The sequence below is a fragment of the Chryseobacterium sp. L12 genome (assembly GCF_056133985.1).
Genome location: NZ_JBVYOF010000008.1, coordinates 1 through 115,343 on the forward strand (window position 1 = coordinate 1; position 115,343 = coordinate 115,343).

Below are 115,343 nucleotides of genomic sequence, written 5' to 3' on the forward strand. Positions count from 1 at the left end.
TTAAATCGAACTCACGTTATATTATATAGAAAAACCTGCCTCACAGCAGGTTTTTTTATATCTGTCATTGTAAGCAAAGCGAAGCAATCCGTTTAAAATACTTGTGCAGATTTAAGAGATTGCTTCGTGGTTCGTTCTCGCAATGACATTTTAAAACAAACTCTCGTCCACAAAATTCGGGAGCGTCACTTTCAGATTCGGTTCTGCTTCCATGGCTCTTTTGATGGCGAAAACAGCACCTTCATTTCTTGCCCAGCTTCGTCGGGAAATTCCGTTGTTGACATCCCAGAAGAGCATTGATTTTAATCTTCTGTCGGCATCATCGCTTCCGTCCAATAACATCCCGAAACCACCATTGATCACTTCGCCCCAACCTACTCCGCCTCCGTTGTGAATAGAAACCCAGGTTGCTCCACGGAAACTGTCGCCAATCACATTGTGAATCGCCATATCTGCCGTAAATCTCGAACCGTCATAAATATTGGAAGTCTCTCTGTACGGAGAATCTGTCCCCGATACATCATGATGATCTCTTCCCAAAACCACCGCTCCGATTTCTCCGTTGGCAATGGCTTTGTTGAAGGCTTCAGCGATTTTCATTCGTCCTTCTGCATCTGCATATAAAATTCTTGCCTGCGAACCGACCACCAGATTATTTTCCTGCGCCCCTTTGATCCACTGAATATTGTCTTTCATCTGCTGCTGGATTTCTTCAGGAGAATTTTTAATCATTTCCTCTAAAACCTGACAGGCAATTTCATCCGTTTTCTGCAAATCTTCCGGTTTTCCGCTTGCACAAACCCAACGGAACGGTCCGAAACCGTAATCGAAACACATCGGTCCCATAATATCCTGAACATAAGAAGGGAATTTGAACTCTCTTCCCAACGTAGGATGATCTGACATTACATCGGCTCCCGCACGTGAAGCTTCCAGCAAAAAGGCGTTGCCGTAATCGAAGAAATACGTTCCTTTTTCTGTATGTTTATTGATGGCTGCAGCGTGTCTTTTCAGTGTTTCCTGAACTTTTTCTTTAAACAGTTCAGGGTTTTCTGCCATCATGATATTCGATTCTTCAAAGCTTTGTCCGGCAGGATAATACCCTCCTGCCCAAGGATTGTGAAGCGAAGTCTGATCGCTGCCAATATCAATTCTTATGTTTTCCTGATCAAATTTTTCCCAAACCTCAACGATGTTTCCAAGATAAGCCAGAGAAACCGATTCTTTATTTTCCTGAGCCTTTTTTACTCTTTCTACCAGTTCATCCAGATTTTCATGGATTTCGTTCACCCATTTCTGATCGTGACGAATTTTGGTAATTTTCGGGTTGACTTCTGCACAAACCGTCACACAACCTGCAATATTTCCCGCTTTTGGCTGCGCTCCGGACATTCCGCCCAAACCTGAAGTAACGAACAATCCGCCTTTTGGTTCTTTATTTATTTTTCTGAATGCATTCAAAACCGTAATCGTTGTTCCGTGAACAATTCCCTGCGGACCGATGTACATATAACTTCCCGCCGTCATTTGTCCGTACTGCGAAACCCCCAACGCATTGAATTTTTCCCAGTCATCGGGTTTAGAATAGTTAGGAATAACCATTCCGTTTGTCACGACAACTCTCGGCGCATTTTTATGCGAAGGAAACAATCCCATCGGATGACCGGAATACATCACCAGAGTCTGTTCGTCCGTCATTTCAGACAGATATTTCATGGTTAAAAGATACTGCGCCCAGTTGGAGAAAACCCCTCCGTTTCCACCGTAAGTAATCAATTCGTGAGGATGTTGCGCTACAGCATAATCCAGATTGTTCTGAATCATCAGCATAATCGCTTTTGCCTGCTCAGATTTCCCGGGATAATCAGAAATTGGTCTGGCCTTCATTTCGTAATCCGGACGAAAACGGTACATATAAATTCTTCCGTATTCATCAAGTTCTTTTCTGAACTCCTGAATTAACTCTGCATGAAATTGAGGTTCGAAATACCGTAAAGCATTCTTTAATGCTAATTTTTTTTCTTCTTCCGTTAAAATTTCTTTACGTTTCGGAGCGTGGTTGATGTTGGTTTCGTATGGTTTCGGTTGTGGCAGCTGGCTTGGAATACCTTGCTGTATTTGCTCTTTGAAAGTCATAGTTCAGTTTAAAATTCTTTGGTTGAATGCTGAAATTATAGTTCTAAAATCAAGGTTTTAAAGATATAAAGAAAAATTTATACCTGAAACAGGCTTCGACATGTGTTTAAAAAGCTTTTGAAGCAAAAAGTATTTCACAAAATCATCAGGTTTTTTATATTTGGAATCTGCGGAAGTGTTGGAATGAAATTTTACAGAATCCAGATAGAACGAAGAATTGTTTAATTAAAATATAACTGTTTTATAATCAATATTAAAATACAGATCAAATGAGAGAAGAAAACCTGAATAAACTGAAAAGTATTTTTTCTGACCTAAAAAGTGAAGAACAAAAACTGAAAGAAAGTCTGGAAAAGAAGAAAACCGAAGAAGATCTTTTTCTTGAAGAGTTCAAAAAACTCTGCAAAAATATTATTGATCCCAAAATGCAGGAATTCAGAAGAATGCTGAGAGAAAACGGTTTTGGATGTAAAATCTCAGTAAATGAGGAAAACCGGGAAGGAAAAGGAATCAATTCCAGAGCTCATATTAAACTTCAGATTTCCAGAAATCCTGATTCTAATTTTTATACCAACAGTAAATTTCCGCATATCATGTTTATCGGAAATATTGTTTCCAAAAGAATCGAAATTCACGAGGATACTATTTTTCAGAACGGAACAGGAACTGCCGCTCTTAAAGAGCAAACTTATTCTATAGAAAATCTTAATGAAGAAATTACAGAGCAGGAAATCTTGCATTCTATTGAGAATATTCTGATGAATAAATAGCCAGATTTTCAGGTTTAGAAAAAATAATCAGTAGAAACCACTTTAATAAAAAAGGAGAATCATCTCTGATTCTCCTGTTGGTAGCGGGGACACGACTCGAACGTGCGACCTCCGGGTTATGAGCCCGACGAGCTACCTACTGCTCTACCCCGCGGTATATTTTCTGAAACGTTTACCGAAAACGTTATATTTAGTAGCGGGAACCGGACTCGAACCGATGACCTTCGGGTTATGAGCCCGACGAGCTACCTACTGCTCCATCCCGCGATATATTTTTGCACTCTAAAAAATGGTAAGTGACCTTAGTAGCGGGGACACGACTCGAACGTGCGACCTCCGGGTTATGAGCCCGACGAGCTACCTACTGCTCTACCCCGCGATATTGGACTGCAAATATACGAATAATTCTTAAAAATGCAAGTTTTTCTTTTAAATAAGGCATATTCTTTGATTCAATCTAAATATTCGTACATTTGTTTATGGCAAAAATTTTAAAAATATATCCAGATAATCCTCAGGAAAATCTTATCAATGAGGTAATTAAGACATTGAATAATGGTGGACTTATCATCTACCCTTCTGATACGGTATATGCTTTGGGCTGTAATATTTTTGACATTAAAGCAATGGAAAAACTTGCCCAGCTAAAAAAGCAAAAGCTGGAAAAAGCAAAATTTTCTATCATATGTAATGATCTAAGCCATCTTTCGGATTTTACAAGACCTATTGATACTTCTATATTCAGATTTCTGAAAAGCCATCTTCCGGGTCCGTTTACTTTTATCCTTGATGCCAACAAAAACCTGCCTTTAGCCTACAAAAACCACAAAACTATCGGGATACGGGTTCCTGATCATCCTATCCCTCAACTAATTGTAGAAAAACTGGGACACCCTATCGCTTCTACATCGATTAAAGATGACGATGAAATTATTGAATATTCTACTGATCCCGAACTCATTGCTGAAAAGTACGATCATCTGGTTGATATTGTGATCGATTCCGGCTATGGAGATAATATAGCATCAACCATTGTAGATCTAACTTCCGGTGAACCGGAGATCATTCGTCAGGGAAAAGGAGAAATATAGATCTGCTTTAGAATGAGTTTAAACGGTAGATATTCTTTAGGTATAATCCTCACCTTTGTATTGCTTACTGCTTTTATGCTGTACTCAATGCCTGTTATCAATATTTTTTTTCAGTATAAAGCAGTATCACCAGATTTATTTTTTTATAACAGGCTTTCGCTATGGTTGGTTTTAGCATTGGTTTTATTGTATAATTTCTTCATAGAAGACAGATCTTTTTTCGTTTGGGAAGATAAAAAATATTCTTTTCTGTTTTATTTGAGTGCTGTTGCTGTTGTGTATCTTATATGTACAATTGGCGGTGCTCTTCTGAACGGTATTATCATTTTTCTGACAGAAGAAAAAATCAGCAAAAGACTCGCAGAGTTCAAAATTTTATTCCAAGACAATTATCTGCTTATAGCATTTACCTGTCTTACCGCAGGAGTGATTGAAGAACTGCTGATGAGGACTTACATTCAGCCAAGAATTGAGAAAATTTATAATAGTCCGATGCTGGGCGTGGTAGGTTCTGCACTTTTGTTTGGACTTCTTCACAGTACTTACGGAACAATCGGGCAGGTTGCGGTTCCATTTTTTATAGGACTTGTTTTTGCCATGTTTTATAAAGTATATTCCAATATTAAAATTCTGGTCATCTGTCATTTTCTTATTGATTTCATTTCTTTGATGATGATGAATATGATCGATATTAAACACTTATCTTTATTATAGTTATGAAAATTATAACTTCTCCCGCAAAACTGATGAATGTAGATTATTCAACTGATCTTCTTCGTTCCACAACACCCAAATTTATTGATGAAGCAGCATTAATCCAATCTTATTTGAAAGAAAAAACTCCCAAATATCTTTCAGAATTAATGGAAATTTCGTCTAAACTCGCTGACGAAAACTGGGAGAGAAACCAAAAATGGAAGGCCAAACCAACGGCAAAAGAATCATGTCCTGCCCTATTTGCTTTTACAGGAGAGGTTTACAGAGGTTTAGATGCCAAAAGCTTAGATAAAAAAGCCGTGGATTATCTTCAAAAAAATCACAGAATACTTTCCGGATTATATGGATTACTGAAACCTTCTGACAAAGTAATGCTTTACCGTCTGGAAATGGGAAGAAATTTTGAATTTGAAGAATATAAAAACCTCTACAGCTTCTGGACAGAAAAAGTAACTGATCTGCTTAATTCTGAGATGAAAAAAAATGAAATCCTTCTTAACCTTGCAAGCAACGAATACGTAAAAGTAATTGACCGAAAAAAACTGAATCATCAGATGATTGATTTTGATTTTTATGAGCTGAAAGAAGGAAAACTGAAAACCATCGTTGTTTATACCAAACATGCAAGAGGTCTTGTCGCAAGATTCTGCGCAGAAAATAATGCTGAAACGCTGAACGATGTAAAAGCATTCAACTATGAAGGCTACAGAATTGATGAAGAAAAATCAACGGATAACCATCTTGTTTTTGTACGATGAAATTTGAAGAAATAAAGAAAATTTTTGCTCAAAACATTTCTGATTTATATGAAGAATCGGAAAACCGTTTTATGTTTCAACTGTTTGCCGAATATATTCTGGGCTGGAATACAATTCAACAAAGACAGTTTTCAGATAAGGAAATCTCAGAAGAACATGAAAGAAAATTCAGACACATTATTTCAGAACTAAAAACAGGAAAACCTTATCAGCAGATTTTGGGTGAAACTGAATTTTACGGAATGAAAATTTTTGTGGATGAAAATGTGCTGATTCCACGTCCGGAAACAGAAGAGCTGCTGGAAATTGCACTACAAAAAATCCAAAGTTCTGAACTCAAAATTCAGGATATGAAAATTCTTGATATCGGAACCGGAAGCGGAATCATTCCTTTAGTTTTGAAAAAACATTTTCCTGAAGCTGTAGTTTACACCGTTGACTTCTCTGAAGAAGCCTTGAAAACTGCCAGAAAAAATGCAGAATTTCATCAGTCTGACATTCATTTCATTCATGCTGATTATCTTAATTACGATTTGAATCAGAATTTCGATATTATTATTTCAAATCCACCTTATATTGGAATAAATGAAGAAACTGAAATTGCTGATGCTGTTAAAAACTTTGAACCCACAATGGCGTTGTTTTCTCCTACTTCAGATGCGCTGATTTTTTATAGAAAAATTGCAGAAGATGCAAAGAAATATCTGCATAAAAACGGGTTTGTATTTCTTGAAATCAATCAGAAATTAGGGCATGAAACATTGGCTTTATATGAAAAAGGTTTCACTGAAGCGGAACTAATAAAAGATCTTAGCGGAAATGACAGATTTATAGTCGTTAAAAAATAAAGACTGAAACTCCTACCTGGTTGTCTTTTCTCTGCATTTTTTTACGGCTAAAGGAAATTTCGATCTTATATCTGAAAGACTTAAAATTATTTATGGGCTGCAATATTGTTTAAAATCCATTCCAGCTGCACATCTTTTTTATCAATTACATCCTGCAAACTTTCTATGACTTCAACATCAGGAACAACGCCCCGCTGTTTCTCTTCAAACTCAATGTTAGGCTGCACCAAAAGCAAACCAATCGGAAATTCTATTTTAGAATGGGGTAACTTTTGATAAGAATAAAATCCTGCTACCGTTCCGTCATTGGCGCCTCCTGTTTCTTCACCTACCAAAACAGCTCGTTTGTCATACTTTAATTTTGACGAAATTACCGATGAGGCAGAGAAACTGCTTCCGTTGATCAGTACATATACCTTCCCTGAAAAAGCATCTTCTTTAGGCTTTGTAGATTTATTCTCTTTCATCTTGTAATACGCAATTCCGTCTTTACCTTTGTAAACATTAAAAGCCTGATAAAAAAAGTAACCGGGATAAGCTAGACTTTTGAAAGTATACTGCAGCGGATTGGCTTTTCGAAAATAATTAGTTCTGAACGGACTCATTCTGGAGGTTAATTCTGAAGGTTTGATCAGGACAAAAGGTTCTTTCGCAAGATAAGAGTAGAGATTATTGATCTCAGAAAGCGAGCCTCCGTAATTGTTCCTGATGTCAATAATCAGATAGGAAGATTGGGCATTTTTAATTTTAGAAAATGTTTCTTTATAAAATTTCTGAGAGAAAGTTCCCGAAAAGCTCTTGATCTTCATATATGCAACCGTACTGTCTTTGTCCAGAAATTTAAAACTCCTGTTATAAGAATTGCTGAATGCTACATAATCGTTGATCTTTTTTTCAGGAGTTCTTTTGCGGTCTGTTTTTTCTTTTTCGAGCTCTTTTTCGTTCTTTGATTGTCGTTTTAAAATGATTTGCTTTCTTTTGTTTTCATAAAGCGTTTCAATTTTTGCGCTGTCCAGAATTCCTTTTTCAGCAACATAAAAATTAAAGAAAACATCGTTCAGATAATAAGGCTGGAACGTTGTATTTTCACCATCACTATTGATTAATTTACTATATTTTCTGATATATTTTGAAACAGGTTCATCATTAATACTCAGGAGTTCTGTTCCCGGTTTAATATTCTCAACAGAATCTTTATTCTCTGTAAAATAAAGATGCTCACCCTCAAGACGGTACTCAAATCTTCCGAAAAGTCCTTTTTTATTTTTCAGTGTCTTAATTTCTTTTTTCGAAAATCTTTTTGCAGGCATTCTCAGAGAAAGATGACCTTCTTTGATCTGCGCAATAACAGGCTGCAATTTGAAATAAAACTGTACAGAATTGAGTGGCTTATTTATCGTATTTTTAATGCTGTCAAATTTATAATCAAGTTCCTTTTTAGAGATGTACCAGTATAGTTTTGGATGAAGCTGCTGAAGTTTAGAATAAGCAAAGTCTACATCTTTTCTGAGATTTTCCGGAGAGATCATTTCCAGTCTCTGCTCGTTATAGTTTTTCACAGAAGTACAGGAAGAAAAAATGACTGCTAAAGCAATAAAAAAAAGATATTTCAAGGTTAAGCGGTTTAAAAAATAAAATTACTAAAACTTTATTGAAAATTAAAAAGTAAAACAGAAACTCATCCGTCAGTTAAAAAAGTTGATTAACTTTATCATTATGAAGAATCATTCATTATTGTTTTATATTTAAAAAAGCCAAATGATCTATTTTTTAGTTATTATCACTATACTATTTGTATTAGCTTATTTCATTCTTTCATCAGAAGTTTTCGGAGCAAATCCGAAAGGAAAACGCCGGGAAAGAATTTTACAGTCTAAAAACTTCAAAAACAAGCAGTTTCAGAATCAGAGTTTTACTCCTCAGTTTGCAGAAGGCTATTCTATGCCCAAAGTAATGTCAGAATTTTTTCTGGGTAAAAAAGACCCTTTATTGAAGCCTGCCCAGGCTATACCCGCAATACATTCAGACCTGAAGAATTTACCTCAGGATAAGGATGTTTTTGTCTGGCTGGGACATTCTTCTTACTTCTTAAAAATTGAAGGTGTTTCGTTTTTGATAGATCCTGTTTTAAGTAAATACGGCTCGCCTTTTCCGATATTTAACAAAGCTTTTGAAGGTTCAGATATCTTTAAACCTGAAGATATTCCTGCTATTGATTATCTTGTCATTACCCACGATCATTACGATCATCTTGATTTTCCTACGGTAAAAGCAATCCGCAACAGGGTTGAAAAAGTCATTCTTCCTTTGGGAGTCGGAGCGCATTTTGAAAGATGGGGATATTCTGAAGACCAGCTAATAGAAGAAGACTGGGACGCTGTTGTTGAGCTTAAAAAACAATTTAAGATTACCTTTACACCCGCAAGACACTTTTCCGGAAGAAAATTTAGCCGAAACAATACTTTATGGACATCCTACGTACTTCAGTCATCTTCAATGAAGATATTTTTGGGCGGCGACAGCGGCTATGATACCCATTTTAAAAATATAGGAAAAAATTTCGGACCTTTTGATCTTGCCATTCTGGAAAACGGACAGTATAATGAAGCATGGAAATATATTCACGCGCTACCGGAAGATGTGATACAGGCAAGTCTTGATATCAATGCAAAGAAAATAATCCCTGTTCATTCCGGAAAATTTGCACTGGCGCTTCATCCCTGGAACGAACCGCTTCAAAAAGTGACTTCTTTGGCAAAAGAACACAACATTAAAGTTTTAACACCGAAAATTGGCGAAGTTTTAGAACTCCACAATGATGAAACATCATTCGAACGGTGGTGGCAATAACTTAATCGTGCCAGATTCCTTTATATCTTTTCGGGTGATTTTCTAGCTGTTGCCTTACAAAATCGCATTCCGGATCTATCATCAGATCTTTTTCTTCGGCATAATTTACAAGCTTGTCTAAAAGCAGCTTTGCAAAGCCATGCCCTTCATGCTTTTCATCAATTTTTGTATAGTAGACATTCAGAAGCCGCCCGTCTAAAGAGATTGACATATACCCAACTTTTTCATCATCTATAATAAGTTGCAGCTCATCTTGATACGGAGATATTTGAAATTTAATATTATTCATGATAACTTATTTGTAATGGTTGATATTGAGGATCGTTTTTATTTTAAAAATACAAAAATTTAATGAATATTTCAAACTAAAATTTGTAATTTAGATAGCGTATTGAAATATTATAGATTTTAATAATTAATTTTAAAAATATAATTAATTTGATCTATCACGTAAATTATCTTTAAAAATTAAAAAACTATCCTTCACAATTATTCTTATTTTAATTTTGAAATATTAATTGAAAAATAAATTATTATGAATAACCAAGACTCAGGTAAATGCCCTTTTCCTCACGACGATTTTTCGAAAAAAAATGATCCTAATCAAGGAGAAACCATTCACAGCCAGAACGAAAAAAATCCTGTTACGCCAGATGCTTCCCACAGCAGTCCGGGAAAATGCCCCGTTATGCACGGTGCAAATACAGGCACAGACCAATCAGTGATGAGTTGGTGGCCCAAAGCTCTAAATCTTGACATACTTCATCAACACGATAAAAAAACCAACCCTCTCGGAGAAGATTTCAATTATGCAGAAGAGTTTAAAAAACTGGATCTTGAAGCTGTAAAATCTGATCTGAAAAACCTGATGACTGAAAGTAAGGAATGGTGGCCTGCAGATTGGGGACATTATGGAGGATTGATGATCAGAATGGCGTGGCACGCTGCAGGAACATACAGAGTTGCTGACGGAAGAGGTGGCGCAAATACGGGAAACCAAAGATTTGCCCCGTTGAATTCATGGCCAGATAATGCCAATTTGGATAAAGCAAGAAGACTGCTTTGGCCTATTAAGAAAAAATATGGAAATAAATTATCCTGGGCAGACCTTATGATTCTTGCAGGAAATATAGCTTATGAATCTATGGGCTTTAAAACTTTTGGATTTGCAGGCGGAAGAGAAGATATATGGCATCCTGAAAAAGATATCTACTGGGGAAGCGAGAAAGAATGGCTTGCTCCAACAGGAAGCGAAGGAAGCCGATATTCCGGAGAAAGAGATCTGGAAAATCCTCTTGCTGCTGTGATGATGGGATTAATATACGTAAATCCTGAAGGTGTTGACGGAAATCCTGATCCTTTGAAAACCGCTCAGGATATGAGAACCACTTTCAAAAGAATGGCGATGAATGATGAAGAAACAGTAGCTCTTACAGCCGGCGGACATACCGTAGGAAAAGCTCACGGAAATGGTGACGCTTCCACTTTGGATAGTGATCCTGAAGAAGCCGGTATTGAAAACCAAGGTTTTGGATGGATAAATCCTAAAGGCGGCGGAGGAAATACAGTAACCTCCGGAATTGAAGGAGCATGGACAACCCATCCGACAAGATTTGATAATGAATATTTTGATTTGCTGTTCAAATATGACTGGGAACTGAGAAAAAGTCCGGCGGGAGCATGGCAGTATGAGCCTGTAAATATTGCCGAAGAAGATAAACCTGTAGATGCCCACAATCCTGATGTACGCAGAAACCCTATGATGACCGATGCAGACATGGCTTTGAAAGTAGATCCTGAATACAGAAAAATTTCAGAAAAATTTCGTGAGAATCCTGAATATTTTCAAGATGTCTTTGCCAGAGCATGGTTTAAACTTACGCACAGAGATCTGGGTCCAAAATCAAGATATCTTGGAGCTGATGTTCCTGCGGAAGATCTTATATGGCAAGATCCTATTCCTACAGTAGACTACACACTTTCTGATGATGAAATAGAAGCTTTAAAAACAAAAATTTTAAGTTCGGGGTTGAGTAAGGCTGAGCTGATCAATACCGCTTGGGATTCCGCAAGAACATTCCGAGGCTCTGACTTCAGAGGCGGAGCAAACGGAGCAAGAATTCGTCTTGAACCCATGAAAAACTGGGAAGGAAACGAGCCTGAAAGACTTAAAAAAGTTTTAAATGTTCTCGAAATGATTCAAGCTGGCTCAGACAAAAAAATAAGCATTGCGGATTTAATTGTTTTAGGAGGAAGTGCAGCTGTAGAGCAGGCTGCCAAAGAAGCCGGATTCGATGTAAAAGTTCCTTTTGCACCAGGAAGAGGTGATGCTTCTCAGGAACAGACTGATGTGGAATCTTTTGCAGAGCTGGAGCCATTACATGATGCATATAGAAACTGGCAGAAGAAAAACTATGTTGTAACTCCGGAAGAAATGATGCTCGACAGAACTCAGCTCATGGGACTTACTGCACCGGAAATGACCGTTCTTATTGGCGGAATGAGAGTTCTGGGAACCAATTTTGGCGGGACCCGACATGGTGTTTTCACAGAAAATACTGGAGTTTTGAGTAATGATTTCTTTGTGAATCTTACGGATATGAACTACAAATGGCAGCCAGCAGGAGAAAATTTATATAATATTGTAGACAGAAAGTCTGGCGAAACAAAATTTACCGCAACCAGAGTAGATTTGGTATTTGGTTCCAATTCTATCCTGAGAGCGTATGCAGAAGTGTATGCACAGGACGATAATAAAGAAAAATTTGTAAAAGATTTTGTCAAAGCCTGGACTAAGGTAATGAATGCCGACCGCTTTGATCTGAAATAAGCATATTTCATCATCATATTAATAATCCTTCATTGTTTTTAAACTTTGAGGGATTTTTTATTCAAAAGATTAAACTTTTCTTATTTTTGTGAAAATATAAATACTCGGTCTTGAAGAATCACTTAATCATCTTTTCTACTGCTTTATTCGGTGTTTTTGCCGGGTGGATCGACGTTAAAGGTCAGGAATCTAAAGAAATTCTGGAACTGAAGAGTAAACTGACTTCTGCAAAAAGCCCTAAAGATAAACACATCCATTATTTGCAGCTTGCTGACGCTTACGGAATGCAAGGGAAAACAGATAGTGTTTTTGTTTTTTTAACCAGAAGCGAAGAAAATGCTAAGAAAATGAATAATAATGATGAGGCCGGTAGAATAAATATTTTTCTCTCACAATTTTTTTTGCAGAAAGGAGATTTGAAAAATTCTGAAAAATACATTAACGAAGCTCATCTTTTGTTAGCCAATTCCAAAAATTATGACCATGTAGGATTACTAAATTATGCCACAGCTGGTGTAAACATCTTTAAAAAACAATATACCAAAGCCACGGAAAATTACAAAAAAAATATCCGTTTGTATGATGAAGGCAAGGAAATAGACAAAAAATATGTCACCATGGCTTATCAGGGATTGTTCACCAATTTAATCATTCAGAGCAACTTTAGAGAGGGCTATTTAGAATCGAATAAGTATATTGACTACGTAAAGAAAAACGAACCAGAAAGGTTAGATATTGCCTATCTTTTGTTAGGTAGTTTTTACATGAGTGCTAAAGATTACGACAAATCGCTCAATTCATATCAAAAAACAGTTTCTTTGTCCAAGAATCAGGATTTAGTAAATCTTTGTTATGCTTTTTTAGGAATTATTTATGCCGAAAAAAAAGAGTTGGATTTAGCAAAAAAATATACCGATAAAGCCAATGCGTTTTTTAAAGGAGGCAATAACAATATTGCTTTAGGAAGTATTTACTACGGTTACGCAAGTATTTTTTTACAGCAAAACAAATTAGATCAAGCGGAAGAATATATTAAAAAAGCAATTGCAATTGCCCCAGAAAAAGATATTTCATCTACTAAATTTTCATACCTTTCTAAGCGGAATGAAATTTTGCTTAAAAAATTAACGCAATCGAGTTCTAATATGAGCGATGTAGAGAGAAAACAAAAATTAGAACTACTTCTAAATGATTTAAAAGAGAACTCCCAATTTTTAGAATCTACTGATACTTTCCTAAGTCCAGAACTTATTATTACTAATTTTGATAATCTATCGAAAGTAAACGAAGAATTGGGAAATTATGAACAAGCTCTTTTTTATCGAAAAAAATACATTGATAAAAAAGAAGAAACGTACGGTTTGGATAAAATGAAAGAATTTCTGAATACCCAATCTGATTACGAATTGCGTGAACAAAAAGCCAAAATAGAACTTCAGGAAGCTACTAAACGTATTCAGCTGCAAAAAGAGATTGAACTAAAAGCCTTAAAATTCGAGTACGAAAAAAAACAAGCCGAAGCCAAGACCGAAGCCGAAAAGAAAAGATTGCTTTTGGAAGAAGACCTGAAACGCAGAGAAATAGAGCTTACCTATGTTCAACAAAAAAAAGCAGCAGAACAAAGATATATTCAGGAGAAAAAATTAGCTCAAATTAATCAAGAGAAAAAAGACGCCATTGCCAAAGCAGAATTAGAAACCTCAAAATCCGAAAAAAATATGTGGGCAATTGGTGCTGGTTTGTCTTTGTTGCTGTTGGGTTTTGCAGGCTTTTCTTATAACCAAAAGCGTAAAGACAATAAGAAAATAGCCGAAGAAAAACAAAAATCTGAAAATCTTCTGCTGAATATTCTTCCGCATGAAGTGGCAGAAGAGCTGAAAGAAAAAGGTAAAACAAGTGCAAAACATTTTGATGAAGTTTCAGTTTTATTTACCGATTTTGTCAATTTCACTGCAAATTCAGAAAGAATAGGTGTACAAGAAGTTCTTAATGAACTCAACATCTGCTTTACAGAATTTGACAAAATTATGGACAGATATAATCTGGAAAAAATAAAAACCATTGGAGATGCTTATCTTGCGGTAAGCGGATTACCGGTTTCTAATGAAGAGCATGCAGAAAACGCAGTTAATGCGGGATTGGAAATTTTAGATTACATCAAAAAGAGAAAGGAAAATAATCCCAATGCTTTGGATATAAGGATTGGAATACATTCAGGACCAGTGATTGCCGGAATTGTCGGAGTGAAAAAGTTTGCATACGATATCTGGGGAGACACCGTAAACACAGCGGCAAGAATGGAGCAAAACAGCCAGAAAGGCAGGCTCAATATTTCTGGCTTTACATACGATTTGATAAAAAACAAATTCGTTTGCGAATACAGAGGTAAAATAGAGGTAAAAGGAAAAGGTGAACTGGATATGTATTTTGTAGAAAAATTATAATTGTGATTACAAAAAACTCACTATTTCAGCCAACATATTTTCTGATTATCTTTACAGATTGATAGCGTATCAATCAGCAAATTCTACCAACTTAAAATATAAAGGTTTGAAAAAAAGTCTACTTCTCCGACTGCTTTATATTGCAATAATATTAATGCAACATTTTTATTCTGCGCAAAACACTGCGGAGAATCTTCAGATTTTATATGAAAAAGAAGTAGAGGAAGGCTTTGCCATTGAAGGAAAATGTAAGTTTTCCACAAATGACAATCCAGCTTTTGCACAAACAAATTTTAATGATTCTCAATGGAAATTTATTGATTTCACTTCACGTGATCTTTTAAAGAAAAGTCAGGTTTTTTGGTTTCGATATCATTTTAAAATCGACAGTAACCTTATCGGAAAACCTCTTTTTTTAGAGGTTAACCAATCCGGAGCTTCCGAAATTTTTCTTAATGGAAAAAAAATAAAAACCCTTGGTAAAATTGGTGTAGGAGAAAAGCAGATTTCAAAAATAAAAGACGCTAAACCTTTAATTATCTCCTTTGACAGTACCGAAAAAAATGTATTGGCAATTAGATATAAGCCATCCATAGAAAAGGATGGGGTTTCATCGGTGAATTTTGGTTCAAAAGCAATAAATATCACTTTTTCTCCGGCAAACGCTTACGTGGAAAACAAGATGTCTATTTCCAGAAATATCAACTTTTATACAATGTTGATTTGCGGTATTTTTCTTGCGTTAGGATTTATACATCTTTTACTTTTTATTTTTTACAGAAAGGCGGTATACAATTTTTATTTTTCCACTTACAACCTTTCAATTTGTGCGATGAGCTATATGGTTCTCCTTATCTATGAGATTGAAGATCCTGCAAAATTCAGACTTTATCTCCTTATTGCTTTGTATGCACTTATCATATTCGGTGGCTCTTTAACAGGTTTTGTGAATACGTTATTCGGAAAAAGCAGATTGAGATTCAGAATTATGCTTGCAATTCCGGTCTTACTGATCATCATTCACTTTTTCTCACCAGAAATATCCTTTATTTTCTGTATTTTTTATTTGTTTTTTGCAGCCATGGAATCTTTTTATCTTATTATAAAAGCCATGATAAAAAGAGAAAAATCAGCTTTTATCGTTGGAGGCGGAATTCTAACTTTCTTTTTGTTTACTGTAATCACATTGGTCGTTTTCCTTTTGGATTCTTTTAATATTGTAGATGCAGACAATATTATGGATACGGACGGGATGGGATATTTTGCGCTCTTCGTTTTCATTAGCTTTCCTGTTTCCATTTCAGCGTATCTTGCATGGCAGTTTGCAGCAACCAATTTAAGTTTGAAAAAACAGCTTGATGAGGTAAACAGACTTTCTGAAATCAATCTTTTGCAGGAACAGGAAAAACAGCATATCTTACAAAACCAAAACGACATTCTCGAAAAACAGGTAGATGAGAGAACAAAAGAACTACAGGTTGAGAAACATAAAACAGAAACATTACTGCTCAATATTCTTCCGCAGGAAGTTGCCGAAGAGCTGAAGGAAAACGGAAGTTCAGAAGCTAAATATTATGACGAGGTGACTGTCTTATTTACAGACTTTGTAAATTTTACTCAAAATTCCGAAAAAATGGGAGCCGAAAGAATGCTTGTAGAACTCAACGATTGTTTTACCGCATTTGATCTGATCATGGAAAAACATGGTCTGGAAAAAATAAAAACCATTGGAGACGCTTATCTTTCGGTCTGCGGACTTCCAAATCAGAATCCGCAACATGCATATCAAACGGTTTTGGCAGCTTTAGACATTTTACAATTTATTGAAAACCGAAAGAAAACAAATCCTGAAACGCTTGAAATAAGAATTGGGATCAACTCAGGATCTCTGGTTGCAGGAATTGTTGGTCTCAAAAAATTTGCGTACGACATTTGGGGAGACACCGTAAATACCGCCGCAAGAATGGAACAAAACAGTGAAAAAGGTAAAATCAATATTTCTGATTCTACTTATCAGCTAATTAAAGACAAGATCATCTGCGAATACAGGGGTAAGATAGATACCAAAGGAAAAGGTGCGATGGATATGTATTTTGCTCTCCAAATAAAAAACAACTAAAAAATTTTTTATCTTTATTTTTGAATATGGAATACGAAAAAATAAAAAAAGTTATACTCCAGAAATTAAAGGAAAATCTTCCCAAACATCTTTCTTACCACAGTGTACTTCATGTGAAGGACGTTATTGATGCAGTTCAGAAAATAGCAGTTTCTGAGGGAATTTCCGGTGAAGAGATGGTTCTTCTCAAAACGGCAGCTTTATTCCATGATACCGGATTTTTGTACGGCGCAAAAGACCATGAGGAAAAGTCATGCGACATTGCTAAGGAATATCTTCCGGATTACGGATACAGCGACTCTCAGATTCAAAAAATAAACGGAATGATCATGGCAACCAAAATTCCGCAGTCACCTAATAATCATCTGGAACAAATCATGGCAGATGCAGATCTGGATTATTTGGGGAGAGAAGATTTTTTTACCATCGGAGACAAACTTTTCGAAGAGCTTACCATGTTTGGAATTGTAAATTCTGAGCGTGACTGGAATCTTCTGCAGGAAAAATTTCTGGAAAGTCACCACTTCTTCACCGAAACAGCCATTAAAACACGTAATCAGAAAAAACAGGAAAATTTAGACATTATTAAATCTAAATTAAATTCATAAGCATGAGTTCTCAAAAACCGCACGGATCATTATTCAGCATTTCAGATATAATCTATCTGCTTTTAGGAGTTATTTCAACAAGCATTGCCCTCAAAATTTTCTTGGTTCCCAACCATTTTCTGGATGGCGGAGTGACCGGCATTTCGCTGCTTTTCCATGAAGTAAAACATTGGAATCTAGGTATTTTACTTATTTTGCTCAACATTCCATTCGTTCTTTTGGCTTATTTCAAAATAAGCCGACACTTTGCTATACGCAGTACTGTTGCGATTGTTCTGATTGCATTGATACTTAATTTTGTCCACTTTCCGGAAATTACACACGACAAATTATTGGTTGCTATTTTCGGAGGTGTTTTTCTGGGAATCGGTATTGGATTATGTATGAGAGGTGGCGGAACCTTCGACGGCATGGAAGTTTTGGCATTAATGACTTTCAAAAAAAGCAGTTTCAGCATTACCGAAATTATTTTGGGAATGAATATCATCATTTTCGTGATTGCCGCATCATTTTTAAAGATTGAGACCGCATTATATGCTATTCTTACCTACGTCATTGCCAGTCAGATTACCAAATATGTGATCGAAGGAATTGAAGCCTACACCGGAGTCACCATTATTTCGGGGAATAGTGAAGAAATAAAAAAAGCTTTAGTTCTTACTTTGAACCGCGGAATTACTGTTTACAAAGGCGAAAGAGGATTTATGAAAGAAACTTTTGAGCAGAGTGCAGATGTAGATATTATTTTTACAATTGTGACCCGTCTTGAAGTGAGAAAACTTCAGAATATTGTAAAATCTATAGATCCAAAAGCTTTCATTTTCACCCAAACCGTACGTGAACCGCAGGGAGGAATCGTAAAAGAAATCGTAAAACATTAATCAAATCTGATGATTAATGTTAAGCTTTTTCAGGAGCTATTTCCGGCTATACACTATATCTTTTTTGTTTTTTCCCGGGCTGATATTCCATCCGAAAACAAAAAAGGATGCCGTTTCTATCCGGGCTATTAAAAGAACCATAGCTTTTGCGATCTTTGAAGTATGCTAAAAACCTATAAAAAATGGAATCAAAAGACTAAGTTTATATTTAAACTCCAAAATATTCTTTAAGAGCTTCTACATTCTTTTTATCATTTCCAATAAAAATCTGCTTATCCGTAAGAAAAACCGGACGTTTTAAAAAAGTATAATGATCCAGAATCAGTTCTTTAAAATCATTTTCCTTCAAAGCTTTTACATCCAGACCTCTGAGTTTTATCTGCGTAGATTTTTTGCTGAATAATGATTCGTAAGATTGACTTTTATCATACATCTCGTTCAGCTCTTCCTTAGTAACCGGCTCTTTTTTGATCTCTCTCAATTCCCAGTCTGACAGATCAAACTGTGCTAAAATCTTTCTGCACGTATCACAAGTATTCAGATAAAAAACTTTCTTCATGATTGATAATTTAGGTCAAAGAAACAAAATATTCAGCAAAATTAAAATCTGCAAAATAAGATTTTAGGTAAAATCTTAAAAATTATAAATATCTTTATTCAAATTAAAACAAAATGGAGAACAAACCGGTTACTTTTCAGTTTATTTCAGAGCCTTCGGATGTCAACTATGGCGGAAACGTTCACGGTGGAAGTGTAATGAAGTGGATTGATCAGGCTGGCTATGCCTGTGCAACTACCTGGAGCGGCAATTATTCTGTAACAGTATATGTTGGCGGAATACGTTTTTACGAACCCATCAAGATCGGAGAAATTGTAAAGGTTGAAGCGCAGGTGATCTACACAGGTTCTTCAAGCATGCATATTTCGATCAATGTATTTTCGAGAAATCTAAAGCAGCCGGATTTTGATAAGAAAACCCACTGCATCATCGTTTTTGTTGCAGTAGATGAAAATGGCAAAAAACTTCCGGTTCCTAAATGGATTCCCGTTACCGAAGAAGAAAAAAAACAGGAGGAATATGCTAAAAGGCTGATGGAGCTCAGAACTCAGATTGAGAACGAAATGAAACCTTTTCTTTGATGGAGAGAAAAGATTTCATAAAACTTTCAGCTTTGGGCATTCTTGGTTTATATTCCTGTCGGGTTTCGAACATGATCACAAAAAAACCTTTAGCAATACAGCTTTATACCATCAGAGATGCTGTTTCACAAAATCCGGAAAAAGCACTGGAAAAACTGGCACAATTAGGATTTAATCAAATTGAAATTTATGGTTACGATGGTTTATTTTTCGGGAAAAACCTCAATGAATTTAAAAAGATTCTGAAAAACACAGGTCTGAAAGTCATTAGCTCACACCACACAACAGGAGTTGTACAGTCAGGAAGAGGCAGTCTGATGAACAATTGGGAACAAACTGTAGAAGACTTGCAGTCTTTAGACATTAAATATATGGTTTGTTCATATATTTTTCCTGAAGAGAGAACCATGGAAAATTACAAAAAGCTTCCTGATTTGCTTGAAAAGTCTGGTGAAGCTACCCAAAAAGCAAACATTCAGTTTGCTTATCATAACCATGATTTCGAGTTTGATGCTTTTGATGAAAAAAACAGTGTTTATGATTTCATTTTAAAAAACACTTCATCAAATATGGTGAAAATGGAGCTTGATCTGTACTGGATTGCAAAAGCAGGACTCAACCCTATAGATTATTTTGAAAAATATCCCGGAAGATTTCCTTTGTGGCACGTGAAAGACATGAAAGCAGAAAATCAGGATTTCACTGAAATAGGAAACGGAACTATTGATTTTGAAACCATTTTCAGGCATAAAGAAAAAGCAGGATTAAAGCATTGGTTTCTGGAGCAGGATTCCAGCGATAAAAATATATTTGAAAGCATTGTCTTGAGTAAAAAATTTATCCAGCAAAACAATTATTTTGATATATAATGAAAAAAAGCCAGAACAATTCTAATTCTGGCTTCCTATATTTACTATAAAAATTCTAAATCAACTCACCATACAGGTCAAATTCTTCGGCTGAAGTAATCTTGACATTGGCAAATTCACCAATTGAGATATACTTGTTTTCGGCAGAAACCAATACGGTATTGTCCACATCCGGAGAATCATATTCAGTACGTCCTACAAAATAATTTCCTTCCTTACGGTCAAAAATGCACTTGTAAACCTCTCCTATTTTTGCCTGATTCTTTTCCCAGGAAATCTGAGACTGAAGTTCCATGATCTCTTCTACTCTTGCTTCTTTTACTTCCTGCGGAATGTCGTCTTCTAAAACATAAGCAGTAGTATTTTCTTCGTGAGAATAAGTAAAGCATCCCAATCTGTCGAACTTCTGCATTTTTACCCACTCTTTCAGTTCCTGAAATCTTTCTTCAGTTTCTCCCGGATAACCTACAATTAAAGTTGTTCTGATTGCCATATCCGGAACCTTCTCTCTGAATTTGGTTAAAAGAGCATCCGTCTTTTCGTGAGTCGTTCCTCTTTTCATGGATTTAAGCAAATCTGAATTGATGTGCTGAAGCGGAATATCTATATAATTACAAACTTTTGGTTCTTCACGGATAATATCCAGTACATCTTCCGGAAAACCACTTGGAAAAGCATAATGAAGACGAATCCATTCGATTCCTTCAACTTTTACCAGTTCTTTTAAAAGGTCGCCTAAAGCTCTTCTTTTATATATATCCAAACCGTAATACGTTAAATCCTGAGCGATAAGAATTAATTCTTTTACTCCGACCTTTGCGAGTTTTTCAGCTTCTTTCACTAATTTTTCAATCGGTGTAGAAACGTGACCGCCTCTCATCAAAGGAATTGCACAGAAAGAACAAGGTCTGTCACAACCTTCAGATATTTTAAGGTAAGCATAATGTTTTGGAGTCGTTGTTAATCGTTCTCCAACCAATTCATGCTTGTAATCTGCTCCTAAATGTTTCAACAAAATCGGAAGATCCCTCGTTCCGAAATATTGGTCTACATCAGGAATTTCTTTTACTAAATCCGGCTTATATCTTTCGGAAAGACATCCTGTAACGAAAACTTTTTCAACCTCACCTCTGTTTTTAGCTTCAACAAAATCAAGTATTGTGTTGATTGATTCTTCTTTAGCATTGTCTATAAAACCACAGGTATTGATCACCACAATGTCTCCTTTGTCTTCGTGCACAACTTCTTTTCCGTTGGCTTTCAGCTGGCTCATCAGCACTTCAGAATCGTAAACATTTTTGGAGCATCCTAATGTGACGATATTTATTTTCTTCTTCCCTACAGATTTTGTGCGCATTTTATATTGAATAATAAGTATTTAAGTATTTTTTGTGGCTGCAAATTTAAGAATAAAAAAAGAACCGAAAGATTCGATTCTGCATTTTGTGATTATTTTATTTTGAAATAAATCTTAGTAAGCTTGTTCATCGCCTTTAAAAATATTGTATAGAGTAAGAAAAATAATCTTCATATCTAGAAAAAAAGACCAATTCTGAATGTACCAGATATCTTTTTCGATCCTTTTTTCCATATCCTTGTGTGTGAAAATCTCACCTCTTGCCCCCATTACTTGTGCCCAGCCTGTTATACCAGGCTTTACAATATGCCTTGTCATATATTTTTTGGTGATTTTGGAGTACATATCGGTTTGAGAAATCATATGCGGTCTGGGTCCTACAATAGACATATCTCCTAAGAATACATTAATGAACTGTGGCAATTCGTCTATACTTGTTTTTCTCATTAATGATCCGAATTTTGTAACTCTGGAATCATTTCTTTTGGCAATTTGAACATCAGCCTGTTTATTGCTTGTCATACTTCTGAATTTAATACAATTAAAAGGCTGATTTTTATATCCCGATCTTTTTTGAATAAAAAAAACAGATTCATTGCTTTCTATCCGAATGATTAATGCTACCAGAGGAATAAGCCATGATAATAAAAATATAATAACTAGAGAAGAGAAAGCAATATCAAAAATTCTTTTTAAAAGTTGTTTTTTAGGATTTGAAAGTGGTTCTTTAATAAGTTTCAGAAATGGAATTTCATGTACTACTTCAAAATAATTAGGACCAAGATTGGCATATTTGAAGCCTGGAACCATATAAATTCTTATCATTTTATGTTCTGCAACTTCAACAATTTTCTTGTACAAATTTGCATTGATATTATCATCACAGAAAATAATGCTACTGATTTTCATATGGTCCAGATCCTTAAGCAATTGATTGATATCACCTAAATATTTATGAACAGTTTTTTCTTGTCCACAACCATATGTACCTCTTATACCAAGCAGTCTTCTTAAATTTTTGTCAGATAACAGATTGTTGGATAATTTATTTTCGCCAATTAAAACAGTATTATAGACATATAGATTTCTACCTAATTTAACTCTGTTTTTTTTTCGATACAGGAAGAGAATCAATCTCGTTATGGTCATCAAAAAACCAACAATCAGAAAGTATTTAATGAGGTTTTGGTAATTAATTTTAACGGAAAATATAAGACTGAGATAAATTGCAGTAAAAACAAATAATAACAGATATGATTTTAGAAGAGCATTAAAATGAAGTGTTGATTCTTTAACCTTAAGATTTACGTAAGGTTTCGTAATAACAGTAACAATAAACCAAGAAAGGTTCAGAAGAAAAAACTGAGCTTTGAAATTTTGTAAAAAATCATTCTCATTAAATTCAAAAAAGTATAGCCTGCCAATAAAAAATATAAGATTAATAGTAAAATAATCTACTACCATGAAAATTTTAGGCAAATGTCTAAAGAGATAAACTAGCATATTTAACAATCACATTTTCAAACATTTCCAAATATGCTGAATGAGCCAACATTGTTAAGCAGAAATCGCAATAATGATTTTATAAATATATTAAAAATTTTTAAATGAAAAAGGCGGCAAAGTTTTATCTTTTTCTGACAATATAATGTCTTTCGCAGGAAGCTGCCAATCTATATTAAGATCAATATCATTCCAAAGAACACCTCCCTCAGATTCTTTATGATAAAAATTGTCACATTTATATGAAAATACAGCGGATTTGCTGAGAACAGAAAAACCATGCCCAAAACCTCTTGGAATATATAGCTGTAGTCTATTTTCAGCAGTTAATTCAAGAGAAAGCCATTTTCCGAAGGTAGGGGAATCTTGTCTTAAATCTACAGCAACATCAAGAACCCTGCCTTCTAAACAAGATACTAATTTTGCCTGAGCATTATCCCCTTTTTGCAAATGTAAACCTCTCAAAACTCCGTAAGAAGATTTAGAAATATTATCCTGAACAAAATGTCCGTTCATTCCCGTTAACTCTTCAAATTTTTTTTCATTGAATTTTTCGAAAAAATACCCTCTTTCATCTTCGAAAACAGTAGGTTCTATAATATAGCAGTCTTTTAGGGATGTTTTTGTTATTTTCATTATTAATTTCAAATGTAAAAATTAAACATCAAAGATAAAAAGTTGACTAAAAAAAACATTATATTTTTCTGATTATTTGAAATTTTTTTTGGTTATCTGTAAATTCTTACATGTTTGGTATTTTTTGTAAATTAAATTGTTGTATCAGCCTTTCGACACTTGATTTTTAAAGGTTATTTTACAATTATATATAAAAGTTCTTGCGGTGCAAGATCCTTAATTTCCAGATTTAAAGTACCATTTTTTACAGTTTCAAATTTAGTATAGACAAAAATGGGGAATTTAAGTATATCTTTTTCTGTATTTGGAATTTTATATAAATAAATTTTTAGCTTTTTGTTATTTTTAAAAAGAGGGAGTCCTTTTAATTTAAAAATTACATTAATATTTTTTATTGTCTGTTTATAATTGTTAGCCAGCAGCAGATACCCATTATTTTTATCATAAGAAGCAAAACTTATCATGTCATCCAGAGTTGCTTTGCTTTCTACCCTATTTTCTGTACTCTGGGAGTACAACTTTGTAGCCCACCAAATTGATCTAGGGTTTCCGGACTGATCTAATAAGCCAGTTATAGAATTATTTTCACAATTTATAACTTCTTCACTTTCAAAAAAACAACCTCTACAAGCTCCGTCTATTTTATCTTTTTCTAAGGTGTCATACACTTTAAAAACTTGCGTTGGCGAAAATTGAATATTCGCGTGTATTATTTCTGTTAACACTATCTTTTTTATGCCTATTTTAGGGTATCTTTTCAAGAGGTAATTTTTAACCCAGTAAATATCCGATGACATATTTTTTAAATCGCCTTCATTTCTCCATTCATGCCAAGACAAGATATCAAATCTTATATTATTGTCGTTACAAAATTTAAAAAAATTTTCTATTTCATATCTATTTAATTCCTCAAACGAGGGACCAGTAATTAATGCATCATGCCCTCCCGGACGGGATCGTATGAGATCATGAATTTCTTTAAATAAAATAAAAAAATCTTCAGATGAGAAGCCGCCAAAACCACTCATATAAGGCTCATTCCATATATCATAAATTACTCTATTTCCTAGCTTGGAGTAAATATACTTTACTGTCTCTTTATATTCATCAGATTTTAATGGTGTTTTCCAATTTTTTCCGAGATTATCAGGATATCCGTATTTATCACTTAAAACAATTATTGGAATGATACCATTTTTAATCAACAAATTAACTGCTTCAGTAGAATCATCCATCCATCTAAATCTCCAATATTTTGGTTTTAATTGCTTCAGATGAGGTTCTAATTTTCGAATATTATTGAAATGTAAAAAACCTACCATCGAATGGACCTGTTTATTTTTCTGAAAATCTACAGTTATATTTCCTGATAAATTCTGACATGAAAATGGTGTAAGGAAGATAAATAATAAACTGGTAAAGACAAAATACTTACTTGTGAGTTTGCGGAAAAGAAAATTTTTACGGATCATTTGAAATATAAATTTAACTATATTATTTATCATAACTTAAATATATTTCAACCAATTCATGAAAATTTTTCACTTTATTATATTCATTAAATCCTTTATTAAAAGAATTATCTCCCATTTTTTTTCTATGATTACTATCTTTTAAAAAATTAATTTTATCAACAGCTTCATCTACAGACTCGAATGTAAATCCATTATAGCCATTTTCAACACAATCTTTATTCCCAACTATATTACTTACCAATAAGGGCTTTCTCATAGCCATAGCCTCAATTAAAGCTATGGGTAAACCTTCCCATAATGATACCTGAAGATAAACATCAACCTCATTAAGTTTTTTAAGTAATTCTTCTCTGGTTTTTACCCATCCTGTAACAATAATATTCTTTGATGTAATTTCATTTTCTAATTCACCATTTCCAATCCAGATAAAATTTACCTCTGGAAGTTTTTCTGCAATAGTATTAAATAATTTTGGATTTTTCTGTAGCGTCAGCCTTCCGATGGTACCTATTGTCAATTGCTTATTCTGTTGATGATTTTGTAATTTTTCTGGCAACATAAAATCAACTCCATTTTTAATAAGTAAAGATTTAGATATTTTTTTGGAAATTTTATATTCCGTATACCCTGAAGCAATGGTTATTCCACCAAATAGAAAAGGCGTTGCGTATTCTACAAACTTGTAAAAGAAAGTCATTTTATTGGAGATATTTTTTTGCAAAAATGAATAACCATGCGGAGAATAAAAGATTTTGTTTTTTTCAACAAGTCGAAAAGAAGCAAAACGTCCTATAACACCGGCTTTTGAAGAGTGCAAGTGAAGTATATCAGGCTGTATTTCTTTTAAAAGTTTACGTATTTGTTTTATGATTTTTATATCTTTTGACAAATTAATTTTCCGATCTATTTTTAACTCATGCAGTATCACATTTGGATGAATTTCTTTTTTGAAAATTTCTATGTCAAATTCTACTCTATTTGGGCTGTATATTAAATGAATTTTAATATTTGATGTACTTTCATTTAATACTAAAAAATTACATAGATCTTTTACGTAAGTGTAAACTCCGCCCCCAAAAGCTTCTACGAATTGAACAATTTGTATTTCTTTTCTCAAAACTTATTTTTTTTACAATTCAACAACAATTAGTTATATTACTTATACAATCTGTACTATATTTTAGCTGTTACGTTGAATTTTATATTTAATAGCAACTTTAAATAGATTATAAAGGCCCATCCATCTTTTATAAAGCTTAAGATGCAAAGGTCTGTTGCTTCTAGTAAAAATACTTCCAAGGTTTGTAGTTGCAGAATCAGAACGTCTCCATAACAGCAAAGGCTGATCAATAAATTGTACTTTTCCCATGACTTCTGCTACTAAACCTATCCACAGATCAATTCCTGTATCTTTGTATTGAGGAAAGGGCATTGCATAGTTTAAAATTTTTCTATTAAATGCCATACAGCATCCATAATAAGTACTGCAAAATATATTTTTCAAAATTCCCGGTCCAGAATTGTAAATACTAAAAAATGATTGATTCGTAACATTTAGGTTTTCGTCAGTTACCATAGAATTGGTTACCACTAAATCTGAATTTTTAAGACATGCTATTACGGTCTCATATTTACCAGGCAACCAAACATCATCCTGATCTGATAAAAAAATAACATCACCTGATGAATACTTTAGTGCATTTTCGAAATTTGGAGTATATCCTTTTTTTTGACTTTTATTGAAAACCAAGATTATTCTTTTATCATTAAAACTATTAATTATATCAATTGTATTATCAGTTGAACCATCGTCAGAAATAATAACTTCATCAATGCTATTTAATTGTATTAAAATAGATTGCAATTGTTCTTGTATAAAATTCTCGCCATTATATGTTGCCATACAAACACTCACTTTCATAATAAGAATTTAGTTTTATGGTAGTATGAAATAATAATTTATTTTTTAAATCTTAAAATGTTAAATTTAAATTTAAGTACATAAAAGTTAAGTAAGTTAATATTACAATATTTATTACAAAACTGAAAAATTTGTATTTGTTCTTTTATAGTTTTTTTTACTTTTAATAGTTTTGCAAATCTTTCTCGCCATTCAACTTTCCTTGCTCCTAATACATTGTTTTGATGTTGTCTATAAGCCATTAAAGGTTGACAAACACATTTTAAAACACCAACCTGAGCCGCTTTTATCATTACATACCAATCATGCATATATACTTTTTCTCCGTAATCCTGTAGATGTTCTTTCAATGCTCTATTAAACATCATAGTGCAGCCAGGTGTAGAATTATATACCGCAATGTATTCCGGTTTTTCTAGCAATAAATTTGGTGATACTTTATTATAATTCCAAAAAGAGTCATCTATTATATCTAAGTACTCATTTGTAACTTTTGCATCAGAAAAAATTAGCTCAGGCGTTATTGCATTTTTGTCCATTGTTTTATACAATGTACTTATTTTATTTTTAAACCAAAAGTCATCTTGATCACAAAACATATAGTAATCTGCCTCTACAATTGAAAGCAGATACATGAAACTGATTGCAGCACCCTTATTTTTTCCATCACTAATAAAATAAATATTTGTGTGAATTTTGCAAAACTCTTCAATTATATCAACCGTTCTATCGGTAGAGCCGTCATCTCTTATATACAGATACCATTCTTTGAAATCTTGTTCTAATAAAGATTGTATCTGCATCTTCAAATACTTTTCTCCATTGTAGGTAGAAAGAAGGATTGCTATTTTAGCATTCATCTCTTTATTCTATTAAAAGCTTTATATAGAAAATATTCATTAAAAAGAAAATCAGCGCAATCATAAATATTAGAACAACTCCTAAAAATCGAAATTTTTGAGGAAAGATAAATATTATACACGGAATCAATATAATTTCCACAACACCTAACAATTCTTGTATTCTAAAAGCAAAAACAGGAATTTTAGATAAAAAAAGATAACTAAAAAGTGAAAAAGAGTAGATTTTAACAAAAAGATAAACTCCAGAAAAATTATTATGTATTTTCTTGGCAAAATACAGTATAATGTTTAGAATTGAAATCCTAATTAAGAATAAAGCATTAAAAACGTTAGTTTTTTCATCTTTCATAAATCCAGACTCAGTTGCTGTTTCATACAAATCTATTTTTTCCTGAAGACTTGGAATTGGTATTTTAAAATTTAAATAGGTATTAAAAAAGTAAAATAAATACCCCAGTGGTACAACAAGATAATAAAATCTAAGATTCTTTTCAGTATTTTGAATTACAGGAAAAACTAAAACAAAAAAGCAACTCTGATGAAAAAAAACAGCGATAATAGCAAAAAAATAAAACAGAATATATTTTTTATCTGATAGAAAATAGAGAGACATCAGAAGAAATCCTGTAGCTACACCAATCCTTATTTGAGTAAATTCATGTAAGATGTAATAGTTTGAAAAATAAATAAGCAGAGATCCCCAAAACAAAGGGGAGAGTTTACGTATTGATATCAATTTTATACTTACCCCCAAAAAAGCATAAGTAAGTAATAAATATTGAAAATCCAGACCTAGATCTTCTTTAATAAAATTTCGAATAAAATAAAAAGAGTCTTCAACATTACCACGTAATTTTTTCGTCATCCAGAATCCTTTATATATGAAAAAGTCCCTATCAACGCCTCTAGCCCTTAATCCGGAAACAAGAATTAAAATAATGGCAGAAATTATTGCTATTAAGTTAATGGTAATTCTGTGCCTGATATTAATCAAAAACAGAGTTGCAAAGATAAAAAAAAGCGCAAAAAATAAATTGATCATTAGATTTTATACAAATTTATGATTTGAGTTTTTGATTTGTAACTCTCATCATATAATGACTTAATTAAATTTTCATTGTGAAGACTTTTTCTTGGTAATAAAGTCATATTTAAATTTTCTAACGATACATAATCGTATTTCATCCTCTCAAAGTCCCCTATTTTACTACTTAATACAATGGGTATAATTCCATAATTCATATATTCAACAAGTTTTGTTGGACAAGCTACATTATTTACAGATATATCATCTCGCAATACAAAACCATAATGCGCTTTCTCATAATACTCCGCCAATTCATTTGTTTTTACCCCCCTTATGTCAACATTATCTAATTTAATGTTTTTTTCCTTAAACTTTTTTTTCATTTTATCTACTTCGCCCGTAAGTATTTGAAAAAAATATCTATCATTTTCACCTATATTTTTTATGCAGTCTAACATCAAATCAATATTCTGCCATGCCTGTAAATTACCGCTATAAATAAATTGTACCTTATTATTTGTAGACTCTTTTGTATAATATTTTTCTTGAACAGTCGATTCAAGATTATTAGGCAGTATAGGATAAACTATATATTCGGGATTATAATTAGGATATTTTCTTTTATAATGATTAATCATATTATTGGTAACACCGATAACTACATCTAATTTTTTATATACAATTTTTTCGACTTTATTAAATATAAATTCTCTTTTAAAATCTTTTTCCAATGCGAACTCTTCCGGAACTAAACCATGAAGATCAAGGACAACTTTTTTACTAAAAAATAGTAAAAAAATAAACTGATAAAGCAAATTATGAATTGAATGTATGTAAATAATCTTAGACTTTTTATAAATTGATAGTATTAAAAAGAAATGAATAAATAAATTATATTTAATAATAATTCTGTTTTCAATTTTATCTATCGCATATGTCTTCTTAAAATATCTATAAGGAGATGCCACCAAATATACTTTTTTCTTATCTGAAAAAAGTGAATCTACATGCACGACTCTCTGAAAAAGACCATCTCTGAAGTCTTCTTCTTTTTCTGGATATTTAGATAAAAATAATATCATATTTTCAAAATATTCTTTATCAGTAAAAACTGAATAATGGTATGAATAGTATAACTTAGCAGATAAGCCAAACTTATACCTACTGCTCCCCACTGAAGTAATGTCACAAAAATATAACTTAACATAATTAGTGAAACACCCCAAATAAAATTAACCATAAAACCAAGCCACATTTTATTTTTGCTGGCAATGACCTGTCCTATAACATTGTTAATTGCAATTAAACCTGTTGTGACAAACATAATAATTAATGGATATAAAGCCTCATGATAATCATTATCGTAGGCAGAAATGATTATCGGAGAACCAACAACCAATACAATAACTAAAATTAATGCGATACAAAAGTTTAATTTTATATTTTTTATATATGTCGTTTTGTACAATTTAGAATCTTCTACTGCAGCAGAAAGCATAGGCAAAGCAATTTGAGATAATGCAGTTGGAATAAATAAAACAGCATTTCGCCACTGATTAGCAATATCGAAATAAGCCATCTCAACATATCCAGAAGCGGGCTGTACCAAAATATAATTACAAATCCACGTAACGGGGGCAACCATCAAAGCAGCTAAAATAGCTGGTAAACTAAATTTCCAGATTATTTTGAGTTCGTTGAAATTTTCTCTGTTAAATAATTTAATTTTATAAGCTTTATAAAAAAACTTACGCAGTAAGAAGTAATTAAGAATGTAAAGAATTAGATAATTGCTTCCAAAAAAGATAATCACTCCTAATAAACCAAAATATTTGGCTCCAAAAACCATTCCTACCGATGAAATAACTCCTGCAATAGAAGTATTGATAGATAGTTCTTTGAATTTTTCAAGACCGGCAAAGATACCGTTCTGAATACCATTTAATGAGGAAAAAAAGATGATCCCTGAAGTAATCTTAAGTCCGGAAGAGAGTTTGGGAGCTTTGATCATTTCGGCTATTTCATCAGAAAATATAAAAATCAAACATGCAATAATAAAACTAATTGTAATACTAAATAAATTAGATAGTCCTATTATATTTTCTACTTTTTTTTTGTTTGAATATTTATATTGAGAAATATATTTTGTTGCTGTTAGTCCCAATTCTAGCCCTGCAAAAGCCGAAAACATAATAATTGTTGATTTTAAGATACCAAATTGACCATATTCTTCTTTTAAAAGTATATTAGATAATAGAATTGTAGATAATAACAATGTTGTTTTTGAAACTATATTTCCTAGCAGAATCCAAACACTGTGATTAAATATGCGTCTGTTTATGTCATTCTGAATTAATTTATTGAATATATGAACCAACATTATTATACTATGATTTACAGTTGAGCAATAAAATCTACAATTCTTTGACTTGCTTTACCATCACCATAAGGATTGTTTTTTTCGCTAGTTTTTTTATAGAGATCTTCATCTTCAATTAATCTTTTGGTTTCATAAACAATTTTTTCTCTGGAACTTCCCACTAGTGTAACTGTTCCTGCTTCAACAGATTCATATCTTTCTGTGGTATTGCGCATGACAAGAACTGGTTTTCCTAAACTTGGAGCCTCCTCTTGAACACCACCTGAATCAGTAAGTAAAATGTAACATTTTTTCATAAGCCACACAAAGGCTGGATAAGACAACGGATCAATCAAGAATATATTATCAATTCCAGATAAAGTTTCATAAACTACATTCTTTACTTTGGGATTGAGATGCACAGGATAAACAATTTGCACTTCCGGATATATAAAAGCTATTTCTTTGAGAGAATTACATATATTGATAAATCCTTGACCATGATTTTCACGGCGGTGTCCAGTAACCAAAATTATTTTATGATCAAAATTGATCTTATGCTTCAGGTTTTCAATTTCTATACTAGAGTAATTCTCAACACGAATTGAACTTTCCAAAAGAGCATCTATGACAGTATTACCGGTTATTAAAATTGTTTCGGGTAATATGTTTTCTTTTAAAAGATTGCTTTTAGATTGTAGGGTTGGAGCAAAATGATAATCTGCAATTCTACCAGCAATTTGCCTATTCATTTCTTCAGGAAAAGGAGACAGCTTATTATTTGTACGAAGCCCAGCTTCCACATGACATACTTTGGCTCCAGAATAAAAGGCAGATATAGCTGCTGCCATCGTTGTAGTTGTATCTCCATGAATAAAAACATAATCGGGCTGGAAATCATGCAGTACATATTTCATTTTTTCAATAATGGTAGATGTAAGCAAATACAAGTCCTGATTAGGCTTCATCACGTCCAGATCGTAATCTGGTAAAATATCAAAAAAATCCAAAACCTGATCTAGCATTTCTCTGTGTTGTGCTGTGACGCAAACTTTTGTGGAGAATAGTTCTGGATATTCCTTGAATTTTTTCACCAAAGGAATCATTTTTATTGCTTCAGGTCTTGTCCCGAAAACTATCAAATTCTTTTTCATTGATCTGTAAAATTATTTGAAGATATGCCACCATTTCTTCTCATCAGCATTATATCCATAGCCATATTTGTTTCCATAGCCAAAATGTGTTTCTTTTACACTGTTTATAACTAAACCTACATTTTTAAGCTTTTGGTCTTCTACAGATTTATTGATAAACTCGAAATAACTCTTTTCTGTAACTTCAGAACGTGTAACATATACAGTGGCGTCTGCTTTCTCCGCAATCAGTAAAGAGTCTGTTACGAGTAAAAGCGGTGCTGTATCTAGTACAATATATTTATATTTGTTTTCCGCTTTAATGAGGGATAAAAGCTCATCTATCCTTCCATTTTGTAATAGATCTGTCGGATTTGGCGGTATTGCACCGGAATAAATGAAATCACAATTTTCGTTATAACCGCTTGGATGAATAATTTCTTCAATATTCAGATTTTCTCCTCCTAAAAATTCAGTTAGACCTTTAGCAGATTTCATAGCGGTATTGTAGCGTTGTAACTGAGGATTTCTGACATCAGCACCTATAATCAATACTCTGTCTCGTGACGAAGCCAAAATAATAGAAAGATTAGTAGATACAAATGTTTTGCCCTCTCCTTTTACAGAAGATGTTACCATAATCACTTTACCAGAATCTTTATTTGGAAGCAAAAACTTCAGGTTGGTAACAAAAATTCTGAATGCTTCTGCCATTGGAGAAACATCATTAAAGGATAAAAGAGCATTGTCTTTTCTTTTGAGTTTAGGAATTTCTGCTAAAATAGGTAAATCCGTCAATTTTGAAATATCTGCTCTACTCAAAATAGTGCTTTGTAATAAGCTTTTTATATAAATTACAGCGAAGGGAATTAAAAACCCAATAAAAAGACTTATTCCTAAAATAACCATTTTTCTAGGTGCCACAGGTTTTTTCAGAATAAAAGCTCTGTCTATGACTCTTGCTTTTTCAGCAGTAATTTCCATACTGATAGCAGCTTCTTCTCTCTTTTGCAACAACAAAAGATAAAGACTCTCTTTTATTTGTTGCTGCCTCTCGATATTTCTGAAAAGCTTTTCCTGCCCTGGTATTTTACTAATCATATTTTCAGAGCCTCCAAGCTGAGTTTCAACCTTTCTTCGTGCAAGATCAAGAGTTTTCATATTTCTTTGCAGAGATTCTGCAAGCGATGACTTCATTTGCTCAATCTGTTTATTTGCATCTCTTACCAGTGGATTATCCGGAGTTGCTTCCTGCAAATATTTATTTCTTCTTACAACCAAAGCATTGTATTCCTGAATGGCATTTAATGCAGCCTCGTTTTCCAATCCTACATTTAGTGGTAGTACATCGCCATTGCCTTTACTATTAAGAGAGCTTCTCAAAAATTTTGTAATCTCCATCTGCGTTCCTATCTCCAGAATTTGTGCCTTACTCTGTTCCTTCATCTGAAGATTTATTCTTGCTTCAGTAGGCAAATCCACAATATTATTACCCGATTTAAAACCTTCTTTCTGGGATTCTACATCTCCAAGCTCTTTTGAAATAATTACAATTCTCTGATCAATAAAATCTTTCGTTTTTTTAGATTCAATATTTTTATCGCTAATTGCGTAACTGTTATATTGTCTGACTATTTTATTGAGAAAATCTTTTGCTTTATCTCTATTTTCAAAATCTACCGAGAGATTGATGATCGTTCCATCTTTATCAAGAAGATCGACTTTTAGTGCTTCCTGATAATCATTTACAGCATCATCAAAATTAGAATAGTAGAAAAAAAGATCAGACATATCTACTTTCTGAGGAGCTTTATAGTCAATATTTTTGGTTATGATTATTAAAGCAAACGGCAAACTTGTAGTTCTGCCGAAGGATGTTACTATATCTTTATCAAACTCAGCGGAAGACAAAATTATTTCATTACCCTTAGTTTTAATAAAGATTGGTTTCTTGGGTAATTCAGCATTCTCCTTTTCCTGAATAATATTGATGATATACGGATTGGTTTTACCATATAACTCAATATTTTTAAGACTTTGTTTTGCGTAAAATCTAGTCTGAAAATTCAGACCTTTTAACGCATCTTCTACAATTGATTTGGATTCGAATACACCTACTTCATTTTCTATGCTATTGGTTCCCATACCACCAATTCCGCCTAGACTCTGAAGAACCCCAATATCTCCAGAAGCAGCAGACATCTTTTTTGCATCTTTAATAAGTACAGAGGTCTGGGCTTTATAGACAGGAGATTTTGATTTAATATAATAAATTGCCGCAAGTAATGCCAGAAAAACTGTGGCAACAAAATATTTCCAGTTTCTTAAATATGGTGTTAAAAGCTCTTTTATATTAATTTCTTTCTTATTACTATCCATTTTTTTGGATTAATGCTTAAATATTAATTTTTATAAACGATTGCAAATATATCCATTATTTACTATAAAAAGCAGTATTGACAAAGGATAATTTACCATAATCTTTACTTAACATAAAAAAAATTAATGGTGTATAATAATACAAAAAAAAACTTAACCAGAAATAAGGCTAACATATTAATCTACAATATATAAGTAATCATCACTCCGCCTCTTGTAGGAATTATTTCTCCGCTTTTATTCCAGTTCTTTGCACCATCATATCGTTCTCCGTTATCTTTCAAATATCCTTTATACAATGACTGAGTAAGTCCGACACCACCAAAAACGTCAATTCCCAGCTTATCATTTATAATAAAGTGATAACCGCCACTAATTCCCAATATAAAAGCCAGTCCTTTCTGGTAACGATCTGTTACACGGACAGTCCCATCCGGTAATAACTCCGGAACTCCATTTTCATCAACTACAGGCGCAGGATTGAAGTAGTTCCACTTTTGTAAATTAAAAGCACCAACAGATCCGTAAATTCCAAGATGCCATTTCTTCATGACTTCACCAAAATAATACCTGCCTTCCAAAGTACCCATGTAGATCTGGAGATTTTTCCCGCTAAATGATTTCCAGGGAGAAATAAAAACTTCAGCCTGCAAAGATATTTTTTTATTCAATGATCGCTCTGCTGAAGCATTAAAAATTCCGAAAGAAACAAAAGGCGCATTAATTTTAACCTGTGTTTGAGCTTTTACTGATAAGACAAAAAATAATATAAGTACTGTACAAATTTTTTGCACTAGTCTTAAAATGCAGATTTTTAAAAACATTAATTTATTTTAAAATGAGAAAAAAGGTCTTCAGCAAAATCTGTGCATCTTTTTTAAATGAAAGCTGATAATAGTAATCCAGATTCATTTTTACTTTCTCAGGAAAAAGAATAGTATCATTATATTCCAAAGGATTTTTCTGCTGTTTAAGGATTTCCTCTTCATTACTGAACCTTATTCCAGCTTCGCTGGTAAGACCTGGCTTTAAATTTAAAATCAATTGATTTTTGCCTTCTAATGCGTCATAATATCCGGGAATGTCTGGTCTTGGACCAACAAAAGACATATCACCTTTCAAAATATTAAACAACTGAGGCAGTTCATCAAGTTTTGTTTTCCGCATCCATTTTCCAACAGAAGACTTTTTAGAGGTTTTAGCATGATAAGTTCTTAATTTGTAAATAACAAAAGTTTTACCGTATCGTCCTACTCTTTTCTGTGTAAATATTCCCGGAAAGCCAGTATCGAAAGATGAAATTATAATCAATAATAAAAATAAAGGCAGCAGAATAATAATTGATATAAGACTTAGTCCGTAATCCATCATTGCTTTCCACCAAGGGTATTTTTTCACGTTGCATTTAATTGTCCGGTAAAGATATTTAAAATAATTAAATAGAGATAAAAAAAGGTTATCCTAAGATAACCCTATTCCATATTAATATAATAACTTTAAACCAGCTTCATCAAAACATTATCATCAATTTTTTCCACTTTTACCATACCATGTTTGGTAAGATTTTTTGAAGCTTTATCCCATTTTTTACCGGATAACTGGCTTCTTTCTTTCACTTCTGCTAAAGAAAATGCATTTTCCTGAGAATTTAAAATCTCCAGAATTACTTTTTCATCTTCTCCCAATTCAATCTGCGGAACCACTTTTTCAGGTCTCATCTGAGGGAAGAATAAGACTTCCTGAATAGATGGATTATTCGTCAGGAACATAATCAGTCTGTCCATTCCGATTCCCAGACCGGAAGTTGGCGGCATTCCGTATTCCAAAGCTCTAAGGAAATCTTCATCGATAAATCCGGTTGCTTCATCATCACCTTTCTCTGATAATTTCAGCTGCTCTTCGAAACGTTCTCTCTGATCAATCGGATCATTTAATTCTGAATAAGCATTTGCGATTTCCTTACCACAAACCATCAATTCAAAACGCTCTGTAAGACCATCTTTGCTTCTGTGTTTTTTGGTTAAAGGTGACATTTCGATCGGATAATCAGTAATAAATGTCGGCTGTATGAAATTCCCTTCACATTTTTCGCCAAAAATTTCATCAATTAATTTCCCTTTCCCCATCGTTTCGTTTACGTCGATTCCGATAGATTTTGCGAAGTCGAATAATTCCTGTTCCGTTTTACCTGTAATATCAAAACCTGTATATTTTAGGATTGCTTCTGTCATAGAAACTCTTGGATAAGGAGCTTTCCAGCTGATCGTGTGTTCACCGAATCTAGATTCTGCACTACCATTTACAGAAGTTGCACAGAATTCCAGCAATTTCTCTGTGAAATCCATCATCCAGTTGTAATCTTTATAAGCCACATAAATTTCCATTGCGGTAAATTCCGGATTATGGGTTCTATCCATTCCTTCATTTCTGAAATTTTTCGAGAATTCGTAAACGCCATCAAATCCACCAACGATCAATCTTTTAAGATATAATTCGTTTGCAATTCTTAAATATAATGGAATATCTAAAGCATTGTGATGTGTAATAAACGGTCTTGCTGCTGCTCCACCGGGAATTGACTGCAAAATTGGCGTTTCAACTTCAAAATATCCTGCATCGTTGAAGAAAGTTCTCATGGCATTGAACAATTTTGTTCTTTTCACGAAAATTTCTTTCACATGAGGATTTACCGTTAAATCTACATAACGCTGTCTGTATCTCATTTCCGCATCATTGAAAGCATCATGCACTACTCCATTCTCATCAGTTTTTGCAAGTGGAAGCGGTCTTAAAGATTTGGTAAGCAAAGTGAAATTTTTCACCAAAACTGTTTTTTCACCAACCTGAGTAGTGAACAGCTCACCTTCAACCCCAATGATGTCACCAATATCTAAAAGGTGTTTATATACATCGTTATATAAAGTTTTATCTTCTCCGGTACAGATTTCGTCACGGTTAAAGTAAACCTGAATTTTACCTGTAGAATCCTGCAACTCAGCAAAAGAAGCTTTCCCCTGAATTCTGCGTGACATCAATCTTCCCGCAATTTTCACCTGTTTACTCTCAGAGAAATTCTGTTTTATAGATTCGGTAGTATCTGTAATTACATATTCATCTGCCGGGAATGCATTGATTCCCATTTCAACAAGCTTATTCAGCTTTTCTCTTCTAATGATTTCCTGTTCTGATAGTTGCATTGTAAATTCAATTTTTTCGAATTGCAAAAATAGTGAATTTAAAGGTTTTATGGAAGTTAAATTTTATGATAAGATTTTACCCGAAATTTGGATAACTTCTATAACATCACCAAATTGCAGCCCGGCTTGAGTGGAGCTCTTTTTGTGAGGAGGTACGACGAGCAAAAAAGCGGGAACGGAAGACGGAAATTGCTGCCCAAAAAATAATTTAAAAAACTTTCCTTTCAGTTTTAGAAATAAAAGTCCAGGCTAAAATCCTGCTCACTTTCTGACCTTGAGACATTTCAATCGTTTTGATTTCTGCTGCTTTTAGTTTATTTAAAAGTGCATTCAATTTGAAAAGATTTTCTTTTTTTGAAACCAAACAGGTAAACCACAACACTTGGGACGAAAACATAGCACTTTCTTCAATCATTTTAGAAACGAAACCGATTTCTCCACCTTCGCACCAAAGTTCAGATTGTTGTCCGCTGAAATTCAGATTCGGATTTTTAATTTTAGATTTATTGAGATTTTTTGTTTTCCTCAAATTACCTTTCAAAGCAGATTCTCCCGAATTATGAAATGGGGGATTGCACATTGAAAAAGCAAACTTATCTTCAGAAGAAATGACATTTTTAAATATAAAATTTGAATTTTCCTGAAATTTTAATTCAATTTCAGACGATAAATCGGGATTTTGACTTAAAATACGCTGTGCGTTTTGGAAAGAATCTTTATTGATATCAGTTCCGAGCATACTCCAGCCATAAGATTGATGTGCAATTAAAGGATACACTAAGTTAGCTCCTGTTCCGACATCCAACCCTTTTACAGAACAACCTTTTGGAATTTCGAGATGATTTTCAGCCAGCAAATCGGCAATATAATGCACGTAATCTGCTCTTCCGGGAATAGGCGGACAAAGATTACCATCCGGAATATCCCAGTTTTTGATTCCGTAAAAATGCTGCAGCAAAGCTTTATTAAGCAATTTTACCGCTTTCGGAATACTGAAATTGATGGTAAAGTTTCCGTAAGGATTTTTATAAACATAATGCTTCAATTCCGGCACACAAGAAATCAGGGAATCAAAATCATAAGAATTTCGGTGCAGATTTCTTGGGTGCAGGTTTGATTTTTCAGAAGACATTTACTTCTTCTGTTTTAGGATATATTCTACCATTTTTTTGGCATCCTCCTTTGAAAATTGGGAATGAGGCGCCATCGGTACATCTCCCCAAGCTCCGCTTCCGCCTTCAATTATTTTGGAAGCAAGTTTTTCAATATCTTTTTCGGAATATCGGGCGGCGATTTCCTGATAGGAAGGTCCAATCATTTTTTCAGTCACATTATGGCATGACATACAATCGGAAGTCTCTATCAAAGCCTGTCCGGAAATATTTTTCACTACTGGAGAAGGTACGTCATCCGTATCTGTTTGCTGAGCTTCAAAGTTATCTTTTTTAGAACAGGAAAGCAGAAACAAGGTCGCTGTTACTGCCAAAAACAAATATTTCATTATTTTGCAGCTGTAGTATCTACCGCAGCAGGAGCTGGTGCCGCTACCGGTGCAGAATCTGTTTTTGTTGAAGTAGAATCAGTTACAGTTGGAGCAGCAGGTTCTTCAAGCATAATATTGCTGTCCTGTAGAGATTTTTCTTCTTTTTTTGAGCAGCTTACTGCCGCTAAACTTGCGATGAATACGATTGCTAAAACTTTTTTCATTGTTGATTATAATTTGATCACAAAAATATGAAAATATTATCTTTCACCACCACCTTAAGCTCCTAATTTGGTAAACAACATTTTTTGATTTTTTTATTTGTGGTTTCAAAAAAATATATACATTTGCAGTATGATTATCTCAAACAACAGAAATTGGTGGTGGCTTTCAAACTCTTCGTCGGGTCTGAAACTATTGTCGTGTTGTTGATCATATTACAGCAGGTATAATATTAAAAATATAAATAAGACTTTGACGTGATACGTTGAAGTCTTTTTTTGTTTATATCTCAAACAGCTATTAAAAATGAAACAAAATGTTCGATAAAAAAATATCAATAAAAACAATTTCAAAAAAAATATTGGGAGATCTTCATACTCCCATGAATATTTACCTGAGCCTTCGTGACAACTTCAGGGACACCATTCTTCTGGAAAGCGCAGATTCTAAAAATCCGCAAAACAATTTTTCTTTTATAGCGATCAATGCCATTGCAGGAATTGAAGTTAAAAATATATCCGAATTTGAGGTAAAATTTCCCGGTCAAAATCCTGAAAAAACATCTTTGGAAAACATAGACTTAACCAACCTTCTGCATCAGTTTTCAAAAACTTTTCAATATGAAAAAGTGAATGAAAAAATAGAAGAAACCGCACAAAGCCTTTTTGGGTATACCAGTTTTGAAGCTGTGCAGTTTTTTGAAGAAATCAGATTTAAAGATCAGACTCCGGAAATTGAGATTCCGATTCTCCGGTACAGGCTTTATCAATATGTGATTGCCATCAATCATTTTAATGATGAAATGCACCTCATCGAAAACCAGATTAGCGGAATAAAATCTGATTTCACAACTGTTGAAGATTTAATTAAAAATAAAAATGCAGTAATTTATCCTTTTGAAAAAATCTCTGAAGAAAGTTCAAATCTATCTGACGAAGAATATATTGAACTTGTAAAAACCGCACAAAAACACTGCATGAGAGGAGACGTGTTTCAACTGGTACTCAGCCGCAGATTTCAGCAAAGATTTAAAGGTGACGAGTTTAATGTTTACCGTGCGCTTAGAAACATCAATCCGTCTCCTTATTTGTTTTTCTTCGATTATGGCAATTACAAACTCTTCGGGTCAAGTCCTGAAAGCCAGCTTATTATAAAAGACAACAAAGCGATTATTCATCCTATTGCAGGAACATTTAAAAGAACAGGAGATCTGGAAACCGATCTGCAATCTATTGAACATTTAAAAAAAGATCCGAAAGAAAATGCAGAGCATACGATGCTGGTTGATTTGGCAAGAAATGATCTTGGAAAACTGGGAAGAAACATTACCGTTACCAAGCTAAAGGAAATTCAGCTTTTCTCACATGTTATTCACATGGTCAGCGAAGTTACGGCAGACCTTCAGGAAAATGCCAATCCTTTTGAAATGGTTGCCACAACTTTTCCTCAGGGAACTTTAAGCGGTGCTCCAAAACATAAAGCGTTACAGCTTATTGACACTTATGAAAAAGATTCAAGAGGATATTACGGCGGATGCATAGGAATGATCGGGTTAAACGGCAACTGCAATCAGGCAATTATGATACGTACTTTCCTGAGTAAAAATAACACTCTTTATTATCAGGCAGGCGCCGGATTGGTGGCAAAATCTGATCCTCAAAGTGAACTTCAGGAGGTAAACAATAAACTTAATGCACTGAAAAAAGCAGTGGAGAAAGCAGAAAAACTGGTTAAATAAAAAAGAAAAAAATGGATAATATAAAAGCAGCCAAAGTATTGGTATTCGACAATTACGACAGTTTCACCTACAATTTGGTGCAGATGATCGAAAAAATACTGAACCAAAAAGTTGACATCGTAAAAAATGATAAAATTACTTTGGAAGAAATCAACAGATATGATAAAATAATTATTTCTCCGGGACCGGGAATTCCTGAAGAAGCAGGAATATTATTAGATCTGATTAAAAAATACGCTGAAACAAAAAGCATCTTGGGAGTATGTCTTGGTCAGCAGGCTATCGCAGAAGCTTTTGGTGGCAGTTTAATCAATCTTTCAGAAATTTACCATGGTGTTGCTACTGAAGCAATTCGTGTAAAAGACCACAAAATCCTCAGAAATCTCCCCGAAACGCTGGAAGTAGGGCGTTATCATTCCTGGGCGGTGAATCCTGAAGATTTTCCTTCCGAACTGGAAGTTACCAGCGTAGATAAAAACGGAATGATCATGAGTCTTAAACATAAAATCTTTGATCTTCATGGAGTACAATATCATCCCGAGAGTATTTTAACGCCCAATGGCAAACAAATTTTAGAAAATTTTTTAAGCTAGAAGTCAGAAAATCATAAACAAAGAACTATAAAATAGATAATAAAACTTCTCGCTGTAACCACTAAAGCAATGAAACAAATATTACAATATCTTTTCAATCACCATACCTTGTCAAAGTCCGAAGCAAAAGCTGTACTTATTGATTTAGCTCAGAATAAATTCAATTCTACAGAAATAATTGCTTTTATGAGCATATTTCTCATGCGAAATATCACACTCGACGAACTTGAAGGTTTTCGCGAAGCACTTCTTCAGATGGCTGTTCCCATAAATATTGATTCTGATAATGCTGTTGATATTGTAGGAACAGGAGGTGATGGTAAAAATACCATCAATATCTCAACTTTGGCAAGCTTCATCGTTGCAGGAGCCGGACAAAAAGTTACCAAGCACGGAAATTACGGCGCTTCAACACTTACCGGTTCATCCAATGTGATGGAAGAGCTGGGATACAGATTTAAAAGCACTTCCGAAGAATTGCAGGAAGACCTGGAAAAAGCCAATATCTGCTTTCTCCATGCTCCTTATTTTCATCCAGCGCTAAAATCTGTGGTAGAATTGAGAAAATCTTTAGGTTTAAGAACTTTTTTCAATTTATTGGGTCCGCTTGTTAATCCTGCAAAACCTCAGTTTTCGGTAATAGGAGTTTACAACCTTGAAATTGCCCGCATTTATCAGTATTTACTTCAAAAAAAAGATCACAATTTTACTTTAGTACATGGTTTAGATGGGTACGATGAGATAAGTCTTACACAAGACACCAAAATCATCACAAAAAACGGCGAAAACATCTATTCAGCTAAAGATTTAGGTTTTAATTCGGTATCTCCTGAAAGCATTAAAGCAGGTGACAATTCTACACAAACAGCTTCTATTTTTAGAAACATACTCGAAGGAAATGGTACTGAACAGCAAAACGCCGTCGTGTTAGCAAATGCTGCAGTTGCCCTTTTCGGCACAGGAAATTTCGGAAGTTATGAAGACTCCCTTTTGGCAGCCAAAGAAAGTCTGGAAAGCAAAAAGGCTCTGCAAAGTCTTAAAAACCTTATTTAGAATTTTTATGGCGACAATTTCCGTCTTCCGCTCCCACTCTTTTGCCACAGCTTTTCCAGCAACAAAAGGAGTTCCGCTCAAGCCGGGTCGCAATTTTGTCAAAAAATAAAATTTGGTAAAACATACAACTTAACGGCTTGAAAGCAGTCTGTTAATAAAAATAAATTCACTGTTTTGTGCTAAAATCAGAAAAATGAACATCCTAGATAAAATCATAGAACGAAAAAAACAGGAAATTGCAGAAGCAAAATCCAGAATTCCACTTGAAAAACTAAAAGATTCAGCGTTTTTCGGAAGACCGACTTTTTCGTTAAAGGAAACCATCAAAACGAAATCGGGAATCATCGCAGAATTCAAACGAAAATCACCAAGCAAAGGGATTATCAATGATAAAGTTTTGCCTTTGGAAGTTGTTTGCCAATATGAAAAATTTGGTGCGAGCGCAGTTTCAATATTGACGGATGAAGATTTTTTCGGTGGAAGTTTTGATGATATTTTAAGCGTTAGAAATCATCTTCATATACCGATTTTGAGAAAAGATTTTATGATTGATGAATACCAGTTTTATGAAGCCAAATCTATAGGAGCCGATGTTATTTTGCTGATTGCAGCTTGTCTTTCACCAATTCAGGTTTCCGAATTTACAGAATTGGCACATTCTATCAACCTTGAAGTTTTGCTGGAAATCCATTCCGAAGATGAGCTGAAACATATCAACAACAATGTTGATTTTGTTGGAATCAATAACAGAAATTTGAAAGATTTTAAAGTCAATTTGCAGCATTCTGTCGATTTGAAAAATCAGCTTCCGAAAGACATTATATCTATTGCAGAAAGCGGAATTTACAACGAAGAAGATTTTAGATTTCTGAAAGAACAAGGATTTGACGGTTTTCTGATGGGCGAATATTTTATGAAGAGTGAAAATCCCGGAGAAAAATTTGAAACTTTTATAAAAAGTATGATGTAAAATGCATAAAGTATGAGTACAAATAACCAACAACTAACAACCATTAACCATCAACCAAGACTAAAAGTTTGCGGATTAACAAAACTCAATCAGATTAAAGAATTGATTGATCTAAAAATTGATTTTTTGGGGTTTATCTTTTATGAAAAATCGCCACGTTATGTTCTTAATCATTTGAGTTTAAAACAGATTTCTGAAATCAATCACCAAGGAAAAGTTGGCGTTTTTGTAAATGAAGAATTGGAGAAAATCATTAAAATTTCAGAACAGGCAAACTTGAATTTCATTCAGCTTCACGGTGATGAAACTGAAGATTTTATTTCAGAATTAAGAAAAAAGCTAAATTCAGAAATTAAAATTATAAAAGTTATTAGGGTTGGAAGCGAGAAAACAGAAGTCAAAAGTGAAATTAAAAAAGTTTTCGACTTCGCTCAGACTGACAACCATCAACCAAAAACCATCAACTATCTACTGTTCGATACCGATTCCAAATCTTTTGGCGGAACAGGAAAAACTTTTGACTGGAATGTTTTGAACAAAATTGAAATTCCGGTTCCTTATTTTTTAAGTGGCGGAATTTCGTTGGAAAATATTAATCAACTATCAACCATCAACCATCAACCAATTGCTCTTGATATTAATTCAAAATTTGAAATCGAAGCTGGTAATAAAGATTTAGAAAAAATAAAAGAATTTATAAATCTGTTAAAAAGTCCCAAAGGGATATTTTAGCAAAGAATAGAATGGAATCTTATTTAATTAAAATTTAAGATATGCCACAGTCATTAGTCAAAAATTACGTTCACATTATTTTCAGGACAAAATATCGTGAAGATTTTATTGATGAAAATATTGAAAAAGAATACAATATGGAATATGATGAAAAATATCTCTGGGATTAATTCGTAATTCCTTGACTTTTTATGGATCGGATTGTATCCTATTCTTTATTAAATTGTCCCTTTGGGACTTCCTAAAAATATTAATTAAAATTATGAACTTTCAAAACCCAGATAAAAACGGTTACTACGGAGAATTCGGCGGTGCTTTCGTTCCCGAAATGCTGTATCCGAATGTTGCCGAATTACAGGAAAAATACATCCAGATCATCGAATCCGAAGAATTCCGGCAGGAATTTCAGAATTTGCAGAAAGATTATGTAGGACGTGCTACTCCACTCTATTTCGCTAAAAACCTGAGCGACAAATACCAGACACAGATTTATCTGAAAAGAGAAGATCTGAATCACACCGGAGCGCATAAGATCAACAACGCTTTGGGGCAGGCGTTGCTCGCAAAAAAATTAGGAAAACACAGAATTATTGCAGAAACAGGAGCCGGACAACACGGCGTTGCAACGGCTACAGCTTGTGCATTGCTTGGTTTGGAATGCATCGTTTACATGGGTGAAATCGACATCCAGAGACAAGCACCCAATGTTGCCCGAATGAAAATGTTGGGCGCCAAAGTTGTTCCGGCAACATCGGGTTCAAAAACCTTAAAAGACGCTGTGAATGAAGCTTTGCGAGACTGGATCAATAATCCTTCTACAACACATTACATCATCGGAAGTGTGGTTGGTCCGCATCCTTTTCCGGATCTGGTGGCGAGATTTCAATCAGTAATTTCAAGAGAAATCAAAGAACAATTAAATGAAAAAATCGGCAGGGAAAATCCGGATTATGTGATTGCCTGCGTTGGCGGTGGAAGTAATGCAGCAGGAACTTTTTATCATTTTGTAAACGATGAAAATGTTAAAATAATAGCCGCTGAAGCTGGCGGATTTGGTGTGAGTTCCGGTAAATCGGCGGCAACGACTTTTCTTGGGACTATCGGTATCTTGCACGGAAGCCAAAGTCTGGTGATGCAGACCAAAGACGGACAGGTTATTGAACCACATTCGATTTCAGCCGGTTTGGATTATCCTGGAATCGGACCGATGCACGCCAATCTTTTCAGTTCAAATCGAGCAGAATTTTTCAGCATCAATGATGACGAAGCTTTGAAATCGGCTTTTGAGCTTACCAAAATCGAAGGCATTATTCCTGCTTTGGAAAGTGCTCACGCTTTGGCTGTTTTAGATAAGAAGAAATTTGCGAAAGATGATGTAGTTGTGATTTGTCTCAGCGGACGTGGCGATAAGGATATGGAAACTTATTTGAAACATCTTTAAATCTGTAAAATGTAAAACGTATTAATGTATTTATGATTCTCAATCGTTAATACATTTTACGTGAATACTTTAATACATTAAACAAAATGAAAAAACTAAACATATATTTCACAGCCGGCATTCCAAAGCTGGAAGATACAGGCAAGATCTCCAGATTAATCCAAGATTCGGGTGCGGATATGATGGAAATCGGAATTCCGTATTCTGATCCGGTTGCAGATGGACCTGTAATTCAGGATGCGCATTCTCTGGCTTTGAAAAACGGAATGTCTATCAAAAAACTTTTTGAACAATTAGCTGAGATCAAAGAATCTGTCACTATTCCGAAGATATTAATGGGTTATCTGAATCCTGTTCTTCAGTTTGGTTTTAAGAATTTTTGTCAGAAATGTTCGGAAGTAGGAATTTCGGGATTGATTATTCCTGATTTACCTCCGATTGAATTTGAAAATAAATATGGGGAAATTCTTAAAAAATATAATCTAAACTTCACTTTTCTCGTGACACCGGAAACGCCGGAAGAGCGCATAAAATATCTTGATTCCCTAAGTTCAGGCTTTTTATATGCAGTAAGTTCATCTTCTACTACAGGTAACGAGAATGCTGTTTTGAAAAATGAAAATTACCTTGACAGATTAGCTTCATTAGAATTAAAAAATCCTGTTTTCATTGGTTTTGGAATCAAGAATAAGCCGGATTTTGAAAACGTGACGGAAAAAGCGCAAGGTGGAATTATCGGAACCGCTTTTGTAAAGATTTTGCTGGAAAATAAAAATTGGGAAAATGAAGCTGCCAATTTCATTCATTCTGTAAAAGCATAAAAATCACTAAATTTGTTTCATTAAAATATATAATGAATACACATCAGAATAAAGTTGTAGAATTTGAAGATTTGGGAACCAAAGACTATCAGGAATCCTGGAATTATCAGGAGTCTCTGATGAAAAATATTATTGATCTGAAAATCAAAAACCGTGATCTTCCGGAAGAACAGCACATCACAACGCCCAACCATTTCCTTTTGGTAGAACATCCGCATGTCTATACTTTAGGCAAAAGCGGACATGAGGAGAATATGCTTGCAGGAATTGATAAATTAAAAGAGATTGAAGCCACTTTTGTAAAGGTAAACCGTGGCGGAGATATTACTTATCATGGTTTTGGGCAGATTGTCGGGTATCCTATTCTCGACCTGGAAAACTTCTTTACCGATATTCATAAGTATATGCGTAATCTGGAAGAAGTAATTATAAGAACCATTGCTGAATTCGGACTGAAAGGTGAGCGTTCTGAAGGGGAAACCGGTGTCTGGCTGGATGTTGGAAAGCCTTATGCCAGAAAAATCTGTGCAATGGGTGTAAAAGCGTCAAGATGGGTAACCTTACATGGTTTTGCACTCAATGTGAATACTGATATGCGCTATTTTGAATATATCATTCCGTGCGGAATAAAAGACAAACAGGTAACTTCTTTGAAAAGAGAACTTGAAAGAGAACTGACCTCTGAAGAAATGGAAGGCATAAAAGCTAAAATCAAAAAACATTTTGCTGATGTTTTTGAAGCAGAATTGATGATCAAAGCCATGTAATTCTTTATACTCCTTATTAATTTATTTCTTATAATCAAAAATCAGCATTAATTTTTTTTACCGACTTTTGCAACCCTTTCCATAATTTGAATATTCATGAAACTTTGTATTGCCGAAAAACCAAGTGTTGCCAGAGATATTGCTAAAGTTTTGGGCGCAACAATGCCTAAACAAGGTTATATGGAAGGAAACGGCTATTGTGTGACATGGACTTTCGGACATCTTTGTACGCTGAAAGAACCTCACGATTATGGTCCGCAGTACAAATCGTGGAATCTTTTTCTGCTTCCCATTATTCCTCATCAGTTTGGAATTAAACTAATACCAAATAAAGGAGTGGAAAATCAGTTTAAAGTCATTGAAAAACTGGTAGAAAACTGTGAAGAGGTCATTAATTGCGGGGATGCCGGACAAGAAGGAGAACTGATTCAGCGGTGGGTTTTGCAGAAAGCAAAATGCAATAAGCCGATCCGTCGTTTATGGATTTCTTCATTAACGGAAGAAGCTATTAAAGAGGGTTTCGCCAATCTTAAACCTGCTGAAGATTATAAAAATCTATATCTTGCAGGAAATGCAAGGGCCATTGGAGACTGGCTTCTGGGCATCAATGCAACCCGTCTTTTCACCAAAAAATTCGGCGGAAATAAAGCAGTTCTTTCAATCGGAAGGGTTCAGACTCCTACTTTGGCAATGCTGGTACAGCGCCAGAAAGAAATTGATGCTTTTACCATAGAAGAATACTGGGAACTGAAAACCAAATACAGGGATGTAATTTTCAATGCCGCTATAGACCGCCTCAAAACTTTAGACCGTGCCGAAAAAGGTCTGGATTATTTAAAACAAAATCTATTTGAAATTGTTTCTTTTGAAATTAAAGAAGGTAAAGAAAAAAATCCGAGACTTTTTGATCTGACCGGGCTCCAGGTGGAAGCCAATAAAAAGTATGGCTATTCTGCGGAAAATACCCTTAATTATATCCAAAGTCTCTACGAGAAAAAGCACGTAACCTATCCTCGTGTTGATACCACTTATCTTGCTGAAAGTTTATATCCGAAAATTGAAGGAATTCTGCGAAGCATGAAGTTTTATCAGGATCTGATTACTCCCCTACTTCAGGAACCAATTCCTAAGTCGAAAGCTGTTTTTGATGACACAAAAGTGACTGATCACCATGCAATTATTCCGACAGAAGTTCCGCCTTCGCAAAATTTAACCCGGGAAGAAAAACTGATTTATGATTTAATAGCCAAACGTTTTATCTCGGTCTTTTATCCTGAATGTAAAATCTCCAATACTCTGGTAGAAGCAAAAGTAGGAACAATACCTTTCAAAACCAGCGGAAAGCAGATTCTGGAACCCGGATGGAGAATTGTTTACTCCAAAGAACCCAAAGAAGAGCCTTCTGATAAAGAAAAAGACAAGGATGAGGAACAGACTATTCCTGAGTTTGTTGCCGGAGAAACCGGACCGCATGATCCTATGATACATCAGGGAAAAACTTCACCACCAAAACCTTATACAGAAGCAACCCTTCTTCGTGCTATGGAAACCGCAGGAAAACAGGTAGATGATGATGAACTTCGTGAAATGCTGAAAAATAACGGGATCGGAAGACCATCTACCCGAGCTAACATTATCGAAACACTTTTCAAAAGAAAATATATTGAAAAGAAAAGAAAAAACCTCATCGCAACACCAACAGGAATTCAGCTGATTGATACGATTGAAGACGAACTGCTGAAAAGTCCTGAACTAACAGGAGAATGGGAACTTAAGCTCCGAAAAATTGAAAGCGGTGAATATGAAGCCAACCAGTTTAAAGAAGAGCTGATCCAAATGGTCACCAATCTTACCAAAAAAGTAGTCGACGGAAAAGGAAAAATCATCACATTGGAAGAAGAAAAATCCGAAACCAAAGAAAAGAAAAAGAGAGAACCGGCTGTAAAAAAAGATTTGCCTGCATGGGAAGAAACAAAATGTCCGAAATGTAAAGATCATCATTTGATGAAAGGTAAAACCGCTATCGGATGTTCGGATTTTAAAAACTGTGGGTTTAAAATTCCGTTTGAAATATTTGGTAAAAAACTTTCCGAAAAACAATTGATGGATCTTATTTTAAAAGGAAAAACCTCCAAACTGAAAGGTTTTAGTTCACATCCTGAAAATATAACAGAAGGAATTATTTCTTTATCTTCCGAATTTTCAGCGGTTTTAGTTTAAGGTAACAGAATGCGGGATGCTTATTTAGTGATCTAATTAATATCCCACATTCTGTAAGACTTCAATTCCCGAAAAATTATTTCAAATAAAGTTTCATTCTTGCCTCATATTCCGGTTTGGTTTTCAATAATTTCCAAATCTTTTTATCATCAGGATAGCTGATTCTGTAGTACATGATTTTATCCGCAGAATATTTAAAATAAGGATGATTTTTCAGCCAGTCTTCAGGAGCATCAACCAAAGTATATCTCTCTACTTTAGAATTATCAAGCGGAGCAATATTTAAAAGTTTCTGAACCAATTCTTTATCTATATTATACGTTTCAAGAATCTGTTCTTTGGTCATGAATCCGCCAAGCTTTTTGCGAAAACCGATCATAGAACCTGCACTTTTCTCATCCAGTCCAAATTCCAAAAGCTGTTTAAAAGTTATCGAATTCAGTTCAGTTTTTGTGAAATCTGTTTTTTCCTGTTTTATTTCTGCTTTTTTCTGCTCAGAATTTTTTGCAGCTGTTGAAGGATCAAGCTTAATAAATGGTTTTAAGCTTTCAAATTTTTCCTGAGAAATTACGAAACAGTTTTTAAGATCGTCCAGAGTTTTAAAACTGCCTTTTAGATTTCTGTCACGATAATTTACAATCACATTAGCCTGTTTTTCAGAAAATCCAAGATTTTCCCAGCCTTTTTTATCTAACTCATTCGGATCAAAAGCTGTAAGTTTAATTGGTGACTTAGATGGTGTGGCAAACGATTTAAAATTTGCAGGAGTTTTAGCAGGCAGAATAATATAAGGTTCCAGCTTTTGGTAGTTTTCATCGCTGATAATAAAACATTCTCTGAATTTTTCTTTGCTTATAAAACTTCCACCCAGATAATCTCTGTACTTTAAAATAGCTGCAGATTGCTTTTCTGAAAAACCCATTGTCTGCCAATCGCTTTTAGTGAAATGATCAGGATTAAATTTACCATTAATGATCAAAGATTTTTTCTTAAAATTTTCAGAATGATAGTTAGATCTAGATTCAGAGCTGTTTTCAGGAAGCAGCAAAAACGGTTCAAGCTCATTGTATTTTTCCGCTGAAACGGCAAAACACTTTTTGAACTGCGCTTTGGAAATAAAATTACCGCCGACAATTTCTTTATACTTTAAAATAGTTTTAGTTTGTTTTTCGGAAAAGCCAAGCTTCTGCCACTGATTTTCATCTAAATCGTTTGGATTGAAGGCTGAAAAGATTTTAGAAGACGAATTTTCCGTAACAAAGGTAATTTCAGGAAATTTTTCTTTCTTTGTTGCTGAATATTTTTTGAAAGCAAGTAAAGTCAGGAGCACAACTCCAAGCACAGCCATTTTCTGATAATAATTTTTCCTCATCTTTTATGTTTTAATAAACTAAAGATAAGAATTATTTTTTATGCCGAAAATATTGAATATTATTTTTAACCTAACAGAAAAGCAGTTGTTAAATTCTTATTCCTCATTTTTTTCTGCCAAAGAATCTTTCAGTTTCAAAAGTTCAGCTTTTACAAACTCCAGTCTGTCAATAATAGTGACTGTTTCAGAAATTTTACTGTTGGTAGTCAATGCGATTTTGGCTCCATCCAATGTGTAACCTTTTTCTTTTACCAAATGATAAATGATTTTAAGATTTTTGATGTCTTCCGGAGTAAAATAGCGGTTTCCTTTTTTATTTTTCTTAGGCTTAATAATGGGAAATTCCTGCTCCCAATATCTTATCAATGAAGCATTTACATCGAATGCTTTAGCAACTTCTCCTATCGAATAATACAGTTTGTCGGGTAAATTTATCTTCATTACGTTGAATCCTGAAAATTCAAAGATAAATATTTTTGAAACTACACTACAAATCGTACATTGTAATCTTTAAAATTAAAACATGAAAAAGGAGAAAGTTTTGGGTATTGTTGGTTTAATTTTGGTATTATTCAGTTGCCAATCAACAAAATATAAAAATATGTTTGAAGAAAACACCGAGCCAAAATTAATTTCAGATCAGTTCAGTTTTACAGAAGGTCCTGCTGCCGATAAATCAGGAAATGTTTACTTTACCGATCAGCCTAATGACAAAATTTACTTTTGGGACTGGAAAACCAATAAGATTGAACTTTTTTCGGACAAGACTGGTCGTGCCAACGGAACTTTTTTTGACGAGAATGACCATCTGATTACCTGCTCAGACAATGAAGGTGAAATATGGAAAATCAGTAAAGACAAATCTGTAGAAGTTCTTTCTAAAGGTTTTGAAGGAAAAAGACTGAATGGACCAAACGATTTGTGGCTGGATGATTTTGGCGGAATTTATTTTACAGACCCGTTATACGAAAGAGATTACTGGAAAAATTTCAAAGTAGAAATTCCAGAGAAAAATCTTTATTACAGAAATAAAAACGGTAAAATATCAAAAATTGAGACTTTTGTTCAGCCTAACGGAATTATTGGAAGTAAGAAATTAAAAAAACTGTATGTTTCCGATATTGATGGCGGCAAAACGTACGTATATGATATTTTGGGAGAAGGACGGCTGTCTGAAAAAAAACTATTCTGCGAAATGGGCTCAGACGGAATGACACTTGATCAGGAAGAAAATCTTTATATTACGGGAGACGGCGTTACTGTTTTTAATAATAAGGGTGAAAAAATTCATCATATCAAAATTCCTGAAGACTGGACGGGAAACGTTACCTTCGGAGGAGAAAAAAATAATATTTTATTTATTACAGCTTCAAAATCTGTCTATACTTTACCTACAAAAACCAGTGGTTTACATTAAAATTACTGATGATCGTAAAAACTTACAGAGAAAATTCAGGGAATGATCAGTATTGATGATTCCCTTTTTTAATATTTATTGCTCCACTTCTTTTTAAGTTCGTCCCCAATCTTTTTTTCAGTAGCATTATTTCCGGGTTCATAAAATTTCACATCTTTTATTTCTTCGGGTAAAAAATCCTGATCTATAAAATTTCCTTCAAATGAATGAGCATATTTGTATTCTTTTCCATAATCCAGATCCTTCATCAGTTTGGTTGGAGCATTTCTCAAATGCAGCGGTACAGGCAGATTTCCCGTTTTTTTCACGAAAGCTAAGGCTTCGTTAATTGCTGCATAGGCAGAATTGCTCTTCGGGGAAACTGCCAGATAAATTGCCGTTTCGCTCAGTAAAATTCTTGCTTCAGGATTTCCTATCACATTGATTGCCTGAAAACAGTTGTTTGCAATAACCAATGCATTCGGATTGGCAAGACCAATATCTTCTGAAGCTAAAATCAGCATTCGCCGGGCAATAAATTTAATATCTTCACCACCTGCAATCATTCTGGCAAGCCAGTATACCGCTCCGTTTGGATCACTTCCGCGCATAGATTTTATGAATGCCGAAATAATATCATAATGCTGTTCACCATTTTTGTCATAAAGCGCCATTGTTTCCTGTAAAACCGACATCACATCGTCATTGTCAATCTCGTGCTTACCTGAATTTTTAAACTGGTTCAGAACCAATTCAACAGAATTAATCAGTTTTCTGCCGTCACCTCCGGAATATTGAATGAATGCTTCTTTTTGTTTGATGATAAAATCTGAATTTGCATCCTTATTGAATCTTTTAACAGCAATTTCAATAAGCTCTTCCAATTTCTCGTAGCTTAAAGCTTTCAGAATATACACCTGACTTCTGGAAAGCAGTGCGGAAACTACCTCAAAACTAGGATTTTCTGTTGTTGCACCTATTAAAACCACCCACCCTTTTTCTACCGCATGAAGCAGCGAATCCTGCTGAGATTTATTGAACCGGTGAATTTCGTCAATGAATAAAATTGGAGATTTTCCTGAGAAAAGGTTCTGCTTTTTGGCATCTTCTATTACATCGCGAACATCTTTCACTCCAGAGGAAACCGCAGAAAGTTTGAAAAATTTTCGTCCGGATTTTTCTGAAATAATTTCTGCTAGAGTTGTTTTACCTGTTCCCGGCGGTCCCCAAAGAATAAGGGAGTTTAAGGTGTCATTCTCCAGCATTTTTCTTATCGTGCCTTTTTCGCCGGTAAGATGTTCCTGTCCTAAAACTTCATCTAAAGTTTTAGGTCTTAACCGTTCTGCTAATGGAATATTTTGAGCCAATGTGATTGATTTAAAATAAATTTGAGAAAAATTCCGCTGATTTTGTATACAAAGTTTATAATCGACCAACATATTGTTTTACACGACCAAAGCCTTATTTCAGCACTGAAACTTACAACAAATTTAAACTAATTTTCAATTTTTTACGCTATTTTTGCAATGTTTTGAAATTAACATTGAATAAAATCATCACGTTTCCGCTGGTAATTCTCATCAGATTTTACCAATGGTTTATTTCGCCTTTACTTCCGAAAAACTGCCGCTACGAGCCTACATGCTCACATTATATGGTAGAATCTTTACAGATTCACGGCATTTTTAAAGGATTCTGGCTTGGTGTGAAAAGAATTTCAAAATGTCATCCGTGGGGAGGAAGCGGTTATGATCCTGTTCCGCCTAAAAAATAATAAGCTAAAAAATTTCATAATGAATAATTTATTCTTTCGAATTTATCTTTTGATTTTTGCATTTTTTGTGCAGAATATATTTGCTCAAAATTATCCTGATGGTGTTTCTGATGCCAATCTGGTAGTCAATAATCAGGCAGTTCCCGTTAAAGTTTTTTCTACCACAGATGCGCAGACTTTTGCTGAGTTTGCCGGAAAAAATACTTCCAACAACTTAATTATAGTCAATACTGCCAATCTTGAATCTAAAGGCGGATGGGGAGCTTTTTATGACAATTCTTTTGCAGTTCTGAAGCAGAATGGCTATCAGTTTTTAAATGAAGATTTTAAGCCGACAGAAAATAAAGCAGATTTCAAATATATCACTAAAATCAAGCAGCCACTGAAAGAAGAAGATCAGGTTTCGCTTGATACAGCGTATAAAATCTGGGATCCTTCCGTAGGTATTCATTTAGGTCCGGTTACGCTGCATTATTACAGTCTGATGTTTGTTTTTGCATTCGGATTCGGATATATACTGATGAAGAAAATATTTGACATTGACCATGTTAATCAAAAATATCTTGATCCTCTTTTTACATGGACTTTGCTCGGAACAATTTTGGGAGCGAGATTGGGACACGTGATCTTTTATCAGCCAGAACTCTTCAAAGATGATTTTTTAAGTGTGTTTTTGCCGATCAGAACAAAACCAGAACTGGAGTTTACAGGATTTTCAGGACTTGCAAGTCATGGAGCAACCATTGCCTTAATATTTACAACATTATATTATTCATTTAAAATAATTAAGAAAAATCCGTTTTGGGTTTATGACCGATTAGGAATTGTAGTTGCTCTGGGTGGTGCTTTTGTACGTTTAGGAAACTTTTTCAATTCAGAAATTGTGGGAAAACCGGCAGATTCCAATTCACCATTTGCAATTCTTTTTCCACAGATGAGCGACGAATACGGAATTACTGTTCCAAGATTTCCGGGTCAGCTTTTTGAAGCGACAGGATATGTATTATTGTTTGTTCTTTTGTGGTTTCTGTACAGAAAAACTGATAAAAAATATCAGCAGGGCTGGTTATTCGGATTGTTTTTTATCATACTTTGGGCCATCAGATTTTTTGTGGAATTTTTGAAAGAGCCACAGGGAAAAGAATTTATTTCTATTGCGGGACTCAATACAGGTCAGGTTTTATCTATTCCTTTTATGATTGCAGGTTTATTGATCATGATCTACTCAAAGAACAATAAAATTGCTCCTGAAGCCGATAAAACTTTTTAAGTTAAAATATCAATTATACAAACCGTCTTCTCACAAGACGGTTTTTTTGTAAAACTTAGTGATTATTATGCTGAACAAAAGTGAATCTACGGTACATTTCTAATCTCTGTTTTTGCGGAAATTACTTAAATGACATTTAAAATTTTATTAATTTTAAAACTCCTAAAACTTCATTATATGGCTTCACAAAAATCACTCTCAGAACAACAGACTTTTGAAATTTTGAATATTTTGAAAAAAAGATTTGATCTGCACAAAAATCGTCATCTTAATATGGACTGGACAAAAATTGAGGAAAAATTAAATGACAATCCTTCAAAACTTTGGTCTCTTTACCAAATGGAAATTTCCGGAGGTGAACCTGATGTGGTAAGTGTTGATGAAAATACCAATGAGTATACTTTTTTCGATTGCTCTGCTGAAAGTCCTAAAGGAAGGAGAAGTTTTTGCTATGACCGTGAAGCTCTGGACTCAAGAAAGGAAAATAAACCTCAAAATTCAGCAATTGAGTCTGCTTCAGACATGGAAATAGAGATTCTGAATGAAGAACAATATCGTTTTCTTCAAACTTTGGGAGAATTTGACCTTAAGACATCAAGCTGGATAAAAACACCGGTCAAGATCAGAAATCTGGGCGGTGCCTTATTTTGTGACCGTCGCTATGATGCCGTTTTTACTTATCATAACGGAGCTTCTTCCTACTATGCTGCAAGAGCCTTTAGAGGGTGTTTAATTGTTTAATTTCAACAATACCGTAACTTACAGACACAAAAAAACCGCTGATCAACAGCGGTTTCATTTATAATCAAAAATCTACCAGATTTTAATTCTTTCTTCAGGTTTTTTATACAATTTATCACCCGGTTTTACATCAAAAGCTTTGTAAAAAGCATCTACATTGATAAGAGGTCCGAAACTTCTGAAATATCCAGGAGAATGCGGATCTGTTTTTACCTGATTCACCATATACTTTTCGCTTGATAAAGTTCTCCATACTGTTGCCCAGCTAAGGAAAAATCTTTGATCCTGAGTATATCCGCTGATGTTCCCCGGATTCCCTTTATCTTTAAGATACATTTGTAATGCATCATAAGCAATGCTTACTCCACCCAAATCAGCAATATTTTCACCATTGGTAAAAGTACCATTCACAAAAGTTCCTTTTACAGGTTCATATTTATCATACTGAGCTGCCAAAGCTTTGGTTGCTTTCTCAAAATTAGCTTTGTCTTCAGGAGTCCACCAATCCACAAGATTACCGTCTGCATCAAACTGCGCACCAGAATCATCAAATCCGTGGCTCATTTCATGACCTATTACTGCTCCGATAGCACCGAAATTCACCGCAGCATCAGCTTTAGGATTAAAAAACGGAGGCTGAAGAATTGCAGCAGGGAAAACGATCTCGTTATATACAGGATTATAATAAGCGTTCACCGTCTGCGGAGTCATTCCCCACTCTGTTTTATCTACCGGTTTTCCTACTTTCTCAAGTTCTTTGTTATACTGCCATTCAGCAATATTCTGAAGGTTAGCATAAAGGTTTCCACCTTTAGATTCAGGAACGATTTTTAATTTAGAATAATCTTTCCATGTATCAGGATATGCTACTTTAACGGTAAATTTATTCAGTTTTGCCATTGCTTTTTCCTTAGTTACAGGAGACATCCAAGCCAAATTATTGATATGAACAGCAAAACTTTTCTTTAGATAATCTATCAGCTCAACCATTTGGGCTTTTGCCTCTGCCGGAAAATATTTTTCTACGTAGAGTTTCCCGAAAGCTTCACCCAAAGATCCGTTGATCAACTCATACCCTCTTTTGTTCAAAGCTCTCTGTTCCTGCTGTCCTCTTAAATATTTACCATAAAAGTTAAATTTTTTGTTTCCTAAGTCTTCGCTCAGATACGAAGCACTTCCGTTGATCATGTGAAACTTAAGATAATCTTTGATTACAGGAAGATTTTTTACATTCACCAACTGGTCAAAGTTTTTATAATAATCCAATTCACCAATGATTACTCTGTTGGTATTTACCCCTACTTTCTTCAAATATGAAGTAAGGTCTATATTTTTTACCAAACCTGAAAGCTCAGCCATTGTCTTCGGATTGTACTGTAATGTATTATCCCGGCTCTGCTCATTGGTAAGCAGGTGCTTTGCAATATTTTTTTCGTAGTTGATGATTCCTTTTGCTGCTTCAGCAGAGTTTTTGTAACCTAGCTCTGCAAGCATGGAAGCTACATATTTCTCGTATTCTGCAAGAGCTTCTGTATTTTTGGCATCTTGTTTCTGGTAATAGTCTCTTCCCATTCCCAAAGTAGCATCGCCCAGATAAACCGCATTCATATTAGAATCCTTAAGATCTGCATAGACTCCCCATGCGTAGAAATTATTTTCACCGTCTTTCGTTACTGAAGTTAAATAATTTTGTAAATCTGTAAGATTTTTAATTGCATCAATTTTTTTGATGTTTTCCTGGATTGGCTTAATTCCGTCAGCATTTCTCTTATCCATATTCATGTACGTTGCGTACAGATCCTGAATTTTTTTTCCTTCGCTGCCTTCAGCAAATTTATCCTTCAGAAGAGAATTTAAAATTGTCATGGAATTATTGTCGGTGTCCTCCGCCAATTTGTTGAAACTTCCCCAAGTTGGTTTATCTGAAGGAATTTGAGCTGTTTTCATCCAGCTTCCGCTTACGTAATTATAGAAATCATCCTGCGGACGTACTGATTTATCCATCAGGCTAATATCTAAACCATAATCTTTCTGTACTGTCTGACTTGATTTTGTCTGAGCAGTAAGTGTTGTCTGTGAACAAACCCCGGCTAATAAAAACAAGGAAAATGTTAGCTTTTTCATATGTAGATTTTATTGTTTTTTTTAAATTAAATACATGCTTAAGGTGTTTCTGCCTGAGCCGCATTATTTTTCATCGGAGTTTGTGTTTAAAACAACAGATTGTTTTTAGTAACGATATGTTCTGTTATTTTGAGATAAGTATCTTTTTTTAATTATTTGTTACTCAAAATTAAATTAATTTGAATAGATAAACCACAAATTATTTTTCAATTAAAATCCCGACTAAATCCTGAATAATTTTCTGAGAAACAAAATAAGCAAAATCCTGTCTTTCCAAATATGGAAGAAAAAGTTTGAAGGTTTGAGAATCATTTTTGACTCTTATAGAATAATAAACCGTTCCTACCTCTTTACCGTCTTCACCTTTACCAGGACCGGCAACCCCCGTAGTAGAAAGAGCAATATCTGTCTGAAAAAGTTTTTGGCAGCCTTCTGACATTTCTCTTGCTACCTCTTCGCTTACCACTGTAAATCTTTCTATTGTACTTTCAGACACATTAAGAGTCTTGATTTTCATTTCTGTAGCATAAGTAACAATTCCCCCTGTAAAAAATTGGGAACTTCCGGGATTTGAAGTAAGCATTTTTGCCAGTTCTCCACCCGTACAGCTTTCTGCGGTAGAAATAGCCATTTTCTTTTCGTTTAAAATTTCAGCCAGAATTTTCTCTATTTTATCTTCCTTTGTTGCAATAATATGGTCACCGATGATCGGAAATAACTTTTGAATTTGATTTTCCAGCTGAATTTGTAGAAACTGTTCGTTCTCACCGCTTGCAGTAAGCTTTAGTTTTACCCGGGTTCCGATTGGAAGATAAGATAATGCCATATTATCCGGAAGCTGCAATTCCCAGTTTTCAATCCTATCTGCCAGAATACTTTCAGGAATCCCAACTACAGACACTATTCTTGCAACAATATATTCTAAACTGAATTTTTGCTTTAAATAAGGAATAATCTGATCCTTAATTAAAGGTTTTACTTCATAAGGAACTCCCGGCAAACTGAAAGACAGCTTATTTCCGTTGGGCATCATCATACACGGAGCTGTACCATAATGATTCTGAAAAACCGTACATTTTGTAGGCACAAAAGCCTGTTCGCGGTTTCTTTCTAAAATTTCTGTTCTTCCACGCTTTTCCATGTAAGCCTTAAGGTGTTCAAAAGTAACCTCATCCAGCGCAATTTCATCATCAAAAAAATCTGCCAGTGCTTTTTTTGTTTTATCATCTCTTGTCGGACCCAAACCGCCTGTTGTGATCACCAGATCAGCAAGTTCAAATGCCGATTTAAGGGTATTTTTTATTATTTGTATTTCATCGGAAATAGTAAAAATCTGTACCACTTTTATTCCTATATTTTTGAGCTCTGTAGCGATAAAATTGGAATTGGTATCAATGGTGTTTCCTGAAAGAATTTCGTCTCCGATGGTAATAAGTACGGCACTTTTCATACATTAATTTTATATGCAAATGACGTAAATTTCTTCTTTGCAGACAAAAGAAAATGATTTTTTATATCTTTGGATGCAACAGACAATTATTATAATTATTTATGCTAAAATATGATGATGCTTCATGGCATTCCGGAGAAAATTTCCCTGAAGATGTGCCTCGTAAAAACTGCGCCACACACATAGGAATGTTTCTGAGCTGGTGCATGGAAAACAATCTGATCTCGGATAGCCTAAAAGAAAGAACTGCCAATGAAATTGAAAAATTAATCCAGAGAAAGATCACCGGAGCAGAATTTATCCTTACAGCAATGGATGGAAAATTGTCAGAATCTGATCTGAATAAATTCGGAAACAGTTTTGCCAAAGATTACTATGCAGACGATACCGATTTTGGAAATCAATACAGTTCTTTTGCTGATGATTATATCAATCTTTTTGATACAAAAGCAGAACAAAATGGAGAATCTTACAAAAGTTTTTATCATATAGAAGACACCCATGAAAACTACTTTTTGATGCGGCAGATGATTGATTACCGTTTTGAAGAATGGAAGGTTTATAAAAATCTGAATTAAAAATCCGATCTACTTTATGCAGACCGGATCTTCTTTTTTTACTGCAATAAGACAGGCTTATTTTCTTACAGTCCATTGTTCAAAAAAATCTTTTACTTTATCCAAACTATAGCCTTTGTTTTCCTCCAGAACATCGCTTTGCTGTATATGAAGCAACTTTCCGCTCTCATCAAGAACTATAAAAACAGGATAGCCAAATTTTTCACCCGGATTGCCAAATTTTTCAAAAACCTTTTCATTTTTGTTTTCCGGCGAATAGTTTAGATGATAATATAAAAAATTAGCATCTACCATTTCTTTCAGTTCAGCATTGGTCTGCACAAATTGGTTAAACCTAAGGCACCAGATACACCAGTTTCCTCCTGCCTGTATCATAATGTTCTTTTTCTCTTTTTTTGCTTTTGCTATAAGATTTTCCAGATCTTTTTCTGCGTCAGCTTTCGGATTGTAAGGCTTGGGTAATTTCACTTTTTCTTCAGCCGCTTTTTTCTTGGCTTCAAGTTCTGCATGTTCCGTTTTTATCAATAAAGCCTTATCAGTTTCCTTCTTATCTGTCGTGTCTTTTAATTGCTGAGAATAAGTAAAGATTCCCAGACCCAAAAACGCTGTTAAAAACAATTTTTTCATACTATAAAAATAAAAAAATAAGTGTAATTATAAGCAAATTTAAAACCATAATAATTTTATCACTAAATTTGTCTGTTTTATGAATTTTCTGATCAAAATACTTTACCTGATTTCTAAATTGCCCTTAAGAATATTATATATTTTTTCGGACATCATTTTCTTCCTGAATTTTTATATTGTGGGATACCGAAAAAAGGTCATTACTCAAAATTTAAAAAATTCATTTCCGGAAAAATCTGATGAAGAAATAAAAGAAATAAGAAAGAAATTTTATCTTAATTTTTCTGATTATCTGGTAGAAACGATAAAGTCTTTCAGTATTTCCCAAACTGAATCGCGTGTGCGGATGCAGCATATCAATCAGCAGATTTTCCATGATGCAAAAGCCGAAGGAAAGAATGTTATCCTTCTTGCCGGTCACGTTTTCAATTGGGAATGGATCAACGCACTTGCAACTTTAACTCCGCAAAAAAACACACATCCCGTTTACAGAAAGGTAAACAGCAGTTTTTGGGAAAATCAAATGAAAAAAGTGCGTAACAAATTTGGAAACGAAGCGCTGGAAGCTAATGAAGTTATCATCAATATTTTTCGCAAAAAAAATGATGGCGAGTCTGTTTATATGTTTGTTGCAGATCAGACACCGTATGTGACAAGTGTAAATTATGGTCTGAAGTTCCTCAATCAGAGAACTCCTGTTTTCATTGGTTATGATAAACTGGCAACAAGAATGGATTTGGTTTTCATCTACTGCGAAATGAAAAAAGTAAAAAGAGGTTTTTATCAGGTCAATTATCACAGAATATATCCGGATGGTGAGAAATTCGTCAATAACGAAGTGGTAAAAAAATTCCATCATTTGCTGGAAAACACGATCCATAAAAATCCAGACAATTACCTTTGGTCTCACCGAAAATGGAAATATCAGGATGCTATAAAAACTTATGACGAAGAATAATGACACAAAAATATCAAAAAATTGCCGTTGTCATTTTAAACTGGAATGGTAAAAACTGGCTTCAGAAATTTCTTCCTAGTGTAATTAATCATTCTTCGGAAGCAGACATATATGTTATTGATAATCAATCAACCGATGATTCCGTTGGATTATTACATAAAGAATTTCCTACCGTACAAATTGTTATTAATAATAAAAATTTAGGATTTGCAGGCGGTTACAATGAAGGTTTAAAAAAAATTGATGCTGAATATTACTGTCTTCTGAACTCTGATGTGGAAGTTACTGAAAACTGGATTATGCCAGTCTTAAATTTATTTGAGCAAAACACTTCCATTGCAGCAATTCAGCCTAAAATTTTATCCTACGAAGACAAAAGTAAGTTTGAGTTTGCAGGCGCAGCAGGCGGATTGATTGACAATCTGGGCTATCCTTACTGCAGAGGAAGAATTTTCGATGATGTAGAAGAAGATTTGGGACAATATGATGATGAAACAGAAATTTTTTGGGCTTCAGGATGTTGTCTTTTTATCCGCTCAATAGATTTTTGGAACCAAAATGGCTTTGATGAGAGATTTTTTGCCCATCAGGAAGAAATAGATCTTTGCTGGAGATTAATTAACTCTGGAAAAAAAATATACTATACTGGAAAATCAAAAGTTTACCATATTGGTGGAGGAACTTTAAACAAACAAAGCGCCCGAAAGACTTTTCTTAATATGAGAAACAATCTTTCCATGATGCTGAAAAATATGCCTTTTCCTAAACTTCTACAAGTCATTTTTTTCAGAATGATATTAGATGGTGCCGCCTCTTTTTATTTTGGATATAAATACGGAATTGCTCATTTCTGGGCGGTAGCAAGAGCCCATTACGGATTTTACATCCATATTCCTGGAACGATTAAACGCCGTCAAAAAAAGCAAATTGCAAATTTCTATCAGTCTAAATGGCTTATCTTCAGGCATTTTTTGCGAAATAATACAGTTTAAAAACTTATATCAACCCGAACATGGATTTTTGTGCATTAGATTTTGAAACAGCAACACACGAGAGAAATTCTGCGTGCGAACTGGGTATTTGCGTAGTTCAGAATTCTGCTGTCGTTGAAACAAAAACATGGCTTATTAAACCACCCAGTTTTCCATATTTTCATCAGAGAAATATTGATGTACACGGTATTTATCCTGATGATGTAAAAGATGCTCCCACTTTTGAGGATATATGGTACGAAGTTGAAGAGATGATGTACGGAACTTTAATGATTGCTCACAATGCGAGTTTTGATGCAGGAGTGTTAAAAGGATGTTTCAATCATTTTGGAATTTTTGCTCCTAAAATTAATTACTTATGCAGCATTCAGCTTGCCAAAAAATCATGGAACTATTTACCCAGATATGGATTAAAACATTTAGCAGAGTACCATAACATTCAATTTAAACACCACAGAGCCGGAGATGACGCAGAAGCATGCGCAAAAATCTCTCTTTTAGCTTTTGAGAAGCTATTTCTGACAACCAATGAAGAGATATCCGACTTTATGAAAGGGAAAATTAAATCCATTTAGATCAGTTGCTCAATACTTCCGAGAGAAGATCAAATTTAGGAATATCAATTTCAAAAGTTTCGTCTGTTTCCATATTTTTCACAAGGTATTTACCCGACATATTCCCGACTCCGGAACGAAGCATTACATTAGAAAAGTAAGCAAAATCCGCATCAGGTTCTATATCTGGAGTTAGTCCTATGACACCATCACCTACAACTTCAGTAAAACCGAAGCCTACATCAAAAATAAGCCACTTTCTCTTGAGAACTTTAATAGGGAAATCTCCTTTATTCTCAATAATAATATTGTATTTAAAAACGAAACGGTTTTCTGATGGATAACTGTTTTTGATATCATATTCAGGAACTACCGAAACCACTATATTCGAAGTAATTTTAGAAAACATCTCATTCAATTTGAGGTAAAAGATACAAAAATCTCGCCTTTTTAAGGGCGAGACTATATTAAATAATAATAAAAGAAATAATCTATTATAAACCTAGACCTTTTCTTTCGTCACCGTTCATCAAAATTCCTACAGGATTGTCAATCGCTTCTTTTACTGCAACAAGGAATCCTACAGATTCTTTACCGTCAATAATTCTGTGATCATAAGACATCGCAACGTACATCATTGGACGAATTACCACCTGCCCGTCAACCGCAACCGGTCTTTGGATAATATTGTGCATACCTAAGATAGCAGATTGAGGAGGATTGATAATTGGTGTAGACATCATAGAACCGAATGTACCACCATTGGTAATCGTAAAGGTTCCGCCTGTCATTTCGTCAACCGTGATTTTACCGTCTCTTACTTTTGTAGCCAAATCTTTGATATTAGCCTCAACACTTGCAAAAGACATATTTTCTGCATTTCTCAAAACCGGAACCATTAATCCTTTCGGACCGGAAACCGCAATTGAAATATCGCAGAAGTCATAATTTACTTTAAAGTCACCATCAATTGATGCATTTACATCCGGATACATCTGTAATGCTCTTGTTACTGCTTTTGTAAAGAATGACATGAAACCAAGTCCTACTCCATGTCTTTGGGCAAATTCTTCTTTATATTGCTTTCTCAATCTGAAGATTTCAGACATGTCAACTTCGTTGAAAGTCGTCAGCATTGCAGTTTCGTTCTTTACAGAAACCAATCTCTGAGCAATTTTTCTTCTAAGAACTGAAAGCTTAGTAGTGGTAGTAGATCTAGAACCTGTTGCCGTCATCGGATTTCCTCCTAATGCAGGAACAGCAGCTAATTCTGCATCAGATTTAGAAATTCTTCCATCTCTTCCGGAACCAGAAACCTGAGTGGCATCAATTCCCTTTTCATCAAGAATTTTTTTAGCAGCAGGAGAAGGAGTTCCTGTAGCGTACGTTTGAGTTGCGGTTGCTGCAGCAGGTTTTGGAGTTTCTTCCTTTGCAGATTCAGCAGCTTTCGGAGCCGTTTCCTGTTTTGGAGCTTCTTCAGCTGCAGGAGTTGAACTTTCTGCCGGTTTTGCAGCATCTCTGTCGATTAAACAAACCACTTGCCCTACCTGTACAACATCACCTTCTTCAGCTTTTAAAGTAATTACACCACTTTCTTCAGCAGGCAATTCAAGAGTTGCTTTATCTGAATCTACTTCAGCGATGGGTTGATCTTTTTCAACATAATCACCATCTTTTACAAGCCAGGTTGCAATTTCAACTTCTGTGATTGATTCGCCCGGTGAAGGAACTTTCATTTCTAAAACTGACATATCGTATTTTTTATTTTTTTAATTTTATTTTTTTGAACTTTAAGGAAAAGATAAAAGATTAACCTCTAATTTCTACCTTCTAATTATTAAGCTGTAACAGGTCTTTTTGCAGGAGCGTCATCTCTGTCAAATACTCGATTGATCACTAAATTCTGATTTTTCTCAAACATTTTATGACTTCCCGGAGCAGGTGCACCGCTTGGAACCGGAGCAACTACCTGAATTCCTGTATCTCTGAAGTTTCTAAGAATATAAGACCATGCTCCCATATTTTCCGGTTCCTCTTGTGCCCAGATAATTGATTTTACATGATTATACTTCGTAAAGATCTCTTCTATTGCATCATTTTGTAAAGGATACAGCTGCTCAAGTCTTACTATTGCAATATTTTCGCAATTTAACTCTTCCTGCTTAGCTAAAAGTTCAAAGTATAATTTACCTGAACAAAGCACTAATTTTTCTATTTTCTTAGGATCTGCGTTTGGATCATCCAAAACAGGCTGGAAACTTCCATTTGCAAAATCTTCAAGCGGAGAAACTACTTTAGGATGTCTAAGCAAAGATTTCGGACTCATTACAATTAAAGGTTTTCTGAATGACCATTTTAACTGCCTTCTCAGTAAGTGAAAATAGTTTGCCGGAGAAGTAACATTGGCAACCACCATATTTTCGTTGGCGCAAAGCGTTAAAAATCGTTCAAGTCTTGCAGATGAGTGCTCTGCTCCCTGTCCTTCCGAACCGTGCGGCAAAAGCATAACCAAACCGTCCTGAATCTTCCATTTCTCTTCTGCTGCTGCTAAATATTGATCGACAATAATCTGAGCTCCGTTCACAAAATCTCCAAACTGAGCTTCCCAGATCGTAAGTGTATTTGGCGACGCCATGGCATAACCGTAATCAAACCCTAAAACTCCATATTCGGAGAGATGAGAATTATAAACATCAAATCTGCTTTCAGATACATGTCTTAACGGAATGTACTCTTCTTCTGAATCTTCAGTTTTTACGACAGCGTGTCTGTGAGAAAATGTTCCTCTCTCTACATCTTCCCCAGAAATTCTTATATTATGACCTTCTACCAAAAGTGTTGCATAAGCCAGCCATTCTCCTATAGCCCAGTCTAGATTATTGGCTTCAATTGCTTTTATTCTGTTTTCAAAAAGTCTGGTAATTTTATTGATAAACTTTTTATCTGCCGGAAGTGTAGACATCTTAATTGCCAATTCTTTCAGCTTGTCAAGATTGTATTTTGTATCAACAGGTTCTAGTACTGCTCCTCTTTTAGCAATCGGAAAATTCGTCCAGTCTTCTGCCATGAAAACATCCATCACATTTTTCTCAATTTCTTTTGATGCATCGAAGTTCTCATCTAAAAGAGCTTTAAATTCTGTCTCCATTTTTGCGATCACATCATTAGACGTAATGCTGTCTTTCAGGAGCTTTTCTTTGTAAATTTCTCTTGGATTCGGATGTTTGGAAATCAGTTTATATAAATTAGGCTGTGTAAATCTTGGCTCATCACCTTCATTATGTCCATATTTTCTATATCCTAATAAATCAATATACACGTCTTTTCCGAACTTCGCTCTGAAATCAGCCGCAAAATGAATAGCATGAACTACCGCTTCTGCATCGTCTGCATTTACATGCATTACAGGAGATTCTGTTACTTTTGCAATATCCGTACAATAGGTAGAAGACCTTGCATCCATGTAATTAGTTGTAAACGACACCTGATTATTTACTACGATATGAACAGTTCCGCCCGTTTTATAGCCTTCCAATGTCATCATCTGAGCTACTTCATAAGCAATTCCCTGTCCTGCAATTGCTCCGTCACCGTGAATAACGATCGGTAATATCTTAGAATAATCTCCTTTGTATTTATCATCTACTTTTGCACGGCAGATTCCTTCCACTAGAGCTGCAACGGTCTCAAGGTGAGACGGATTCGGTGTTAAATTGATAGAAACCTCTTCTCCTGAAGCTGTTTTAACTATTTTGGATGAACCTAAATGGTATTTCACATCACCTGAAAACACATCTTCTTCAAATTCTTTTCCTTCAAATTCTGAGAAAATCTGTTTGTAAGATTTACCGAAAATGTTTGTCAATACATTTAGCCTTCCTCTGTGAGCCATTCCTAGTACAACCTCATCCACTCCCAGCATAGAAGACTTGGAAATAAGTTGATCCAATGCTGGAATCAAAGTTTCTCCACCTTCTAGTGAAAATCTTTTTTGTCCGACAAACTTTGTATGCAGATAGTTTTCAAACGCAACTGCCTGATTTAATTTTAATAAAATTTCAGTTTTTTCATTGGCATTAAGTACTGGATGATTTTCATTTACCTGAATCCACTTTTTGATAAAATCTTTCTCTTCAACATTGTTGATATGCATATATTCTACCCCGATTGAATCACAGTAAATATTCTGCAGGTGAGTGATAATATCCTGAAGCGTTGATGGTTCTTTCATCCCTGTTTCAGTAGCGCAGTTGAATTTTGTATTCAGATCTGCACTGCTTAATCCAAAATTTTCGATATCTAAAGTCGGAGTATAATGTCTTCTTTCTCGAACGGGATTTGTTTTGGTAAACAAATGACCTCTTGTTCTGTATGCTTCGATAAGGTTTACTACCTTAAATTCTTTTTTGATATGATCAGGAATTTCACCATTAGATGCAGCCTGAGATACCTGCTGTACCACCGGTGCAGAATTTCCCGTATTTTGTACGTACTGGATGCTTTCATCGTCGCCGTAGTTTTCCAGTGCAAAATCAAACCCTTGAAAAAAGGCTTTCCATGATGGTTCTAAAGAGTCAGGAAATTTTAAATATTGTTGGTATAAATCCTCAATTAATTGAGAATGAGCTGCGTTTAGGAATGAAAATCTGTCCATTATTACAGTTTATCTATTATTAAATTTTGTTTAACGTATTAATCCTCAAATTTAATAAAAAAAACCGACTTGGGAATGACAAAAATAATATTGAATTTTTTTGTCCGGATTTTATTTGTAAACCGATAATGAAAGTTTCATATTGACTGCATTTCCTTCGGATGGAGATTCTATAAAAGTCTGATAAACATCACCAAATCTCATCTCGTCTTTCTTAGCCTGCTGAATGAGCTGCTGGATCGCTTTTATTCTTCCTTCATAAGATCCTTTATAATAAATCACATAATTTTGGGTTGGACTTACAGATCTGAAGCTGAAGTTATTGTCGGTGATTCCGATTTTTTTAGACAACGGGATTCCCAGAAAATAAGAAACCTCCTTATCTTTGAAATTGTCTGCATCTGTAATGAGAACAGGATACCCTATTTCATCATTTTTCTTACCAAGATCCATCGTCACAAAGTTGTTGACTTTATTAAAATTCATGACGATGTTTTTATACAAAGCATCTTTTTTATTTGAAGTACTGACATTGACACCCAGAATCATTTTTTCATCTTCTTTTTCCACCATCACACTGTCGTATTTGATGGTAGCAAGCATATTGTCTTTTTCAACTTTATTGCTCAGAACATTCTTTAGGTTGAGCATACTTTTATCAATATTATCGGCAAATTTATCTTCTGTCCAAAAATTCTGAGCTCTTGACAAAAGCGGCAGTTTTGGAGTATGCACAAACCAGGTTATTTTTGTCTTTTCGGTGGAAATCGGAGTAAATTTAACATCTATCAATGTTGGATTTTCGTCTTCATCTTCAAAAAGCTGATACCTCAAAGTCTTATTAGGATTTGAATATCTGATAAACATTTCACCTCCGTCTTTACTTGTAGGATCATTGTAGCTTATCGCACTTCCCTGTCCCTCATAAGGGAGATAATAATCTATTACGATATTTTTTGAGCTTGCAAAAAAATTGTTCCAGCGGGTAAAATTCTGAAGATTATCAAACTGATTAAAAACTTTTTCCAATGGAAAATCAATTTCTTTTTCAATTGTAAATTTCTTGCTTTCATCCACAAAAAAATACATAGAAGCTGCATAAACTCCTATCAGCAAAGCTATAATAACCGTTGTAATTTTGATAAAACGCATCGCACAAAAGTAATACAAATAAAAAAAGTGACCAATATATGATCACTCTTGTTTTTTATTTTTGTTGGGTGATAGAAATTTGATGTTGGATGCTTAAGATTCGGCTGTAAAATTTTTTAATAATTAAAATAAAATCATTATTTCTCACAGCACCCAGCTTTCAGCATTAAGCTTCCTGCCTTTATCCTATATGTGTTCCCGGAGTTAATACCGCTCCTTTTTTCACAACAACAATTCCGTCCTGCACAGAATGCGTTCCATAGTCACCATCCTGCAGGTGTTTTCCGCCAATGATTCTTACATTGTCACCAATGTAGCAGTTTTTATCTAAAATCGCTTTTTCAATATAACAGTATTTTCCAATTCCCATATTAGGAAGACCTTTCTTATCGTTATTGATAATTTCCGTTGTATTCTGATAAAAATCGGCTCCCATGATATAGGAATTAACAATCGTACTTCCTTTATCAATTCTTGTACGGTTTCCTATTACAGAATTTTCTATTTTATCTGCCAAAATTATACAGCCATCACCAAAAACCGCTTTACTTACATAAGAACCATTTACCTTAGAAGGCGGAAGCATTCTTGCACGGGTAAAAATTGGCGAGGAAGAAAACAGATTAAACTGCGGAAAATCCTGACAAAGATCCAGATTGGCTTCGTAGAAAGACTCTATAGTTCCGATGTCTGTCCAGTAACCTTCGTATTGGTAGCTCAAAGTTGTGTATTTCCCTATAGAACTCGGGATAATATCTTTTCCGAAATCATCACCAGCTCCTTCTTCAAACATTTTCTTGAGAATGGATTTGGTGAAAATATAAATTCCCATCGAAGCAAGGTATTCCTTACCCTGCATTCTGTTGTTTTCGGAAACTTCAGACTGAAGACCATTTAGTGAATCGAAGCCGGGCTTCTCTATAAATGAAGTGATATTCCCTTCATCATCAGATTTTAAAATTCCGAAGCCAGTTGCATCTTTAGCATTCACGGGAATCGTTGCAATCGTTACATCTCCTCCTTTTTCAATATGAAAATCCAGCATTTCTCTGAAATCCATCTGATATAACTGATCTCCCGAAAGAATCAAAATATATTCATAATCGTACTTTTCCAAATGTTTCATAGACTGCCTTACGGCATCCGCAGTTCCCTGAAACCAGCTGTCGCTGTCAACATTCTGCTCAGCAGCCAGAATATCCACAAAACCTTTGCTGAAAATATCAAAATGATACGAATTTTTGATATGTGAATTTAATGATGCCGAATTAAACTGTGTCAATACAAGAATTTTATTTAATCCTGAATTTAAGCAGTTGGAAATTGGAATATCTACCAATCTGTATTTTCCCGCAATCGGCACAGCAGGTTTTGATCTCGTATACGTTAATGGAAAAAGTCTGGTTCCTCTCCCTCCTCCTAAAACAATTGAAATAACATTTCGGTTCATAAATTATTTGTGGTTTACTTCTAGATTTAAAATCTATTATATGGTTTATTATTATTTATTAGTTTTCCGGTAATTTTTTTGCTTCAAGCTTTCCTATTTCGTCCTCTGCTAGCTTTTTGCTTTTGTTGAGGCTTTCCAGCTTTTGTTCTTTCTTTTCTATTTGGTTCAGTATTTTTTTCTCTTTAGATTTTTCATACTGTATTTTCAGTTCCGATAATTCTGACTGGACTTTGGTTGATTTCTCATTCAGGTTATCCAAATATTTATTGTAAAATTTCAACAGTTTTTCCGAAGCCATCAGTGGCTGTGAAGCCATAAACCTGTTAAATCTTCTCTGTTCTTCATTAATTATCATCATACGGTTTTGATGCTGCATAGTGCGCATCATATTGTCCGTATTATGATTCTGAGCCATTAATCCTTTGGATAAAAGCAAAAATGCAGTAACAGACAAAAGTCGGGAACTCATTAATTTGTTTTAGTTTTTATATAAAGCTATATATTTTTCTGCTGATTTCTCCCATGCAAAATCAAATTTCATGTTAGAAATTACCAATTCATCCATTTTTGTTTTTTCTTTGTAAATCTGAAGGCCTCTGCTCATCGCATGAACAATATCATCTACTCCCGGATAAGTGAAATTAAGCCCTGAACCTCCTGTAGAAATATCTTTTACCGTATCTCTCAAACCTCCTGTATAACTTACAACAGGAACGGTTCCGTATCTCATGGCGTACATTTGATTGAGTCCGCAAGGTTCTACCCGTGAAGGCATCAACAAAAAATCTGCCGAAGCGTATATTTTATGGGAAAGATATTCTTTATAGCCAATATCTGATGCAAAATTAGAGTAAACGGAATCTAATTCTTTGAGCTGCTGTTCCAGATAAGTATTCCCAGAACCCAAGACGATAATATTTAAACCACCAAAAGTTTGCTTGATGCTTCGCCATATTACATCCGGAAGTAAATCTGCCCCTTTTTCGGTAGCAAACCTTCCGATAAATGCAAAAAGGGGAAGGTTAGGATTAAGACCATATTCATTACAAAGTTTTTCTTTGTTTTTTCTTTTAATTTTAAGTGCATTTTTAATATTAAAATTAAAATCAATCATCGGATCACTCTGCGGATTCCAGACATCGGTATCAATCCCGTTGATAATCCCGAAAGCTTTTGAAAACTCTTCCCTTACAAGACTTTCTAATCCTCTGAAGCTTACAAAAAGCTCTTCAAGATAACCTTCAGAAACTGCCGTAAAAGCATGACAGCATTTAATCATGCTTGCTAAAGGATTAATTAAACCATTCCAGTCTAAAAGTCCCCATTTATATTGATCAAAAGAAGGCATATACCTTGCCATTTCCCAGCTCATCATTCCCTGATATTCTCCATTGTGAATGGTTCCGATAGTTTTTACCCCCTTCAGAAAATCGAACTCGCGACAGTTTTCCATCATAAACGGAACCAGACCTGTATGGTAATCATGACAATGCAATACATCGGGACGGATTTTCATAGCAGAAAGCCAATGCAGAATTCCATGCTGAAAAGCCAGAAACTGAAAATTTTCATCTTGATAACCGTATGGATTTTCACGGTCAAGCAATCCCGGGATCTTCACCATATACAGTTCAAATCCTAAAACATTTGTACGCTCTTTCAAGACCTGAACCTGCAGCATATTAGGTCCCTGGTGAATGAATCCGTCAAAAACAGTTTCAAAATCATAATCATAAACAAAATGTTTGTTATACCAAGGCATTACCACCTTTGCATCAATATCTTTTATTTTGTTCTGATATTTTGGAAGTGCTCCTACAACGTCTGCAAGTCCACCTACTTTAGCAACAGGATAACATTCTGTGCTGAGATGAAATATTGTCATTTTTATTTTTTATGCTGTTTAATTCTGTTTAATTTATACTTTCTATCTTTTTTTTGTTTCAAAACAATTCCTGCCAATGGCGGAAGGTTGATAGATATTGATTGATTTCTATTCATCCAGGGTTCATGATTCTCCTTAAAAATATGGGCATCTACACCGCTGCCGCCATATTTTTTGTCATCAGAATTCAGAATCACCTCCCACGATGTTCCGCTATTAACTCCGATAGTATAATCTAAAACCTGAGGGGTGAGATTCAGGACAATCATCAAAACATCATCCCTTTTTTTTCCCTTTCTTAAATAAATAAAAACAGAACGATCCGTATCGTCTGCTTCTATCCACTCAAAACCATCGGCTTTAAACTGATTTTCGAACAAAGCAGTTTCACTTCGATACAAATGGTTGATATCTTTCACCAATGTCTGCAGACCTTTATGAACGGGATATTCCAGTAAATGCCAATCCAGACTTTGTTTAAAATTCCATTCGCTGGTCTGCCCAAATTCATCGCCCATAAATAGAAGCTTAGCTCCCGGATGCGTAAACATGTATACATACAAAGCGCGAAGATTAGCAAATTTCTGCCATTCATCACCTTTCATTTTGTAAATCAGACTCGCTTTTCCGTGCACTACCTCATCATGAGAAAGAGGAATCATGTAATTTTCGTTATACATATATATAGACGAAAAAGTAAGCTTATGATGGTGGTGTTTTCTGTTGATGGGATCTTCTTTAAAATAAAAAAGTGTATCGTGCATCCAGCCCATCATCCATTTCATGCCAAAACCGACTCCGCCATCATGAACAGGTTTTGTAAGCAGCGGAAAATCTGAACTTTCTTCTGCAATAGTCATGATATTATTCCCAAACTCTTTATAAACAGCAGTATTGAATTCCTGCAGGAAAGTTTTAGCTTCAAGATTCACATTTCCTCCAAAAATATTAGGTTCCCATTCTCCTTCATTTCGAGAATAATCCAGATGCAGCATAGAAGTTACAGCATCTACACGGAGTCCGTCTGCATGATAACGATCCAGCCAGAAAACCGCATTAGAAATAAGAAAAGATTTTACCTCATTTCGTCCGTAATTAAAAATATATGATTTCCAGTCGGGATGAAAGCCCTTTCTTGGATCTTCATGCTCATAAAGGTAAGAACCGTCGAATCTGTGCAAACCATTGGCATCGCCCGGAAAATGTGAAGGCACCCAATCTAAGATTACTCCAATATCATTTCTGTGAAGCTCATCAATTAAAAACATTAAATCCTGTGGAGAACCAAACCGTGAAGTGGCAGCGAAAAAACCCGTAATCTGATATCCCCAACTCGGATCATAAGGATATTCCATCACCGGCATAAACTCAACATGAGTAAAACCCATTTCTTTAATATACGGAACAAGTTTTGAAGCAATATCCCGGTAGTTAAGAAATTTTTCCGGATTATCTTCGTTTCTAAGCCACGAACCCAGATGCATTTCGTAAACAGAAATTGGCGACTCCATACTGTTTTTTTTCCAGCGTTTTTCCATCCATTCAGCGTCATTCCATTCATACCAATTGGTAGAAACCATAGAAGCTGCCTGTAGGTTCTGCTCCCAGCTCAGTGCATAAGGATCACTTTTTTCTAATATTTTCCCCTGATGTTCTATCGCATATTTGTACAGCGTTCCCCATGTTAGCGCAGGAATAAAACCTTCCCAAATACCAGATTCGTCCCATCTCGGGAACAGAATATGCTCACGGTGATTCCAGTTATTAAAATTGCCTACAACAGAAACTTTTTTAGCATTCGGAGCCCAAACTGAAAAATAAACTCCTTTTACACCTTCTCTTTCTACCGAGTGCGACCCGAATTTTTCGTAGAGTTTATAATGTTTACCTTCTTTAAAGAGATAAATATCCTGATCTGTAAAAAGGGTAAAAGGTTTAACAAAATTCATCATAATTGGTTTTTACATTCTGCACAACATCATATCTTCCAAAATCATGCGATAACAATCAAATATATACAAAATTTTAGTTTTACCCATGTGTTTTTAAGTCAATTTTAAAAGCATTTATTTAAAAAAAATTTATACTTTTATAAGTTTATAACAGATAAAACACGAGATGAAGTTTATACTCACAACTGCTGAAAATGATGCAAGACCTGTTTTCATAACCGGAAATTTCAACAACTGGAATCCCAAAGATTATGATTATCAGCTGAAAAAAACGGAAGACAACACTTTCTGTATTGAAATAGATAATGAAAGACTCCCTGAAATTATTGATTATAAATTTACCAAAGGAGGATGGGAAAATGTGGAACTGGACAAATACGGAAACATCACAACAAACAGAAAAGTAAACAAAACAGACAATGAAACTACAGATTTTGTAGAAAAATGGAGGCTCAACTGGGGACCTTTTAAAGATGAGTTTTTTCCTATTGTTGAAGTTATTTCTGAAGAATTTTATATTCCGCAACTGGATCGATACCGTAAAGTCTGGGCGCTTTTACCGTATGATTATTATGTATCAGAAAAAAAATATCCAGTCCTATACCTTCAGGATGCTCAAAATTTGTTTAATGAAGGCAGCCCTTACGGAAATTGGGAAATTGACAAAAAACTTTCCATTCTCTCTGAATACGGAAGAGGTGATCTCATCGTAATTGCCGTAGAACATGGCAGCGAAGACCGTATAAAAGAATATATTTTTGACAATGACCATGTTGCGAATGGTTCTGAAGGAAAAAAATACATCCGGTTTATTACCGACACGTTGAAACCTTTTGTAGACCAGCATTACCGTACAAAAAAAGATCGTGACAATACAGGAATCGGCGGAAGTTCTTTGGGTGGACTTATAAGTATTTACAGCGGATTTCTTTATCCTGAAGTTTACTCTAAACTGCTGATTTTCTCACCTTCGCTTTGGGTAGAACCTAATAATAATTTCCCGATGATGAATTTCAGAACTCCCTACAAGACAAAAATTTATCTTTATGGAGGTGAGCAGGAAGGATCGAAAATGGTAAAAAGAATCAAAATCTTTGAAAATTATCTTAAAAAATGGGAAGAAAAAAATCTTTTTGATTTTGAATTTAAAACAAGCATCAATCCCGATGGTTCACACAGCGAATTTTTCTGGTCACAGGAGTTTCCGAGAGCCGTAGAATGGCTTTTCTATAATAATACAGAAAATCCTGTAGAAGTAAAACCTCATCAGCAAGAAATACTAAAATAACTACAAAATGAAATTATACAATAAGATAAACAAGCATTACAATCAGATATTCCAGCTTTTTACTGAAGAATCATGGAGCAGTAATTCAAAAAAATACAATAATAATACAGCACTTTTTTTTTCGGGAAAAAAAAATGAAATTTTCATCCAAACCAGTGAAGACAGTGTTACTTACTTCATTGGATTAGGAAAGGAGGATCTTAAAAATTTTGAGTTTCAGCAAGCAGGCTTGAAGTTTTCTCAATCACAGAAAAATAATATCCAACCTGTTTCCACACTTTTGTGCGCAGATTTCATTTCAGAAAAACAGGCTGCAGAATTCATCAAAGGACTTTATTTAGGAACTTATTACTTTCCTTTTCAAAAAAACCATCCCGTTTGGAACGACTCTTTTGAGTTGCATTTCGGAAACTTGAGTCAGAAAAAACTAGATAAAATTTCAGAAAAAACACTTGCAATCTGTGAAGGTCAGTTTGCTTGTCAGGACTGGCTCAACAAACCTGCTAATTTTAAAAAACCTGAAGCACTTAGCGATTATCTAAAAAATATAGCAGCAAAAAATAACCTGAAATATACCGTATTCAATAGAAAAAAGTGTAAAGAACTTGGTCTAGGAGCTTTTTTGGCCGTAAATCAGGGAAGTGCTTATGATGCCGCCTTTACTATTCTGGAATACAAATCTTCAGAAAAAAATGCAAAAACTTTCGGGCTGGTTGGGAAATGTGTATTATTTGACACGGGAGGAATCTCTATTAAACCTTCCGACAATATGCATTACATGAAATCCGATATGGGCGGCGCAACAGCCGTAATAGGAGCATTGATCTACGCTTCAAAAATGCAGCTTCCGGTAAATATTACAGCTATTTTACCGATCACCGATAATGCGGTTTCAGAAAACTCATATCTTCCAAGTGATGTAATTACCGCTTACAACGGTAAAACCATTGAAGTCCTTAACACCGATGCAGAAGGCAGAATGACATTAGCAGACGGATTATCATATATGGTTAAAAATTACAAAACTGATGTTTTGATTGATTTGGCAACGCTTACCGGAAGTTCCGTAAGAATGTTTGGCGATACTTGTGGCGCAATGTTTTCCAATAATGATGACCTAAAAAGCCTTCTGATCAAAAGTGGAGATAAAACCAACCAAAGACTTTGGAATCTGCCGCTTTGGGATATTTGGATGGATGATTTCAAATCAGATGTTGCAGATTTTAAAAATATTTCAATGAAACCTATCGGAGATTGTATTGTCGCAGCAAAATTTTTAGAGCAATTTATAGAAAATCATCCCAACTGGGCGCATCTTGACATCGCCGGAGTTGCTTTTGGAAATGTAGTATATGCAAAAGATAAGGCTGCAACAGGCTACGGAGTGCAATTATTAACCGATTTAATTGAAAATTATCATTAAAAATTAGTTTTTTTCAAAATTTCTCTGTATAATTGATTAGTAAATTTTCAAAAGCTCAGTTATTATTAAAATTTAGTATTAAATAATCAATAAATAAAAGCTTTTATTTTTTAAAATTTAACAAAATTTAAAAATCACTATATGAAGGAGAAAACTATCGTATGTATTTCGTGCTATTATAAAGGATACGATTTTATGGACGAAATGAAAAATCTCGGCAATAAAATTATCCTGATAACATCCGAAAATTTAAAAGAAAAAAACTGGCCGTGGCATGCAATAGATGAAGTTTTCTATATGCCCGAAATAAAACCTTCAGTATGGAATCTTGATCATCTTGTACAAGGCTTTTCTCACCTGATGAAAAGCCGCAAAATAGATGCTGTTATTGCATTGGATGATTATGATGTGGAAAAAGCAGCTTTGGTGAGAGAAACTTTCCGGATTCCTGGAATGGGACAGACTACCCACCGTTATTTCAGGGATAAGCTTGCTATGCGCCAAAAAGCAAAAGATTCGGAAATTAATGTTCCTGAGTTTACGGCTATTTTCAATGATCAGGAAGTAAGGGATTTTACTGAAACAGTCCCCGCTCCGTGGGTTTTAAAGCCAAGATCTGAAGCTTCTGCATCAGGAATAAAAAAATTAAAAAATCAGGAGGAGCTATGGACAGCATTGGACGAACTAGGAGAAGAAAGACATTTGTTTCTTTTAGAAAGTTTTAAACCCGGTGATGTTTATCATGTTGACAGCCTTACTTTTAACAAAAAAACAGTATTTACTTCAGCTTCAAAATATCTTGCTCCGCCTATGCAGGTTTCGCATGAAGGCGGAGTTTTCAGAACTAAAACCTTAGGAAGATATTCAGAAGAATTTAAGGCTTTGGACGAAGTTAATGCTAAAGTTTTATCAAGTTTCGGACTGCAAAACGGAGCTACTCACACCGAGTTTATCCGTAGTAAAGAAAACGGAAAATGGTATTTCCTTGAGACTTCGTCCCGTGTAGGCGGAGCACATATTCCAGATCTTGTGGAAGCTTCAAGCAACATCAATATCTGGCGTGAATGGGCAAAAATAGAAGATGCCCTCCTTAAAGGAAAAGATTACGAAGTAGCTAAACCTACAGGCTATTATTCCGGTTTGATTGTTGCCTTAATCAAAGATATATCTCCGAACTATAAGGACTTTGAATGTGAAGAAGCCGTAAAATTTATCCCTATTGATTATCATGTCGGGATCGTATACAAATCTAACGATGCCAATATCGTTCAGGAAAGACTGGATACTACTGCGGAGAAAATTCATGCGGAACTTCTTAATATTATCCCCCCTAAAGACAAACCGACAAGCTAACAAGTTAGAAGTTAGTAAAATTATTTTTTAGTGCTTCAATATATTCTGTCGTTATTAAAAATCAAATATTATTAAAACTATATATGCCAAAAATAGAACACACTGATTATTATTCCCACATCCTTGGAACAAGTCTGAAAATTGAAGTTACGGGACATTACGGCTATCCGATCATCATGTTTCCGACTTCACAGGGACAATATACCCAAAACCATGACTTTAACCTTAACAGCAGCATCAATTATTTTGTAGAACAAGGGAAAGTAAAACTTTATAACATTCAAACCATTGATGCATGGAGTTTCTATGACGAAAAAATATCTCCACAGCAGAGAATAAGAAATTATGAAAAATATGTACAGTTCTTAATACAGGAGTTTGTTCCTTATATTCAGAAACTCCATCAGGCACACAGAGTTGCCGTTGCAGGAGCAAGCTTTGGTGGTTATCATGCGGCTAATTTTGCATTCAGATTTCCTGATGTTGTGTCGCACTTATTTTGTCTTTCGGGGGCTTTCAGCATCAGAAATTTTATGGACGGATATTCTGATGAGCTGGTGTATTTTAATTGTCCGCGCGAATTTGTAAGAAATGATGAAGCATGGAAATACAAACATATGCATATTGTTCTGAGCACTTCAGACGAAGACATCTGTAAAGATAAAAATATTGAAATGGCGGAAATTTTAGCTTCAAAAGGAATAGATTTCTGGTATGATGAAAAAAAATGGATCAACCACGACTGGCCTTTGTGGAGAATGACTTTCCCTAATTATATAGAAGCTTTTTTCTCTTAAAAATAAACTTAAAATAAAAACATTAAAAATAAAAAATTATGGCAAAGAAAGTAGGAATATTATTCGGAATGGAAGATACTTTTCCCTGGGCATTTATTGATAAAGTGAACGAAATGGGTGGCGGAGAAATCATTGCAGAACCCGTAAATATTGATAAACTTGAGCAAGGCGCAGATTACGGATATGCAGTCATTATCGACAGGATTTCTCAGGATGTTCCTTTTTACAGAGCATACCTTAAAAACGCAGCACTCAACGGAACCTATGTGATCAATAATCCTTTTTGGTGGAGCGCAGACGAAAAGTTTTTCAACAATGCATTAATGTCAAAACTGGGAATTCCGTTACCTAAAACAGTATTGCTGCCTTCCCATGAAAGACCGACCAACACTTCAGAAACATCTTTCAGAAATCTGAAATTTCCTCATGACTGGGATTATATTTTTAATTACGTAGGATTTCCGGCGTATATGAAACCGCATGATGGCGGAGGCTGGAAAAGCGTTTATAGAGTGGAAAACCCTGAAGATCTTTGGGATAAACTTAGCGAAACCGAGCAACTGGTAATGATGGTTCAGGAAGAAATCGTCTTTCAGGATTATTACAGAGTATACTGTCTAGGACAGAAATACGTTCATATTATGCCTTACGAACCAAGAAATCCGCATCATTTGAGATATGCTACAACACACCAGACAGAAGGTGAGGATTTAAAAAAACTGTTGAAAACGATACATGACTATACCATAAAAATGAATCAGGCTTTAGGATATGATTTCAATACTGTAGAATTTGCTGTGAGAGATGGCATTCCTTACGCAATTGATTTCTGTAATCCTGCTCCGGATGCTGACAAAAATTCTGTAGGAGAAGAAAATTTCGCATGGATTGTAGAGTATGCTGCCAAATTAGCTATTGAAAAAGCTAAAGAATATGTTCCGGGAAAACCCAATATCTCTTGGGGAACATTTGTAAAAAACTCAGTTAAATAATTCAATCAGACCATAAAAAAAAGCACAAAAATGCATCAGTTTACTATCGGAATTGAGGAAGAATATCAGATTATTGATGTTGAAAGCCGCGATTTAATATCTCATGTTTCGAAAATCATTGAGGGCGGAAAATCTGTTTTAAGTGAAAACTTAAAGCATGAAATGCACGAATCTATGATTGAGATGGAAACCGGAATCTGCCAGAATATTCAGGAGGCAAAAGCTGAGCTTACCAACCTGAGAAGACATCTCATTAAAACCGCACACGAACAGGGACTGCGTGTATCCGGAGGTGGAACCCATCCTTTTTCCAATTGGGAACACAATACAATCACCAATGGCGAAAGATATAATAAAATTGTTGATGATATGGGTGATGTGGCGAGAGGAAACCTAATTTTCGGGTTGCATGTTCACATTGGGATTCCAAATCGTGAAGAAGGGGTGAGAATTCAGAATGTTATGCGTTATTTTCTTCCTCATGTCTATGCACTTTCAGTAAATTCACCTTTCTGGATCGGAAGAAATACGGGATTTAAATCTTACCGTCAGGAAATTTTTGTGAAATTTCCAAGAACGGGTATTCCAAGTTTTTTCAACTCTTTGGCTGAGTTTGACAGCTATGTAGATCTTTTGGTAAAAACCGGAACTATTGATAACGCCAAAAAAATCTGGTGGGATCTCAGAGTTCACCCTTTTTACCCAACCATTGAGTTCAGAATCTGCGATATGCCTTTAAGAATTGAGGAAACCGTATGTCTTGCTGCCATCATGCAGAGTCTTGTCGCAAAAATTTACAAACTTCATCAACAAAACTTAAGCTTCCGAAGCTACAGAAGACTGCTTCTGAATGAAAACAAATGGCGCGCTTCCAAAGATGGTATTCATTCTAAACTTATAGATTTTGGTAAAGAAGAATCTGTACCTTATCCTGATCTGCTGAAAGAACTTCTTGAGTTTATTGATGATGTAGTAGATGACTTAGGATGCAGAAAAGAAGTAGAATATGCATGGAAAATACTGGAAAACGGAACAGGAGCCGACAGACAGCTTAAAGTATATCAGGAAACAGGAGATCTGAAAAAAGTAGTTGATTATATGATTTCTGAAACAGAATACGGAATCACTCACAGCGAAAATGCTTTGTAATTTTTTAATAACTTTGCCTAAATTTTAAAATTATGACAGAGGTAAGAATTGCGTTGCTGGATATGAACAACAACCATGTCAATCAAGGATTTAGAAATATTAAAGAAATTTCGGAAGCTTTTAAGCAAGAGTCAAAAGAAGAAATTTCCATCCGGACTTTTGATGTAAGATACAAAAATGAAATTCCGGCAATAGAAGATTTTGACATATTTATTTCTTCGGGAGGTCCAGGAAACCCTCACAGAGAAGGTCATGAATGGGAAGATCAGTTTGCAGATTTTCTGGATGCTGTGTATAATCATAATCTTCAAAACGAAAACAAAAAATATCTTTTCCTGATTTGTCATTCTTTTCAATTGGCAAGTATTCATTGGAAATTGGGCAATATCTGCAAAAGAAAATCTTATTCCTTTGGCGTGATGCCCGTTCATAAAACCGAAGAAGGTAAAAACGAGTTTTTATTTAAAAACCTTCCGGATCCTTTCTATGCAGTAGATTCCAGAGCATATCAGTTTATAGAATCGGATGCAGACCGTTTTGAAGAACTGGGAATGCAGATTGTTGCGATTGAAAAATTCAGACCGCATATCAATCTGGAAAGAGCGGTAATGGCAGTTCGTTTTTCTGATGAGATTTTCGGAACCCAATTCCATCCTGAAGCAAACCCTTCTGGAATGATTGAAAATCTCAAGGATGAAAAAAATAAAGAAGCGATGATTGAAAACTACGGAATGGAAAAATATCTTGAGACGGTTGACCGGATGAATGATGAAGATAAGATTGTCTTAACACAGGCTCAGATTTTACCGAGATTTTTACGTTCAGCAAAAAAGAATATTTTAAAAAAAAATGAAGTTTTAGTCTGAACAAATTAAAAATAAACAATGAAAATCGAGCATAACTGCTCGATTTTTTAAATCACAAAAAAGAAAAAGAATATGATTTCAAAATACAGAAAACAGTTTAATCAGGAATTTTCTCAGGAAAAATACGAAAAGGTAAAAAATTTAATTAAAGAAAAAAGCGGGATCGAATCAGGATTTCGGCTGTCAGAAAGCCCTCTTTTTCTAACGAAAGAATTTGAAGCCAAACTTCTGGATGCTAGCGAAAGCATTATCGACCAAATCAAAAATCTACCTGAAGGTATTCTGGAAAAAGCAATTCCAGAGAACTGTAAAGTACCGAATGACACCAGACAACCCCATTTTTTCACCATAGATTTTGGAATCTGCAGAAGCGAGAACGGTAAGATTGAGCCTCAATTGATAGAACTTCAGGCTTTCCCTTCTTTGTATGCTTTTCAGAAAATTTTTGAAGATACTCTTTGTGAAGTCTACCCTTTTCTTTCCGAAATTAAAAACAGAATGACTTCGGAAGAACTGAAACAACATTTAACAGAATTAATCATCGGAGACGAAAATCCCGAAAATGTTATTTTACTTGAAATTTTTCCCGAAAAACAAAAAACGTTGATTGATTTTGTTTTAACTGAAAAACTTTTAGGAATCAAAACGGTTTGCCTTACTAAAGTAAAAAAAGAAGGCAAAAAACTTTTCTACGAAAATGAAGGAAAGAAAACTGAGATCAAACGTATTTATAACCGTGTAATTTTTGATGAACTGGACAAGATTCCGGATCTTAAAATAGAATTTGATTTTCGTGAAGAGGCAGATGTAAAGTGGATCACCCATCCTAACTGGTTTTTCAAAATTTCAAAATTTCTTTTACCCATGCTCAATCATCAGTTTGTACCGAAAAGTTACTTTCTGCATGAGTTTCCGGAAACTGAAAATCTTGAAAATTTTGTATTGAAACCTCTATTTTCATTTGCAGGAAGCGGAGTCAATCTAAATCCGACAACAGAAATTACTGATGCTATTGAGGATAAAGAAAATTACATCTTACAAAGAAAAGTAAACTACGAACCGATTTTTGAAGACATCAACGGTGAATTTTCAAAAGCTGAAATCCGTTTATTGTACATTTGGAGAGAAAATGAAGACCGCCCTGTTCTTTTGGAAAATCTCGGAAGAATGACGAAAGCAGCAATGGTAAATGTAGATTTCAATAAAAAAGACGCTATCTGGATCGGAAGTTCTAATGCTTTTTTTGCTGAAGAATAATCATATGTTGAAAATAAATTTCGGCGGCATCTTCGATGCCGCCGAAAATTTTAACTTCTTTTATTTTTAATTAAATCTTGCCATCTTCAAGCAATTCTCTTGCCTGATAATCCTGTACCAGATCAATAGCATTCGAAATAACATCACTCAACGCGGTGATGAAAGTTCCTTCTTCAGCCATACTCATTGCATGTTTTAGTGCTTCAATTTCTTTTGGAATAATCTCATAGCTTACATCTCGACCTGATTGCTGAATACCGTCTATAATCAGACCGTTGATCTCATCTTCCGTTCTTCCGCGCAGATGTTTTTCGTTACGGATGATGATATAATCAAACATTCTTCCGGCAATTTTTCCGCAAAGTTTAATGTCTTCATCTCTTCTGTCACCCACTCCGGAAATGATTCCTATCTTTTTAGTTGACTCTACATTTTTCAGATAATCTTCAATAGCTTCATAACCTGCAGGATTATGGGCAAAATCAATTAAAACTTTAAAGTTTTTAAATTTAAAAACATTCAGTCTTCCGGGTGTAAGCTGTGCACTGGGAATAAAAGTGCGCAGAGAGTTGGAAATATCCTCAATTCCAAAACCATACAGATAACATGCTAAACTCGCTGCTAAAATATTAGAAATCATGAATTTAGCCTTACCTTCCATTGTAATAGGAAAATCTTTAGCCTTTCCGATTCTTATTTTCCAGTCACCTTTTTTGATGGTCACAAAACCTTCTTCATAAACACAGGTAGTCCTTCCCTCTTTTGCAAATTTTTTGATATGCTCATTATTTTCGTCCAGACTAAAAATAGCCACTTGACTCGGTAAGTCATTGATGATCCGCATAGAATATTCATCATCAGCATTCATTACACTCCATCCGTTTTTCTTCACGCTGTCAAGCACTACCCTTTTTACCCTTGTAAGATCTTTAAGATTGTGAATATCATTCATTCCTAAATGATCTTCTTTAATATTGGTTAATACACCGATATCACATTGTCCGAAACCTAAGCCCGAACGAAGAATCCCTCCTCTTGCAGTTTCCAGGACAGCAAATTCCACCGTTGGATCTTTTAAAATAAATTCAGCTGAAATAGGACCAGTTGTATCTCCTTTTGTCAGCATCGTATTCTGTATGTAAATTCCGTCAGAAGTTGTGAATCCTACTCTGTAGCCGTTACTTTTAACGATATGGGCAATAAGTCGGGTTGTGGTTGTTTTTCCGTTAGTTCCCGTTACTGCAATAATAGGAATAGTAAAAGGTCTTCCCGGCGGATAAAGCATATCAACAACAGGAGCAGCGACATTTCTTGGCAGTCCTTCGCTCGGTGCAAGGTGCATTCTGAAACCAGGTGCCGCATTAACTTCAATAATAGCACCGCCGCTTTCTTTCAATGGCTGCGTCAGATTTTCCGCCATGATGTCAATTCCACATACATCAAGCCCGATAATTTTCGAGATCCTTTCTGCCATTGTGATATTTTCAGGATGTACCATGTCGGTTACATCAATAGAAGTTCCGCCTGTAGAAAGATTCGCTGTGGATTTCAGATAAACGACCTCTCCTTTTTGAGGAACTGTTTCCAGCGTATACTGAAGCTTTTCCAATAATTCCAGCGTGTCTTTATCAACATTGATTTCTGTTAGGACATTTTCATGACCATATCCCCTTCTAGGATCCTGATTTTCTTTATCAATAAGGATTTGAATATTAGACTCACCATCTCCTACCACATGAGCAGGAACTCTTCTTGCGGCAGCCACCATTTTGTTGTTGATGACCAAAACTCTGAAATCGTAGCCTGTAATATATTTTTCTACAATTACTTTTTTAGAATATTTCTGAGCATGCTCCAGACCAATTAATGCAGAGTCAAAATCATTTACATTAATAGAAGACCCTTTTCCGTGATTGCCGTCTAAAGGCTTGATCACCACAGGAAAACCAATCTTTCTGATAACATTTCTTAATCCGTCCTCATCTATTACCAAATCTCCCATCGGAACAGGTATAGCAGCATCATGAAGCATTCTTTTTGTAAGTTCTTTATTGCACGCAATATCTACGGCAATAGAACTGGTTTTCCCTGTAATTGTTGCCTGAAAACGCTGTTGATTAACACCGTATCCTAATTGCACCAATGAATTACTTCCCAATCTTATCCAGGGAATTTTTCTGGAAACTGCCTCTTCTACGATACTTCCTGTAGAAGGTCCCAATCTGACACGTTCTCTGATTTCCTTAAGCTTTTGAATACAGGCATTAATATCGTATTCTCTATTTTCAATAAGAGCTTCGGCAATGGCAACAGACTGTTCGGCTGCGTAAATTCCGGCATTTTCTTCTATATAATCAAATACAACATTGTAAACACCCGGAGTTTTTGTTTCCCGGGTTCGTCCAAAACCGGTATCCATTCCTGCAAGAGTCTGAATTTCGAGAGCAATGTGCTCAATAACATGTCCCATCCATGTTCCGGTTTCTATTCTGTGAAAAAAACCGCCTTTAACGCCTTCTGAACAGCGATGGCTGATAAGCGAGGGCAGAAGCTTTTCTATTCTTTCTCTGAAACCATCAATTTTATTGGTAGGAAAATTTTCCATCTCCTCAAGATCCAGTCTCATCTGGATCAGCTTTTTTCTTCTTATACTCCAGATATTCGGACCGCGAAGCGCCTGTATTTTTTCAATTTTCATAGTTTAGCTCAAATAATTTTTTCTAATTAATAAATACATCATTTCAAATCAAAGATAATGCAAAACATGAAAAAAATACGTACCACCGTTGAAGATTTATGAAAAAAAATATTTAATAGTTAAGATCTTTAAAATCAAACTAATTACTTTAAAAAACTTTATTAAATTTCATCAACAATGAATAATTTTCTACTTTTGTAAGCATGAAACCTGTTGGAAAATTAATTATTATCGGCGGAGCGGTGAATAAAGGCAGCTTTACCGAAACAGATTACGATCAGAATGTTGAAAAAAATCTTAACTTTTTCGAAAGAGGAATTCTAAGAAAAATCATTACTGAATCTAAAAACAAAGAAAATTCTATTATTGAAGTGATAACTACCGCTTCACAGATTCCCCAAATCGTAGGAGCAGAATACAAGAAAGCTTTTGAATTTTTGGGAGCTAAGAATGTAAATATTCTGGATATTCATAACCGTGAAGAAGCCAATTCTGACGCTATTGTAGCAAGAGCCAACGCAGCAGATGTGGTAATGTTTACGGGCGGTGATCAGCTCAGACTGACTTCTATCCTTGGCGGGACAAGATTTCACGATGCTATTTTGCTGAAATATCAGGAGCAGGATTTTATCTACTCCGGAACTTCCGCAGGTGCAGCAGCAGCTTCCGAAAACATGATATACCAAGGAAGCAGTTCTGAAGCTTTGCTGAAAGGAGAAATAAAAACAACGCAGGGATTAGGTCTTATTGATAATGTCATCGTTGATACGCATTTCGTTCAGAGAGGAAGAATAGGACGGCTTTTTCAGGCTGTCGTAAGCAATCCGAGAACTTTGGGAATTGGTCTTGGGGAAGATACGGGTCTTTTTATTCATAACGATGTCATGACTGCAGTGGGATCCGGACTTGTGATCATTGTTGACGGAAGATTCATAAAAGATACCAATCTTACCAATATTAATCTTGGAGAGCCTATTTCAATTGATAATCTTACCGTTCATGTAATGTCTATGAATGATCACTATGACCTGAAGACAAAAACATTAACGATTGAAAATTCTCAGTTTAACCCGATTCCACAAACTTAAAAGCAATTATTGATTAATAACAGCTTATCAATTATCATCTTATCAGACTACATTATGAAAATCATCATACACGGCGGATTTTTTTCCGAAAGCGACCAAAGCAAGGATACCAAAATCGCCAAGCAAAACTCTTTGAAAGATATTGCTGAAAAATCTTTTGACTATCTAAAAAATCATTCGGCTGTAGAAACGGTTGCTTTTGCAGTTTCGCTTTTAGAAGATGACGAACTGTATAATGCAGGAATAGGCTCACAGATTCAAAGTGACGGCATCATAAGAATGAGTGCTGCCTTAATGGACGGAAGCACCCAGAAAATGAGCGGTGTTATCAATATTGAAGATGTAAAAAATCCTGTTTTTGTTGCTCAGGAATTAATGAAAGAAGAAGATAGAGTTCTGGGAGGAATCGGAGCTAAAAAATATGCTTCCGAACATGGTTTTGAAAATTTTTCTACAGAAATACCACAACGCAGAAGCGAGTATGAGGCAAAACTGCAAAATGGCGGAAAAGGAACTGTTGGATGTGTAGCTTTGGATAAAGATGGCAGACTTGCTGTGGCAACCTCAACAGGCGGAAAAGGCTTTGAAATTCCCGGAAGAATTTCAGATTCTGCTACTGTAGCAGGAAATTATGCCAATGAATTTTGTGCAGTAAGCTGTACCGGTGTGGGTGAAGATATTGTAAGCAATGCAACGGCAGCTAAAATAGTAACTCGTGTAACAGACGGTTTAAGCTTAAAAGATGCTTTCGGTAAAACATTCTCCGAATTAAAGCTCATCGACGGTTTTGCAGGTGCTATCGCAATTGATAAAAACGGAAATATTTTTCATCAGGATTCTCATCCCACAATGGTTTTCGCAAGTTTCGACGGAACTGATTTTGAGATTTTTGAATAAAAATTAACATATTTTTATTACTGTCTTCTGGTTTTTTGGCACGTATTTTACATACTTAATATTAACAAATTTAATATTATAACATTTTAAAAATCAGAAATCATGGGAAATAAAACAAGCGGACTTTTAGCTTTATTAGGACTAGGTGCATTAGCTTACTGGAAGTATAAAAAATCTACTCCTGAAGAACAACAAGCTGTAAAAGACAAAATCAATAATGCGAAAGATAATATCAACAAGTGGGGAAATGATTTAAAAGATAAAGCCAATGAAGTTGTTTCTCAGGCACAAAATAAAATGGACGAAGCTAAAACAAAAGTAGAAGATACAGCTTCCAACATTTAAAAAGCGACATATATATTATTCAAAACATTCATATACAAAGAAAGTCATCATCACGATGACTTTTTTTGTGCTTTAATAGAATAAACCATAGGAATTTTATTTCCAAATCTTTTAGTGCGCCATTTTCCTTTTTCAAATTCTTCAATATGTTTGAAACAAGGATAAGGAGACCAGTCGAACTCCTTAAAAGTTTTGATTTCTAAATTTTTGCTGATTAAATTCTGTAAAACTTCAGATAAAGAATGATTCCACATTACATAATCCTGAACAATATCGGCAGAAAAATCTGCGTAAGTTCCCTCATACGTCTCTGAGATTGGTTTTTCATTAAAATAATTATAAGATACTTCTGTAAAATCATCATCATACATCCAAACCACAGGATGAAACTCCGCCATGATAAAATGTCCGTCTGGTTTCAAAAAATGCGAAACCACATTTGCCCATTTTTCAAGATCGGGCAGCCAACCAATAGTTCCGTAGCTGGTATAAACAACATCAAATTTTTCATGCAGAATATTGGGTAATTCATAAACATCAGAACAAATAAATTCAACTTTTTCATGGCATTTTTCAGCTAGACTTATTCCTGCCTCAATGGCCTTATCAGACAAATCTACCGCCGTGACTTTTGCTCCCATTCTTGAAAGTGAAATGGAATCCTGTCCAAAATGACATTGAAGATGCAAAACAGATTTGCCTTTAAGATCATCTAAAAGTTCCAGTTCTATTGAATTTAAAGAAGTACGTCCTTTTATAAATTCATCAACAAAATAAAAATCAGATTGAAGGTGCGTTTCTACCTTTGCATTCCATGAGTTTTTATTGATTTCGAGATAATTTTCCATAGATATTGATTTAGTTATTCATCATTTAATTTGATAAAACGAAATTTAATTTTTATTAATAAGCTTTATATCATTTATTTAATCTGACAAAGTCATTTATACACTTTTTAAACTGCGGTAAAGAGTATTAAATGATAAATGTACTAAATATTCTATTGACAGATGTTTTGTAACAAAAAACTCTTTAATATGTGTACTACCTCATTTGCCAAATTCATTTAAAAACTTATCTTTGCAAAAATTTTGGTTTCCAAGAGATTGGAACTAAGAGGGAATTGGGCGAAAATCCCAGACTGTCCCCGCAACTGTAAATCGTATAAAAAATTTTCTGCAAAAAACCACTGTGTACAACGGGAAGGTGCAGAAAAACGAAAGTCAGGAGACCTGCCAGAATTTAAATATAAAAAGAATTGCTTTCGGAGGAAAGGCAAATGTATTATGAGTTTAAAGAAATCATTCGTCTTCGTTTCTGCGTTTTTCTGTCTGGACCTGTATTTCGGTCAGGAAACCCCAATTGATACGGTTTACATTTTTGATAATCAGATGAAAAAGGCTAAACTTTTTCATGAGGTTACTACATTAACTGCATCAGATATTCAAAAAAACTCTTCTAATTTATCTGAAGTTTTACGATTTCAGTCTCCAGTTTACATTAAAGAAAATGGTCGTGGAGCTGTTTCCTCACCTTCATTCAGAGGAACTACCGCACAACAGACTGCATTTGTATGGAACGGAATCAATATCAATTCTCAGTTTCTCGGACAAGGTGATGTAAACAATATTGCACTTTTCGGATATGACCAATTGGAAATAAAATCCGGTGGCGGAAGTGTGATCTATGGAAGCGGTGCTATTGGCGGAAGTATTCACCTTAATAATGAGCTGAGTTTTAACAAAGGATTTAACGGAGTGATTCATTCTGAACTTGGCTCGTTTGATACCTATAATAACCTGGCAAAAGTATCTTTCAGCAATGACCGATTTAGTTTTAAAGTTTCCGGAAATTATCTGATTAGCGAAAACAATTATCAGGTAGAGGAAGAAAATTATATCAACCGAAACGGGAAATTTTACAATACCACCTTCAATATCGGAGCTTCATACAGGATTTCCAAAAAAAATGCAGTCTCTTGGCAAAGCCAATGGTATAACGCTGTACAGAACTATCCGGTTTTTGAAGATAACGGAAACCGTACAAAATATGAATCTCAGACTGTAAGAAGTCTGCTTGCCTGGGATTTCAATCACAAAAAAATATCCAACAGTCTGAAAGCAGCATACACTGAGGAAAATTTTCAATATTTCGGGATTGAAAAAGCCCCTGAAACCAGCGGCGGAACAGGGAAAAATTATATTGTAAAAAATGATTTTAATTTCTATATCATCCCAAAACTGAATCTTAACTTTATTGGAGAATTTCAGCATAACAAAGGAGAAGGATATAAATCAGGAATTGCAAACGTAAGCAGAAATGTTGGTTCTGCTGCGGTATTATTAAGATATTTTATTTCACCAAAATTTTCTTTTGAAGCTGGTGCAAAGCAGGATTTTGTAGAGGATATCAATTCGCCGTTTTTATATTCTTTTTCAGGGAAATGGAATGCAAACAAATGGTATCGGCTTACAATGAATTTTTCAAAAAACTTCAGATTTCCCTCATTTAATGATTTATACTGGGAACAAGGCGGAAACCTCAACCTGAAACCTGAAACTTCCATTCAAACTGATATGACTCATGAGCTTAAAGTCTTTGATTTTACGCTGAAAGTAAGTCCGTATTACATGAAAATCGACCAGATGATCCGCTGGCTTCCGACACCTTTTGGTTATTGGTCTGCATTTAACACTCAAAAAGTAGAATCTTATGGTTTAGAATCCCAATTGATGTATCAAAAAAAACTGAATCATCATCAATTAAGATTAACCGCAGGATATATCTACGCAAAATCTACTGATTTGGAAACACACAAACAGCTCATGTATGTTCCGCTGCATAAGTTTTCTGCCAATATTGATTATGAATATGATTTTGTGAAAATATACGCACAGGGATTGTTTAACGGACTGACTTACACCACTTCCGATGAAAGTAAAAAATATGCAATCTACCCATATTTTGTAATGAATGCAGGAGCTTCGGCAACATTAGCAAAAAAATACACTATAGGATTAAGAGTGAATAATATTATCAATACCATCTACGAAACGGTAGCGTATTATTTTATGCCTAAAAGAAACTACAGCGCTTATGCAACAATTAATTTTTAAAATATTTAAAATATATACTTATGAAATTTAACAAATTACTACAGATTATTTGCGGGTTCGTACTGTTTTTTTCACTTTCCTGTACCTCAGAATACGAAGAAACCATAACCGAAATTAGTTACCAAAACGGATATTTCATTACTAATGAAGGAAATTACGGACAGCCGAATGCCGAAGTTAGTTTCGTTACAAAAGATCTGAATCTCCTTCAAAATGACATTTACAAAGCGAACAACAATAACGAAAATCTGGGAGACGTTCTTCAAACCATGGTAGTCAGCGGAGATAAAGCATTTTTATTATTGAACAATTCCAATAAAATTCAGGTTGTCAACCGTTATACATTCAAAAAAATCGGGACTATTACCAGCGAGATCAATCAGCCTCGTTACATGGCAGCTGCTAATAATATGCTGTATGTTTCTAATGATCAGTATTTAGGTGCTAAATATGTAAGTGTTTATAAAACTTCAGATCTGTCTTTTGTGAAAAAAATCACGTTTTCTGATACTGCGGAAAGAGTTGTATCAGCAGGTGGAAATATTTTCGTGCAAAATGCCACTTACGGCTTTGGAAATACACTTACTAAAATTAATACCACAACCAACGAAATTGACGGCACACCTATCCCTGTTCCCAACGGAAACATCAACAAAACAATTGCTTATAACAACAATGTGTATGTAATTGCAGAAGGAACTGCCAATTCTTACCTTTATGAAATTTCCCCTGCAGGTACCATTACAAAGAATATAACATTGACCAATATTCCCAATGCAACCAATCTGCAGATTGATGGTGGAAAATTCTTCTTCAGCTCAGCAAACAAAATCTATTCTATGGATTTGAATGCAACAGCTGCTCCTACTGCTCCTATCATTACAGCAGTTGACGGCGGACAGTATTATACTTTATACGGATTCAATGTAATGGACGGAAGAATTTTCACTTCTGATGTGAAAGGATTTTCTCAGGCAAGTGAAATGAATGTGTACACCACATCAGGAACTTTAATCAAGAAATTTACTGTCGGAATGGGCGCAAACGGAGTTTATTCTAACTAATTGTAAAACGTCTTTTAACAAGTTCGGCGGCATCAAAGATGCCGCCGAATTTATTTTATGACCAAACTTCTAAGCTAATTTCAAACCTAACTTCCCAGCTTCTGAAATCACAAAATTCCGGGCTTCTTCACTGTTATTGGCAATTTCACCTTCCAGAATAGCTTCCTTTACTTTCTCCTTTAAAATACCAATTTCACGTCCCGGCTGCAGATTAAACATCATCATAATTTCTTCACCTGAAATAGGCGGCTGAAAATTTCTTACCTGATCTTTTTCCTCAACCTCTTTTATTTTTACCGCAACATATTCAAAATTCTTTTTAAATTTCTCCTGTTTTCTGGAGTTTTTGGTGGTAATGTCAGCTTTGCAAAGCGTAAAAAGATCTTCAATATCTTCACCTGCATCAAAAAGCAGTCTTCTCAATGCAGAATCTGAAGCATCATCTGTAATCAGAGCTATGGGTCTGGAAGAAAGTTTCACCATTTTCTGAACATATTTCATATCATTTCCCAATGGCAGTTTTAATCGCTGAAAAAGATTTTTTACCATTTTTGACCCTAAAAATTCATGCCCGTGAAAAGTCCAGCCTATTCCTTCCACAAATTTTTTGGTAGGCGCTTTTCCTATATCGTGAAGCAAAGCAGACCATCGCAGCCACAGATTATCAGTATTTTCAGAAATGTTATCAACAACTTCCAGAGTGTGATAAAAATTATCTTTATGAGTCTGTCCTTCTACTTCTTCTACTCCTTTTAAATCAATCAGTTCGGGGATAATAATTTTCATTAAGCCAACTTCCGCCATTAATTTTAGCCCCACAGACGGTTTTCTGGAAAGCATAATTTTATTAAATTCCACCATAATTCTTTCCATAGAAACAATTTTGATTCTTTCTGCTTCCTGTTTGATGGCATTCAGCGAATTTTCTTCAATCTGAAATTCTAAAGTAGAGGCAAACCTGATGGCTCTCATCATTCTCAGCGGATCATCCGAATAGGTTTGTTCAGGCTCAAGCGGCGTCTTCAAGATTCCATTCTTTAAATCTTCCATTCCGTTGAAAGGATCAATCAATTCACCAAAATTATTCTTGTTAAGTGAAATTGCCATTGCATTAATGGTAAAATCACGTCTTTTCTGGTCATCTTCAATTGTTCCGCCTTCTACTTCGGGCTTGCGGCTGTTTTCAGTATAGCTTTCCTTTCTGGCTCCAACAAATTCAAGTTCCAGATCTTTATAGCGGATCATCGCTGTTCCGTAAGTTTTAAAGACCGAAACCTTCATTTTAGGATCAATTTCTTTTCCTACATTTTGAGCAAGTTCAATTCCGCTCTGCTCAGTAACAAAATCAATATCGGTAGAAGCTTTTCTTTTCATAAGCAGATCACGCACATATCCTCCGACAATATAAACCGACTGATTATTCTGTGATGCAGCTTCAGAAATGAGCTTAAAAAGTGTAAGATTTTTATTTTGAGCTAGATTAATGAACATTTTTTTGGATGTTAAATTTTTTGACTGCAGATATTGACTTCAGATATTTTTAATTAAAAAGCCTTCATCAAATATATAACCACTAAGAAATCTTAGATAGTTTTTAACTAAATCTCCGGTTTCTTAATGGTTTTAGGATGGCAAAGATAACCATTTAAGGCAAAAACTACAAAAGACAGTTGATGATTACGCCTCGAAAGCTTTTGCTGAAATCATTATTCTCTTAAAACTTTAATGCGGTTATTATTCCAGATCTTTATAACAGATGAGCCTGAATATTTTGAAACTTTTTCTCTGTCTTCCTCTACCGCATAATCTACAAGACTAATCATTTCGGGAGAAATATCAGAAAATTGCAACGGACTTTTGTCGCCGCTGAAATTTGCAGAAGTAGAAACCAAAGGTTTGTTGAGTCTGGAAATAAGCTTTTTGCAAAAATCATTTTTTACAAGGCGAATTCCTATGCTGCCATCTTCTGCCAATAATTCTTTGGGTAATCCTCTGGGATTTTCGTAAACGATGGTAACCGGTTTTTCGCTGAGATCAATGATTTCCCAAGCCATTTCCGGAACATCTACCAGATCCTGCAGCCTTTTTTCAGACTCGACGAGAATAATCATCGACTTATTTTTTTCCCTTTTTTTTATCTCAAAAATTTTTTTGACTGCCTCAACATTTGTTGCATCACAGCCAATGCCCCAGATGGTATCTGTAGGATAGAGTATCGTTCCGCCCGACTGAAGTATTTTTATGATTTGTTCCATAAAGATCTTTTGTAGTAAATTAAAGCAAATTTACGGTTTCTTGATGGAAGATGATTTACTGTACAAAATCAATGTTATAAGATATTTGAAATATAAATTAAAAAAATCCTTAGATATTTTCTAAGGATTTTTATTCTTTCAGCTTTCTTTATTGACTCAGAATCATTGCCGCTTCTTTTGCAGCATAGGTGAAAATCATGTCAGCTCCGGCTCTTTTAAAGCACGTAAGGCTTTCAATAATCGCTTTATCATTATCAAGCCAGCCGTTTTGGACAGCCGCTTTTAACATTGCATATTCTCCGCTTACATTATAAACCGCAATAGGCAGATCAATCGCTTCACGAACTTTAGAAACAATATCCAGATACGGAAGTCCGGGTTTGATCATAATAATGTCTGCTCCCTCTTCTACATCTTTGAAAACTTCATTAAGGGCTTCACGGGAATTGTGAAAATCCATCTGATATGTTTTCTTATCCTTAGGAATTTCCATCGTATCTTTTGGTGCACTATCTAATGCACTTCTGAAAGGCCCATAAAATGAACTTGCATATTTTGCGGCATAACTCAGAATACCAACATCCTGAAAACCGTTTTCTTCCAAAGCTTCACGGATAGTCAAAACTCTGCCATCCATCATATCACTCGGTGCCACAATATCAGCTCCTGCTTCAGCCTGCGAAACTGCCATTCTTGCCAAAGCATCATTGGTAGCATCGTTTACAATTTTTCCGTTTTCTATAATTCCGTCATGACCATATATAGAATAAGGATCTAAAGCAACATCTGGCATTACGATCATTCCGGGAACAGCATCTTTAATCGCTTTAATGGTATTCTGCATAAGTCCGTCTTTATTCCAGGCTTCTTTTCCGGTATTATCTTTTAGATTTTCAGAAACTTTCATATAAAGATTAACGGCTTTTACACCTAAAGAAAAGAGTTCTCTGCATTCTTTTACCGTAAGATCAATGCTTCTTCTGAAAATTCCCGGCATTGAAGGAATGGCTTCTTCTTTATTTTCACCTTCCATCACAAAAACAGGCATTACAAAATCATTGACAGAAAGACTGCATTCTCTTACTAAACTTCTCACAGACTCGTTTACTCTCAGCCTTCTGTTTCTAGAATATATCATTTTTGGAATACTTTTTGAATAATTTATTGCAAATTTAATACAACTTAAGCAAAAAACTGTTGCATTGTATTATAGAATATATTATTTTTGTTAGTAATATTTAAGCAAATTATTTGTTGATGAGAAAATTTTTACTTTTAATTATATTAATCAATGCTTCTGTCGCTTTTTCCGACGGAGCAAAAGCTCAGACAAGAGAGCCTTCGTCACTATCCCAGAAGTCGGATGATGGTGTGCTTACGGCATATCCTAATCCTGCTAAAGATTTTCTGATGGTGAAAGCTAAAGATGCCTCTTTAAAAATAAAAAATGTAAGCTTTTACTCTATTTTAGGAACACAGGTTGCGAGTTACAATATCAACAGCAATAGCGCAGAGATTAATATCCAAAAACTGAAGCCCGGGAAATATCTCATCAGATATATTCTGAGTGATAATACCCAAAAGGTTACCCAAATAGTGAAACAATAAAACTTAAATCCTGATAATCATCAGGATTTTTTCTTTTGGCAATATTTTTTTCAATTATTCCGTAACTTTCGGATTATTTTTAAACTAATTGTAAAAACAATTGCATGTTAAAAGCTGAAAACATTACTAAAACTTACAATGCAGGAATAAAAACTGCTTTGGATGATTTTAGCATCCATGTTCCCAAAGGAAGCATTTATGGACTTCTGGGACCTAACGGAGCCGGAAAAACCTCTTTTATCAGAATCATTAATCAGATTACACAGGCAGATTCAGGAGAAGTTTTAATCAACGGACAAAAACTAAATCCCGAACACATCAAAGATATTGGCTATATGCCTGAAGAAAGAGGACTTTATAAAAATATGAGTGTCGGAGATCAGATTCTATATTTCGGTGAGCTAAAAGGAATGAAAAAAAACGATGCTCTAAACGAAGCTAAAAAATGGTTTGAAAAACTTCACATTGATCAATGGTGGAAGAAAAAGCTGTCTGAACTTTCCAAAGGGATGGCTCAGAAAATACAGTTTGTTGTTACGGTGCTTCACAGACCTCATCTTTTGATTCTGGATGAGCCATTTTCAGGATTTGATCCTGTAAACGCAAATCTTATCAAAGATCAGATTATTGAGCTCAAGAATAATGGTACTACCATCATTCTCTCTACCCACAGAATGGAAAGTGTAGAGCAAATGTGTGATTATGTAGCTTTAATCAACAATTCTAAGAAAATTATTGACGGAAGAGTCTTTGATGTTCGCGAAAAATTCAAAAAGAATATTTTCGGAGTAACTTTATCTGATGTGAATGAGCAGCAGTTTAATTATTTTAAAGACAGGTACGAAATATTTAATATTAGCAATGAAAATAAGCTTGTTTCATTTGATTTGAAGAATGAAAACGATCAGAATCTTATTTTATCGGATCTTATCAATGTAGGCAAAGTAAGATCGTTTGATGAGAAAATTCCAAGCATGAACGAAGTATTTATTAATGCCGTAAGCAATCATTCTTAGATTATGAATAATATTTTTTTAATTACCAAAAGAGAATTTCTTACGCAGGTTAAGAAAAAATCTTTCATTATACTTACTCTTTTAGCTCCATTGATGATTATTGCTTTTGGGACGGTCATCGGGATGATGTTTAAAGCCAATGAGTCTCATGTGGCAATACAGGTAGTGGACAACAGCGGACTTTTTAAAGACCAATTGAAGTCTGATGATAAAATCAACTATGAATTTATATCTTCAGCCGAAGAACAGTCAAAAATCAAAACTTTAAAAGGCAACGAAAATCTTGACGGAATTTTGGTTTTACCTGCTTTAACGACAAATAATTTTGATGATCTTGAAAAAAACACCCGCCTTGTAATCAATACAAAAATCGGGTTTGATACGAAGCAGCGAATTGTTTCAGACATTACTGACGTAATCAAAAAAGAGAAAATAAAAAAGCTGGGAATACAGGAAAGCCAGCTAAAAAATCTTGATAAAAGCTTTAGCCTGAAAACCATTAATGTTTCTGAGAACAATCAAGAAGATTCTGATCTTGCAGTAGGGATCAAAAGCGGACTGAGCATGATCCTTATGTATGTTACATTTATGTTTATCATCATCTACGGTGTGCGCGTTATGCGAAGCGTTTTGGAAGAAAAAAATAACCGCGTGGTAGAAATTATCATTTCATCGGTAAAGCCTTTTGAACTGATGATGGGAAAAATTCTGGGTGTAACAATGGTTGCTCTTACCCAGTTTATTGTCTGGATTTCTATGTCGGTTGTTGGTGCGCTTATTTTAAATACAGGCTTCAATTCTATTCAGAAAAATATTCCCGGCGGAGATGAAACAGTTCTCAGCAAACTGGATATTCCTCAGATTGCCACGCAGATTTCTCATGGTCTGCTGGAACTGAATTTCCCGCTGATCATTTTTGTTTTTATTGTTTATTTTCTGTTAGGATATATCTTCTACAGTTCTGTATATGCCGCTATCGGATCGGCTGTAGATAACGAAACTGAAACACAGCAATTTACTTTATTTGCAATTTTACCTCTTACTTTAGGAATGTACGGAAGTTTTTCTATTCTGAATAATCCAGACGGTCCGGTAGGATTCTGGATGTCTATGATTCCGTTTACTTCTCCTGTCGCAATGATCGCAAGAATTCCTTTTGGTGTTCCGGCGTGGGAAATTGCACTTTCTATTGCTCTTCTTTTAGGAACTACTGTTTTTATGATTTTCCTTGCAGGTAAAATTTACCGTGTCGGAATTTTGATGTATGGAAACAAGGCAACAATGAAAGAGCTTTGGAAATGGATAAAAAACTAATAATTGAAAATACTTTTAAGCTCAATTGATAAATTGATTTTTCATTTAACATAATTAAAATTAATCTTACGTAAATTTGTTCTGTAAAATTATTATTAATGAAAATACAGGGTAAAAATGCCATCATTACAGGAGGTGGAAGAGGTTTGGGAAAAGCAGTTGCTTTGATTCTTGCAAGCGAAGGTGTAAATATCGGAATCACAGGAAGAAATGAAGAAAACCTGAAAATGACGGTGGACGAGATCCAGAAACTGGGTGTAAATGCACATTATGCAGTTTTCAGTATGGATAACGAAATTCAGGTAAAAGCAGGATTAGACTCTTTAGCTCAACAGCTGGGCGGTGTAGATATTCTGATCAATAATGCAGGAATCGGTGATTTTGGTTCTATTGAAGAAATGCCGACAGAAACCTGGGAACAGGTAATAAAGACCAATCTTTTCGGAGTTTATTATGCTGCAAAGACAGTATATCCTTATATGAAAGAAAAAGGACAGGGTGACATTATCAATGTTGCATCAACTGCAGGTCTGAAAGGTGGTCCCAACATGTCTGCTTATGCTGCTTCTAAAGCTGCTGTAATTTCACTTTCACAGTCTATGATGGCAGAATGGAGAAAACAGAATATAAGAGTCATCACTCTAACACCAAGTACTATTGCATCAGACATGTCGATTCAGGGAGGTCTTACCGACGGAAATCCGGAAAAAGTACTTCAACCGGAAGATTTTGCAGAATGGGTAAGAGATATTCTTAAAATGAACAAAAGAGCAATGATCGCCAATGGTTCTATCTTTTCTACTAATCCGTAGAGAATTATATTTCTACTTTGCATCTTTATAAAAGATGTATTGTTTCATACAATATCCATTATTCAATATAAAAGACAATTCTCACGAGTTGTCTTTTTTTATTCTCTGACCTTCACCAAGTGAAAACATCCGTTCACCAAGTGTTCAAAATTTCAGCTTTCATTCGTGGTAATTTTACTTTAGAAATTTAAATAATAAACATTATGAAACTGAAACATCTTTTATTAGCAGGAATTTTCGCTGCAGGAAGTCTAATGAATGCGCAGGAAATAAAGAAAAACTTCATCGAAGTAACAGGAGTTGCAGAAATGGAAGTAGAGCCGGATGAAATTGTTTTCAATATCGGAATCAAGGCCGAAAACAAAAATCAATTGGCAGACAATGAAAAGCTTTTATTTGAAACCCTTAAAAAAAGTGGTGTGAAAAATGAAGACATCAAGTTTAAGTCAATGCATCAGAACTTATATTCAAAAACAACAAAATTTACCAAAAGTTTTCAGTTTAAAGCAAATGCTAAAACCAATATAAGCAAGCTTTTTGAAGATCTGAACCAGAAATGGGTAAGCAACCTGAATATTGCTGAAGTTAAAAACACAAAAATTGCAGATTTCAGAAAAGCAGTTAAAATTAATGCATTAAAATCAGCTAAGGAAAAAGCAGATTATCTTTTAGGGAGCATCAGCAAAAAAACAGGAGATGCAATTGAAATCATTGAGATTGAAGATTATATGAGTGATTCTGTTCTTCCTGTCGCATATAAAAGTAAAATAGCAAATATACAGCTGGAAATCGCAGACCAAGTTGTTGACTATTCGTTTGAGAATATCGAAAACATCAAGCTTAAGTACAGCATCAAAACAAAATATGAGATTCTTTAAAAGCAAATGACATGAATACTTTAAAAATTTTAACAATTACAGCCGGTGTGGCTGCTCTTTTAAGTACAGGAAAATTATCCGATAATCAACGCAGTAACAAAACGATTGCAACAAATGTAACAGAAAGTAAAAGCGAAGAGTTCCCAAAACCGATAGAGATTTCAAAGGATAATAAAATTCAGGTGGCTTTACTTCTTGATACTTCCAACAGTATGGATGGTCTGATTGATCAGGCAAAATCAAGGCTTTGGAATATCGTCAATACTTTAACTACTTTAAAATATAACGGAAAATCTCCTCAGATAGAAATTTCTCTTTATGAATACGGAAATGACGGATTGCAGGATGAAAACTACATAAGACAGATTACGCCTCTTACACAGGATCTGGATCTTGTTTCTGAAAAGCTTTTCGCATTAAGAACCAACGGCGGAAGTGAATATTGCGGAGCGGCCATTCGGGATGCAGCCAATAATCTTAAATGGGACGGAAATGAAAAGAGCATGAAACTGATTTACATTGCCGGAAATGAGCCTTTCGATCAGGGAAATATCAATTATAAAGATGCTGTTACTCAAGCCAAAAATAAAAATATCTATACCAACACTATTTTTTGCGGAAACAGAGAAGAAGGAATCAGAAGTTTCTGGCAAAATGGAGCAAACCTGGGGAACGGCAGATATTTCAATATTGACAGCAATCAGAAGGTTATTTATATTGAAACACCTTATGACATAAAAATTTCCCAATATAACTCTCAGCTTAATGACACTTATATTTCTTACGGAAATCGCGGGTATGAAATGAAAAATAAACAAACTTTGCAGGATGTAAATGCTGAATCGCTGTCTTCATCAAATGCTGTAGAGAGAGTTGTAAGCAAATCTAAAAAAAATGCATACAAAAATGATCATTGGGATCTGGTGGATAAAGTTGAAAAAGACAAAGCCTATATTTCATCCATAAAAGAAGAGGAACTGCCTTCTGAACTGAAAGGTAAAACTAAAGCTGAAATTACAAAAATTGTTGCTCAAAAAGCTTCAGAGCGGGAAAAAATTCAAAAAGAGATTGAGATTTTAGCTAAAAAAAGACAGGAATTTATAGATCTGGAGATGAAAAAAAGAGGAAATTCAGACACCGATGATCTGGTGAAAGCAATTGAGCAATCTATTGCCGAAATTGCAAGGAAAAACGGATATAGTTTTTAATACCTTACTTAAGGTTAATATTGTTTATCAGTTTCGAGGTTCGGCTTCGCCGAACCTCGAAACATTTATATAGTAATTTATCTTCCAAATTTGAAATATTCTGTGAGATGATGTTTTTTGTTCTTTAAATATGCCGAAGCCATTTCCATTCCGGTCACCGAAAAGGTAATTCCGTTTCCGCCAAAGCCTAAAACAAAATATGAATTTTTAAAATTTCCGTGAGTTCCAATGTAAGGAAGCCCGTCTTTTGTCTCGCCAAAGGTTCCTGCCCACACGAAATCCGTGTAAAAAGGATAATCTGGTTTAATCTTTTTTAATATCCTTAGAATCTCTTTCTCCTTTTTATTCAGTAGTGAATCTCTCTTTTCAGGATTAGAAAAATCTTCATCACCCCCTCCTATCAAAAGCCGGTTGTCATCTGTGGAACGCATGTACATATAAGGAGTATCTGTATTCCAGACTAATGTGTTTTCTATATTTTTAAACTGATCCTGATCTATTTCAGAAACAACGGCATACGTAACCTTTAGATTTACAAAATGCTCCTTAATCATCATACTGCTTTCATAGCCAACACAATAAATGATTTTTTTTGCTTTAATATTGAATCCTTCTGTTGTTAGGGCTAAATTATGATCTCTCAGATATTTTACAGATTTCATTTCTGTTTTATCATAAACTTTAAGACCTTTTTTCACATTAAATCTCAGCAGTTCATGTGCAAATTTAAATGCATCAATACTTGCGCCTTGCTTAGACAGAATAGCTCCGTATGTATTCTGAAAGCCAAACCTATCTTCTACGTCTTCACTTCCAAGCCACGAGACTTCAAAACCTGCTTTTTTCCTGATTTCAAACTCTTTTTCCAGCCATTTTACATCTTTTTTTTTAGAAGCATAGTAAAGTGACTGCTTTTTCCTGAAGCCCGCCCGTGATTTAATTTCCTTCGTAAGCTTTTCCAGCTGATCTATTGCTTTTGAACAGGCTTTGTAACTTTCTACGGCACCCTTCTCACCAATCAGTTCTATTAATTTGTAAAGCGGAGTATCAATTTCGTACTGAAGCATTGAAGTGGTTGCAGCAGTACTGCCGTTGCACACTTCCCTTTTATCAATCAAAATAGTATTATAGCCATCTTTAATCATCTGATGAGCAATAAGACTCCCTGTAATTCCTCCGCCAATGATGAGTACATCACATATTTCGTCTGATTTCAGCGATGGATAAGAAGATACCAAACCATTTTTTATCAGCCAAAAAGGTTCGTTAGATTTAAGGTTCATAAAAAATATTTTTCAGAGACTTATCAATAATTGCGCCTTAAACTGTGTTAATATATAATTATGGTTTAATTATTGATAAATTAATCTATCATACACCATTTAAAATTTAAATTATGATCACAATTATTAATGATGCACCGGAAAACGTAGCTGCATTCTGCGCTACAGGAGAAATAACCAAAGAAGATTTCGAAAATATTGTAATTCCGCGTGTGAAGAAAAAGGTAGAGCAGTTTAATGAACTTAATTATTTGCTGTATTTAGATACCGACCTTGGTAATTTTACCGCAGGAGCATGGCTTCAGGATGCTTTACTGGGAATTAAAAACCTTACAAGATGGAACCGGGCTGCCATCGTAACGGATAAAGAAGGCGTTCAGAATTTCACAGAAATTTTTAGTGTACTGATGCCGGGAGAATTCAAATCTTTCCCTAAAAAGAATCTATATAACGCATTATTTTGGTGTCAAAACGGAAATGAAGTAGAAACAGAAACATCAGCAGTATAAACAAAACAGCTCAGAAAATTTCTGAGCTGTCATTATTTTTAGTGAATATGCTTTTCTGCGTGATAAGAACTTCTTACCAAAGGTGAGCTTTCCACATGTCTGAATCCTAAACTTCTCGCAAAATCTCCCAACTCATCAAATTCTTCCGGAGTAATGAATCTTTTTACCGGTAAATGCTTTTTCGTCGGCTGAAGATATTGTCCTAAAGTAATAACATCCACATCAGCATTTCTAATGTCTTCAATGGTCTGAAAAACCTCATCTTTCGTTTCTCCCAAACCAAGCATTACTCCTGTCTTCGTACGCCTTTGTCCGGCTTCTTTTAGATATTTCAATACATCAAGACTTCTCTCATATTTTGCCTGAATTCTTACTTCTCTGGTAAGTCTTTTTACTGTTTCCATATTGTGAGAAATCACTTCGGGAGCTACATCAACCAATCGGTCGATATGTTTTGTAATCCCCTGAAAATCGGGAATAAGAGTTTCCATAGTTGTTCCCGGAGAAATTCTTCTTACAGCATTCACTGTTTCGGCCCAAAGTATAGATCCCATATCTTTCAGATCATCACGATCTACCGATGTAAGCACTGCATGTTTTATTTTCATCAGCTTAATAGATCTTGCCACTTTTTCCGGCTCATCCCAGTTTACATCAAGAGGTTTTCCTGTTTTTACGCCGCAGAATCCGCAGCTCCTTGTACAGATATTCCCAAGAATCATAAATGTTGCAGTGCCTTCGCCCCAACATTCTCCCATATTAGGGCAGCTTCCGCTTTGACAAATGGTGTTTAATTTATATTTATCAACCAAAGTTCGGAGTTCACGGTAATTTTTTCCTGTCGGAAGTTTTACTCTGATCCATTTTGGCTTTTGAACGGTTGTATCCTGTAATAAATTTTCCATTTCTAAAATTGAACTTCAAAGTTAGTGATTTTTTTATCGAAACCATCAAAGATGATGATTGATGAAAAACTATATCAACATAAATATATACATGGCAACAAGTTGAAAATACAATAAACAGAACAAGTTTATTAAAAAGAAAAGTTTCTGTAAAAAAAATAGGTCCCAATAATTGAGACCTATTTTTTTTAATTTAAATCATAAATTAATCGACAATTTCAAATTCAACCGGAATGGTACCGTGGTCCATATCTCCGATCTCATCGAACGCCGCCTTAGACATATCTAATGCCCTTGACGAATGGAAAGGTCCTCTATCATTAATCACCACTATCACCTCTTTTCCATTATTCAGATTGGTAACTTTTACTTCAGTTCCAAAAGGAATCGTTCTGTGTGCTGCAGTGAGTTTTGAATTATCAAAAACATCTCCGCTGGCTGTTTTTCTACCGTTAAACTTATCGTGGTAGTACGATGCATAACTTGTTTTCTTCGCTTCTGCGGCATCATATTTGAAAGAATAAATACCGAAGGTTGAAATCATCATTATGATTACGAGAATGAATCTTTTCATCATTTTGAACTTTTACTTGTTTGACGAGGCAAAAGTATAATGAAACTTTTTATCCGCCTATTTTAAATGTTAACAAATGTTAACAAAATGCAAAATAAAAGTTAAATATATTTATAAATACCTATAAACAGGCAACTTAAGAGATGTTGTTAAAAAATGTTAAAAAAAACCCTTAAAAGTTAACATAATTAACGAAAATCATCAATATTCACCAACTTAACAAACTATAAACATTTAAAAATCAATATCTTATAACGATTATAACATTCCTTAAAGCTATGGTAATTCTAAGGCATATTATTAGTCTTTCTCTTGTTTACTTTGAAAACCGATAGCTCTTCTGGGTTCCTCCACTACCTGATATGTTTGAAGCTCTGTTTTTATATCCTGAACTCTTTTCTGAAAATCATCAAAATTATTGATTACAACATCAGTTAAAAATCTTGCAACCAGATTAAGATATTCCTGTGTAAGTTTGGCAGCAGCATCCCTCAAAGCACCATGAAGAAGAGTTTCATCTATGATAAGATTTTCATTTCTGGTACGTTGATAAGCATTTTTAATTCTTTTCTTAAGACTTTGCGTAAAGTCTATCAGCATAGTATTGCTGAATACTTTCATTTTTGAGGCAACTTCACTCCAGAACGGAACTTTGTCTGCATGATTTTTTTTCAGGATTTTATAAAGCAGTGAATCTTTATCCAGATTTCTGGTAATATGGAACAAAATGATTTCTGCCCTTTCAGCTGCATTTGGCGGAAAAATGGGAATCATCACATCAAATCTGCCGGGCGCAAGTATTTCCTCATCAATTTCTGCAACAGAGTTTGCCGAGCCCACCATCAGCAGATTTTCGCTTTCAAACTTAGAAATGTGATGCAAAACTATTTCCTGAGTTTCCAGATTAGCATAGGCAACATCTTTTTCTGCCTTTCGCTGCATCATTATTTCATCAAAATCTTCAAGGAACATCAAAACACGATCATTCTTCATCATGGTTAAAAGAAAATCGTTGAAGCTTGTCTGATTTCCATCTACAAAAGAAGTTCCGAGATAATATTTTTTGATTTCCTTAAACTCATAATTAATAATTTCTGCAATTTTATTTGCCCAGAAAATCTTTCCGCTTCCGGGAGGTCCGTAAAGAATAATTCCGGCAGGTTTATTAATGCCCCAATCTTTGATTTGCTGAGGATTTAAAAAAGGTTCCAGAACACTCGAAATATAAAAGAATAAATCTCTGTAACCAATAAAATCACGTTGCTGAAGACTGGTTTTATTTCCGAAATAATCGTAGACAAATTTATAGTTTCCGCCTAATTTATTATCAATTCCGTAGCTGGAAACGGAGGAACGGTAAAAACCATTATCGAAGATGTTTTTTTCCTTTATGGCTTTTTCTATCTGTTCTTTCGGCTGATTGATTTTCTCGGCAATCTGCTCAACGGTTTTCTTTTTGTCTAAATCTTTCTCGTATTCTTTTAGAAAATCAACATTTTCCCGAATAAATTTTTCGAAATCTTCCTTAACCTCAAAGTTGGCAGAGATACAATCTGTTAAAACCAGATCAAAATCCTGAATAAAACGTTTAATGGCTTCGGGAGAAACATCCAGTTCTTTTGCAAGCTGTATTAACTTCATATAATCATCTTTAATTATTTAAAAATAAGAATTTTTAGTGATTATATAAACCTTCAGACAAAAATCAAACGCTGTATTTCAAAAAAATATTAAACTCTGTTTTCATCAATCTTCCAATGCGTAAACGGCAAAACTTGCCAGCCAGTGGTCGCCACCATAATTCCCCTGGAAAAGTAAAGGCAACCCGTTATGAAGGAATATATTGGCTGTTTTTATGAAATCCTTCTTCAAAGGATGATCTTGAGGAAGACTTTTCGCAATGCCTTTCATACACCATGCTTTTGAAAATGACAAACCTACCAAATGAACAGTCTGGTAATCACTCAAATCACTTACGACAGGAATTTTTTCAATATTTCCTAGACTTCTTTTATCGTAAAACTTATTCAGCCATTGTACAAAGTCTTTTTGAGGAAGTACTCTTCTCATCAAATCTGCAATTTCCAGACTCGGAGAAAAAAAATCTGAACCATCAGGTTCCAGATATGCCGGTGTTTTTTCATCTTTCAGATAAAAATATTTTGCCTTTTCTGTAAGCTGCTTTTCAAATTCCGAATCTTTGTTTGCTCTTGCCCAATCTATCGCAAATGCCATCGCAAAAGCGGTATTGGGATGTACTCCAGTTCTGTTAGGATAAGTTTGTTTGGGAAGATAAGTTTTCCATGAAGCTAAAATCTTATCGGTTAACGGCTTTAAATTCTGATGCCATATTTTGGCTTTTGGATGATTCCAATCAGTAAGTTCTTCGTCAAGCTTTAAAAGCCACGCCCATCCGTAGGTTCTTTCAAAAGTTCCGGTAAGCTGATATTTAGTAAAATAATCTGCTTCAGTCTGAAGATGCTCTTTTTTAAACGAATAATCCAAAATTTCTTCAATATTTTTCGCTATCGAAAGGTTGGGTTTTGTTTTAAGGAGTCTTACCAACATCCAATGACCATGAACAGAGCTATGCCAATCGAAACATCCGTAAAAGCTGGGATGAAGATCTTTCGGACTTAGAGCAACCTCACTTTCATTATTGATAATATGTGCCGTTTTGTTGGGATATTCCTGATTGATGCAGTGAAGCGGCTTCTCTGCTAATTTTACAGCCATTTCATCTGAAAGTTTTGGAATTTCCTGTGCAAAAAGAATAGAAGGAAAAGTGACAATAGCGAATAAGTATTTTCTCATTGAGCTTGACTTTAATTTATTATTTAAAAAATATAATCTTTAACTCTTGATGTTGCCAGTTCTTTTTCATTAATCCAGCTGAGAAAAGATTCCAATTTATCTTCCATTTTCTTTCCCGTATTCCATCTTCTGTAAAAAGGTATTTTAAAATGATATTTTTCTACATCTGTAAACTGCCATGAGTCTAAATAAATCAAAACAAAATCATCCTTTTTCAGTGTTTCATACACCATATTCTGATAATACTGCATCGGCAAAACCTGAAATACAAAATCATTGTAAGGAAGCTGACTGTAAGGAGAAATACTCTCCGGGATGATACTTAAGCCATTTTCTTCAATAATTTCCAGAGATTTTTTGAGTCTTTTAAAAGGAAAAAGTATATCGGCATGATCAATACCAGAAACATAGTTGAATCCGCAAAGCTTTAATTCATCCACAGAAAGACCGGTGTTTTTATAACGGATTCCGCGTATATTTTTTTCAAGAAAATCCTGAGTGCTTTTCTTGATTTCATCCACATATTCCAGTGAGCCGCCCTGATAATAAAAGGCAATTTCGTGTCCCTGAACCGAAATTGCCTTTAAAAGTTTCTGCAGCTTTTCAGCAATAGAAATTTCTATAAAAAAACTCGCTTTAAGATCATAAAGATCCAATATTCTGAGAATTGCTCTGGTATTACTTTCCGTTATTTTTAATCTCTCTTCATCAGAAATCTGAAAACCTTTTTTAGTTTCAGCTTTAATAGAAATGATGTTGAAAGTAAGTAATATCATGCAGGGATGGTATCAGAACTATTAGTTTTTATTTAATTTAACCTTAAGGTTTTTAATCATATCTTTTGTCATCTCAGAAATTCCGAAATCATAAGAAAGTCCCCAATCTTTTTTCGCTACCGAATCATCAATAGAAGCCGGCCATGAATCTGCAATTGCCTGTCTGAAATCCGGTTGATAATCAATTTCAAACTCAGGAATTTCTTTTTTGATCTCTACTGCCAATTCTTTAGGAGTGAAAGACATTCCGCCAAGATTATAAGAAGAGCGGACGTTTACACTCTCTTTTGGAGCTTCCATCAGCTTCAAAGTAGCATTAATGGCATCATCCATATACAACATCGGCATTCCGGTATTTTCTGAAATAAAACTTGTGTATTTTCCTTTTTCAATGGCTTCATAAAAAATTTCAACAGCGTAATCTGTAGTTCCGCCGCCTGCAGGAGTTTTCCATGAAATCAATCCTGGATAGCGAATGCTTCTTACATCTACACCATGCTTATCAAAATAGTATTCGCACCATTTTTCACCAGCCATTTTAGAAATTCCGTATACCGTGGTAGGGTTCAGCACCACATCCTGCCCTACGTTCTCCTTAGGAATTCCTTTCCCGAAAACAGCAATAGAGCTTGGCCAGAATATTTTTTTGATGAGTCCTTCTTTTGCCATTTCACAAAAATGCAGCAAAGGCTCAAGATTGAGCTTCCATGCAAAAATTGGCTGTTTTTCTGAAGTTCCGGATAATAGAGAAGCCAAATGATACACCGTGGTGATTTCATAATCCTTAATCACCTGTCTTACCAGCTGAGTATTGGTAACATCCATTCTTTCATAATATCCTGCTGAGGTAATACCCTGCTGATATCTGTCTAAGCCTGAAGCAACCACATTCTCTGCCCCGTGAATTTCTACAAGTCTGTTGGTAAGCTCAGTCCCGATCTGTCCTAAAGCTCCTGTAATAAGTATTTTTTCCGTGAAGGACTCCATTTTTATTTATTATTAGTTGATGAAAAGCAAAAGTAAAAATTTTGACTGCGATAAGAAAACAAAATGATGAATTAACATCAAAATTTGATTATTATTTAGATTTACACAAATGTAAGTATTTTATATGTTTTATTTTCAGCGGTTTAAAAGCCTGAATGAGTTTTTACAATAGCTGATCTTGTGCTTCAGAATATAATTTTATATCAATAATTATTACAAAATTGATTACATTTCGGGATTATTTTTAAATAAATACGTTCTTGAAAACCAAAAAACTTTATCAGCAACTCTATTTTCAGGTAATTATTGCCATTACTTTAGGAATTTTATTAGGAAAATTTTATCCCGAACTCGGAGAGAAAATGAAACCGCTGGGTGATGGCTTTATTAAACTTGTAAAAATGATTATCGCACCAGTGATTTTCATTACCCTGACTTTGGGAATTGCTCACATGACCGATTTGAAAAAAGTTGGAAGAATTGCCATAAAAGCAATGATCTATTTTTTCACTTTCTCAACTTTGGCTCTGATTATCGGCTTAATTGTTGGAAACCTTATCAGGCCGGGTTCCGGTCTGAACATTGATCCGGCGGGTTTATCAGGTGATATTTCGCAATATCAGCAAAAAGCACACGACACAACACTTACCGGTTTTGTGATGAATATTATTCCTGAAACATTATTCAGTCCGCTGATCGGTGATAATATTCTTCAGGTTCTTCTGGTTGCTATTCTGATGGGTGTTGCCTTGGTTTTAACCAAAGAAAAAAGCGGAAAAATTACAGATTTGCTGCAGTCACTTGCCGCTCCCGTTTTCAAGATCGTTCATATGCTCATGAAACTGGCTCCCATCGGAGCATTTGGTGCAATGGCTTTTACCATAGGCAAATATGGTTTAGCCTCTGTTCTCAATTTAATTTTTCTTGTCGGAACATTTTACATTACCTCAATTTTATTCGTGGTTGTAATATTGGGAGCAGTTGCATGGTATAATGGTTTTAACATTTTTAAGCTAATGTATTATCTGAAAGAAGAATTGCTTCTTGTTTTGGGAACAAGCTCTTCTGAATCTGCACTTCCCGGCGTTATGGAAAAGCTTGAAAAAGCAGGCTGTTCCAGAGGCATTGTAGGCTTGGTTGTCCCTACCGGATATTCTTTCAATCTTGACGGAACCAATATTTATATGACACTTGCTTCACTTTTTATAGCGCAGGCTTTAAACATTGATCTCTCCATCGAAAAACAGCTCATGCTTCTTTTGGTCGCAATGCTGAGTTCAAAAGGAGCTGCCGGTGTTACCGGAGCCGGTTTTGTAACTTTAGCCGCAACTTTAGCCGTAGTTCCCGAAAGTCCCATTGCCGGAATGACATTGATTTTAGGAATTGATAAATTTATGAGTGAATGCCGCGCTTTAACCAACGTGATCGGAAATTCTGTGGCAACGGTTGTAGTAGCTAACTGGGAAAAACAACTGGATAAAGACCAGCTGAAATACTGCCTTGAAAATCCCAATGAAATTGAAGAGAAACTGGAAGTCTAAATAATTCTATGGTTTATTTTGATATTAAACTAAATCCTCCCGAATTTTCAGGAGGATTTTTTTGTTGGTTTATGCTTTCTTTTTAAACTCGGCGAGCTTCAGGGCATCTTTGATCATCTTCCCCGGTCGGAATATCGTTTTTACGGTTTTGATGCTGGAAGCGTTTACTTCTTCTGCCGTATCTTTTCCTTCGCTGGAACCGCCTGCCTGTAGGGTGAAATACTCACCTACATACACAATCTTACCATCGGCTACATCGTCGGCAATTTTGGAAAACGTGCTTTCGAGTACGGCAAGAATATCGGCTTTGGATACGGTAGAAACGGTAGAAGCATATTTGGCAAGATCTTCGAGGGTAGTCTGCCCATTGCCTACAATATCAGCGTAGAATTTTTGGGAAGCTGTGGGATTCTGAGGGTTTCTCTTCTGGATAACATTAAATGTAATTGGCATTTTTTTTCGTTTTTAGTGTTAAACATTTGTTATTGTATATACTAATGTAACAAAAAATAACCTCCTATTATTGCCCTGTAGATAAAAATCTACACCATACGAATGATGCTTAAAAAAATAAGACGTGTCATTGTAGGAAATGATACGTCTCATTTAAACAAATTAGACGTGTAAATTTATCGGTTTACACGTCTAAATTTTAAAAAAGATCAGAAGATCATTTTATTTATTTCTTCAAAAGGCTTTCTATAAGCTTATTCTGTGCTTCAATTAGTTTTGAAATCTGATCTTGATTTTTCATTATACTTTGTAGTAATTCTGGAGATTGAATATTTACTGTCGAATCCTTTGGATAAACAATATTTGAGTTTTCAAAAGTGTTGTTAGAAATAATTACATTTCCATCGCTATCAAATAAATCTTGTATCTCAATTTCAAAGACTTCTGAAATTTTTCCTAATTTATCTAAATTTGGCTTTGACTGGTCTGTTTCCCATTTATTATACGCTGGTTGAGAAATATCTAATTTATAAGCTACATCAGCTTGAGACCAATTTCGGTTTTGTCTTAGCTGTTTCAATTTTGTTCCTAAACTCATAAAGTCTTTTTTACAAATATAAAATAATTTATATTCATAACTAACAGTTATATTATTATAACTAAAGGTTGTTGGGTAGATGTAATATTTGTTTTATTTTTGAAATCTGATAATCAATTTGTTTTTGATTACCAAATAATTTCTATATTTAAACCTTTAAAAAACTACAAAGCATGAAGAAAAAATTATTTCTCAGGCTCTGCCTGATGCTCTTAGTCGGTGTCTCGGCGTTCTCCTGCCGCACCGAAGACTTTCACAACGAAGAAGAAACGCACGGCAACACGGGCTTGCGATTGACTTCTCAAAGAATTTCTCTTAACCAAGCCAAGCACAGAACCCAGCTTCTTCCCGATCTTGAAAAAGCAGAAACAGCAATAGAGAAAAAAGCACTCAAAGTGCAGGGTAAATCGGTAAACATCGGAAACGGAATTACCATTGATACCGATGAGGTCGTTTACATAGAAAACGGTCCCGATTATCACACCTACACCTTCAGCGTCATCCGTGACAACGCATCTGCCAATGCACCGATAGAAAATATTCTTCTCACTCCCAATACAGACGGTAGCTACAGGGTGTTTCATATTGTCCTGAATCTTACCGAAGCAGACAAAGCCAAGATTGCCAATAAAGAATATGTAGATTTTAAAAACAAAGAACAGGTGACTGAGTTGGCGAGCATCAGTAATCTCTCATCTCTTTCGCAAAGAACGTCTTGTACACCGCAGTACTATTCTTATCCTGTACCATGCATCGGTCCTGAAAAGCATTTGCCGGGACAGCCGGGCTGTCCTTATACAGGGGATAATCGTGCTCATTGGGTAACAGGCGTTTTTTGGGACTGCCAATATGTGGCTGAACCTGTAGATCATGTGATTGCCCCTCCCGAAGCAGGACCAGGAGGAAACGATAACAATACTAATCCTGGAACTCCGCCCGATGACTGCAGCACAACTGCTACAAACCCATCGCAGGTAGGCTTGGTAAGTTCAACCGGATGTAATATCGGAGTTCCAACGGAAACAATTGTAAGACCTTCGCAGATGCCATGTACTAAAATTGTTACCGAAAGCACTAAGGCTAAAGAACTTTTGTCAAAACCAAAAGCATTGGGAAGATTAAATGAAGTAAAAGTAAATATTACTACTTATCCTCACGAAAAATCATTTTCATTAGGCGTAGATGCAAATGGTACTGAACAAGTAACTTCAGTTTTTGAAGATCATTCGGGTCTACAAACCAGTATAGTTGCTCAAAGTCCTAATTTTAAGGTAAAGGCAGGTGTACATACTCATCCTCCCGGTGAATTTGCAGGACCATCTGCTGGAGATGTATATACTTTTATTAGCGCCAATAAAATTAATAATGATTTTGATCATTATTTTACAATTGCTTATGATGGAAGTGAATATGTTTATACAATTACGAATCAAACTCTTTTTGACCAATTTATGGATAATTATCCACCCAATACGCATATTGATTCTGAAACAAAAGCGTGGAAAGACATTGAAAAAATTGGCGTTACTTTTTATGAAGTTTATAGGTCATTGAAAAAGCAAGGTAAATCAAAAAATGAAGCTTATGAGCTTGGAATGGCATTCGTTTTGAGAAAGTATAATTCAGGAATTGGACTAAGTAAAAGGGATGGCAATGGTGATTTTAAACCTCTTTTTGTTGAAGAACTGCAAGATCCCAATAATCCTAAAAAGAAAACTTATAATAAAACAGATAATTGTAATCTTTAAATGACAGATAAATGAAAAACTTATATAAAATACTCTTTTGTTCGCTTTTATTAATAAATCTAAAATTGTCGGCTCAGTTAGATACATTGAACTATCTCAAGCAGTTTGAAGCTAATAAAATAAACTATATTAACCAACCATTCTCTAAATTAGTAAATGCTATGACACAGATACAGCCGGTATCTGTATGGGCTGGTGTCAATGCTAAAAATATAAATGTTACTCCCTTCTCTCAATTTTTATTCTGTGAAATGGATGAATCTTTTTCAAGCAATATTATATTAGTTGTCCTATGGCAAACTCCTTTACCTGCATCAGAGACAGATTATTATGAAAATAAAAATGGGTTTTTCTTCACTAATGATGAGAGAAATTATTATGGCAGTAAACTTGTAAAGGATATTAAGGTATATCGTTCGCAATAGTATTGATATGTTGCTTATACTTATAAAATAAGGTAGAAGTATGCAGAATTAATAAGTTTAAAGAAAGTATAAAAGAATAATATTTTAGATACCAGTTGTTATTAGTTGTTGATTCCTCGCTATATTGGAACTATTCTAAATCCTGATATTATATTGACAAAACCATAAACTAAGAAGCCGTCTCAAGTGTGAGGCGGCTCCTTTCACAATATTCTATATCAAAATATTCAGGCTTGAAGGCTGAACTTTTATATGAATCGGGGATTTTATCTTGTTGAATTCTCCGTCGAGATGCCAGTTTTTGGTATTTACTTTAAATTCAATTTCTGAAATTGGAAGATAGGTGATATAATCATCTTCTTTCAGTTTTTTGGTAAACATTCTGAACGCAAACAATGGAGAATACGTAATGGGAAACTTTTTTAC

Annotated in this window: 105 protein-coding genes, 3 tRNA genes and 1 riboswitch (1 of these 109 running past the window's edge); of the genes, 54 read left to right on the top strand and 54 right to left on the bottom strand. The window is 34.7% G+C overall.

What is annotated here, in order from left to right; genetic code table 11:
* Nucleotides 1–150: 150 nt before the first annotated feature.
* Nucleotides 151–2,136, bottom strand: a complete 1,986-nt coding sequence (locus AC0NBN_RS04925; RefSeq protein ID WP_160814136.1) for a urocanate hydratase — start codon at nucleotides 2,134–2,136, stop codon at nucleotides 151–153.
* Between the two features lie 269 nt (nucleotides 2,137–2,405).
* Between AC0NBN_RS04925 and AC0NBN_RS04930 the strand changes: the two genes are divergently transcribed.
* Nucleotides 2,406–2,906: a hypothetical protein gene (locus tag AC0NBN_RS04930; protein WP_160814137.1), complete on the top strand. Its 501-nt coding sequence runs from the start codon at nucleotides 2,406–2,408 to the stop codon at nucleotides 2,904–2,906.
* A 78-nt stretch (nucleotides 2,907–2,984) separates the two neighbouring features.
* Here AC0NBN_RS04930 and AC0NBN_RS04935 read toward each other — a convergent pair.
* From AC0NBN_RS04935 to AC0NBN_RS04945, 3 genes are all read right to left on the bottom strand, one after another.
* Nucleotides 2,985–3,060 (bottom strand) — tRNA-Met (locus tag AC0NBN_RS04935).
* Nucleotides 3,061–3,100: 40 nt separating this feature from the next.
* Nucleotides 3,101–3,173 (bottom strand) — tRNA-Met (locus tag AC0NBN_RS04940).
* 39 nt (nucleotides 3,174–3,212) lie between these two features.
* Nucleotides 3,213–3,285 (bottom strand) — tRNA-Met (locus AC0NBN_RS04945).
* Between the two features lie 100 nt (nucleotides 3,286–3,385).
* On the opposite strand from AC0NBN_RS04945, the gene AC0NBN_RS04950 reads away from it, so the two are divergent.
* Genes AC0NBN_RS04950 through prmC form a run of 4 tightly spaced genes read left to right on the top strand, consistent with a single transcriptional unit; the run spans nucleotide 3,386 to nucleotide 6,320 of the window.
* The gene (locus tag AC0NBN_RS04950) at nucleotides 3,386–3,997 is read left to right on the top strand and encodes an L-threonylcarbamoyladenylate synthase (protein ID WP_160811955.1); all 612 of its coding nucleotides are present in this window, start codon (nucleotides 3,386–3,388) and stop codon (nucleotides 3,995–3,997) included.
* A gap of 12 nt (nucleotides 3,998–4,009) precedes the next feature.
* Nucleotides 4,010–4,711 carry a CPBP family intramembrane glutamic endopeptidase gene (locus AC0NBN_RS04955; RefSeq protein ID WP_160811956.1) on the top strand — a complete coding sequence of 234 codons (702 nt, stop codon included), beginning with the start codon at nucleotides 4,010–4,012 and terminating at the stop codon, nucleotides 4,709–4,711.
* Nucleotides 4,712–4,713: 2 nt separating this feature from the next.
* On the top strand, nucleotides 4,714–5,472 hold the full coding sequence (gene yaaA / locus AC0NBN_RS04960) for a peroxide stress protein YaaA (RefSeq protein ID WP_160811957.1): 759 nt from the start codon (nucleotides 4,714–4,716) through the stop codon (nucleotides 5,470–5,472).
* On the top strand, nucleotides 5,469–6,320 hold the full coding sequence (prmC, locus tag AC0NBN_RS04965) for a peptide chain release factor N(5)-glutamine methyltransferase (protein ID WP_160811958.1): 852 nt from the start codon (nucleotides 5,469–5,471) through the stop codon (nucleotides 6,318–6,320). The genes yaaA and prmC overlap by 4 nt, the downstream gene beginning before the upstream one ends.
* A gap of 86 nt (nucleotides 6,321–6,406) precedes the next feature.
* Here prmC and AC0NBN_RS04970 read toward each other — a convergent pair whose 3' ends face one another.
* Nucleotides 6,407–7,933 carry a S41 family peptidase gene (locus AC0NBN_RS04970; protein ID WP_474467307.1) on the bottom strand — a complete coding sequence of 509 codons (1,527 nt, stop codon included), beginning with the start codon at nucleotides 7,931–7,933 and terminating at the stop codon, nucleotides 6,407–6,409.
* A gap of 145 nt (nucleotides 7,934–8,078) precedes the next feature.
* Here AC0NBN_RS04970 and AC0NBN_RS04975 point away from each other — a divergent pair, with 145 nt between their 5' ends.
* Nucleotides 8,079–9,170, top strand: coding sequence for an MBL fold metallo-hydrolase (locus tag AC0NBN_RS04975; protein WP_160811959.1), 1,092 nt, complete (start codon nucleotides 8,079–8,081; stop codon nucleotides 9,168–9,170).
* 1 nt (nucleotide 9,171) lies between these two features.
* Here the strand turns inward: AC0NBN_RS04975 and AC0NBN_RS04980 are convergent, their stop codons facing one another.
* On the bottom strand, nucleotides 9,172–9,459 hold the full coding sequence (locus tag AC0NBN_RS04980; RefSeq protein ID WP_143884394.1) for a GNAT family N-acetyltransferase: 288 nt from the start codon (nucleotides 9,457–9,459) through the stop codon (nucleotides 9,172–9,174).
* Between the two features lie 246 nt (nucleotides 9,460–9,705).
* Between AC0NBN_RS04980 and katG the strand changes: the two genes are divergently transcribed.
* From katG to AC0NBN_RS05005, 5 genes are all read left to right on the top strand, one after another.
* Nucleotides 9,706–12,000, top strand: a complete 2,295-nt coding sequence (katG, locus tag AC0NBN_RS04985; RefSeq protein ID WP_143884395.1) for a catalase/peroxidase HPI — start codon at nucleotides 9,706–9,708, stop codon at nucleotides 11,998–12,000.
* Nucleotides 12,001–12,110: 110 nt separating this feature from the next.
* Nucleotides 12,111–14,444, top strand: a complete 2,334-nt coding sequence (locus tag AC0NBN_RS04990) for an adenylate/guanylate cyclase domain-containing protein (protein ID WP_160811960.1) — start codon at nucleotides 12,111–12,113, stop codon at nucleotides 14,442–14,444.
* A 154-nt stretch (nucleotides 14,445–14,598) separates the two neighbouring features.
* The gene (locus AC0NBN_RS04995) at nucleotides 14,599–16,563 is read left to right on the top strand and encodes an adenylate/guanylate cyclase domain-containing protein (protein ID WP_160811961.1); all 1,965 of its coding nucleotides are present in this window, start codon (nucleotides 14,599–14,601) and stop codon (nucleotides 16,561–16,563) included.
* Nucleotides 16,564–16,589: 26 nt separating this feature from the next.
* Nucleotides 16,590–17,171: an HD domain-containing protein gene (locus AC0NBN_RS05000; protein ID WP_160811962.1), complete on the top strand. Its 582-nt coding sequence runs from the start codon at nucleotides 16,590–16,592 to the stop codon at nucleotides 17,169–17,171.
* A gap of 2 nt (nucleotides 17,172–17,173) precedes the next feature.
* Nucleotides 17,174–18,052 carry a YitT family protein gene (locus AC0NBN_RS05005; RefSeq protein WP_160811963.1) on the top strand — a complete coding sequence of 293 codons (879 nt, stop codon included), beginning with the start codon at nucleotides 17,174–17,176 and terminating at the stop codon, nucleotides 18,050–18,052.
* Nucleotides 18,053–18,260: 208 nt separating this feature from the next.
* Here the strand turns inward: AC0NBN_RS05005 and AC0NBN_RS05010 are convergent, their stop codons facing one another.
* A complete protein-coding gene (locus tag AC0NBN_RS05010; RefSeq protein ID WP_160811964.1) occupies nucleotides 18,261–18,611 on the bottom strand; it encodes an ArsC/Spx/MgsR family protein in 351 nt (116 codons plus the stop codon).
* Between the two features lie 113 nt (nucleotides 18,612–18,724).
* On the opposite strand from AC0NBN_RS05010, the gene AC0NBN_RS05015 reads away from it, so the two are divergent.
* Both AC0NBN_RS05015 and AC0NBN_RS05020 read left to right on the top strand, forming a co-directional pair.
* Nucleotides 18,725–19,192, top strand: coding sequence for an acyl-CoA thioesterase (locus AC0NBN_RS05015; RefSeq protein ID WP_143884401.1), 468 nt, complete (start codon nucleotides 18,725–18,727; stop codon nucleotides 19,190–19,192).
* Complete coding sequence (locus AC0NBN_RS05020) at nucleotides 19,192–20,061, top strand: sugar phosphate isomerase/epimerase family protein (protein ID WP_160811965.1); 870 nt, start codon at nucleotides 19,192–19,194, stop codon at nucleotides 20,059–20,061. The genes AC0NBN_RS05015 and AC0NBN_RS05020 overlap by 1 nt, the downstream gene beginning before the upstream one ends.
* Before the next feature lie 55 nt (nucleotides 20,062–20,116).
* Here AC0NBN_RS05020 and rimO read toward each other — a convergent pair whose 3' ends face one another.
* The 18 genes from rimO to AC0NBN_RS05110 all read right to left on the bottom strand — a co-directional run bounded on the left by rimO (nucleotide 20,117) and on the right by AC0NBN_RS05110 (nucleotide 39,618).
* Nucleotides 20,117–21,418 (bottom strand): 30S ribosomal protein S12 methylthiotransferase RimO, encoded by a 1,302-nt coding sequence (gene rimO, locus AC0NBN_RS05025; protein ID WP_143884403.1) that lies wholly within the window; start codon nucleotides 21,416–21,418, stop codon nucleotides 20,117–20,119.
* A gap of 114 nt (nucleotides 21,419–21,532) precedes the next feature.
* On the bottom strand, nucleotides 21,533–22,882 hold the full coding sequence (locus AC0NBN_RS05030) for an exopolysaccharide biosynthesis polyprenyl glycosylphosphotransferase (RefSeq protein WP_160811966.1): 1,350 nt from the start codon (nucleotides 22,880–22,882) through the stop codon (nucleotides 21,533–21,535).
* Nucleotides 22,883–23,011: 129 nt separating this feature from the next.
* The gene (rfbC, locus tag AC0NBN_RS05035; protein WP_160811967.1) at nucleotides 23,012–23,557 is read right to left on the bottom strand and encodes a dTDP-4-dehydrorhamnose 3,5-epimerase; all 546 of its coding nucleotides are present in this window, start codon (nucleotides 23,555–23,557) and stop codon (nucleotides 23,012–23,014) included.
* Between the two features lie 173 nt (nucleotides 23,558–23,730).
* Nucleotides 23,731–25,062: a GH39 family glycosyl hydrolase gene (locus AC0NBN_RS05040; protein ID WP_160811968.1), complete on the bottom strand. Its 1,332-nt coding sequence runs from the start codon at nucleotides 25,060–25,062 to the stop codon at nucleotides 23,731–23,733.
* Nucleotides 25,052–26,149, bottom strand: a complete 1,098-nt coding sequence (locus tag AC0NBN_RS05045; protein ID WP_160811969.1) for a glycosyltransferase — start codon at nucleotides 26,147–26,149, stop codon at nucleotides 25,052–25,054. The genes AC0NBN_RS05040 and AC0NBN_RS05045 overlap by 11 nt, the downstream gene beginning before the upstream one ends.
* Before the next feature lie 63 nt (nucleotides 26,150–26,212).
* Nucleotides 26,213–26,935, bottom strand: a complete 723-nt coding sequence (locus AC0NBN_RS05050; RefSeq protein WP_474467322.1) for a glycosyltransferase family 2 protein — start codon at nucleotides 26,933–26,935, stop codon at nucleotides 26,213–26,215.
* A 56-nt stretch (nucleotides 26,936–26,991) separates the two neighbouring features.
* Nucleotides 26,992–27,813: a glycosyltransferase family 2 protein gene (locus AC0NBN_RS05055; protein ID WP_160811971.1), complete on the bottom strand. Its 822-nt coding sequence runs from the start codon at nucleotides 27,811–27,813 to the stop codon at nucleotides 26,992–26,994.
* Nucleotides 27,814–27,817: 4 nt separating this feature from the next.
* Nucleotides 27,818–28,858 carry an EpsG family protein gene (locus tag AC0NBN_RS05060; protein WP_160811972.1) on the bottom strand — a complete coding sequence of 347 codons (1,041 nt, stop codon included), beginning with the start codon at nucleotides 28,856–28,858 and terminating at the stop codon, nucleotides 27,818–27,820.
* Nucleotides 28,858–29,925, bottom strand: a complete 1,068-nt coding sequence (locus AC0NBN_RS05065; protein ID WP_160811973.1) for a glycosyltransferase family protein — start codon at nucleotides 29,923–29,925, stop codon at nucleotides 28,858–28,860. The genes AC0NBN_RS05060 and AC0NBN_RS05065 overlap by 1 nt, the downstream gene beginning before the upstream one ends.
* A complete protein-coding gene (locus AC0NBN_RS05070) occupies nucleotides 29,922–31,223 on the bottom strand; it encodes an oligosaccharide flippase family protein (RefSeq protein WP_160811974.1) in 1,302 nt (433 codons plus the stop codon). Before AC0NBN_RS05070 ends, AC0NBN_RS05065 begins: the two co-directional genes overlap by 4 nt.
* Nucleotides 31,224–31,237: 14 nt before the next feature.
* Entirely contained in the window at nucleotides 31,238–32,356 is a 1,119-nt protein-coding gene (gene wecB, locus AC0NBN_RS05075) for a non-hydrolyzing UDP-N-acetylglucosamine 2-epimerase (protein ID WP_160811975.1), read from the bottom strand.
* A 12-nt stretch (nucleotides 32,357–32,368) separates the two neighbouring features.
* Nucleotides 32,369–34,714, bottom strand: coding sequence for a tyrosine-protein kinase (locus tag AC0NBN_RS05080; protein WP_160811976.1), 2,346 nt, complete (start codon nucleotides 34,712–34,714; stop codon nucleotides 32,369–32,371).
* Nucleotides 34,715–34,896: 182 nt separating this feature from the next.
* On the bottom strand, nucleotides 34,897–35,538 hold the full coding sequence (locus AC0NBN_RS05085) for a DUF3575 domain-containing protein (RefSeq protein ID WP_160811977.1): 642 nt from the start codon (nucleotides 35,536–35,538) through the stop codon (nucleotides 34,897–34,899).
* 4 nt (nucleotides 35,539–35,542) lie between these two features.
* Entirely contained in the window at nucleotides 35,543–36,082 is a 540-nt protein-coding gene (locus AC0NBN_RS05090) for a sugar transferase (RefSeq protein ID WP_160812026.1), read from the bottom strand.
* Nucleotides 36,083–36,210: 128 nt separating this feature from the next.
* Nucleotides 36,211–37,911 (bottom strand): lysine--tRNA ligase, encoded by a 1,701-nt coding sequence (lysS, locus tag AC0NBN_RS05095; protein ID WP_160811978.1) that lies wholly within the window; start codon nucleotides 37,909–37,911, stop codon nucleotides 36,211–36,213.
* A gap of 208 nt (nucleotides 37,912–38,119) precedes the next feature.
* A complete protein-coding gene (gene rlmF, locus AC0NBN_RS05100; RefSeq protein ID WP_160811979.1) occupies nucleotides 38,120–39,043 on the bottom strand; it encodes a 23S rRNA (adenine(1618)-N(6))-methyltransferase RlmF in 924 nt (307 codons plus the stop codon).
* Complete coding sequence (locus AC0NBN_RS05105; RefSeq protein WP_160811980.1) at nucleotides 39,044–39,412, bottom strand: c-type cytochrome; 369 nt, start codon at nucleotides 39,410–39,412, stop codon at nucleotides 39,044–39,046.
* Nucleotides 39,412–39,618, bottom strand: a complete 207-nt coding sequence (locus AC0NBN_RS05110; RefSeq protein WP_089742744.1) for a hypothetical protein — start codon at nucleotides 39,616–39,618, stop codon at nucleotides 39,412–39,414. Before AC0NBN_RS05110 ends, AC0NBN_RS05105 begins: the two co-directional genes overlap by 1 nt.
* Nucleotides 39,619–39,932: 314 nt before the next feature.
* Here AC0NBN_RS05110 and AC0NBN_RS05115 point away from each other — a divergent pair, with 314 nt between their 5' ends.
* The 10 genes from AC0NBN_RS05115 (at nucleotide 39,933) to AC0NBN_RS05160 (ending at nucleotide 49,951) form a co-directional block, all read left to right on the top strand.
* On the top strand, nucleotides 39,933–41,354 hold the full coding sequence (locus tag AC0NBN_RS05115; RefSeq protein ID WP_160811981.1) for an anthranilate synthase component I family protein: 1,422 nt from the start codon (nucleotides 39,933–39,935) through the stop codon (nucleotides 41,352–41,354).
* Between the two features lie 11 nt (nucleotides 41,355–41,365).
* Nucleotides 41,366–41,947 carry an aminodeoxychorismate/anthranilate synthase component II gene (locus AC0NBN_RS05120; RefSeq protein ID WP_160811982.1) on the top strand — a complete coding sequence of 194 codons (582 nt, stop codon included), beginning with the start codon at nucleotides 41,366–41,368 and terminating at the stop codon, nucleotides 41,945–41,947.
* A 69-nt stretch (nucleotides 41,948–42,016) separates the two neighbouring features.
* The gene (trpD, locus tag AC0NBN_RS05125) at nucleotides 42,017–43,000 is read left to right on the top strand and encodes an anthranilate phosphoribosyltransferase (RefSeq protein WP_160811983.1); all 984 of its coding nucleotides are present in this window, start codon (nucleotides 42,017–42,019) and stop codon (nucleotides 42,998–43,000) included.
* Between the two features lie 193 nt (nucleotides 43,001–43,193).
* Nucleotides 43,194–43,970 carry an indole-3-glycerol phosphate synthase TrpC gene (trpC, locus tag AC0NBN_RS05130; RefSeq protein WP_160811984.1) on the top strand — a complete coding sequence of 259 codons (777 nt, stop codon included), beginning with the start codon at nucleotides 43,194–43,196 and terminating at the stop codon, nucleotides 43,968–43,970.
* A gap of 12 nt (nucleotides 43,971–43,982) precedes the next feature.
* A complete protein-coding gene (locus AC0NBN_RS05135; RefSeq protein WP_474467336.1) occupies nucleotides 43,983–44,702 on the top strand; it encodes a phosphoribosylanthranilate isomerase in 720 nt (239 codons plus the stop codon).
* A 41-nt stretch (nucleotides 44,703–44,743) separates the two neighbouring features.
* Nucleotides 44,744–44,872, top strand: coding sequence for a hypothetical protein (locus AC0NBN_RS05140; RefSeq protein WP_474467339.1), 129 nt, complete (start codon nucleotides 44,744–44,746; stop codon nucleotides 44,870–44,872).
* A gap of 92 nt (nucleotides 44,873–44,964) precedes the next feature.
* Nucleotides 44,965–46,143 (top strand): tryptophan synthase subunit beta, encoded by a 1,179-nt coding sequence (trpB, locus tag AC0NBN_RS05145; protein WP_160811985.1) that lies wholly within the window; start codon nucleotides 44,965–44,967, stop codon nucleotides 46,141–46,143.
* An 86-nt stretch (nucleotides 46,144–46,229) separates the two neighbouring features.
* Nucleotides 46,230–46,964, top strand: coding sequence for a tryptophan synthase subunit alpha (trpA, locus tag AC0NBN_RS05150; RefSeq protein WP_160811986.1), 735 nt, complete (start codon nucleotides 46,230–46,232; stop codon nucleotides 46,962–46,964).
* A 32-nt stretch (nucleotides 46,965–46,996) separates the two neighbouring features.
* Nucleotides 46,997–47,731 carry a lipoyl(octanoyl) transferase LipB gene (gene lipB / locus AC0NBN_RS05155; protein ID WP_143884427.1) on the top strand — a complete coding sequence of 245 codons (735 nt, stop codon included), beginning with the start codon at nucleotides 46,997–46,999 and terminating at the stop codon, nucleotides 47,729–47,731.
* A 96-nt stretch (nucleotides 47,732–47,827) separates the two neighbouring features.
* On the top strand, nucleotides 47,828–49,951 hold the full coding sequence (locus AC0NBN_RS05160; protein WP_160811987.1) for a type IA DNA topoisomerase: 2,124 nt from the start codon (nucleotides 47,828–47,830) through the stop codon (nucleotides 49,949–49,951).
* 76 nt (nucleotides 49,952–50,027) lie between these two features.
* Here the strand turns inward: AC0NBN_RS05160 and AC0NBN_RS05165 are convergent, their stop codons facing one another.
* Together AC0NBN_RS05165 and AC0NBN_RS05170 are read right to left on the bottom strand one after the other, a co-directional pair.
* Nucleotides 50,028–51,323, bottom strand: coding sequence for a helix-hairpin-helix domain-containing protein (locus tag AC0NBN_RS05165; RefSeq protein WP_160811988.1), 1,296 nt, complete (start codon nucleotides 51,321–51,323; stop codon nucleotides 50,028–50,030).
* Between the two features lie 96 nt (nucleotides 51,324–51,419).
* Nucleotides 51,420–51,764: a MerR family transcriptional regulator gene (locus AC0NBN_RS05170; protein ID WP_143884430.1), complete on the bottom strand. Its 345-nt coding sequence runs from the start codon at nucleotides 51,762–51,764 to the stop codon at nucleotides 51,420–51,422.
* Between the two features lie 82 nt (nucleotides 51,765–51,846).
* On the opposite strand from AC0NBN_RS05170, the gene AC0NBN_RS05175 reads away from it, so the two are divergent.
* Nucleotides 51,847–52,740 (top strand): SMP-30/gluconolactonase/LRE family protein, encoded by an 894-nt coding sequence (locus AC0NBN_RS05175; protein ID WP_160811989.1) that lies wholly within the window; start codon nucleotides 51,847–51,849, stop codon nucleotides 52,738–52,740.
* Nucleotides 52,741–52,808: 68 nt separating this feature from the next.
* Here AC0NBN_RS05175 and AC0NBN_RS05180 read toward each other — a convergent pair whose 3' ends face one another.
* On the bottom strand, nucleotides 52,809–54,086 hold the full coding sequence (locus AC0NBN_RS05180) for a replication-associated recombination protein A (protein WP_160811990.1): 1,278 nt from the start codon (nucleotides 54,084–54,086) through the stop codon (nucleotides 52,809–52,811).
* Between the two features lie 176 nt (nucleotides 54,087–54,262).
* Here AC0NBN_RS05180 and yidD point away from each other — a divergent pair, with 176 nt between their 5' ends.
* The 3 genes from yidD to AC0NBN_RS05195 all read left to right on the top strand — a co-directional run bounded on the left by yidD (nucleotide 54,263) and on the right by AC0NBN_RS05195 (nucleotide 56,504).
* Nucleotides 54,263–54,493, top strand: a complete 231-nt coding sequence (gene yidD / locus AC0NBN_RS05185; protein WP_228400581.1) for a membrane protein insertion efficiency factor YidD — start codon at nucleotides 54,263–54,265, stop codon at nucleotides 54,491–54,493.
* A 424-nt stretch (nucleotides 54,494–54,917) separates the two neighbouring features.
* On the top strand, nucleotides 54,918–55,763 hold the full coding sequence (lgt, locus tag AC0NBN_RS05190; RefSeq protein ID WP_160812028.1) for a prolipoprotein diacylglyceryl transferase: 846 nt from the start codon (nucleotides 54,918–54,920) through the stop codon (nucleotides 55,761–55,763).
* Nucleotides 55,764–55,940: 177 nt separating this feature from the next.
* Nucleotides 55,941–56,504: a DUF4256 domain-containing protein gene (locus AC0NBN_RS05195; protein ID WP_160811991.1), complete on the top strand. Its 564-nt coding sequence runs from the start codon at nucleotides 55,941–55,943 to the stop codon at nucleotides 56,502–56,504.
* Between the two features lie 72 nt (nucleotides 56,505–56,576).
* Here AC0NBN_RS05195 and AC0NBN_RS05200 read toward each other — a convergent pair whose 3' ends face one another.
* On the bottom strand, nucleotides 56,577–58,628 hold the full coding sequence (locus AC0NBN_RS05200) for a M13 family metallopeptidase (RefSeq protein ID WP_143884435.1): 2,052 nt from the start codon (nucleotides 58,626–58,628) through the stop codon (nucleotides 56,577–56,579).
* 199 nt (nucleotides 58,629–58,827) lie between these two features.
* Entirely contained in the window at nucleotides 58,828–60,078 is a 1,251-nt protein-coding gene (locus AC0NBN_RS05205; RefSeq protein WP_143884436.1) for a CinA family nicotinamide mononucleotide deamidase-related protein, read from the bottom strand.
* A 101-nt stretch (nucleotides 60,079–60,179) separates the two neighbouring features.
* Between AC0NBN_RS05205 and AC0NBN_RS05210 the strand changes: the two genes are divergently transcribed.
* On the top strand, nucleotides 60,180–60,656 hold the full coding sequence (locus AC0NBN_RS05210; RefSeq protein WP_143884437.1) for a DUF7832 domain-containing protein: 477 nt from the start codon (nucleotides 60,180–60,182) through the stop codon (nucleotides 60,654–60,656).
* A 57-nt stretch (nucleotides 60,657–60,713) separates the two neighbouring features.
* Here the strand turns inward: AC0NBN_RS05210 and AC0NBN_RS05215 are convergent, their stop codons facing one another.
* Complete coding sequence (locus AC0NBN_RS05215; protein WP_143884438.1) at nucleotides 60,714–61,283, bottom strand: thioredoxin family protein; 570 nt, start codon at nucleotides 61,281–61,283, stop codon at nucleotides 60,714–60,716.
* Nucleotides 61,284–61,362: 79 nt separating this feature from the next.
* On the opposite strand from AC0NBN_RS05215, the gene AC0NBN_RS05220 reads away from it, so the two are divergent.
* Genes AC0NBN_RS05220 through AC0NBN_RS05230 form a run of 3 tightly spaced genes read left to right on the top strand, consistent with a single transcriptional unit; the run spans nucleotide 61,363 to nucleotide 63,808 of the window.
* The gene (locus AC0NBN_RS05220) at nucleotides 61,363–62,241 is read left to right on the top strand and encodes a lysophospholipid acyltransferase family protein (RefSeq protein WP_160811992.1); all 879 of its coding nucleotides are present in this window, start codon (nucleotides 61,363–61,365) and stop codon (nucleotides 62,239–62,241) included.
* Nucleotides 62,241–63,233 carry a glycosyltransferase family 2 protein gene (locus AC0NBN_RS05225; protein WP_160811993.1) on the top strand — a complete coding sequence of 331 codons (993 nt, stop codon included), beginning with the start codon at nucleotides 62,241–62,243 and terminating at the stop codon, nucleotides 63,231–63,233. Before AC0NBN_RS05220 ends, AC0NBN_RS05225 begins: the two co-directional genes overlap by 1 nt.
* Nucleotides 63,234–63,253: 20 nt before the next feature.
* Nucleotides 63,254–63,808 (top strand): 3'-5' exonuclease, encoded by a 555-nt coding sequence (locus AC0NBN_RS05230; protein WP_160811994.1) that lies wholly within the window; start codon nucleotides 63,254–63,256, stop codon nucleotides 63,806–63,808.
* Between the two features lies 1 nt (nucleotide 63,809).
* Here the strand turns inward: AC0NBN_RS05230 and apaG are convergent, their stop codons facing one another.
* The 8 genes from apaG to glgB all read right to left on the bottom strand — a co-directional run bounded on the left by apaG (nucleotide 63,810) and on the right by glgB (nucleotide 74,877).
* Nucleotides 63,810–64,196, bottom strand: coding sequence for a Co2+/Mg2+ efflux protein ApaG (gene apaG / locus AC0NBN_RS05235; RefSeq protein WP_160811995.1), 387 nt, complete (start codon nucleotides 64,194–64,196; stop codon nucleotides 63,810–63,812).
* 85 nt (nucleotides 64,197–64,281) lie between these two features.
* Nucleotides 64,282–65,538, bottom strand: a complete 1,257-nt coding sequence (gene odhB, locus AC0NBN_RS05240; RefSeq protein ID WP_160811996.1) for a 2-oxoglutarate dehydrogenase complex dihydrolipoyllysine-residue succinyltransferase — start codon at nucleotides 65,536–65,538, stop codon at nucleotides 64,282–64,284.
* Between the two features lie 86 nt (nucleotides 65,539–65,624).
* A complete protein-coding gene (locus AC0NBN_RS05245) occupies nucleotides 65,625–68,441 on the bottom strand; it encodes a 2-oxoglutarate dehydrogenase E1 component (protein WP_160811997.1) in 2,817 nt (938 codons plus the stop codon).
* Between the two features lie 111 nt (nucleotides 68,442–68,552).
* Entirely contained in the window at nucleotides 68,553–69,593 is a 1,041-nt protein-coding gene (locus AC0NBN_RS05250; RefSeq protein ID WP_143884445.1) for an SRPBCC family protein, read from the bottom strand.
* Between the two features lie 181 nt (nucleotides 69,594–69,774).
* Complete coding sequence (locus AC0NBN_RS05255) at nucleotides 69,775–71,043, bottom strand: glucose-1-phosphate adenylyltransferase (protein ID WP_143884446.1); 1,269 nt, start codon at nucleotides 71,041–71,043, stop codon at nucleotides 69,775–69,777.
* 58 nt (nucleotides 71,044–71,101) lie between these two features.
* On the bottom strand, nucleotides 71,102–71,512 hold the full coding sequence (locus AC0NBN_RS05260) for a hypothetical protein (RefSeq protein ID WP_160811998.1): 411 nt from the start codon (nucleotides 71,510–71,512) through the stop codon (nucleotides 71,102–71,104).
* A gap of 9 nt (nucleotides 71,513–71,521) precedes the next feature.
* A complete protein-coding gene (locus AC0NBN_RS05265) occupies nucleotides 71,522–72,928 on the bottom strand; it encodes a glycogen/starch synthase (RefSeq protein WP_160811999.1) in 1,407 nt (468 codons plus the stop codon).
* Between the two features lie 2 nt (nucleotides 72,929–72,930).
* Entirely contained in the window at nucleotides 72,931–74,877 is a 1,947-nt protein-coding gene (gene glgB, locus AC0NBN_RS05270) for a 1,4-alpha-glucan branching protein GlgB (protein ID WP_474467440.1), read from the bottom strand.
* 169 nt (nucleotides 74,878–75,046) lie between these two features.
* Between glgB and AC0NBN_RS05275 the strand changes: the two genes are divergently transcribed.
* The 8 genes from AC0NBN_RS05275 to AC0NBN_RS05310 all read left to right on the top strand — a co-directional run bounded on the left by AC0NBN_RS05275 (nucleotide 75,047) and on the right by AC0NBN_RS05310 (nucleotide 84,005).
* Entirely contained in the window at nucleotides 75,047–76,168 is a 1,122-nt protein-coding gene (locus AC0NBN_RS05275; RefSeq protein WP_143884450.1) for an alpha/beta hydrolase, read from the top strand.
* 7 nt (nucleotides 76,169–76,175) lie between these two features.
* Nucleotides 76,176–77,591 (top strand): M17 family metallopeptidase, encoded by a 1,416-nt coding sequence (locus AC0NBN_RS05280; RefSeq protein WP_160812001.1) that lies wholly within the window; start codon nucleotides 76,176–76,178, stop codon nucleotides 77,589–77,591.
* A gap of 141 nt (nucleotides 77,592–77,732) precedes the next feature.
* Complete coding sequence (locus AC0NBN_RS05285; protein ID WP_160812002.1) at nucleotides 77,733–78,944, top strand: ATP-grasp domain-containing protein; 1,212 nt, start codon at nucleotides 77,733–77,735, stop codon at nucleotides 78,942–78,944.
* An 83-nt stretch (nucleotides 78,945–79,027) separates the two neighbouring features.
* On the top strand, nucleotides 79,028–79,741 hold the full coding sequence (locus AC0NBN_RS05290) for an alpha/beta hydrolase-fold protein (protein WP_160812003.1): 714 nt from the start codon (nucleotides 79,028–79,030) through the stop codon (nucleotides 79,739–79,741).
* A gap of 38 nt (nucleotides 79,742–79,779) precedes the next feature.
* Nucleotides 79,780–80,733, top strand: a complete 954-nt coding sequence (locus AC0NBN_RS05295) for an ATP-grasp domain-containing protein (RefSeq protein WP_160812004.1) — start codon at nucleotides 79,780–79,782, stop codon at nucleotides 80,731–80,733.
* Nucleotides 80,734–80,763: 30 nt separating this feature from the next.
* A complete protein-coding gene (locus tag AC0NBN_RS05300; protein ID WP_160812005.1) occupies nucleotides 80,764–81,882 on the top strand; it encodes a carboxylate-amine ligase in 1,119 nt (372 codons plus the stop codon).
* A gap of 32 nt (nucleotides 81,883–81,914) precedes the next feature.
* Entirely contained in the window at nucleotides 81,915–82,748 is an 834-nt protein-coding gene (locus AC0NBN_RS05305) for a type 1 glutamine amidotransferase (RefSeq protein WP_474467390.1), read from the top strand.
* Nucleotides 82,749–82,820: 72 nt separating this feature from the next.
* A complete protein-coding gene (locus AC0NBN_RS05310; RefSeq protein ID WP_160812006.1) occupies nucleotides 82,821–84,005 on the top strand; it encodes a hypothetical protein in 1,185 nt (394 codons plus the stop codon).
* Between the two features lie 70 nt (nucleotides 84,006–84,075).
* Here the strand turns inward: AC0NBN_RS05310 and cphA are convergent, their stop codons facing one another.
* Nucleotides 84,076–86,703 (bottom strand): cyanophycin synthetase, encoded by a 2,628-nt coding sequence (gene cphA / locus AC0NBN_RS05315; RefSeq protein WP_143884458.1) that lies wholly within the window; start codon nucleotides 86,701–86,703, stop codon nucleotides 84,076–84,078.
* Nucleotides 86,704–86,906: 203 nt separating this feature from the next.
* Here cphA and AC0NBN_RS05320 point away from each other — a divergent pair, with 203 nt between their 5' ends.
* From AC0NBN_RS05320 to AC0NBN_RS05330, 3 genes are all read left to right on the top strand, one after another.
* Nucleotides 86,907–87,791: a cyanophycinase gene (locus AC0NBN_RS05320; RefSeq protein WP_143884459.1), complete on the top strand. Its 885-nt coding sequence runs from the start codon at nucleotides 86,907–86,909 to the stop codon at nucleotides 87,789–87,791.
* A gap of 54 nt (nucleotides 87,792–87,845) precedes the next feature.
* Nucleotides 87,846–88,688: an isoaspartyl peptidase/L-asparaginase gene (locus AC0NBN_RS05325; RefSeq protein ID WP_160812007.1), complete on the top strand. Its 843-nt coding sequence runs from the start codon at nucleotides 87,846–87,848 to the stop codon at nucleotides 88,686–88,688.
* A gap of 102 nt (nucleotides 88,689–88,790) precedes the next feature.
* A complete protein-coding gene (locus AC0NBN_RS05330) occupies nucleotides 88,791–89,033 on the top strand; it encodes a YtxH domain-containing protein (protein WP_143884461.1) in 243 nt (80 codons plus the stop codon).
* 50 nt (nucleotides 89,034–89,083) lie between these two features.
* Here the strand turns inward: AC0NBN_RS05330 and AC0NBN_RS05335 are convergent, their stop codons facing one another.
* Nucleotides 89,084–89,881 carry a class I SAM-dependent methyltransferase gene (locus AC0NBN_RS05335; protein ID WP_185147329.1) on the bottom strand — a complete coding sequence of 266 codons (798 nt, stop codon included), beginning with the start codon at nucleotides 89,879–89,881 and terminating at the stop codon, nucleotides 89,084–89,086.
* Nucleotides 89,882–90,108: 227 nt separating this feature from the next.
* Nucleotides 90,109–90,287: riboswitch (cobalamin riboswitch) on the top strand.
* A 32-nt stretch (nucleotides 90,288–90,319) separates the two neighbouring features.
* Between AC0NBN_RS05335 and AC0NBN_RS05340 the strand changes: the two genes are divergently transcribed.
* Together AC0NBN_RS05340 and AC0NBN_RS05345 are read left to right on the top strand one after the other, a co-directional pair.
* Nucleotides 90,320–92,149, top strand: coding sequence for a TonB-dependent receptor plug domain-containing protein (locus AC0NBN_RS05340; RefSeq protein WP_143884463.1), 1,830 nt, complete (start codon nucleotides 90,320–90,322; stop codon nucleotides 92,147–92,149).
* A 20-nt stretch (nucleotides 92,150–92,169) separates the two neighbouring features.
* Complete coding sequence (locus tag AC0NBN_RS05345) at nucleotides 92,170–93,213, top strand: YncE family protein (RefSeq protein WP_143884464.1); 1,044 nt, start codon at nucleotides 92,170–92,172, stop codon at nucleotides 93,211–93,213.
* Between the two features lie 69 nt (nucleotides 93,214–93,282).
* Here the strand turns inward: AC0NBN_RS05345 and AC0NBN_RS05350 are convergent, their stop codons facing one another.
* From AC0NBN_RS05350 to hemB, 3 genes are all read right to left on the bottom strand, one after another.
* Nucleotides 93,283–94,704 carry a CCA tRNA nucleotidyltransferase gene (locus tag AC0NBN_RS05350; RefSeq protein ID WP_143884465.1) on the bottom strand — a complete coding sequence of 474 codons (1,422 nt, stop codon included), beginning with the start codon at nucleotides 94,702–94,704 and terminating at the stop codon, nucleotides 93,283–93,285.
* A gap of 215 nt (nucleotides 94,705–94,919) precedes the next feature.
* Nucleotides 94,920–95,468: an L-threonylcarbamoyladenylate synthase gene (locus AC0NBN_RS05355; protein ID WP_160812008.1), complete on the bottom strand. Its 549-nt coding sequence runs from the start codon at nucleotides 95,466–95,468 to the stop codon at nucleotides 94,920–94,922.
* Nucleotides 95,469–95,616: 148 nt separating this feature from the next.
* On the bottom strand, nucleotides 95,617–96,606 hold the full coding sequence (gene hemB / locus AC0NBN_RS05360; protein ID WP_160812009.1) for a porphobilinogen synthase: 990 nt from the start codon (nucleotides 96,604–96,606) through the stop codon (nucleotides 95,617–95,619).
* Nucleotides 96,607–96,725: 119 nt separating this feature from the next.
* Between hemB and AC0NBN_RS05365 the strand changes: the two genes are divergently transcribed.
* The 6 genes from AC0NBN_RS05365 (at nucleotide 96,726) to AC0NBN_RS05390 (ending at nucleotide 102,304) form a co-directional block, all read left to right on the top strand.
* Nucleotides 96,726–97,076, top strand: coding sequence for a T9SS type A sorting domain-containing protein (locus AC0NBN_RS05365; RefSeq protein WP_143884468.1), 351 nt, complete (start codon nucleotides 96,726–96,728; stop codon nucleotides 97,074–97,076).
* A 104-nt stretch (nucleotides 97,077–97,180) separates the two neighbouring features.
* Nucleotides 97,181–98,092 carry an ATP-binding cassette domain-containing protein gene (locus AC0NBN_RS05370; protein ID WP_160812010.1) on the top strand — a complete coding sequence of 304 codons (912 nt, stop codon included), beginning with the start codon at nucleotides 97,181–97,183 and terminating at the stop codon, nucleotides 98,090–98,092.
* A gap of 3 nt (nucleotides 98,093–98,095) precedes the next feature.
* Nucleotides 98,096–99,406, top strand: coding sequence for an ABC transporter permease (locus AC0NBN_RS05375; protein WP_143884470.1), 1,311 nt, complete (start codon nucleotides 98,096–98,098; stop codon nucleotides 99,404–99,406).
* Nucleotides 99,407–99,504: 98 nt separating this feature from the next.
* Complete coding sequence (locus tag AC0NBN_RS05380; RefSeq protein ID WP_160812011.1) at nucleotides 99,505–100,218, top strand: 3-ketoacyl-ACP reductase; 714 nt, start codon at nucleotides 99,505–99,507, stop codon at nucleotides 100,216–100,218.
* Between the two features lie 203 nt (nucleotides 100,219–100,421).
* Nucleotides 100,422–101,096, top strand: a complete 675-nt coding sequence (locus tag AC0NBN_RS05385; RefSeq protein WP_160812012.1) for an SIMPL domain-containing protein — start codon at nucleotides 100,422–100,424, stop codon at nucleotides 101,094–101,096.
* 11 nt (nucleotides 101,097–101,107) lie between these two features.
* Nucleotides 101,108–102,304 carry a vWA domain-containing protein gene (locus tag AC0NBN_RS05390; RefSeq protein WP_160812013.1) on the top strand — a complete coding sequence of 399 codons (1,197 nt, stop codon included), beginning with the start codon at nucleotides 101,108–101,110 and terminating at the stop codon, nucleotides 102,302–102,304.
* A gap of 77 nt (nucleotides 102,305–102,381) precedes the next feature.
* On the opposite strand, the gene AC0NBN_RS05395 is transcribed toward AC0NBN_RS05390, so the two are convergent.
* Nucleotides 102,382–103,587 (bottom strand): FAD-dependent oxidoreductase, encoded by a 1,206-nt coding sequence (locus AC0NBN_RS05395; RefSeq protein ID WP_160812014.1) that lies wholly within the window; start codon nucleotides 103,585–103,587, stop codon nucleotides 102,382–102,384.
* Nucleotides 103,588–103,700: 113 nt separating this feature from the next.
* On the opposite strand from AC0NBN_RS05395, the gene AC0NBN_RS05400 reads away from it, so the two are divergent.
* Nucleotides 103,701–104,096 carry a SpoIIAA family protein gene (locus tag AC0NBN_RS05400; RefSeq protein ID WP_160812015.1) on the top strand — a complete coding sequence of 132 codons (396 nt, stop codon included), beginning with the start codon at nucleotides 103,701–103,703 and terminating at the stop codon, nucleotides 104,094–104,096.
* Between the two features lie 38 nt (nucleotides 104,097–104,134).
* Here the strand turns inward: AC0NBN_RS05400 and lipA are convergent, their stop codons facing one another.
* From lipA to AC0NBN_RS05430, 6 genes are all read right to left on the bottom strand, one after another.
* Nucleotides 104,135–105,001 carry a lipoyl synthase gene (gene lipA, locus AC0NBN_RS05405; RefSeq protein ID WP_160812016.1) on the bottom strand — a complete coding sequence of 289 codons (867 nt, stop codon included), beginning with the start codon at nucleotides 104,999–105,001 and terminating at the stop codon, nucleotides 104,135–104,137.
* A 205-nt stretch (nucleotides 105,002–105,206) separates the two neighbouring features.
* Entirely contained in the window at nucleotides 105,207–105,578 is a 372-nt protein-coding gene (locus AC0NBN_RS05410) for a septal ring lytic transglycosylase RlpA family protein (RefSeq protein ID WP_143884477.1), read from the bottom strand.
* Between the two features lie 297 nt (nucleotides 105,579–105,875).
* Nucleotides 105,876–107,216 (bottom strand): ATP-binding protein, encoded by a 1,341-nt coding sequence (locus AC0NBN_RS05415; protein ID WP_160812017.1) that lies wholly within the window; start codon nucleotides 107,214–107,216, stop codon nucleotides 105,876–105,878.
* Nucleotides 107,217–107,321: 105 nt separating this feature from the next.
* Nucleotides 107,322–108,389, bottom strand: coding sequence for a DUF2891 domain-containing protein (locus AC0NBN_RS05420; RefSeq protein WP_160812018.1), 1,068 nt, complete (start codon nucleotides 108,387–108,389; stop codon nucleotides 107,322–107,324).
* A 23-nt stretch (nucleotides 108,390–108,412) separates the two neighbouring features.
* Nucleotides 108,413–109,165, bottom strand: coding sequence for a polysaccharide deacetylase family protein (locus AC0NBN_RS05425; protein WP_160812019.1), 753 nt, complete (start codon nucleotides 109,163–109,165; stop codon nucleotides 108,413–108,415).
* A 21-nt stretch (nucleotides 109,166–109,186) separates the two neighbouring features.
* Nucleotides 109,187–110,152, bottom strand: coding sequence for an NAD-dependent epimerase/dehydratase family protein (locus AC0NBN_RS05430; protein WP_160812020.1), 966 nt, complete (start codon nucleotides 110,150–110,152; stop codon nucleotides 109,187–109,189).
* Between the two features lie 260 nt (nucleotides 110,153–110,412).
* Between AC0NBN_RS05430 and AC0NBN_RS05435 the strand changes: the two genes are divergently transcribed.
* Nucleotides 110,413–111,693, top strand: coding sequence for a dicarboxylate/amino acid:cation symporter (locus tag AC0NBN_RS05435; protein WP_160812021.1), 1,281 nt, complete (start codon nucleotides 110,413–110,415; stop codon nucleotides 111,691–111,693).
* 69 nt (nucleotides 111,694–111,762) lie between these two features.
* On the opposite strand, the gene AC0NBN_RS05440 is transcribed toward AC0NBN_RS05435, so the two are convergent.
* Both AC0NBN_RS05440 and AC0NBN_RS05445 read right to left on the bottom strand, forming a co-directional pair.
* The gene (locus tag AC0NBN_RS05440; protein ID WP_160812022.1) at nucleotides 111,763–112,146 is read right to left on the bottom strand and encodes an HU family DNA-binding protein; all 384 of its coding nucleotides are present in this window, start codon (nucleotides 112,144–112,146) and stop codon (nucleotides 111,763–111,765) included.
* 226 nt (nucleotides 112,147–112,372) lie between these two features.
* Nucleotides 112,373–112,744, bottom strand: a complete 372-nt coding sequence (locus AC0NBN_RS05445; RefSeq protein WP_160812023.1) for a helix-turn-helix domain-containing protein — start codon at nucleotides 112,742–112,744, stop codon at nucleotides 112,373–112,375.
* Between the two features lie 173 nt (nucleotides 112,745–112,917).
* Here AC0NBN_RS05445 and AC0NBN_RS05450 point away from each other — a divergent pair, with 173 nt between their 5' ends.
* Entirely contained in the window at nucleotides 112,918–114,492 is a 1,575-nt protein-coding gene (locus AC0NBN_RS05450) for a hypothetical protein (RefSeq protein WP_474467424.1), read from the top strand.
* An 11-nt stretch (nucleotides 114,493–114,503) separates the two neighbouring features.
* Nucleotides 114,504–114,917, top strand: coding sequence for a hypothetical protein (locus AC0NBN_RS05455; protein ID WP_160814117.1), 414 nt, complete (start codon nucleotides 114,504–114,506; stop codon nucleotides 114,915–114,917).
* A gap of 213 nt (nucleotides 114,918–115,130) precedes the next feature.
* On the opposite strand, the gene AC0NBN_RS05460 is transcribed toward AC0NBN_RS05455, so the two are convergent.
* Nucleotides 115,131–115,343: the 3' end of a diacylglycerol kinase family protein gene (locus AC0NBN_RS05460; RefSeq protein ID WP_160814118.1), read on the bottom strand. Its footprint extends 639 nt past the window's final position; only the last 213 of its 852 coding nucleotides appear in the window; its start codon lies off the right edge, out of view; it ends in the stop codon at nucleotides 115,131–115,133.

Bases quoted from the DNA above. Each gene is read 5' to 3' on its own strand.
- AC0NBN_RS04925 (WP_160814136.1), bottom strand. From the start codon at position 2,136: ATGACTTTCAAAGAGCAAATACAGCAAGGTATTCCAAGCCAGCTGCCA.
- AC0NBN_RS04930 (WP_160814137.1), top strand. From the start codon at position 2,406: ATGAGAGAAGAAAACCTGAATAAACTGAAAAGTATTTTTTCTGACCTA.
- AC0NBN_RS04950 (WP_160811955.1), top strand. From the start codon at position 3,386: ATGGCAAAAATTTTAAAAATATATCCAGATAATCCTCAGGAAAATCTT.
- AC0NBN_RS04955 (WP_160811956.1), top strand. From the start codon at position 4,010: ATGAGTTTAAACGGTAGATATTCTTTAGGTATAATCCTCACCTTTGTA.
- yaaA (WP_160811957.1), top strand. From the start codon at position 4,714: ATGAAAATTATAACTTCTCCCGCAAAACTGATGAATGTAGATTATTCA.
- prmC (WP_160811958.1), top strand. From the start codon at position 5,469: ATGAAATTTGAAGAAATAAAGAAAATTTTTGCTCAAAACATTTCTGAT.
- AC0NBN_RS04975 (WP_160811959.1), top strand. From the start codon at position 8,079: ATGATCTATTTTTTAGTTATTATCACTATACTATTTGTATTAGCTTAT.
- AC0NBN_RS04980 (WP_143884394.1), bottom strand. From the start codon at position 9,459: ATGAATAATATTAAATTTCAAATATCTCCGTATCAAGATGAGCTGCAA.
- katG (WP_143884395.1), top strand. From the start codon at position 9,706: ATGAATAACCAAGACTCAGGTAAATGCCCTTTTCCTCACGACGATTTT.
- AC0NBN_RS04995 (WP_160811961.1), top strand. From the start codon at position 14,599: ATGCAACATTTTTATTCTGCGCAAAACACTGCGGAGAATCTTCAGATT.
- AC0NBN_RS05000 (WP_160811962.1), top strand. From the start codon at position 16,590: ATGGAATACGAAAAAATAAAAAAAGTTATACTCCAGAAATTAAAGGAA.
- AC0NBN_RS05005 (WP_160811963.1), top strand. From the start codon at position 17,174: ATGAGTTCTCAAAAACCGCACGGATCATTATTCAGCATTTCAGATATA.
- AC0NBN_RS05010 (WP_160811964.1), bottom strand. From the start codon at position 18,611: ATGAAGAAAGTTTTTTATCTGAATACTTGTGATACGTGCAGAAAGATT.
- AC0NBN_RS05015 (WP_143884401.1), top strand. From the start codon at position 18,725: ATGGAGAACAAACCGGTTACTTTTCAGTTTATTTCAGAGCCTTCGGAT.
- AC0NBN_RS05020 (WP_160811965.1), top strand. From the start codon at position 19,192: ATGGAGAGAAAAGATTTCATAAAACTTTCAGCTTTGGGCATTCTTGGT.
- rimO (WP_143884403.1), bottom strand. From the start codon at position 21,418: ATGCGCACAAAATCTGTAGGGAAGAAGAAAATAAATATCGTCACATTA.
- AC0NBN_RS05030 (WP_160811966.1), bottom strand. From the start codon at position 22,882: ATGGTAGTAGATTATTTTACTATTAATCTTATATTTTTTATTGGCAGG.
- rfbC (WP_160811967.1), bottom strand. From the start codon at position 23,557: ATGAAAATAACAAAAACATCCCTAAAAGACTGCTATATTATAGAACCT.
- AC0NBN_RS05040 (WP_160811968.1), bottom strand. From the start codon at position 25,062: ATGATAAATAATATAGTTAAATTTATATTTCAAATGATCCGTAAAAAT.
- AC0NBN_RS05050 (WP_474467322.1), bottom strand. From the start codon at position 26,935: ATGGCAACATATAATGGCGAGAATTTTATACAAGAACAATTGCAATCT.
- AC0NBN_RS05055 (WP_160811971.1), bottom strand. From the start codon at position 27,813: ATGAATGCTAAAATAGCAATCCTTCTTTCTACCTACAATGGAGAAAAG.
- AC0NBN_RS05060 (WP_160811972.1), bottom strand. From the start codon at position 28,858: ATGATCAATTTATTTTTTGCGCTTTTTTTTATCTTTGCAACTCTGTTT.
- AC0NBN_RS05065 (WP_160811973.1), bottom strand. From the start codon at position 29,925: ATGATATTATTTTTATCTAAATATCCAGAAAAAGAAGAAGACTTCAGA.
- AC0NBN_RS05070 (WP_160811974.1), bottom strand. From the start codon at position 31,223: ATGTTGGTTCATATATTCAATAAATTAATTCAGAATGACATAAACAGA.
- wecB (WP_160811975.1), bottom strand. From the start codon at position 32,356: ATGAAAAAGAATTTGATAGTTTTCGGGACAAGACCTGAAGCAATAAAA.
- AC0NBN_RS05080 (WP_160811976.1), bottom strand. From the start codon at position 34,714: ATGGATAGTAATAAGAAAGAAATTAATATAAAAGAGCTTTTAACACCA.
- AC0NBN_RS05085 (WP_160811977.1), bottom strand. From the start codon at position 35,538: ATGTTTTTAAAAATCTGCATTTTAAGACTAGTGCAAAAAATTTGTACA.
- AC0NBN_RS05090 (WP_160812026.1), bottom strand. From the start codon at position 36,082: ATGGATTACGGACTAAGTCTTATATCAATTATTATTCTGCTGCCTTTA.
- lysS (WP_160811978.1), bottom strand. From the start codon at position 37,911: ATGCAACTATCAGAACAGGAAATCATTAGAAGAGAAAAGCTGAATAAG.
- rlmF (WP_160811979.1), bottom strand. From the start codon at position 39,043: ATGTCTTCTGAAAAATCAAACCTGCACCCAAGAAATCTGCACCGAAAT.
- AC0NBN_RS05105 (WP_160811980.1), bottom strand. From the start codon at position 39,412: ATGAAATATTTGTTTTTGGCAGTAACAGCGACCTTGTTTCTGCTTTCC.
- AC0NBN_RS05110 (WP_089742744.1), bottom strand. From the start codon at position 39,618: ATGAAAAAAGTTTTAGCAATCGTATTCATCGCAAGTTTAGCGGCAGTA.
- AC0NBN_RS05115 (WP_160811981.1), top strand. From the start codon at position 39,933: ATGTTCGATAAAAAAATATCAATAAAAACAATTTCAAAAAAAATATTG.
- AC0NBN_RS05120 (WP_160811982.1), top strand. From the start codon at position 41,366: ATGGATAATATAAAAGCAGCCAAAGTATTGGTATTCGACAATTACGAC.
- trpD (WP_160811983.1), top strand. From the start codon at position 42,017: ATGAAACAAATATTACAATATCTTTTCAATCACCATACCTTGTCAAAG.
- trpC (WP_160811984.1), top strand. From the start codon at position 43,194: ATGAACATCCTAGATAAAATCATAGAACGAAAAAAACAGGAAATTGCA.
- AC0NBN_RS05135 (WP_474467336.1), top strand. From the start codon at position 43,983: ATGAGTACAAATAACCAACAACTAACAACCATTAACCATCAACCAAGA.
- AC0NBN_RS05140 (WP_474467339.1), top strand. From the start codon at position 44,744: ATGCCACAGTCATTAGTCAAAAATTACGTTCACATTATTTTCAGGACA.
- trpB (WP_160811985.1), top strand. From the start codon at position 44,965: ATGAACTTTCAAAACCCAGATAAAAACGGTTACTACGGAGAATTCGGC.
- trpA (WP_160811986.1), top strand. From the start codon at position 46,230: ATGAAAAAACTAAACATATATTTCACAGCCGGCATTCCAAAGCTGGAA.
- lipB (WP_143884427.1), top strand. From the start codon at position 46,997: ATGAATACACATCAGAATAAAGTTGTAGAATTTGAAGATTTGGGAACC.
- AC0NBN_RS05160 (WP_160811987.1), top strand. From the start codon at position 47,828: ATGAAACTTTGTATTGCCGAAAAACCAAGTGTTGCCAGAGATATTGCT.
- AC0NBN_RS05165 (WP_160811988.1), bottom strand. From the start codon at position 51,323: ATGAGGAAAAATTATTATCAGAAAATGGCTGTGCTTGGAGTTGTGCTC.
- AC0NBN_RS05170 (WP_143884430.1), bottom strand. From the start codon at position 51,764: ATGAAGATAAATTTACCCGACAAACTGTATTATTCGATAGGAGAAGTT.
- AC0NBN_RS05175 (WP_160811989.1), top strand. From the start codon at position 51,847: ATGAAAAAGGAGAAAGTTTTGGGTATTGTTGGTTTAATTTTGGTATTA.
- AC0NBN_RS05195 (WP_160811991.1), top strand. From the start codon at position 55,941: ATGGCTTCACAAAAATCACTCTCAGAACAACAGACTTTTGAAATTTTG.
- AC0NBN_RS05200 (WP_143884435.1), bottom strand. From the start codon at position 58,628: ATGAAAAAGCTAACATTTTCCTTGTTTTTATTAGCCGGGGTTTGTTCA.
- AC0NBN_RS05205 (WP_143884436.1), bottom strand. From the start codon at position 60,078: ATGAAAAGTGCCGTACTTATTACCATCGGAGACGAAATTCTTTCAGGA.
- AC0NBN_RS05210 (WP_143884437.1), top strand. From the start codon at position 60,180: ATGCTAAAATATGATGATGCTTCATGGCATTCCGGAGAAAATTTCCCT.
- AC0NBN_RS05215 (WP_143884438.1), bottom strand. From the start codon at position 61,283: ATGAAAAAATTGTTTTTAACAGCGTTTTTGGGTCTGGGAATCTTTACT.
- AC0NBN_RS05220 (WP_160811992.1), top strand. From the start codon at position 61,363: ATGAATTTTCTGATCAAAATACTTTACCTGATTTCTAAATTGCCCTTA.
- AC0NBN_RS05225 (WP_160811993.1), top strand. From the start codon at position 62,241: ATGACACAAAAATATCAAAAAATTGCCGTTGTCATTTTAAACTGGAAT.
- AC0NBN_RS05230 (WP_160811994.1), top strand. From the start codon at position 63,254: ATGGATTTTTGTGCATTAGATTTTGAAACAGCAACACACGAGAGAAAT.
- apaG (WP_160811995.1), bottom strand. From the start codon at position 64,196: ATGTTTTCTAAAATTACTTCGAATATAGTGGTTTCGGTAGTTCCTGAA.
- odhB (WP_160811996.1), bottom strand. From the start codon at position 65,538: ATGTCAGTTTTAGAAATGAAAGTTCCTTCACCGGGCGAATCAATCACA.
- AC0NBN_RS05245 (WP_160811997.1), bottom strand. From the start codon at position 68,441: ATGGACAGATTTTCATTCCTAAACGCAGCTCATTCTCAATTAATTGAG.
- AC0NBN_RS05250 (WP_143884445.1), bottom strand. From the start codon at position 69,593: ATGCGTTTTATCAAAATTACAACGGTTATTATAGCTTTGCTGATAGGA.
- AC0NBN_RS05255 (WP_143884446.1), bottom strand. From the start codon at position 71,043: ATGAACCGAAATGTTATTTCAATTGTTTTAGGAGGAGGGAGAGGAACC.
- AC0NBN_RS05260 (WP_160811998.1), bottom strand. From the start codon at position 71,512: ATGAGTTCCCGACTTTTGTCTGTTACTGCATTTTTGCTTTTATCCAAA.
- AC0NBN_RS05265 (WP_160811999.1), bottom strand. From the start codon at position 72,928: ATGACAATATTTCATCTCAGCACAGAATGTTATCCTGTTGCTAAAGTA.
- glgB (WP_474467440.1), bottom strand. From the start codon at position 74,877: ATGAATTTTGTTAAACCTTTTACCCTTTTTACAGATCAGGATATTTAT.
- AC0NBN_RS05275 (WP_143884450.1), top strand. From the start codon at position 75,047: ATGAAGTTTATACTCACAACTGCTGAAAATGATGCAAGACCTGTTTTC.
- AC0NBN_RS05280 (WP_160812001.1), top strand. From the start codon at position 76,176: ATGAAATTATACAATAAGATAAACAAGCATTACAATCAGATATTCCAG.
- AC0NBN_RS05285 (WP_160812002.1), top strand. From the start codon at position 77,733: ATGAAGGAGAAAACTATCGTATGTATTTCGTGCTATTATAAAGGATAC.
- AC0NBN_RS05290 (WP_160812003.1), top strand. From the start codon at position 79,028: ATGCCAAAAATAGAACACACTGATTATTATTCCCACATCCTTGGAACA.
- AC0NBN_RS05295 (WP_160812004.1), top strand. From the start codon at position 79,780: ATGGCAAAGAAAGTAGGAATATTATTCGGAATGGAAGATACTTTTCCC.
- AC0NBN_RS05300 (WP_160812005.1), top strand. From the start codon at position 80,764: ATGCATCAGTTTACTATCGGAATTGAGGAAGAATATCAGATTATTGAT.
- AC0NBN_RS05305 (WP_474467390.1), top strand. From the start codon at position 81,915: ATGACAGAGGTAAGAATTGCGTTGCTGGATATGAACAACAACCATGTC.
- AC0NBN_RS05310 (WP_160812006.1), top strand. From the start codon at position 82,821: ATGATTTCAAAATACAGAAAACAGTTTAATCAGGAATTTTCTCAGGAA.
- cphA (WP_143884458.1), bottom strand. From the start codon at position 86,703: ATGAAAATTGAAAAAATACAGGCGCTTCGCGGTCCGAATATCTGGAGT.
- AC0NBN_RS05320 (WP_143884459.1), top strand. From the start codon at position 86,907: ATGAAACCTGTTGGAAAATTAATTATTATCGGCGGAGCGGTGAATAAA.
- AC0NBN_RS05325 (WP_160812007.1), top strand. From the start codon at position 87,846: ATGAAAATCATCATACACGGCGGATTTTTTTCCGAAAGCGACCAAAGC.
- AC0NBN_RS05330 (WP_143884461.1), top strand. From the start codon at position 88,791: ATGGGAAATAAAACAAGCGGACTTTTAGCTTTATTAGGACTAGGTGCA.
- AC0NBN_RS05335 (WP_185147329.1), bottom strand. From the start codon at position 89,881: ATGGAAAATTATCTCGAAATCAATAAAAACTCATGGAATGCAAAGGTA.
- AC0NBN_RS05340 (WP_143884463.1), top strand. From the start codon at position 90,320: ATGAGTTTAAAGAAATCATTCGTCTTCGTTTCTGCGTTTTTCTGTCTG.
- AC0NBN_RS05345 (WP_143884464.1), top strand. From the start codon at position 92,170: ATGAAATTTAACAAATTACTACAGATTATTTGCGGGTTCGTACTGTTT.
- AC0NBN_RS05350 (WP_143884465.1), bottom strand. From the start codon at position 94,704: ATGTTCATTAATCTAGCTCAAAATAAAAATCTTACACTTTTTAAGCTC.
- AC0NBN_RS05355 (WP_160812008.1), bottom strand. From the start codon at position 95,468: ATGGAACAAATCATAAAAATACTTCAGTCGGGCGGAACGATACTCTAT.
- hemB (WP_160812009.1), bottom strand. From the start codon at position 96,606: ATGATATATTCTAGAAACAGAAGGCTGAGAGTAAACGAGTCTGTGAGA.
- AC0NBN_RS05365 (WP_143884468.1), top strand. From the start codon at position 96,726: ATGAGAAAATTTTTACTTTTAATTATATTAATCAATGCTTCTGTCGCT.
- AC0NBN_RS05370 (WP_160812010.1), top strand. From the start codon at position 97,181: ATGTTAAAAGCTGAAAACATTACTAAAACTTACAATGCAGGAATAAAA.
- AC0NBN_RS05375 (WP_143884470.1), top strand. From the start codon at position 98,096: ATGAATAATATTTTTTTAATTACCAAAAGAGAATTTCTTACGCAGGTT.
- AC0NBN_RS05380 (WP_160812011.1), top strand. From the start codon at position 99,505: ATGAAAATACAGGGTAAAAATGCCATCATTACAGGAGGTGGAAGAGGT.
- AC0NBN_RS05385 (WP_160812012.1), top strand. From the start codon at position 100,422: ATGAAACTGAAACATCTTTTATTAGCAGGAATTTTCGCTGCAGGAAGT.
- AC0NBN_RS05390 (WP_160812013.1), top strand. From the start codon at position 101,108: ATGAATACTTTAAAAATTTTAACAATTACAGCCGGTGTGGCTGCTCTT.
- AC0NBN_RS05395 (WP_160812014.1), bottom strand. From the start codon at position 103,587: ATGAACCTTAAATCTAACGAACCTTTTTGGCTGATAAAAAATGGTTTG.
- AC0NBN_RS05400 (WP_160812015.1), top strand. From the start codon at position 103,701: ATGATCACAATTATTAATGATGCACCGGAAAACGTAGCTGCATTCTGC.
- lipA (WP_160812016.1), bottom strand. From the start codon at position 105,001: ATGGAAAATTTATTACAGGATACAACCGTTCAAAAGCCAAAATGGATC.
- AC0NBN_RS05410 (WP_143884477.1), bottom strand. From the start codon at position 105,578: ATGATGAAAAGATTCATTCTCGTAATCATAATGATGATTTCAACCTTC.
- AC0NBN_RS05415 (WP_160812017.1), bottom strand. From the start codon at position 107,216: ATGAAGTTAATACAGCTTGCAAAAGAACTGGATGTTTCTCCCGAAGCC.
- AC0NBN_RS05420 (WP_160812018.1), bottom strand. From the start codon at position 108,389: ATGAGAAAATACTTATTCGCTATTGTCACTTTTCCTTCTATTCTTTTT.
- AC0NBN_RS05425 (WP_160812019.1), bottom strand. From the start codon at position 109,165: ATGATATTACTTACTTTCAACATCATTTCTATTAAAGCTGAAACTAAA.
- AC0NBN_RS05430 (WP_160812020.1), bottom strand. From the start codon at position 110,152: ATGGAGTCCTTCACGGAAAAAATACTTATTACAGGAGCTTTAGGACAG.
- AC0NBN_RS05440 (WP_160812022.1), bottom strand. From the start codon at position 112,146: ATGCCAATTACATTTAATGTTATCCAGAAGAGAAACCCTCAGAATCCC.
- AC0NBN_RS05445 (WP_160812023.1), bottom strand. From the start codon at position 112,744: ATGAGTTTAGGAACAAAATTGAAACAGCTAAGACAAAACCGAAATTGG.
- AC0NBN_RS05450 (WP_474467424.1), top strand. From the start codon at position 112,918: ATGAAGAAAAAATTATTTCTCAGGCTCTGCCTGATGCTCTTAGTCGGT.
- AC0NBN_RS05455 (WP_160814117.1), top strand. From the start codon at position 114,504: ATGAAAAACTTATATAAAATACTCTTTTGTTCGCTTTTATTAATAAAT.